The 115,343-nt window shown below is 58.5% G+C and carries 103 protein-coding genes and 1 tRNA gene (2 of these 104 running past the window's edge); 61 read left to right on the top strand and 43 right to left on the bottom strand.

All coding sequences use genetic code 11. The features are described 5' to 3' along the window. Window positions 1-92, top strand: the 3' portion of a protein-coding gene (locus Pan189_RS12655) for an ABC transporter permease (protein WP_145364294.1). Its footprint begins 1,000 nt before the window's first position; only the last 92 of its 1,092 coding nucleotides appear in the window; its start codon lies beyond the left edge, outside the window; it ends in the stop codon at window positions 90-92. A 33-nt stretch (window positions 93-125) separates the two neighbouring features. On the opposite strand, the gene Pan189_RS12660 is transcribed toward Pan189_RS12655, so the two are convergent. From Pan189_RS12660 to Pan189_RS12735, 15 genes are all read right to left on the bottom strand, one after another. Next, window positions 126-743 (bottom strand): cytochrome c oxidase subunit 3, encoded by a 618-nt coding sequence (locus Pan189_RS12660; RefSeq protein ID WP_145364296.1) that lies wholly within the window; start codon window positions 741-743, stop codon window positions 126-128. Window positions 744-861: 118 nt separating this feature from the next. After that, a complete protein-coding gene (locus Pan189_RS21395; protein ID WP_310820425.1) occupies window positions 862-2,325 on the bottom strand; it encodes a cytochrome c oxidase subunit 3 in 1,464 nt (487 codons plus the stop codon). Window positions 2,326-2,434: 109 nt separating this feature from the next. Beyond that, window positions 2,435-4,168 carry a cytochrome c oxidase subunit I gene (gene ctaD, locus Pan189_RS12675; protein ID WP_145364298.1) on the bottom strand — a complete coding sequence of 578 codons (1,734 nt, stop codon included), beginning with the start codon at window positions 4,166-4,168 and terminating at the stop codon, window positions 2,435-2,437. A 65-nt stretch (window positions 4,169-4,233) separates the two neighbouring features. After that, window positions 4,234-5,505, bottom strand: coding sequence for a cytochrome c oxidase subunit II (gene coxB, locus Pan189_RS12680; protein WP_145364300.1), 1,272 nt, complete (start codon window positions 5,503-5,505; stop codon window positions 4,234-4,236). A 17-nt stretch (window positions 5,506-5,522) separates the two neighbouring features. Then, entirely contained in the window at window positions 5,523-6,398 is an 876-nt protein-coding gene (locus Pan189_RS12685) for an SCO family protein (protein WP_145364302.1), read from the bottom strand. A 3-nt stretch (window positions 6,399-6,401) separates the two neighbouring features. Then, the gene (locus Pan189_RS12690; RefSeq protein WP_145364303.1) at window positions 6,402-6,761 is read right to left on the bottom strand and encodes a hypothetical protein; all 360 of its coding nucleotides are present in this window, start codon (window positions 6,759-6,761) and stop codon (window positions 6,402-6,404) included. 97 nt (window positions 6,762-6,858) lie between these two features. Then, window positions 6,859-8,103, bottom strand: a complete 1,245-nt coding sequence (locus Pan189_RS12695) for a quinol:cytochrome C oxidoreductase (RefSeq protein WP_145364305.1) — start codon at window positions 8,101-8,103, stop codon at window positions 6,859-6,861. 13 nt (window positions 8,104-8,116) lie between these two features. After that, complete coding sequence (locus tag Pan189_RS12700; protein WP_145364307.1) at window positions 8,117-9,520, bottom strand: quinol:electron acceptor oxidoreductase subunit ActD; 1,404 nt, start codon at window positions 9,518-9,520, stop codon at window positions 8,117-8,119. A 50-nt stretch (window positions 9,521-9,570) separates the two neighbouring features. Further along, window positions 9,571-10,992 (bottom strand): NrfD/PsrC family molybdoenzyme membrane anchor subunit, encoded by a 1,422-nt coding sequence (gene nrfD / locus Pan189_RS12705; protein WP_145364309.1) that lies wholly within the window; start codon window positions 10,990-10,992, stop codon window positions 9,571-9,573. An 85-nt stretch (window positions 10,993-11,077) separates the two neighbouring features. Further along, window positions 11,078-14,389 (bottom strand): TAT-variant-translocated molybdopterin oxidoreductase, encoded by a 3,312-nt coding sequence (locus tag Pan189_RS12710; RefSeq protein WP_145364311.1) that lies wholly within the window; start codon window positions 14,387-14,389, stop codon window positions 11,078-11,080. An 84-nt stretch (window positions 14,390-14,473) separates the two neighbouring features. Next, window positions 14,474-15,166, bottom strand: a complete 693-nt coding sequence (locus Pan189_RS12715) for a cytochrome c3 family protein (protein WP_145364313.1) — start codon at window positions 15,164-15,166, stop codon at window positions 14,474-14,476. Window positions 15,167-15,350: 184 nt separating this feature from the next. Further along, complete coding sequence (locus tag Pan189_RS12720) at window positions 15,351-15,944, bottom strand: response regulator transcription factor (protein ID WP_310820427.1); 594 nt, start codon at window positions 15,942-15,944, stop codon at window positions 15,351-15,353. A gap of 80 nt (window positions 15,945-16,024) precedes the next feature. Beyond that, window positions 16,025-17,407, bottom strand: coding sequence for a sensor histidine kinase (locus tag Pan189_RS12725; protein WP_145364317.1), 1,383 nt, complete (start codon window positions 17,405-17,407; stop codon window positions 16,025-16,027). Next, window positions 17,404-18,057: a hypothetical protein gene (locus Pan189_RS12730; protein WP_145364318.1), complete on the bottom strand. Its 654-nt coding sequence runs from the start codon at window positions 18,055-18,057 to the stop codon at window positions 17,404-17,406. The genes Pan189_RS12725 and Pan189_RS12730 overlap by 4 nt, the downstream gene beginning before the upstream one ends. A gap of 223 nt (window positions 18,058-18,280) precedes the next feature. Next, the gene (locus Pan189_RS12735) at window positions 18,281-19,186 is read right to left on the bottom strand and encodes a hypothetical protein (protein WP_310820429.1); all 906 of its coding nucleotides are present in this window, start codon (window positions 19,184-19,186) and stop codon (window positions 18,281-18,283) included. A 121-nt stretch (window positions 19,187-19,307) separates the two neighbouring features. On the opposite strand from Pan189_RS12735, the gene hutG reads away from it, so the two are divergent. The 4 genes from hutG to Pan189_RS12755 all read left to right on the top strand — a co-directional run bounded on the left by hutG (window position 19,308) and on the right by Pan189_RS12755 (window position 25,893). After that, the gene (hutG, locus tag Pan189_RS12740; protein ID WP_145364322.1) at window positions 19,308-20,096 is read left to right on the top strand and encodes an N-formylglutamate deformylase; all 789 of its coding nucleotides are present in this window, start codon (window positions 19,308-19,310) and stop codon (window positions 20,094-20,096) included. Between the two features lie 241 nt (window positions 20,097-20,337). Then, window positions 20,338-22,962 (top strand): DUF1592 domain-containing protein, encoded by a 2,625-nt coding sequence (locus Pan189_RS12745; protein WP_145364324.1) that lies wholly within the window; start codon window positions 20,338-20,340, stop codon window positions 22,960-22,962. An 11-nt stretch (window positions 22,963-22,973) separates the two neighbouring features. Next, window positions 22,974-24,320, top strand: a complete 1,347-nt coding sequence (locus tag Pan189_RS12750; protein ID WP_145364326.1) for a DUF1552 domain-containing protein — start codon at window positions 22,974-22,976, stop codon at window positions 24,318-24,320. 22 nt (window positions 24,321-24,342) lie between these two features. Further along, window positions 24,343-25,893, top strand: a complete 1,551-nt coding sequence (locus tag Pan189_RS12755) for a sulfatase family protein (protein ID WP_145364328.1) — start codon at window positions 24,343-24,345, stop codon at window positions 25,891-25,893. Between the two features lie 132 nt (window positions 25,894-26,025). On the opposite strand, the gene Pan189_RS12760 is transcribed toward Pan189_RS12755, so the two are convergent. After that, entirely contained in the window at window positions 26,026-27,327 is a 1,302-nt protein-coding gene (locus tag Pan189_RS12760; RefSeq protein ID WP_145364330.1) for an O-acetylhomoserine aminocarboxypropyltransferase/cysteine synthase family protein, read from the bottom strand. A 164-nt stretch (window positions 27,328-27,491) separates the two neighbouring features. Here Pan189_RS12760 and Pan189_RS12765 point away from each other — a divergent pair, with 164 nt between their 5' ends. The 5 genes from Pan189_RS12765 to Pan189_RS12785 all read left to right on the top strand — a co-directional run bounded on the left by Pan189_RS12765 (window position 27,492) and on the right by Pan189_RS12785 (window position 32,494). After that, the gene (locus Pan189_RS12765; protein ID WP_145364332.1) at window positions 27,492-28,229 is read left to right on the top strand and encodes a lysophospholipid acyltransferase family protein; all 738 of its coding nucleotides are present in this window, start codon (window positions 27,492-27,494) and stop codon (window positions 28,227-28,229) included. Between the two features lie 142 nt (window positions 28,230-28,371). Continuing rightward, window positions 28,372-29,724, top strand: coding sequence for a phosphoglucosamine mutase (gene glmM / locus Pan189_RS12770; protein WP_145364334.1), 1,353 nt, complete (start codon window positions 28,372-28,374; stop codon window positions 29,722-29,724). A 78-nt stretch (window positions 29,725-29,802) separates the two neighbouring features. Beyond that, window positions 29,803-30,228 (top strand): hypothetical protein, encoded by a 426-nt coding sequence (locus Pan189_RS12775; protein ID WP_145364335.1) that lies wholly within the window; start codon window positions 29,803-29,805, stop codon window positions 30,226-30,228. A 268-nt stretch (window positions 30,229-30,496) separates the two neighbouring features. Beyond that, on the top strand, window positions 30,497-31,327 hold the full coding sequence (locus tag Pan189_RS12780; RefSeq protein WP_145364337.1) for a trypsin-like peptidase domain-containing protein: 831 nt from the start codon (window positions 30,497-30,499) through the stop codon (window positions 31,325-31,327). A 45-nt stretch (window positions 31,328-31,372) separates the two neighbouring features. Continuing rightward, entirely contained in the window at window positions 31,373-32,494 is a 1,122-nt protein-coding gene (locus tag Pan189_RS12785) for an AI-2E family transporter (RefSeq protein WP_145364339.1), read from the top strand. A gap of 50 nt (window positions 32,495-32,544) precedes the next feature. Here Pan189_RS12785 and Pan189_RS12790 read toward each other — a convergent pair whose 3' ends face one another. Both Pan189_RS12790 and Pan189_RS12795 read right to left on the bottom strand, forming a co-directional pair. Next, entirely contained in the window at window positions 32,545-33,315 is a 771-nt protein-coding gene (locus tag Pan189_RS12790) for a hypothetical protein (RefSeq protein ID WP_145364341.1), read from the bottom strand. Between the two features lie 74 nt (window positions 33,316-33,389). Beyond that, a complete protein-coding gene (locus Pan189_RS12795; protein ID WP_310820430.1) occupies window positions 33,390-34,796 on the bottom strand; it encodes a c-type cytochrome in 1,407 nt (468 codons plus the stop codon). Between the two features lie 154 nt (window positions 34,797-34,950). Between Pan189_RS12795 and nadA the strand changes: the two genes are divergently transcribed. The 12 genes from nadA (at window position 34,951) to Pan189_RS12855 (ending at window position 49,250) form a co-directional block, all read left to right on the top strand. Continuing rightward, window positions 34,951-35,946, top strand: coding sequence for a quinolinate synthase NadA (gene nadA, locus Pan189_RS12800; RefSeq protein ID WP_145364343.1), 996 nt, complete (start codon window positions 34,951-34,953; stop codon window positions 35,944-35,946). Window positions 35,947-35,993: 47 nt separating this feature from the next. After that, the gene (locus tag Pan189_RS12805) at window positions 35,994-36,245 is read left to right on the top strand and encodes a hypothetical protein (RefSeq protein ID WP_145364345.1); all 252 of its coding nucleotides are present in this window, start codon (window positions 35,994-35,996) and stop codon (window positions 36,243-36,245) included. A gap of 436 nt (window positions 36,246-36,681) precedes the next feature. Beyond that, on the top strand, window positions 36,682-37,152 hold the full coding sequence (locus Pan189_RS12810) for an ATP-dependent zinc protease family protein (protein ID WP_145364347.1): 471 nt from the start codon (window positions 36,682-36,684) through the stop codon (window positions 37,150-37,152). Between the two features lie 27 nt (window positions 37,153-37,179). Beyond that, window positions 37,180-38,415, top strand: a complete 1,236-nt coding sequence (locus Pan189_RS12815) for a RimK family alpha-L-glutamate ligase (RefSeq protein ID WP_145364349.1) — start codon at window positions 37,180-37,182, stop codon at window positions 38,413-38,415. Window positions 38,416-38,530: 115 nt separating this feature from the next. Continuing rightward, window positions 38,531-40,027 (top strand): CoA-acylating methylmalonate-semialdehyde dehydrogenase, encoded by a 1,497-nt coding sequence (locus tag Pan189_RS12820; protein ID WP_310820432.1) that lies wholly within the window; start codon window positions 38,531-38,533, stop codon window positions 40,025-40,027. A gap of 25 nt (window positions 40,028-40,052) precedes the next feature. Beyond that, a complete protein-coding gene (locus Pan189_RS12825) occupies window positions 40,053-40,859 on the top strand; it encodes an NAD-dependent epimerase/dehydratase family protein (RefSeq protein ID WP_145364351.1) in 807 nt (268 codons plus the stop codon). Beyond that, window positions 40,856-41,947, top strand: coding sequence for a mandelate racemase/muconate lactonizing enzyme family protein (locus Pan189_RS12830; RefSeq protein WP_145364353.1), 1,092 nt, complete (start codon window positions 40,856-40,858; stop codon window positions 41,945-41,947). Before Pan189_RS12825 ends, Pan189_RS12830 begins: the two co-directional genes overlap by 4 nt. A 102-nt stretch (window positions 41,948-42,049) precedes the next feature. After that, the gene (locus Pan189_RS12835; RefSeq protein WP_145364355.1) at window positions 42,050-42,523 is read left to right on the top strand and encodes a hypothetical protein; all 474 of its coding nucleotides are present in this window, start codon (window positions 42,050-42,052) and stop codon (window positions 42,521-42,523) included. Window positions 42,524-42,639: 116 nt separating this feature from the next. Further along, complete coding sequence (locus Pan189_RS12840; protein ID WP_145364357.1) at window positions 42,640-43,161, top strand: DUF1294 domain-containing protein; 522 nt, start codon at window positions 42,640-42,642, stop codon at window positions 43,159-43,161. Beyond that, window positions 43,121-44,515 carry an RtcB family protein gene (locus Pan189_RS12845; RefSeq protein WP_145364359.1) on the top strand — a complete coding sequence of 465 codons (1,395 nt, stop codon included), beginning with the start codon at window positions 43,121-43,123 and terminating at the stop codon, window positions 44,513-44,515. The genes Pan189_RS12840 and Pan189_RS12845 overlap by 41 nt, the downstream gene beginning before the upstream one ends. A gap of 109 nt (window positions 44,516-44,624) precedes the next feature. Further along, window positions 44,625-48,182: a PAS domain S-box protein gene (locus tag Pan189_RS12850; RefSeq protein WP_145364361.1), complete on the top strand. Its 3,558-nt coding sequence runs from the start codon at window positions 44,625-44,627 to the stop codon at window positions 48,180-48,182. Window positions 48,183-48,317: 135 nt separating this feature from the next. Beyond that, window positions 48,318-49,250, top strand: coding sequence for an ATP-binding response regulator (locus tag Pan189_RS12855; protein ID WP_145364362.1), 933 nt, complete (start codon window positions 48,318-48,320; stop codon window positions 49,248-49,250). A 239-nt stretch (window positions 49,251-49,489) separates the two neighbouring features. Here Pan189_RS12855 and Pan189_RS12860 read toward each other — a convergent pair whose 3' ends face one another. From Pan189_RS12860 to trpE, 4 genes are all read right to left on the bottom strand, one after another. Next, a complete protein-coding gene (locus Pan189_RS12860; protein WP_145364365.1) occupies window positions 49,490-50,260 on the bottom strand; it encodes a 3-keto-disaccharide hydrolase in 771 nt (256 codons plus the stop codon). A gap of 93 nt (window positions 50,261-50,353) precedes the next feature. Beyond that, entirely contained in the window at window positions 50,354-51,757 is a 1,404-nt protein-coding gene (locus Pan189_RS12865) for an MATE family efflux transporter (protein ID WP_310820433.1), read from the bottom strand. Window positions 51,758-51,904: 147 nt separating this feature from the next. After that, complete coding sequence (locus Pan189_RS12870; RefSeq protein WP_145364368.1) at window positions 51,905-52,240, bottom strand: histidine triad nucleotide-binding protein; 336 nt, start codon at window positions 52,238-52,240, stop codon at window positions 51,905-51,907. A 42-nt stretch (window positions 52,241-52,282) separates the two neighbouring features. Beyond that, window positions 52,283-53,773 (bottom strand): anthranilate synthase component I, encoded by a 1,491-nt coding sequence (trpE, locus tag Pan189_RS12875; protein WP_145364370.1) that lies wholly within the window; start codon window positions 53,771-53,773, stop codon window positions 52,283-52,285. A 304-nt stretch (window positions 53,774-54,077) separates the two neighbouring features. On the opposite strand from trpE, the gene Pan189_RS12880 reads away from it, so the two are divergent. Continuing rightward, on the top strand, window positions 54,078-55,139 hold the full coding sequence (locus Pan189_RS12880) for a protein arginine kinase (RefSeq protein WP_145364372.1): 1,062 nt from the start codon (window positions 54,078-54,080) through the stop codon (window positions 55,137-55,139). Window positions 55,140-55,186: 47 nt separating this feature from the next. Here Pan189_RS12880 and Pan189_RS12885 read toward each other — a convergent pair whose 3' ends face one another. Together Pan189_RS12885 and coaD are read right to left on the bottom strand one after the other, a co-directional pair. Continuing rightward, complete coding sequence (locus Pan189_RS12885; protein WP_145364374.1) at window positions 55,187-55,777, bottom strand: thioredoxin family protein; 591 nt, start codon at window positions 55,775-55,777, stop codon at window positions 55,187-55,189. 240 nt (window positions 55,778-56,017) lie between these two features. After that, the gene (gene coaD / locus Pan189_RS12890) at window positions 56,018-56,536 is read right to left on the bottom strand and encodes a pantetheine-phosphate adenylyltransferase (protein WP_310820435.1); all 519 of its coding nucleotides are present in this window, start codon (window positions 56,534-56,536) and stop codon (window positions 56,018-56,020) included. A 246-nt stretch (window positions 56,537-56,782) separates the two neighbouring features. Between coaD and Pan189_RS12895 the strand changes: the two genes are divergently transcribed. The 3 genes from Pan189_RS12895 to Pan189_RS12905 all read left to right on the top strand — a co-directional run bounded on the left by Pan189_RS12895 (window position 56,783) and on the right by Pan189_RS12905 (window position 58,449). Next, window positions 56,783-57,301: an Hsp20/alpha crystallin family protein gene (locus Pan189_RS12895; protein ID WP_145364376.1), complete on the top strand. Its 519-nt coding sequence runs from the start codon at window positions 56,783-56,785 to the stop codon at window positions 57,299-57,301. Continuing rightward, window positions 57,294-57,710, top strand: coding sequence for an Hsp20/alpha crystallin family protein (locus tag Pan189_RS12900; protein ID WP_145364378.1), 417 nt, complete (start codon window positions 57,294-57,296; stop codon window positions 57,708-57,710). The genes Pan189_RS12895 and Pan189_RS12900 overlap by 8 nt, the downstream gene beginning before the upstream one ends. A 223-nt stretch (window positions 57,711-57,933) precedes the next feature. After that, a complete protein-coding gene (locus Pan189_RS12905; RefSeq protein ID WP_145364380.1) occupies window positions 57,934-58,449 on the top strand; it encodes an Hsp20/alpha crystallin family protein in 516 nt (171 codons plus the stop codon). A gap of 66 nt (window positions 58,450-58,515) precedes the next feature. Here the strand turns inward: Pan189_RS12905 and Pan189_RS12910 are convergent, their stop codons facing one another. From Pan189_RS12910 to ispD, 4 genes are all read right to left on the bottom strand, one after another. After that, window positions 58,516-58,812 (bottom strand): (2Fe-2S)-binding protein, encoded by a 297-nt coding sequence (locus Pan189_RS12910; protein WP_145364382.1) that lies wholly within the window; start codon window positions 58,810-58,812, stop codon window positions 58,516-58,518. An 11-nt stretch (window positions 58,813-58,823) separates the two neighbouring features. Continuing rightward, complete coding sequence (locus tag Pan189_RS12915) at window positions 58,824-59,864, bottom strand: hypothetical protein (RefSeq protein WP_145364384.1); 1,041 nt, start codon at window positions 59,862-59,864, stop codon at window positions 58,824-58,826. Window positions 59,865-59,952: 88 nt separating this feature from the next. Beyond that, window positions 59,953-61,857, bottom strand: coding sequence for a zinc ribbon domain-containing protein (locus Pan189_RS12920; protein WP_145364386.1), 1,905 nt, complete (start codon window positions 61,855-61,857; stop codon window positions 59,953-59,955). A gap of 110 nt (window positions 61,858-61,967) precedes the next feature. Then, a complete protein-coding gene (ispD, locus tag Pan189_RS12925) occupies window positions 61,968-62,717 on the bottom strand; it encodes a 2-C-methyl-D-erythritol 4-phosphate cytidylyltransferase (RefSeq protein WP_145364388.1) in 750 nt (249 codons plus the stop codon). 495 nt (window positions 62,718-63,212) lie between these two features. Between ispD and Pan189_RS12930 the strand changes: the two genes are divergently transcribed. After that, on the top strand, window positions 63,213-64,760 hold the full coding sequence (locus Pan189_RS12930; RefSeq protein ID WP_310820437.1) for a sigma-54 interaction domain-containing protein: 1,548 nt from the start codon (window positions 63,213-63,215) through the stop codon (window positions 64,758-64,760). Window positions 64,761-64,765: 5 nt separating this feature from the next. On the opposite strand, the gene Pan189_RS12935 is transcribed toward Pan189_RS12930, so the two are convergent. Both Pan189_RS12935 and Pan189_RS12940 read right to left on the bottom strand, forming a co-directional pair. Then, window positions 64,766-67,870, bottom strand: coding sequence for a spermidine synthase (locus tag Pan189_RS12935; protein ID WP_145364390.1), 3,105 nt, complete (start codon window positions 67,868-67,870; stop codon window positions 64,766-64,768). Window positions 67,871-68,223: 353 nt separating this feature from the next. Beyond that, window positions 68,224-69,609 carry a hypothetical protein gene (locus Pan189_RS12940; RefSeq protein ID WP_145364392.1) on the bottom strand — a complete coding sequence of 462 codons (1,386 nt, stop codon included), beginning with the start codon at window positions 69,607-69,609 and terminating at the stop codon, window positions 68,224-68,226. 414 nt (window positions 69,610-70,023) lie between these two features. Between Pan189_RS12940 and Pan189_RS12945 the strand changes: the two genes are divergently transcribed. Together Pan189_RS12945 and Pan189_RS12950 are read left to right on the top strand one after the other, a co-directional pair. Continuing rightward, window positions 70,024-70,590: a hypothetical protein gene (locus Pan189_RS12945; protein WP_145364394.1), complete on the top strand. Its 567-nt coding sequence runs from the start codon at window positions 70,024-70,026 to the stop codon at window positions 70,588-70,590. A 344-nt stretch (window positions 70,591-70,934) separates the two neighbouring features. Further along, a complete protein-coding gene (locus Pan189_RS12950; RefSeq protein WP_145364395.1) occupies window positions 70,935-71,315 on the top strand; it encodes a hypothetical protein in 381 nt (126 codons plus the stop codon). A gap of 27 nt (window positions 71,316-71,342) precedes the next feature. Here Pan189_RS12950 and Pan189_RS12955 read toward each other — a convergent pair whose 3' ends face one another. Then, window positions 71,343-71,894 carry a hypothetical protein gene (locus tag Pan189_RS12955; protein WP_145364397.1) on the bottom strand — a complete coding sequence of 184 codons (552 nt, stop codon included), beginning with the start codon at window positions 71,892-71,894 and terminating at the stop codon, window positions 71,343-71,345. Between the two features lie 259 nt (window positions 71,895-72,153). Between Pan189_RS12955 and Pan189_RS12960 the strand changes: the two genes are divergently transcribed. Continuing rightward, the gene (locus Pan189_RS12960) at window positions 72,154-72,780 is read left to right on the top strand and encodes a hypothetical protein (RefSeq protein ID WP_145364399.1); all 627 of its coding nucleotides are present in this window, start codon (window positions 72,154-72,156) and stop codon (window positions 72,778-72,780) included. Between the two features lie 132 nt (window positions 72,781-72,912). After that, window positions 72,913-74,397 carry an HTTM domain-containing protein gene (locus tag Pan189_RS12965; protein WP_145364401.1) on the top strand — a complete coding sequence of 495 codons (1,485 nt, stop codon included), beginning with the start codon at window positions 72,913-72,915 and terminating at the stop codon, window positions 74,395-74,397. Window positions 74,398-74,534: 137 nt separating this feature from the next. On the opposite strand, the gene Pan189_RS12970 is transcribed toward Pan189_RS12965, so the two are convergent. Then, window positions 74,535-74,783: a hypothetical protein gene (locus Pan189_RS12970; protein WP_145364403.1), complete on the bottom strand. Its 249-nt coding sequence runs from the start codon at window positions 74,781-74,783 to the stop codon at window positions 74,535-74,537. Window positions 74,784-74,952: 169 nt separating this feature from the next. On the opposite strand from Pan189_RS12970, the gene Pan189_RS12975 reads away from it, so the two are divergent. Beyond that, window positions 74,953-75,663: an SGNH/GDSL hydrolase family protein gene (locus Pan189_RS12975; protein ID WP_145364405.1), complete on the top strand. Its 711-nt coding sequence runs from the start codon at window positions 74,953-74,955 to the stop codon at window positions 75,661-75,663. A 52-nt stretch (window positions 75,664-75,715) separates the two neighbouring features. Here the strand turns inward: Pan189_RS12975 and Pan189_RS12980 are convergent, their stop codons facing one another. Beyond that, window positions 75,716-76,330 (bottom strand): hypothetical protein, encoded by a 615-nt coding sequence (locus Pan189_RS12980; RefSeq protein ID WP_145364407.1) that lies wholly within the window; start codon window positions 76,328-76,330, stop codon window positions 75,716-75,718. A 6-nt stretch (window positions 76,331-76,336) separates the two neighbouring features. Continuing rightward, entirely contained in the window at window positions 76,337-76,741 is a 405-nt protein-coding gene (locus Pan189_RS12985; protein WP_145364409.1) for a hypothetical protein, read from the bottom strand. 274 nt (window positions 76,742-77,015) lie between these two features. Here Pan189_RS12985 and Pan189_RS12990 point away from each other — a divergent pair. Then, window positions 77,016-77,086 (top strand) — tRNA-Glu (locus Pan189_RS12990). Window positions 77,087-77,163: 77 nt separating this feature from the next. On the opposite strand, the gene Pan189_RS12995 is transcribed toward Pan189_RS12990, so the two are convergent. From Pan189_RS12995 to Pan189_RS13020, 7 genes are all read right to left on the bottom strand, one after another. After that, complete coding sequence (locus Pan189_RS12995; RefSeq protein WP_310820438.1) at window positions 77,164-78,207, bottom strand: hypothetical protein; 1,044 nt, start codon at window positions 78,205-78,207, stop codon at window positions 77,164-77,166. A 313-nt stretch (window positions 78,208-78,520) separates the two neighbouring features. Beyond that, complete coding sequence (locus Pan189_RS13000; RefSeq protein WP_145364412.1) at window positions 78,521-79,537, bottom strand: aldo/keto reductase; 1,017 nt, start codon at window positions 79,535-79,537, stop codon at window positions 78,521-78,523. A gap of 47 nt (window positions 79,538-79,584) precedes the next feature. Further along, complete coding sequence (locus Pan189_RS13005; RefSeq protein ID WP_145364414.1) at window positions 79,585-80,559, bottom strand: beta-propeller domain-containing protein; 975 nt, start codon at window positions 80,557-80,559, stop codon at window positions 79,585-79,587. A gap of 63 nt (window positions 80,560-80,622) precedes the next feature. Further along, the gene (locus tag Pan189_RS13010; RefSeq protein WP_310820439.1) at window positions 80,623-82,068 is read right to left on the bottom strand and encodes a sulfatase; all 1,446 of its coding nucleotides are present in this window, start codon (window positions 82,066-82,068) and stop codon (window positions 80,623-80,625) included. Between the two features lie 46 nt (window positions 82,069-82,114). After that, window positions 82,115-82,582 (bottom strand): universal stress protein, encoded by a 468-nt coding sequence (locus tag Pan189_RS13015; protein ID WP_145364418.1) that lies wholly within the window; start codon window positions 82,580-82,582, stop codon window positions 82,115-82,117. Window positions 82,583-82,744: 162 nt separating this feature from the next. Further along, window positions 82,745-82,906, bottom strand: coding sequence for a hypothetical protein (locus tag Pan189_RS21400; protein WP_310820440.1), 162 nt, complete (start codon window positions 82,904-82,906; stop codon window positions 82,745-82,747). Further along, window positions 82,903-84,927: an SLC5/6 family protein gene (locus Pan189_RS13020; RefSeq protein ID WP_145364419.1), complete on the bottom strand. Its 2,025-nt coding sequence runs from the start codon at window positions 84,925-84,927 to the stop codon at window positions 82,903-82,905. Before Pan189_RS13020 ends, Pan189_RS21400 begins: the two co-directional genes overlap by 4 nt. Window positions 84,928-85,303: 376 nt before the next feature. Between Pan189_RS13020 and Pan189_RS13025 the strand changes: the two genes are divergently transcribed. From Pan189_RS13025 to Pan189_RS13055, 7 genes are all read left to right on the top strand, one after another. Next, the gene (locus Pan189_RS13025) at window positions 85,304-85,888 is read left to right on the top strand and encodes a helix-turn-helix transcriptional regulator (protein WP_310820441.1); all 585 of its coding nucleotides are present in this window, start codon (window positions 85,304-85,306) and stop codon (window positions 85,886-85,888) included. Between the two features lies 1 nt (window position 85,889). Next, window positions 85,890-86,435: an NADH-quinone oxidoreductase subunit B gene (locus Pan189_RS13030; protein ID WP_145364421.1), complete on the top strand. Its 546-nt coding sequence runs from the start codon at window positions 85,890-85,892 to the stop codon at window positions 86,433-86,435. Between the two features lie 92 nt (window positions 86,436-86,527). Beyond that, window positions 86,528-87,349: a Fe-S cluster assembly ATPase SufC gene (gene sufC, locus Pan189_RS13035; RefSeq protein ID WP_145364422.1), complete on the top strand. Its 822-nt coding sequence runs from the start codon at window positions 86,528-86,530 to the stop codon at window positions 87,347-87,349. A gap of 85 nt (window positions 87,350-87,434) precedes the next feature. Beyond that, entirely contained in the window at window positions 87,435-88,859 is a 1,425-nt protein-coding gene (sufB, locus tag Pan189_RS13040; protein WP_145366186.1) for a Fe-S cluster assembly protein SufB, read from the top strand. 9 nt (window positions 88,860-88,868) lie between these two features. Then, window positions 88,869-89,084, top strand: coding sequence for a hypothetical protein (locus Pan189_RS13045; protein ID WP_145364423.1), 216 nt, complete (start codon window positions 88,869-88,871; stop codon window positions 89,082-89,084). Between the two features lie 38 nt (window positions 89,085-89,122). Next, the gene (sufD, locus tag Pan189_RS13050; protein WP_145364424.1) at window positions 89,123-90,445 is read left to right on the top strand and encodes a Fe-S cluster assembly protein SufD; all 1,323 of its coding nucleotides are present in this window, start codon (window positions 89,123-89,125) and stop codon (window positions 90,443-90,445) included. Window positions 90,446-90,594: 149 nt separating this feature from the next. Continuing rightward, the gene (locus Pan189_RS13055) at window positions 90,595-90,900 is read left to right on the top strand and encodes a metal-sulfur cluster assembly factor (protein WP_145364425.1); all 306 of its coding nucleotides are present in this window, start codon (window positions 90,595-90,597) and stop codon (window positions 90,898-90,900) included. Between the two features lie 181 nt (window positions 90,901-91,081). On the opposite strand, the gene hemP is transcribed toward Pan189_RS13055, so the two are convergent. Continuing rightward, window positions 91,082-91,270, bottom strand: a complete 189-nt coding sequence (gene hemP, locus Pan189_RS13060) for a hemin uptake protein HemP (RefSeq protein ID WP_145364426.1) — start codon at window positions 91,268-91,270, stop codon at window positions 91,082-91,084. Between the two features lie 251 nt (window positions 91,271-91,521). Between hemP and Pan189_RS13065 the strand changes: the two genes are divergently transcribed. The 7 genes from Pan189_RS13065 (at window position 91,522) to hflC (ending at window position 98,849) form a co-directional block, all read left to right on the top strand. After that, a complete protein-coding gene (locus Pan189_RS13065) occupies window positions 91,522-92,475 on the top strand; it encodes a DUF1559 domain-containing protein (RefSeq protein WP_145364427.1) in 954 nt (317 codons plus the stop codon). A gap of 2 nt (window positions 92,476-92,477) precedes the next feature. After that, complete coding sequence (locus Pan189_RS13070; RefSeq protein WP_145364428.1) at window positions 92,478-92,741, top strand: hypothetical protein; 264 nt, start codon at window positions 92,478-92,480, stop codon at window positions 92,739-92,741. Window positions 92,742-92,820: 79 nt separating this feature from the next. After that, the gene (locus Pan189_RS13075) at window positions 92,821-94,458 is read left to right on the top strand and encodes a Kelch repeat-containing protein (protein WP_145364429.1); all 1,638 of its coding nucleotides are present in this window, start codon (window positions 92,821-92,823) and stop codon (window positions 94,456-94,458) included. Beyond that, window positions 94,445-95,491 carry a Kelch repeat-containing protein gene (locus Pan189_RS13080; protein ID WP_310820442.1) on the top strand — a complete coding sequence of 349 codons (1,047 nt, stop codon included), beginning with the start codon at window positions 94,445-94,447 and terminating at the stop codon, window positions 95,489-95,491. The genes Pan189_RS13075 and Pan189_RS13080 overlap by 14 nt, the downstream gene beginning before the upstream one ends. Window positions 95,492-95,533: 42 nt before the next feature. Continuing rightward, on the top strand, window positions 95,534-96,460 hold the full coding sequence (locus Pan189_RS13085) for an RluA family pseudouridine synthase (RefSeq protein WP_145364431.1): 927 nt from the start codon (window positions 95,534-95,536) through the stop codon (window positions 96,458-96,460). 368 nt (window positions 96,461-96,828) lie between these two features. Next, a complete protein-coding gene (hflK, locus tag Pan189_RS13090) occupies window positions 96,829-97,797 on the top strand; it encodes an FtsH protease activity modulator HflK (protein ID WP_145364432.1) in 969 nt (322 codons plus the stop codon). Next, window positions 97,797-98,849, top strand: coding sequence for a protease modulator HflC (gene hflC, locus Pan189_RS13095; RefSeq protein ID WP_145364433.1), 1,053 nt, complete (start codon window positions 97,797-97,799; stop codon window positions 98,847-98,849). The genes hflK and hflC overlap by 1 nt, the downstream gene beginning before the upstream one ends. A gap of 84 nt (window positions 98,850-98,933) precedes the next feature. Here the strand turns inward: hflC and Pan189_RS13100 are convergent, their stop codons facing one another. Further along, entirely contained in the window at window positions 98,934-99,644 is a 711-nt protein-coding gene (locus Pan189_RS13100; RefSeq protein WP_145364434.1) for a Bax inhibitor-1/YccA family protein, read from the bottom strand. 239 nt (window positions 99,645-99,883) lie between these two features. Between Pan189_RS13100 and Pan189_RS13105 the strand changes: the two genes are divergently transcribed. The 14 genes from Pan189_RS13105 to Pan189_RS13170 form a co-directional block, all read left to right on the top strand. Next, window positions 99,884-103,762 carry a hydantoinase B/oxoprolinase family protein gene (locus Pan189_RS13105; RefSeq protein ID WP_310820443.1) on the top strand — a complete coding sequence of 1,293 codons (3,879 nt, stop codon included), beginning with the start codon at window positions 99,884-99,886 and terminating at the stop codon, window positions 103,760-103,762. A gap of 89 nt (window positions 103,763-103,851) precedes the next feature. Continuing rightward, window positions 103,852-104,379: a peptidylprolyl isomerase gene (locus Pan189_RS13110; RefSeq protein WP_145364435.1), complete on the top strand. Its 528-nt coding sequence runs from the start codon at window positions 103,852-103,854 to the stop codon at window positions 104,377-104,379. 3 nt (window positions 104,380-104,382) lie between these two features. Then, entirely contained in the window at window positions 104,383-105,330 is a 948-nt protein-coding gene (gene mch / locus Pan189_RS13115) for a methenyltetrahydromethanopterin cyclohydrolase (RefSeq protein ID WP_145364436.1), read from the top strand. 47 nt (window positions 105,331-105,377) lie between these two features. Continuing rightward, window positions 105,378-106,304 (top strand): inositol monophosphatase family protein, encoded by a 927-nt coding sequence (locus Pan189_RS13120; protein WP_310820444.1) that lies wholly within the window; start codon window positions 105,378-105,380, stop codon window positions 106,302-106,304. Window positions 106,305-106,498: 194 nt separating this feature from the next. Further along, window positions 106,499-107,611, top strand: a complete 1,113-nt coding sequence (locus tag Pan189_RS13125) for an arsenate reductase/protein-tyrosine-phosphatase family protein (protein WP_310820445.1) — start codon at window positions 106,499-106,501, stop codon at window positions 107,609-107,611. Beyond that, complete coding sequence (rpiB, locus tag Pan189_RS13130) at window positions 107,611-108,096, top strand: ribose 5-phosphate isomerase B (protein ID WP_145364438.1); 486 nt, start codon at window positions 107,611-107,613, stop codon at window positions 108,094-108,096. Before Pan189_RS13125 ends, rpiB begins: the two co-directional genes overlap by 1 nt. 199 nt (window positions 108,097-108,295) lie before the next feature. Further along, window positions 108,296-108,676 (top strand): glycine cleavage system protein GcvH, encoded by a 381-nt coding sequence (gene gcvH / locus Pan189_RS13135; RefSeq protein ID WP_145364439.1) that lies wholly within the window; start codon window positions 108,296-108,298, stop codon window positions 108,674-108,676. Between the two features lie 200 nt (window positions 108,677-108,876). Continuing rightward, entirely contained in the window at window positions 108,877-110,232 is a 1,356-nt protein-coding gene (gcvPA, locus tag Pan189_RS13140) for an aminomethyl-transferring glycine dehydrogenase subunit GcvPA (protein WP_145364440.1), read from the top strand. A 107-nt stretch (window positions 110,233-110,339) separates the two neighbouring features. Beyond that, complete coding sequence (gene gcvPB / locus Pan189_RS13145) at window positions 110,340-111,812, top strand: aminomethyl-transferring glycine dehydrogenase subunit GcvPB (protein WP_145364441.1); 1,473 nt, start codon at window positions 110,340-110,342, stop codon at window positions 111,810-111,812. Between the two features lie 42 nt (window positions 111,813-111,854). Beyond that, window positions 111,855-112,568, top strand: coding sequence for a lipoate--protein ligase family protein (locus Pan189_RS13150; RefSeq protein WP_145364442.1), 714 nt, complete (start codon window positions 111,855-111,857; stop codon window positions 112,566-112,568). 407 nt (window positions 112,569-112,975) lie between these two features. Further along, window positions 112,976-113,467 carry an FHA domain-containing protein gene (locus tag Pan189_RS13155; protein WP_145364443.1) on the top strand — a complete coding sequence of 164 codons (492 nt, stop codon included), beginning with the start codon at window positions 112,976-112,978 and terminating at the stop codon, window positions 113,465-113,467. Between the two features lie 190 nt (window positions 113,468-113,657). Further along, on the top strand, window positions 113,658-113,858 hold the full coding sequence (locus Pan189_RS13160; protein WP_145364444.1) for a hypothetical protein: 201 nt from the start codon (window positions 113,658-113,660) through the stop codon (window positions 113,856-113,858). A 144-nt stretch (window positions 113,859-114,002) separates the two neighbouring features. After that, window positions 114,003-114,575 carry an RNA polymerase sigma factor gene (locus Pan189_RS13165; protein ID WP_310820446.1) on the top strand — a complete coding sequence of 191 codons (573 nt, stop codon included), beginning with the start codon at window positions 114,003-114,005 and terminating at the stop codon, window positions 114,573-114,575. Beyond that, window positions 114,556-115,343: the 5' portion of a hypothetical protein gene (locus Pan189_RS13170; RefSeq protein ID WP_145364446.1), read on the top strand. Its footprint extends 7 nt past the window's final position; only the first 788 of its 795 coding nucleotides appear in the window; it begins with the start codon at window positions 114,556-114,558; its stop codon lies beyond the right edge, outside the window. The genes Pan189_RS13165 and Pan189_RS13170 overlap by 20 nt, the downstream gene beginning before the upstream one ends.

Genomic DNA, 115,343 nt, shown 5'->3' on the forward strand with positions numbered 1-115,343 from the left:
TCTACGGCCTCGAACTCGCAATCGTGATGTTGACCGGAATGATGATCGGTGGCCTACTGGCTTGGGTCATCCGCTGGAGCGCGATCGGATAAAATCGAATCGATCGGCCTCCGAGCAGTTTCAGGTCACGTCGTCAGCAGAATCGCCCCGAACATGGCGAGCCACACGACGTCCAGAAATCGCCAATAATAAGTGCAGAGCCTTACGCCCATGAAGTACTCGTGGTCGTACCGGCCTCGCAGGGCACGCCAATTCACGTACAACTGAATCGCAAGCCCGGTCACAAAGTGCAAACCGTGCAACAAAATTAAGACGAATAGCAGCCCGGTCAGCGGAGTCCGCTCTCCGTCGAGTGTTGCCCAATGGGAATCGAGCAGCCGGCTCATCCCGAACACTTGAAGGATGCAAAAGCAAATTCCGCAGAGAGTCGCGAACGTCAGGCAGCGACGGAACTTCAACTGCCGTTCACGACGAATGCTCGACAGTGCGACCTGCATGCTCGTACCGCCCATGAGCAATACGACCGTGCTGAACCAGAACAGCAGCGGCACTGAGACCGGGTGCTGGCCCTTCAGCAAGGCGAACCGGGCGATGAGATAGCCGATCAATCCGGCGACAAAGAACATCGCAAGCGAGGCGATGAAGAGCCAGAAGGCCAATTGGGTTCTGCGCTGCGCGCCCCACGAAGATGGCCGGAACGTCTGATCTTTATATGTCGGAAGAAATCCGCCGGACACAGCCACACCATCACTTGCAGTGGCAGTCAGACATTCGGGCCACTGCCCCTTTCAAGGTTGCGTCAGTACCTTCAATTGTAGGCGCCGCAGACCTTGACCAGCGAAAACTCCGAGGCCGGTCACGCTATCCGATCAAATACAGCAGCGGGAAGAGATAAATCCAGACGAGGTCGACCAAGTGCCAGTAAAGCCCGACAAAGTCGACCGGTCCGAAATACTCTGGAGTGAAGTGCCCGAGTACCGCTCGACACAAAATCCACGTGATCACACCGATGCCCGCGAGGATGTGGATCGCGTGCAGTCCCGTCATGCAGTAGTAGATGCCGAAGAAGATACCAAGCCGCCGGGGCCGATCGGCGATCGCCGGAATCTCAATCTTATCGGTCAGCTCGGTCGGTCCATCCGGATCGTCGCCAGCCGCAGCCAACTGCTCTGACATTTCCTTGGAGGGCGAAACGTCGCGAGGCTCCATCTCATTGGGGGATTCATCAGACTCGGCCGCATCGACTTCTTCGTCGACACGAGCGCTCGACTCATGGGCATCTTCACCGTGTTCGCCGTCACTATGGTCACCGCCGTGATCGCCACCATGGTCTCCATCGTGATGGTCTGCGGCGGAATGCTCAGCGTCGTGTCCGCCGTGCATGAAGTGATGCAGCGCCATACTGCATTCGGCACCGAGAAAGATCCCGACCGCCGTCAGAAATCCGACGGCGCACAGCGTCGTCGCAATAATCCGCGACGAAAAAGCCGTGGACAATAGCGCATAGAGCCCGCCGATCACGCCGCCTACCAGTACAGCCCATATCACTCCACGTGCCGTAACCGGTCCCGAGACGACTGTCTCAACCGCCTCAACTCCTTCGGCTGATCCCGGGGGCGCCGGCATTGTCAGGAGCATTACAAAGGCCCCGATCAGACAGAGACCAAGGACCGCGCCCGATGAAATGACAGCAAGGCCTTGGTCGATCTTATAGCTCAGCGTCCCCCCGACCAGGCAGACCACGGCTGCGAGAACACATGTGACTTCAAGAATCCACAGCGCATCGGCAACACGTGCTTCGAGAATTGAGCCGCTCAACACGCCGTCATGCGGCAGCCGGATCAATGCCTCCATCGATCCGGTCGACCGGTCATACAGGGCACCACCCCAAATCAATTCTGCGTGCCATTTCTCCGTGTATTCATACGCCTTCACACCGAGGAACAGAGCCGCGCAAAAGAGTGTGACGCCGAGGCAAATCACCAGACCTTTTTGGTTACCCAACATCGCACATCGGACGCCCCACGCCATCGTCAGACTGCTGAAGAGCAGGACGATCGTATTCAGGAAGCCGTGCGGCGTACTCAGAAACTGATCGGCATACTCGAAAATTTCCGGGTGGGTCAGCCGATAGACGGCGTACGCGCAAAACAGCCCGCTGAAGAACAGGACCTCCTGCACGAGGAAGGCCCACATCCCCAATTTACCGGCTTCGAATTGCTGATTCCACGATTCGAAATGGTGCGCAAAGAACGGGCTGTCGTGACCGTGCTCGCCGTGCTCACCGTCGGCAATTTCGGCGTTGGGGTCAGTCGCTGTGGCCATGGCGTTTTATGTCAGTAGGTGAAGAACGCTTGGCGGAATGCCCGCCACGATAGTCAATATTTCATCGAAATCTGTGAACGCCGCAGCCGACCGATCGGCTGAACGCAAATCAAACCGTGTCCTCAGAACGCGTGACTTCATCACGCTTCACATAGTTGTTCGTTTCCCGGTCGTACACGAACTCATGGACCGCGTACGGGTCGCCAACCACGGGTGCTTCGTCAAAGTTGTGGTGCGGCGGAGGAGAACTGCACTGCCACTCCAAGGTCGCCGCGCCCCAAGGGTTCGAGGGGGCCCGTCGACCCCGCAAAGCACCGTGCAGCAGCACGGCAAAGGCGAGGACGAAGCCGATCCCGAGCAGATAAGCACCAATCGTGCTCATCACATGCAAAGTTTGGAACTCCGGCACGTAGTCGGAATACCGCCGGGGCATCCCGCGGGATCCCATGACGAACTGCGGGAAGTAGGTCAGGTTGAACGCGAGAAAGACGATTAGAGCACTCGTCCGACCGAGCAACTCGTTGTACATCCTGCCGAACATCTTGGGCCACCAATAGAACAGCCCGCCCATGAATGCGACCGCCGTACCGCCGACCTGCACATAGTGAAAGTGAGCGACGACAAAATAGGTGTCATGCAAATGCACGTCTGTCGAAAGCGAACCGAGAAACAATCCGGTTAATCCACCAACGGTAAACAGGAAGATAAACGAGAGCGCGTAGCACATCGGCGTCGCGAAACTAATTGAGCCGCGATACATCGTCGCCAGCCAGTTAAACACCTTAATCGCCGACGGTATCGAGACCGAGAACGTCAGAAGGCTGAAGACCAACGCGGACAGTTTCGATTGCCCGCTCGTAAACATGTGGTGGCCCCACACGAGAAAGCCGAGCAGTGCGATCGCGAGCGAGCTGTAGGCGATGAACGTGTAGCCGAAGATGTGCTTCCGACTGAACGTCGAAATTAATTCGCTAATAATCCCGAATGCCGGCAGGATCATGATGTAGACCGCCGGGTGGCTGTAGAACCAGAAGAAGTGCTGGAACAGCACCGGGTCGCCCCCGAGCGCCGGGTCAAAAATACCGATCCCCAAAGCGCGCTCAGCCATCAGCAATAACAGCGTGATGCCGAGGACAGGCGTCGCCAGAACCTGGATGACTGCCGTTGAATAAAGTGCCCACAGCAAGAGCGGCATCCGAAACCAGGTCATCCCCGGCGGTCGCATCGTATGCACCGTCACAATGAAGTTCAGTCCGGTAAAGATCGAACTGAATCCGAGAATGAATGCCCCCATCACGGCCGATATCACCGCCGTACTCGTTGTCGTGCTATACGGGGTGTAGAACGTCCAACCCGTATCGAGCCCTCCCGTGATTAGCGTCGCGACGAAGAAGATCGCCCCGAATATCCAGAGGTAGAAGCTGGCCAAGTTCATGCGCGGGAAGGCCACGTCTTTGGCTCCCAGCATGATCGGCAACACAAAGTTACCCAGCGCCGCGGGGACGCTCGGAATGATGAACAGGAACGTCATGATCGCCCCGTGGAGCGTAAACAACTGGTTATACGTATCTTGCCAGTTGTAGGCGTCCTCGGTGCCGAAGATCATTTTGAACGGCTCGGTCGGCAGCGTCTGCCCCGGTGCGAGTAGTTCCGTCCGCAACAGCAGCGCCATCACGCCCCCGAGCAGGAACGAGATCACAATGCCGATCAGGTACATCACTCCGATGCGTTTGTGATCGAGCGTGAGAAGCCACGACGCGACGCCGCGACTGCACGTCAGGTAATTCTCCTCGGCGGCATGTCCGCCGGGATGCTCGGTCGCTGGTACTGCTGCGGTCGCCATCTGCGACACCTTCTTAAACCGAAGTCTTGTGAGTCAATTGGTCCGAGGAATTCTTAATTCAGTCGTCAAGCATCGGGAGCGGCATCGGAACCGATCGTTGAACCCGATTCTTCGCCACCCGACGTACCGTCTTCGGTCTCCGCTTCCGGCATATCGGACGCGTTCATGCCGTCAGCGGAAGGTGCGGCGCCCATCGCCTTAAAGCTCTCCAAGTACTCTTCGCACTCGGCAAGAGGGTCGGCGTCAGATGCAGATTCGTCACCACCTTCACCTTCCTCAGAGTCTTCGTCCTTCTGCTGGCTCGGCGGGAGGTTGTTGCCGAATGCCTCGTCGCGAATCTGTTCGTCTTCATTGACGCTCTTGATATACGCGATCAACGCATCGAGTTCGAGCATCTCGAGTTGCGATTCCGGATAGGCCGGCATCACACCGCCATAACCCTCGCGAACTTTTCGCTGCGGATATCGGATCGACTCGCGAACATATTCTTCGTCGCCGACGACCGGATCAGCATTGCTGAATTTGTGTTCCTGACCGAACGTCTTGTTGAACGACGGCCCGACCTTACGAGTACCGTCGATCGAATGACATCCGACGCAACCGCGTTGCTCGTAAAGGATTTTCCCGAGATCGATCGGAGGCATATCGAGCAACTTTTGCCGCTCGTAAACGAGCCAGCAATCGAAACTCTTCCGCTCGTGAACCACCGCTTTGGCCTTCATGTCGGCGTGCTGCTGACCGCAATACTCGGTGCAGAACAGGTCATATTCGACCATCTGCCCGTCTTCTTCGGTCATCGTGGCCTCAAACCACGTGGTCGCGATCCGTCCGGGAACGATATCCTGTTTCACGCGGAATGCGGGCACGAAGAAGCTGTGAATCACGTCCTCCGATTGCATCTTTAGTTCAACCGGGACGCCGGCCGGCACGTGGAGATTCGAGGAAATCACGCCATTGGGATATTTAAACGTCCAACCCCATTTCTTGGCGTAGACGTTGACGATGTACGTGTTCTCCGGCGGCGTTCGCATATCGAGATAACCGGCGAACCCTTTGGCGAAGATCACGAAGATAAGCAGCGTCGGAATAACCGACCAAGTGATCTCCAGCACATCGTTGTGCGTCGCGGTCCGAACCGCTTCAACGCCTTCTCGCCGTCGATAAGCAATCATAAAGTAAAGCATGACTGCGACGATGATCACGAAGAACACGATGCAGATCCACAGGATCAGATCGAACAGGCTGTCGACGTGATAGGCCGTCGTCGAGGCGGCGCGCGGAAACCAGAAGCCGCCGCCTTCGCCGAACATTGGATTGAGTTGGTTCAAGAAATTCATAGATCAGAATCAATCGACTAAGACGGCATGGCCGCCGAACCCTGTGGAGGAACCGGCGCACCGAGTTCGTGGCCTCGCGCCGCGTCCCGCATCCAGAAGGAAATCAAGACCGACCCCAAGATAACGACCGTCGCGACACCCGCCACGGTCATAGTCATCCGCGCGACGTCAGGTGCGTAAGTGCCCGAATCGGGATCGTAATGAAAGCAGGTGAGAAAGAAGAGGTCGGCAAAGTCACCGATCTTCCCGTCCGAGGCCTCGACGAGCGAAAGCCGCAAGGCCTGAGGATCGAATTCGACACCGGTGAAATATCGACTGATGACGCCATCGGGCGTCACGACGAGCGCGGCAGCCGGATGGGAATAGTCTTCTGTGCCGGGGATTTTGCCGTAACCGATTCCGAGCGCGTCGGCGAGAGCCCGAACGTTCGTGTCGTCGCCGTGCTTCGGAGCAACCAGGAAATTCAAGCCGCCTCCGCGGCGGTATTGAACTTGATAACGCTGTGTCGTTTGCTGCGCTCGAACCGGAAGTTCCCGCGGGTCGTAGCTGACGGAGACAAAGGCGAAATCATTTCCGCACCGCAGATCGACTTCGTTCAAGCCTCGGAACAAGCCGTCCAACTGCAAACTGCAAAGCATGGGGCAGTTTGAGTAATTCATAGTCAGAAGAACCGGTCGGCCTTCGCTGAAGAAATCAGCAAGCCTCACGAGACGACCGTCAATGTCACGGAACTCCAGTTCCAATGGCACCGGTTCATTGAGCCGCTGCTCAACCACGGCATCGTTGAGCGGATCGAAGTCGGCTGAAGACCGAGAAGCCGATGCGCAGACCGTCACAGCCGCCACGAGCGTGGTCGACAGCAGAAGTCGGCGGTCGGAACTTCGAAAACGCATGGGTTAAATAGCTTCGTCCGAGTTTGGCTGTTTATCGGAGTTCGAGTCGGAATCATACTCTCCGACGACCTGCTCCATTGCCGCTTCGATCGGAATCACGTAGCGATCTTGGCCCTCGTCATCCTTATCGAGAGCGTATCGTTCGATTTCTTGTTCCTGCTGAGCAATTGATTCGTCGGCATCAGTCTTGACATCAACCGTTTTGCTCTGCTCCAGCGCACTCTCGTAATTGAAGTACAGGACCTGTGCCGCAACGATCGTGACGAAAACGAGGGCAATAGAGACAAAGCCAACGAATGCGATCGCGGCCGCATTCAGGTCGTCACCTTGATCGCCGGTCGGCGTGTGATCGTTGTGTTCCATGTCAGACAACTTTAAGGGCGTGGGTCCGGCCGGCGGAGTGACGGATTGTCGCAGTCACAAATCACAGTCGCGAATCGAGTGAGCCGAAAGACTCGGATCAAATCTGATGAAAGTGGAGTGATTCCTTCAGCCGAGGGTCCCTGATCGGAACCAACGGAAGATTCGACGCGGTCTGAAGCAGCCCGTAGAAGGCAAGACCGCCAATGCCGAGCGTCATGGCGATATCGATCAAACCCAGCGGAATCCCTTCAGGAGCCATGTTGGGCATGATGAGATAGTGCAGGTCGAGCCAGTGCGCCGCGAGTATCCAGACCGACCAGAACATCAATTGCTTCGGATCCCGTTTCGAAGCCCGGTTCATCAAGCCGAAGAACGGAATCACGAAATGTACGAAGAGCAGGAGGATTGCCACGTACTGCCAACCATTATTTTGCCGAACGAAATACCATGTGGTTTCTTCGGGGATGCTCGCGTACCAGATCAGCAGGTACTGCGAGAACGCGATGTACGCCCAGAAGATGATGAATCCGTGCAGTAGCTTACCCAGATCGTGCCGGTGCTCTTCGGTGATCGCATCGGTCAGCCGTCCCCGCTCCTGTAAGAGGACGACCAGAATTGACATCGTCGCGAAGAAGGCCACGATCGACCCGGCAATGTAGTAAACCCCGAACATCGTGCTGAACCACTCCGCATCGAGCGACATGATCCAGTCGATCGAAGCAAACGTGGCAGTGATGAACACGAGGGCCAAGCCGACGGCGGAAAACCGCTCGGCTCGCTTAGTCAAATTCGGATCGCCCGACTTATCCTGCCGCGTCGAGAACGACAGCATCAACCAACCGAGCCCCGCCCAAACGGCGAAGTAGAAAATGGCGCGAACGGTAAAAAAGGGCACGTTGAGATAAGGCTGCTTATGCGCAACCAATTCGTGAGTCTCGACGTAACCGGCATTCGTCCATTTGAACAATACGCCGGTTCCTGACGCCGCGGCGATCAAAATCGGGACGAACAGGATCGCAAAAATCCACATGTTGCCCGCGAGAAACTCCGCCAAGCGCCGGACGACAACACTCGCCCCGGCCCGCACGACGTGCTGAACCATCACGTACAGCAGTGCGCCGATCCCGATCGAAAGCCAGAAGCAGAAGCCATGCAGATATGAGAACAAAAATCGATCGACGACGCTTTCGGAAAAGAAGAATGATCGCAGCACGGCGATCACCACCGCGGCAACCAACCCGCCAATGCCGATCAGCAGCGCCGTGCGACCGGCAGCCGTGCCGTCATCGCCAAGCGGCCGGGCCAGTTCGTCTTCCGAAATGTGACGGTCTTGATGAGCCATCTGTGAGCGTTACTTAGTTGGAGGCGTCGTCGGTCGCGTTATCAGATTGCAGCTTGGTCAGTTCGTCGGCAGGAACGGCATCCTCCGGCGCGTTTTGACTCAATTGAAGGGCCCGCACATACAGCACAACGGCCCAGCGGTCTTTCACCGAAATTTGCGTCCCATATCCCGGCATCTTGCGAACACCTTTGGCGATCGCGTGGTAGATGTAACCATTCGGCCGGTTGCGGGTCGTCTTCGTGTGTAGGCTCGGAACCGGCAGCCAGGTCGTTTGCTTCAGGTCGAGTGCCCGCTGGTTGACCAATCCGTTTCCGTCACCGGCCAGACCATGGCAGGGGGCGCAAAACACGTCGAACCGGTCGCGCCCACGAGCCATCAATTTCTGATCGACTTGGACAGGGATACTATCGGTCCAATTCCCCTGGGGTTCGCCCGGTGCCGCGGCCGCGTTGCCGCCGGAAGAATCCTGAAGCAGTGACGCAAACTGAATCAGTTGCTCACGAACCTCGACCGCACTCGGCGGCAAAGTGCCTTCCAGCAACTCTTCGTCTTCGGGCGATTCAAATTCGCCCCGCGCGACCGTCCCGTCGACCTGCGGACGCATCGCCCGGTTGTCGGCGAAGAAGATATTTCGCTGCTGTGGCTTATAGCTAGGCTGAAAATCCATGTCTTGGACGGGGTGGATCCGAGGCGTCGTCCAAGTGGTCGCTCGCGTCCACGCGACACAGACAGGAGGGATCAAGGCCAAGACGACAACGATCACGCCGATCGTTCGGAACATCGGCGGAATCGCCGGCGATTCGTCATCATAGACCGTCTCAACCGACGAAGCTCCCAAATCGGAGAGCATCGACGCGGCCGAGTCCTTATCGAACTTGCCGTCGGCGGAATCGATCCCCAGGAAAAATCGGTCGTTCGTGGACCGCGCAAACTTTTCCAGCTTGAACAACGGGTTGTAGAGTCGACCCAATTGGTTCAGCACCAGCATCCCGAAGAATGCGGCGAACGCGGAGAGCAGAATCGTTAACTCGAACGCGATCGGTATGTTGGCCGGCAGACTGAAGAGCGGCTTACCGCTGGTCGGATAGGCATAGCCGCTCAGAATCGTGAAGGGCAGGTCGCCCAATTCGACGCCGTTCAAATACGACTGCATGGCGATGGCGATTGTGCAACCGGTAATCCCGCCACCTAAAACGAGCCAGGGCAGCTTCGATTGCTGGATGCCCATCGCCTCGTCGATCCCGTGAACGGGAAACGGTGCGTAGGTATCCCAGCGGGAGTAGCCGCGATCGCGAACCTTTTCAGACGCACTCAGCAAGGCGTCCTGCGTCTCGAATTCGGCCACGACGCCGACGAGTCGTTTCGACTCGGGCTCCCCGGCGGCTTTTTCACGGTCAGGTTCGACGACTGTCGCCATGAAACTGTCTTAAAGAACTCGGTGATCTACGAACAATTTTCCGCGGACGACTAGGCCCGATACTCGGCCGGTGCCGTTTCGCCATCTTCTCCATCGCCATGATCGTGCGGCAGAACGTTCTTCACTTCCGACATCGCGACGATCGGCAGGAATTTGCAGAACAGCAGGAACAGGGTGAAGAACAACCCGAAGCTGCCCAGCAGCATGAGGATATCGATCCACGTCGGAGTGAAGTAGCCCCAACTGGAGGGCAAAAAGTCGCGGCTCAGCGACGTGACCGTAATCACGAAACGCTCAAACCACATCCCGATATTGACGAAGATACTCACGACCCACATCGCCCAAGGAGTCTTGCGGAACCACGGGATCCAAAACAACTGCGGACAGATCACGTTGCAACTGATCATGATCCAGTAGGCCCAGGCATACGGCCCGAACGCGCGATTCTGGAAGGCGAAGCCCTCGTAAATTGCTCCGCTGTACCACGCGATGAAAAACTCCATCCCATAGGCGTACCCGACCATCGAGCCGGTCGCGATGATAACCTTGCACATGTTTTCGAGGTGACGCAGCGTCACCAGGTCCTGCAGCCCGAACCAAGCCCGGGCCGGGATAATCAGCGTCAGCACCATTCCGAACCCGCTGAAGATCGCCCCCGCAACAAAGTAGGGCGGAAAGATCGTCGTGTGCCAACCGGGCAACTGCGACGTCGCGAAGTCGAACGAAACGACCGTGTGCACCGAAAGCACCAGCGGTGCCGCCAACGCCGCCAACAGGCCGTACGCTTTTTCATAAACGTGCCAGTTCCGCGACGACCCGGTCCAGCCCAGCGAAAAGAAGCCGTATAGACCTTGGGCGATCTTGTTCTTTGCTCGGTCCCGGAACGTCGCGAGGTCGGGGATCATCCCCATGTACCAGAACAGAATCGAAACCGTCGCGTAGGTGCTGACCGCGAACACGTCCCACATCAGAGGGCTACGGAACTGCGGCCACATCGCCATCTGGTTCGGATACGGCGCGAGCCAGTAGCTGACCCAGATTCGACCGATATGAATCCCCGGGAACATCCCCGCGCACACGACGGCGAAGATCGTCATCGCCTCGGCGAAACGGTTGATACTCGTTCGCCAGTTCTGCCGGAACAAGAACAGGATTGCCGAGATCAGCGTCCCGGCGTGCCCGATCCCGACCCAGAACACGAAGTTGACGATCGGCCAACCCCAGAAGACGGGGTTCATGTTTCCCCACACGCCGACACCGGTCGTGATGAGATAGCCGATACAGGCCCCCAAAATCGCGAGCCACGTGACTGCGATTCCGAATCCGATATACCAGCCCAGCGGCGTTTTCCGCTCATGGACGCCGGCGACGGTCTCGGTGACCGAGTTGTAATCGTTATTCCCGATCACCAGCGGGGTCCGCCGACCGGGAACTTCGATGGTCGTGTCGAGTGTCGGGCTGATTGCTGACATGCCTGGTTCGATGTGTCGCGGTTGAAGTCGTTCGTTTTTCGCGGTCACCCGCGCCGTTGTCTAAAGCCGTCGAAGGTTCCGTAATCTAATGCGCGGTGCTTCCCGACTCGGCGTGGTCGTGTTCCTCATGTGCATGCTCGCCTTCGGCATCGTGACCATGCTCGCCGTCGTAGTGCTCGACGTGCGAACCATGCCCCATCGGCGTGATCCCGTAGTAGGACTCACTCTTCTCAAGCGATGGGTGGGGGTTGCGGATGCGAGCCAGATACTCCGTCCTCGGGCGCGTGTTCAGCTCCGAGAGCAACCCGTAGGCTCGCGGATTGTTCCGCTCTTTCGACACGACCGTCGAGGCGTTGTTGATGTCGCCGAACACGATCGCGTCGGCCGGGCAAGCCGCCTGACAGGCCGTCACGATCTCGCCGTCTTCGACCTTTCGGCCTTCGTTGCCGGACTCGATCTTCGCCTTCTGAATCCGCTGCGTGCAGTAGGTGCACTTCTCCATCACGCCACGGGTGCGGACGGTGACCTCCGGATTGAGCACCATACTGGCAAGGGCGGCGTTCGTGCGACGTTTCGCCTTTTCTTCGGCCGACTCGAACTTCGGCAATTGGCCATCGTATTCGAGGTGGTCGTATTGCTCATTGTAATAGAAGTAATTGAACCGCCGCACTTTGTACGGACAGTTGTTCGCACAGTACCGCGTGCCGACACAGCGGTTATAGACCATCGAGTTGAGGCCCTCTTCGTCGTGGACCGTCGCGGCGACGGGGCAGACCTGCTCACAGGGAGCGGTCTCACAGTGAACGCACGCCATCGGCTGAGAGGAAACCGCTGGGTCGTCGAGAGCGTCAGGGTTGTCCGGGTCGGCGATGAAGTACCGGTCGATCCGCAGCCAATGCATCTCCCGACCGTTGCCGACCTGCTCTTTGCCCACGACCGGCACGTTGTTTTCCGACTGGCAAGCCACCAGACAGGCGTTGCAACCCACGCAGCGCGACAGATCGACCGTCATGCCCCAAGCGTAGCCCTTGTACTCGCCCGACTTACGCTCTTCCATGCCTGAGGCGAGCGGATTCTCCCACAACTGCTTGGTCACCGGCGGATGATGAACCGCGTGCTCGGCGAAGTCGGGATGTTCTTCAAACTGCTCGACCGTCGCTTCGCGAACAAGGGCCCCAACACGGGTGTAAGTTCCCTCAAGACCCATCTCGTCGATCGGGAAGTGATCCTGCGTCGTCGCCAGCGGGTAGGTCAGCCCGAGGATCGAAACTTTAACATCGGGCACCATCTCAAGAGCATCGGCAGTCCGCACCTGATACGCGTTGGCACCAACCGGATCGGTCGGCTCAATGTCTTCAAGCCCGACATGGCCACCGACAAGACCCGCTGCGGTTCGACCATAACCTAACGCCAGCCCAATTGAGCCGATCGCCTGACCGGGCATGATCAGCACCGGGGCACGCACTGAGGTTTCCCCGACGGAAATCTCAATCAAGTCTTCAAACGTCACGCCGAGCTTTTCGGCTGTTTTCGGGGCGAGGATCGCCGCGTTATCCCAAGTCAGCTTCGTCATGAAGCCGGGCGTTTCCTGCAACCAACCGTTGTTCGCGTAGCGACCGTCATACGTCGAAGAACTCGGCGTCAACACGAGCTCGAGCGATTCACCCGCTGCGGCACCTTCAAAGGCCGGGCCTTCCTCGTCGTAATTGATCTCTGCCTCGACGGCGGACAGGCCGGTCTCGGGAATAAACCCGTCATGGACCGCCTTTTCCCATGCCGAAGCCCCGGAAAGATTTTCGGCGTGAGTCTGACGCACAATCGAGCGACCACCACTGGGCAGCTCCGGCAGCAACTCGGCCAGAAACTCGATTTGCGAGCGCCCGCCGTGAAGCGGTTCGATCAACGGCTGCTGCAGCGTGATGGTGCCGTCGTAAGAGCGACCATCACCCCACTGCTCAAACTCATGAGTCGCCGGGATGTGCCACGTTGCCTGCATCGAGGTTTCATCCCGATACTCGCCGAGCCGAATCGATCGCCCGGCCTTGCCCATGGCCTCGCCGAACTTCAGATCGGCAGGGGCATCGTAAACGGGGTTCCCGCCAAGGATCAGTAACGTTTCGACAGCGCCAGCATTCAACTGATCGACCAGTAGCCCGAGCCCTTCGGGTCCCGCATCGGCATCCGCCCGCGGATCTTCGGTCAACACAACCGTGCTGCCGATCGCACCGAGCTTTTCATTAAGCCGCATCACGCGAGCGTGAACTTCTGGCGGCTGAGTCCGGCCAGCAACGACGAGGCCCGATTCCCCAGCATCCCGAAGGTCTTCGACAAGGGCTTTAACAAAGGGAAGCTCGGAGTCGGCCTCGCCACCACCAAGCACTTTGTCGACCTGTGACTCGATCTCGGTAAGCAAGCCGGCGATCTTCCCCGACTGAATCGGCAGGCGATGGTCGGCGTTCGCACCGGTCTGCGAATACTGACTCTCGGCCACGTAGAGCCGATTCATCTTCTTTCCCGACTCGGGCGACCGCCGCGCGGCCCAACCGGCGATATTCACGAGCTGCTCGCCGCCCCAGCCAATGAAGTCACCATCGAGCGATACAATCACATCCGCCTTCTTCAGCCGCAGATGCGGCCTCAATCGACGGCCAAAGGCGAGCTCCATGCCTTTCGCAACATTACTCTCGGCGAGCGGGCTGTACTCGTACCACGTGCATTGCGGATAGCGCTGGCGGATCAATGCCTCAATCCGGGCACGCGTCGGTGACGAAGAAATATCCGCCAAAATCGCCAGACCTTCGCCGTTGTTGTCGATCACCGTCGACCTCAACTCGGCCATGAGCGAGGAAACATTCGCCTCGTCACGGGGCTTGCCACCCTCGGCGGTCATCTCGACAGGCGGCCCCATCCGATCGGGATCGTAGAGATTCAGGATCATGCCCTGAGCGTATTGATCGCTCGGCGCGAAGCGGTGGGGCTTTTTCTTGCCACGGTCGCCCCCGACCGCCGCCTTGAACTGAGGATGATCAGGGTTGCCGTCGACCTTAATCGGCCGACCGTCCATGCAGGTGACAAGCAACCCAAGCGAATGACCGCCCAACTCCCGAGCTGACGCAAAATACTGCGGCTCACCTGCCGTGCGATTGCCGCCCTGATCAGCGAACGGCAGCAGTTCTTCATTCGCCCAGCGGCAACCGGCGACGCCGGCGAGCGAGAAAGAGGCCCCCATCAATTGCAGCCAGCGGCGACGCGAGACGCCCTCAGGAAACTCCGAAGCTCCCTGCGGAAACTCACGATGCAGGAACTCGTCGAACTCCGGGCTCTGCTGAAACTCTTTCAAGCTCCGCCAGTAGCGAGGTTTCGCGGTCGTCTGCGGGGGTTTGGAAACGTCGGTCATGTCGCGAGGTCAAGAATTCCAATTTCGCTGGCCTGCGACGTTGCCGCCGACCCAGCCTGTTTTGTCAGTTCGCCGACCACCTCATTAGCGGTGGCAGGTCGAACAATCCGTATTCGGTTTGATGCCGTGAAGCTCAGCCAGCTCTCGCCCAAACTCTTCAGCCGTCTTCCCCTCGGGCGGCTGCCACGCCAGATTCGTGACTTCGTCAACCGGCCGAATATTCGGATAGGGATTGCGGTGGCAATTGAGACACCAAGCCATATTCAGCGGTGAGACCCGCTCGACGACTTCCATCGTGTCGACGCGTCCGTGACAACTTACGCAACTAACGCCGCGTGCGACGTGAGCCGAGTGATTGAAGTAGGCGTAGTCCGGCAGGTCATGCACACGATCCCACTCGACCGCAGCCCCCGTCGCCAGACTCTCACGCACGGGAACGAGCTTCGGGCTATTCGTGTGAACGGCCACCAAGGCATTCTGGCCAGCCGCGTCTTTCTCATTGCTGTGGCAGTTCGCGCACGTTGAGGTCGCCGGAATGTTGGAGTGAGCCGCGTGTTCGACCGCCGTGTGGCAGTAACGGCAGTCGATCTTCATCTTGCCCGAGTGCAACTTATGACTAAAGGGAACCGGCTGCTCCGGCTTGTACCCCGTCACCAAGTTTGCGGGGGACGCGCCATAAACGGCGAGACCACCAAGATAAATTGCACCGATACCGATCGCGCCGATCGTCGGCACAACCAGTGAATTGACCCAAGCGGGAAATAGAAATCGGTCCATCGCTGCCGAACACTTCCGCGGAACTGTTTCGTCACCAAACTCGCGAGGCAGCCGCACCGGACGACAAACCTCGAATGCAGTCGCCGAAGTCTAAGGGACGCATCCCGAAATCGCGACAAGCAGCATTGTCGCAGGTGCGCGTAAAAATGCCGCAGCGATCCTGATGGCCAGCTGGCAGCCAAACTCAGGGACGCATCTTTTTCAATTTGCGCTGCAGCGTGCGGCGTTCGATACCAAGCAGGCGCGCGGCTTGAGAAATGTTCCCGCCGCTATCGGAGAGCACCTGCTGAATGTGTTCCCACTCTGCTTCGGCCAGCGTCTGCGGGGAGTAGTCGACCGGTGAAGGCTCTTCGCCGTCTTCATGTTTTTGAAAGGCAGCCAGAATCTCATCCGCATCGGCGGGCTTTGTCACGTAATTGACCGCTCCGGCGTGCATGGCGTCGACCGCATTGGCAATGCTCCCGAACCCTGTCACCACGATCGCTCGGGTTTCCGGCGATGTCCGCTGAAGATCGCGAACCAGATCGATCCCCGACCTCCCCGGCATTTTCAGGTCAATGACGGCCATCGCGGGACGCGCAACGGGCATCAAAGCCATCGCATCGTCATAACTTCCGGCCGTGTGCGTTTGGAAACCTCGCTCTCGGAGTGCTTCCGCCAGCCGCTCGCGAAGCAGATCATTGTCGTCAACGATCAGAACACAATTGGTTCGGACCAGCGTGGAATCGCTCAGTGTTGAATTGACCTGCATTTTTCCTCCCACCGAAAAGCTCAACATGAGAACCGCCCCCGCGTTGAGCAATCACCGAACGTTCCGCCCAGTCACTTTCCTCAGCATATTGTAGCGTCAAATCGCCGTTATTCGATCGGAGATACCGGCAGCGAAACGACGACGGTCGTTCCCAGCGATTTTGTTGAGGCGATTCGCAACTCTCCGCCCAATCGCTCGACAACCGCCCGAGCCAGAAACACGCCCAGTCCGGTCCCGCTTCCCGGCTCTTTCGTCGTAAAGAACGGATCGCCGACCCGCGCCAATACTTCAGGACTCATCCCTTCACCTTGATCATCGATATTCATGCTCAACCGATTGTGATCGCAGCTCCCCGTGATCGTGACATCATGCCCGTCCGGAGACGCCGAAATCGCGTTTTGGATCAATCCGCGTATGGCTTGCGCCGTCACTACGAAGGGCAACAGCAGTTTTCTCTGCGCGATCTGTTTCGGCAAGCGCGTCCTAACACGATCCCCGTTGCGCAAGCTGCTGAGAATTTCGGACAGCAACTCGTCGACGGTGACCTCGGTCAGTTCTTCCCCCATCGCCTGACCGGCGTCGAGCGACATGCGGTCCAGAATCCCGCGGCATTGATCAAGTTCCGTCCTGATGAGTGCGATATCTTTCGCGATCCGGCCGTCCTTATCAATTTGCTCGACCCGGCGCTCGACTTCCCGCGCGACCACGGCAATAGTCGACAACGGATTTGCCAACTCATGCGCGGCACCGGCCGCGAGTGTGCCTAACGCTTCCAATTTCTGAGCACGCGTGAATTCATCTTGGTAGGCCCGAATTTCGCGGTCGTGTCGTTTCAATTGGTCACGCAACAGCATGGTGAAATAGACGATCGTAATCGAGCAGGCGATGAAGGCGACGATCGACCCGAATTGGACGAGCGGAGTTCCACCACTTTGGCCACGCGTGACCGCAGCCGACGACACCAACGGCTCTAATTCACGGTGGAAGAATGAAATCAGAATGAAACCGACAATGGCAAAGCTCGTTGCCGTCCACGCCCACTGACGGGGCAGCACGACTGTCGTCAGCGACAGATTGACGAAGTAGAAAATGACAAATGGATTCGCCGCCCCGCCTGAGAAGTAGAGCAGGGCAGTCAACATGATCAGGTCGAACAGCATGACCGGTCCGCAAACGCGAACGGTCACCGGCGCGGGTTCAACGGCCGGATCACCGGGCGGGTGAGTCGCCGACCACAAGCCTAAAAACACGTTTGACGCAGCCGTCATCCCGATCACGGTCAGCAGCGGCGCCAGCGGCAAAGGCACAGCAAGCACCCATTCGACGAAGCTGATCGTGATGAGTTGGCCGAATGTGGCAACCCAGCGTAATTGGACCAGCCACGCCGCGGTCCCGCGCAAGGCCGCAGCGTAGCGCTTCTCAAATCGTGAATCAACGACTCCGGTGGCAAGTGGTCTTCCCAGCAGGATGTCGAACCAACGGTGACTCATTCGGTCTTTTCCGAATCGAGTTGCGACGAATCGGCATCGGCCTTCTCTGCGCTAGCAGGCTGTGCCACGCCGGTGTTCGAAACCGCTTCGTCTAACTCAATCTGGTCGTTGTTCGAAGACCGGGCTTCCTTTGAGTCGGGGAGCTGACCGTCGTCACCCTCGCCACTGTCGATCTCGGCGAATTGAACCTCTCCACGGGAACGTGGTTCGTCGGGAACAACGCGAATCCCTTTTGCTTTCTGCCGGGCGATCTCCTGTCTGACTTTCTTTTGCAATAGTGCGCTCGTCCAGCCGAGACGTTCGGCCCGCGCGAGCATTTCCCGCTGCATCTTATGCGGCAGCCGAGCCACGGCGGCGTGCGCTGACCAAGACAAACCCTCCACGCGATTTTCAGCGGGGACGCGCCGCGCGACCGATTCGTAGCGCTGCAACTGATCGGCAGAGACGGCCCCCTCACAAACCTGGGAGAACATTTCCCCAAAGCGGGCGTCGCCTTGATTCAGCAAGTCCCCGATCCACCAAGGGGAGGCCTGCTGGCACCACAATGCGAACTTCAGCGGCGTTCCCCACTGCTCTAATTCGGGGGACCCTGAAACGCCCAACGCAGTCGGGGTTAACTTGAAGGGACCGAGTTGAAGGACGGGAGGCATCGTGGCAGGCGACAGGTTCGCAGAATTCGAGCGGCGGAGCCTTCCACTTTAGACACTGCGTCGCTGTTCGGAAAATCGGTCGACCGATTGCCTTCGCGGTGACAAACGGACGATCTGTCTCTACGCCGATGATTTCCGGGCACGCCTCCCCGAAAAAACAGGCTGTTTGCGTTGGCCGGACACATTCAGCTCATCGCTAAAACCGTCGACATCGTCGCCGTGATCAGCCCTCAGCCCAGAGCGAAGGCAACGAAATTTTTCCTTTACCGAGTTTGCCGCCGTAGTTCGCGGTGTGAATGGCGAGCACGCCCTCACACCCCGTCGCCGCCTCAATGCCGACTTTCATGCCCTCGCGAACGACTTCTTCCGTCGGGCCGCTGACGATGATCTCATAGACGCAGCCGACCTCCGGCCACAGGTGCGAGCCCTCGAGCGGCAGCAGCGTCGGGCAGTACTTATCGTTGATCGTCGCGACCATGTCGGTGTGTGTGTTCGCCCCGACCTTCGAGCCACTCGCGGCACACTTGACCACCACAAGTGGTATCTCTCCGACCCGCTCCAGCGTCTCTTCCGCGGCCGCGAGAGCCTCCTCATCGGTCTTTGCGAGGATCAGAAACATCCCGCCGGTCACCGCCTCGCGGATGCCGTAAGACCTCTCTATATGCAGCCAGCCGTCCATCCGCGGGATGCGGTAAACCTCACGGCCGAACTCCTGCCGAACTTCTTCGAAGCCGTCGCCGAATTTGGCGATGACCGAGTCATCAAGGCTGATGCGATCTTCCGCGAGTTCGCTCGGCAGCGCATCGAAGACATTCGTCTTCGGGTTTGGGACTGCCCCTTTCCGCAAACGCAGCGCGAGGCACTTTTGCAGGCTCTCCGCCTTTCGGTCCATCATCTGGATGATGAAGCCCGGCCGGCCGTCGGGCGTTTCCTCAGAACCGACCTCACGTTCGACAGTCGCCTCGCAGGGAGGAGCGGTCGCCGAACGGCCAAGGCCTTTGGTCTCCCATGCGGCTTCGCGGGCCCATTTCGCGTTCACGCTCGTGACGAGCACCCGCACCATCTGGGCCGCAAATGTTTCGGAATAATCGTCCTGGACGGGGACGCCGTTGACTTCGATTTCGGCCATGGAGCAGCCTTCGATGGGCCTTGTAAGAATCGGTATTCGCGCCGTCGGGTTTCGGTTCGGCACGGGGCCGATATCATGACGCCAACCCTTTGAAAGTGAAACCGGCCTGCCAAGGTGTTCAATGGATGTGTTCGAATTACACCGGGGTGATTCCCCGCTCATTCTCAGTATGCCGCACTCGGGGGTGGAGCTTCCCCCCGGTCTCGCCAGTCGCTTTCACGCCCACGCCGTGGCTCTGCCCGACACGGATTGGCATATCCCGCGGTTGTACGATTTCGCCACGGGACTCGATGCGACGATCATCCGCGCGAACTACAGTCGCTATGTGATCGACCTCAATCGCCCCCCGAGCGGTGAGAGCCTCTATCCCGGACAGGCCACCACCGACCTGTGCCCCACGACCACCTTCGGCGGCGATCCGCTCTATGAGAAGGGCGAGGAGCCTTCGGACGCGCAAATCGCGAAGCGACGCGAAAACTACTGGGAGCCCTACCATTTGGCGATCGCCAATGAGATTAAACGCGTGAAGGCCGCTCACGGTTACGCCGTGCTTTACGACTGCCACTCGATCGCGTCGGAAGTGCCAAGGCTGTTCGAAGGCACGCTCCCGGTGCTCAATCTCGGGACGGCAAAGTCCACAAGTTGCGATCCTGTTATCGAGCGACTCGTTGCAAAGGCCCTGAGCGAGTCGGAGTTCAATTCCGTCCTCAACGGTCGTTTTGTCGGCGGTTACATCACCCGCAATTATGGCCAACCTGGTGACGGCGTGCATGCGGTGCAGATGGAGATCGGACAGGACGCCTACATGAATCGCGGTCCGGGATATCAATACCGGGAAGATCGAGCCGAATCGCTCCGCGATGTGCTCAAGACTCTACTGTTGGCGTTGATCTCGTGGCGACCGAACTGATCCGAACCCGACCACTTGGAAAACGAACGCGTGGTCGATTTTCGGGCGGGTTGTCCGATTTTGTGACAGATAATGTTGAATGAACGCGAATTCTGGGTTACTTTCAGGTCAGTCGGCTTTGATGCGTCACCCGGGTTTCGCATCGCGACGGTGCAGTCGAGACCGATCCCACCTAAGTAGTCCCGCCTGAACAACCATTGTGTGGATCGGCGCCCCGTCGATCGCCCAAGTGGAATTTGACATGAGAACGATTTGCTCGGCTCAAGCCGCGTTCGTTTTTTATTGCGCCTGTTCAATGGTGGCGGTTGCCGCTCCCGAGTTGGATTCGCTCGACCGCTTTCTTGATTCGCACTGCTTGGCGTGCCACGACGATTTCTCCGCGGAAGCGGGCCTCGACCTTTCAAATCTGGATCCGGATTTTTTGAACGGCGATGCCTTCTCTGTGTGGGTCAAAGTTCACGACCGCGTCGAAGCCGGCGAGATGCCGCCGGAGTCCTCCGACCGTCCCGAAGAGCGAGAGAAAGCCGCGTTTCTGAAGACGCTATCCCGGTCGCTGACCGCGGCGGAGGAAGCCCGCAAGTTGGCCGAGGGCCGCAGCACGTGGCGTCGTCTCAATCGTTATGAGTATGAGAACACACTGCGGGAGTTGCTCGAGCTTCCTTGGCTGCCACTCAAGGACAAGCTGCCCGAAGACGGTGAAGCTCATCACTTCAACAAAGTCGGCGACGCGCTCGATGTCTCGCACGTGCAGATGTCGCGTTACCTCAGCACGGCGGAGTACGCCCTGAAACAAGCCGTTGCCACGCAGGTCAAAAAGCCTGCCGCAACGACAACACGTTTCTACACTCGGGAAGACCGTCAATTCTATCGCCGTATCGAAGACCACATTCGTGCGACCTTCCCTCTCGTCGACTATCAACTCGACCAGAAACATTTTCGGGCTTGGCACAGTTACCGTCGTAAACAGCATCGCACGAAGGAATTTCTGCTCCCGGAAAGTCATCGCAAGATCAAGCCGCCGCCGATCCCGACGGTCGGTGAAAGCGACCAAAAGCGCCGCAACCGCGAAGCCATGGCCGTGGTGCAGAGCACCTACGAGCCGATGCACGTCTACTTTGAGAACTTTAAGGCCCCGATGACGGCCCGCTACAAAGTCCGCCTCGCCGGATACTCGATCTGGGTCGGACCGCAGGCGGAACGCGACACGTACCACAAAGATGTCGGTGAGATTTCACCGGGTCGTCGATCAGAACCAATCACCGTTTATTCTTTCATCAAGCCGAACGACACCCGCCGACTCGGTGCCGTTGACTTCCAACCCGAATCGACCGTCGGCGAACTGACTCCCTACTTATTCGAAGGCGAATCGATTCGTCCCGATGCCGCGAGACTCGTTCGCTGCCGGCCGGGCGATTGGGCCAATCCGCTCGAAACCGACGAGGGCTTGCCGGGAGCCGCGTATCAGTGGCTTGAAGTCGAAGGCCCGCTGTTCGACCAATGGCCGCCTGCGGGTCACAGATTGCTGTTCGGCGATCTCCCGATTGAAGAAGACGAGTCGGGAGCCGTCCGCGTTCTTTCAAAGGCTCCGCTCGATGATGCCGAACGGTTGCTGGGACGATTCATCGAACAAGCCTATCGAAAACCGGCTGACGAACGGTCGGTGGCCCGGTTTCTTTCGATCGTCCAGCATTCGCTCGCAACCGGCAGCGACTTCACGGACGCCATGATCGCCGGATATACCGCGGTCCTCTGTTCGCCGGAGTTTCTCTTTTTCGAAGAGCGCCCCGGCCAACTCAGTGACACGGCCGTCGCCGACCGGCTCGCCTACTTTCTGTGGAACTCGCCGCCGGACGACGAGTTGCTGAGCATCGCGGCGACTAAGCAACTGAGTGATCCCGAAATCCTGCGAGCGCAGGTCGAGCGGATGCTCGACGACCCGCGGTCCGAGCGATTCGTCGAAGCCTTCCTCGACTACTGGCTCGACCTCCGCAAGATGGGTGACAACTCAGCCGATTCAAAACTCTACCCGGAATACCAACTCGACGATTTGCTCACCGAGTCAATGGTTCGGGAGACTCGGCTCTACTTCAAAGAATTGATCGACGGCAACCTCGGAGTGACGAACGTCGTCGATTCGGACTTCGTGATCGTCAACGAACGCCTTGCCCGGCATTACGGTTTGAAGAATGTTCGCGGCAGCGACTTTCGGACCGTCTCCCTCCCCGAGGATTCCGTTCGCGGCGGCTTGATGACCCAGGGCAGTGTGCTCAAAGTCACCGCCAACGGGACGACAACCTCTCCGGTACTCCGCGGCGTGTGGGTGAATGAACGCATTCTCGGGCTCGAAGTGCCGCCACCGCCGACCGAAGTGCCCGCCGTCGAGCCTGACACCCGCGGGACGACCACGATCCGTGAACAGCTTGCGGCTCACACCGACATCGACTCGTGTGCGGTCTGTCATCGGAAAATTGACCCCGCCGGCTTCGCCCTCGAGAGTTTCGACGTGATGGGTGCCTATCGCGACCGGTATCGTTCTCTTGGCAAGGGGCAAGAGGTCCAAGGCGTCGGGCATCACGGCCAATACTTCGAATACAAGCTGGCCCACGCCGTTGATGCGAGCGGTCGACTGCCCACCGGAGAGCTGTTCGAAGACATCCGCGAACTGAAGCAACTCTTGACGTCGAATCCCGAACAGTTGGCTCACGCATTTGTCGATAAGCTGGCGGTCTACGCGACCGGGGCACCCGTTGGATTTTCCGATCGAGCCGAGGTCGAACATATCGTTGACCGCTCAGCGAAGTCGGACTACGGCATTCGCACGCTGATTCACAAACTCGTGGCGAGCAAGATGTTCCGCCGCAAGTAAGGACATTGGACATGTCGAACAAAATCGATCGACCCGCACGCCGGACGACACGCATCGCAGCCCTCCCGCGCCGAGCGTTTCTACGCGGGACCGGAGTCGCCCTCGGGCTACCGATGCTCGACGCGATGACCCCGGCGTTTTCTCGCTCGGCACACGCGGCGAATTCCGAAAGCGAGCAACCGCCGCAGCGGATGCTCGCCGTCTGCAACAACCTCGGCTTGCTACCGCCCAACTTCTTCCCCAAGTCGGAGGGGCTCAATTACGAACCGTCACCCTACCTTGAAATCCTGCGCGAGCATAAAAGCGACTTCACCGTGCTCAGCGGTGTTTCGCATCCCGATGTCGACGGCGGACATCCCGCGGACAACTGCTTTCTGACAGCCGCCCCGCACCCGGGCAGCGGCGGATTCAAGAACACGATTTCACTCGATCAGTACGCCGCCGAATACATCGGACACAAAACGCGAGTCCCGTCGTTGACACTGGGCGTCAATTCGGCCGAGGGCCGACGCAGCCTGTCTTGGACCGGGGCTGGCGTTTTGATTCCCTGCGAGCAACGGCCATCGGTCGTATATCGAGAGCTCTTCCTGCAGGGAAGTCGCAAAGAAATTCGGGAGCAGATTCGACGCCTCCGGCAGGGGCAAAGCATTATGGACGCCGTCGCCGAACAGGCCCGCGATCTCAGGGGATCACTCGGAGCTCGCGACCGCAACCGTATCGATCAATACCAGACCGCCGTCCGAGAACTGGAGCAACGGCTACATGCCGCCGAGGCGTGGGAGAACAGGCCAAAGCCGCAGATCGAGTTTTCAATGCCGCTCGATCCCGAAGACCCCTCGGAGTACATGGAGAAGGTCGCCCTGATGTATCAGATGGCGAAGCTGGCGTTCGAGACCGACTCTAGTCGCCTCGTCACGCTGTTGCTCGACAGCGTGAACTCCCCGGCGATCGAAATTGATGGCGAATCGATCGGAGCCGGCTATCACAACCTCTCGCACCACGGGAAGTCTGAGGAAAAGCTCGCCAAGCTGCGAGCCATTGACGAAGCACACATGCGGCAGCTCGGCGCTCTCTACAGTGACCTCGCCGCGATCGAGGAAGACGGTGAGCGCTTGCTCGATCGCACCATGGTGCTCTACGGCAGCAATCTCGGTGATGCCAACCGGCACGTGACGACGAACCTGCCGATCCTCTTTGCAGGTGGAGGCTTCCGCCATCAAGGGCACCTCGCGTTTGACCGGGACCGCAATTACCCTTTACCGAACCTGTTCGTCTCGATGCTGCAACGTATGGGCATCGAGACCGACCGCTTCGCATCGAGTACTGGTACCATGTCCGGTCTCGATTTCCGGTCATAAATCTCGATCGACGGTTATCTGCATGTGCTCGATTCTGCCGCGCTCGCTCAAGGCCCGAGTTCTATTCGCGTTCGTTCTCGCCGCGACCGGTTCGGCTTCCGCCGCTGAGAAACCGCAGTTGGCGAAGATCAACGGAGCGTCGCCGCGGAACATCGTCTTCATACTCGTCGACGACCAACGTTACGACGCGATGAGTTGCATGGGGCACCCGTTTCTCAAAACGCCAGGGGCCGACTCGATTGCCGAGAACGGCGTGATGTTCACGAACGCCTACGTGACGACCTCGCTATGCTCGCCGAGTCGGGCGTCGATGCTGACCGGCCTCTACGCTCACACGCATCGCGTTGTCGACAACAGCACGCCGGTCTCCGACAAGCTCGTCTTCTTCGGCGAATACCTCCAGCAGGCCAATTACGAAACTGCGTTCGTCGGCAAGTGGCACATGGGGTACGGACATTCCAAGCCCCGCCGGGGTTGGGACCACTGGGTCAGTTTTCTCGGCCAGGGCAGCTATTTTCCTCGATCGGAAGACGGCAAGCAGCATTACCTGAATGTCGACGGCGAGAAGGTTCCGCAGCAGAAATACATCACCGATGAACTGACCGATTACTCCGTCGATTGGCTGCGGAGCCGGCCGGGGGACGGCAAGCCTTGGATGCTCTACCTTTCACACAAGGCCGTGCACCACGACTTCTCGCCCGCTCCGCGGCACCTTGGAAGATTTGATTCGGTCAAAATCCCGGCGACGCCGTCGACCAAGGGGACGAAGCTCGACAGCCTTCGTCCCATGTGGGCCCGCAACATGCGGAACTCTTGGCACGGGGCCGAATTCCCATTCCACGGCACTCTCGGCAAGACGGAAGACATTTACCGCCGCTACTGCGAAGCGATGCTCTCGGTCGACGAGAGTACCGTCCGCGTTCTCGACTACCTGAAGCAGTCGGGTCAGTTTGATTCGACGCTCGTCATCTACATGGGGGACAACGGCCACATGTGGGGCGAGCATGACCTCATCGACAAACGCACGGCCTATGAGGAATCGGCCCGCGTGCCGCTGTTGATGCAATGCCCGGAGATCGTCCCCGCTGGAACGAAGTGCGATGAGATCGCCGCGAATATCGACATCGCCCCCACCTTGATTGAAGCCGGTGGCATGGTCCCGCCGGTTTACATGCACGGCCGCAGTCTGCTTCCGCTGGCTGAGGGCGAACAGGTAGAGGATTGGCGCGACGTGCTGCTCTATGAGTACTTCTGGGAGCGCTGGGCGCCGTCGACGCCGACGATCCACGCGCTCATCGGCAAACGGTACAAGTACATCCGCCCCTACGGCTTATGGGACCTCGCCGAACTATACGATCTTCAAGACGACCCGAATGAACTGGAGAACCTCGCCTACTCGCCGAAGCACAAAGCGAAGGCATTAGAGATGGACGAGCAACTGTTCGAAGTACTAAGGGAGACCGAAGGTCATTCCATTCCGCTGCTCCGTGGCTGGAAGGGAAGAGCCAAAGAACTCCGCGATCCGACCGCGTCAGAATGGGCCCCGGTTCCTGCCCCGCTGCTCTCAGAGTGATCGAAGACGTCCCCCACAAGCCGCACTTCCTGAGAAGTGCGGATCGAGCAAGGGGCAACGCTTCAACGACCGATCCACCCGCAACCCGCGATCGGCCCGCGGTTCACAGGAACCTCGGCTTTTTCGCCGTGATCACATCCGATCGAGGGCGTGCTTCAGGTCGGCGATGATGTCGTCGATGTCTTCGGTTCCGATCGACAATCGCACGAAGTCGGGTGTGACTCCCGTCGTGGCTTGTTCATCGAGCGTGAGCTGCTGATGAGTCGTGCTTGACGGATGAATGATCAAGCTCTTGCTGTCGCCGACGTTCGCCAGGTGCGACAGCAGATCGACGTTGTCGATCAGGCGAATGCCATTGGCTCGTTGCTCTTCCGGGGAGTCTCCGGCGACACCAAAGCCGAAGATCGCGCCGAAGCCCTTCGGAAGGTATTTCTTGGCAATCTGGTGAGAGGGATGCGACTCAAGCCCGACATAGTTGCACCACGAAACTTTGGGGTGCGAGTCGAGGAAGTCGGCAACGGCCATCGCATTCTGGCAATGCCGCTCCATCCGCAGGTGTAGCGTTTCAAGCCCCTGCAAAAACAGGAAAGCATTGAAAGGGCTCATCGCCGGCCCGATGTCTCGTAGCCCCTGTGTCCGGGCTTTGATGATATAGGCCATATTCATCGGGCCGAATGTCTCGAAGAACTTCATGCCGTGATAGCTCGGATCGGGCTCAGTCATCGACGGGAACTTGCCGTTGTCCCACGGAAAGCCGCCTTTCTCGACGATCACGCCACCGATCGACGTACCATGTCCGCCGATGAATTTGGTGCAGGACTGCACGATAATGTCTGCCCCATGATCGAGCGGCCGACACAGCGCGGGTGAGGCGAGCGTATTGTCGACAATCAGTGGGATGCCGGCTTCACTGGCGATTTCGCCGAGCGCTTCGAAGTCGGGCACGTCGCAGCGAGGATTGCCAATCGTCTCGACATACAATGCCTTCGTCTTATCGTCGATCGCCGATTTGAACTGCTCCGGCTCGCCGACGTCGACAAACTTCGTTTCGATGCCCAGCTTCGGCAGCGTGTAGTGGAAGAGATTGTAGGTCCCGCCGTACAGACTCGAGGCGGAGACGATATTGTCGCCGGCTCCACAGATATTGAGGATCGCCAGCGTCTCCGCCGATTGGCCCGATGCGACGGCTAAAGCTCCCGAGCCCCCTTCGAGCAACGCGAGCCGCTTTTCGAGCACGTCGGTTGTCGGGTTCATTAATCGGGTGTAGATGTTCCCGAATTCCTGCAAACCGAACAGCCGGGCCGCGTGGTCGGTGTCGTTGAACGTGTACGACGTCGTCTGATAAATCGGCACCGCCCGCGAGTTGGTGGCCGGGTCAGGAAGTTGCCCGCCGTGCAGGCAGAGGGTGTTAAAACCGAGTTGCGCTTCGGTCATATTTCGCTGGAAAGTTAGAGGTGCGGGGTGAGCGACCGCTGGCGGCCACTCTTGCAATCCCGAGACGCGAGGCGTCGGGAAATTTCTGTCAACGTCGGATCGTAACCGCGGTCGCGGTGCGCTGCAATTTGAGGCGCAGACTTGCTGCCGGTATCGTTTCGCTCATGAAAGAGCCGACCGTTCCATCTCGCCGAAATGCTCCGTGGCTGCTGTCGCAGTGGCTTTTGCGAATCATTTTCTCGCTATGGCTCCGCTATCGTTCGAAAGGTCGTGATAATCTGCGAGCCGATGAAGGCGGGCTCGTGCTTGCCAATCATCAGAGCTTTCTCGATCCGCTGCTGATCGGGCTACCGCTATCGCGCCCGGTCAGTTTCCTCGCGCGGGACTCGCTCTTTCGGATCCCGCTGCTCGGGCCATTTCTGCGGGCGACGTTTGTGCTGCCCGTCAACCGCGATGCCGCCGGCTCCGACAGCATCCGCGAACTGGTCACCCGCATGAAACACGGCTTTCTCGTCGGCATCTTTCCCGAAGGAACCCGCACGACCGATGGCGCCGTCGCCGACTTCAAACCTGGTTTCGTCGCACTGTTGAAGCGCTGCGACCAACCGGTTTACCCCATCGGGATCGGCGGAGCGAACCGCGCCATGCCGAAAGGAGCGTGGTTTCTGCGGCCGAGGCAGGTCTGTGTCGTCTACGGAGAGCCGATCGACCCGGAGGAACTTCAGGCATTGGCGAAGCAGGGGCGCTCGGCATTGCTCGAATTCATCCGCAACCGCGTCGTCGAATGTGCGGACGAGGCGGACGCATGGGCCTTGGGAGAATGTGATCCCCATGATGACGCGGCGGCGGACGAAGGCGATCCGTACTTCGGCCTGCTACGATCGACCGATGACGTCGCGTAGGGCGGGCTGTGCCCGCCGCGGGTGGACGTGTCGTCATCCCGTATCCGGAGACAGTTGAAATTTCTTTTGTCTTATTGAAATCACCGGCGGGCACAGCCCGCCCGACAAAGCTGATGAGCTGCCAAAGCAGGAAAGGACTCCCATGCCAACACGTATCTTGAGCATTTCCGGCCTCCGCGGGATTGTGGGGGATGGACTCGATCCCGAATACGTCGTGCGGTTCGCCGCCGGGGTGGGAACGTTTGCCAACGGTGGGCCGGTGGTGCTGAGCCGCGACGGACGGGCGACCGGGCAGATGCTCAAGCATGCGGCGGTCGCGGGCCTGACGGCGGCCGGCTGCAAGGTGCTTGATGCGGGGGTCGCAACGACTCCGACCTGCGGCGTATTGATCTGCCATCACCGCGCAGCCGCGGGCCTGCAAATCACGGCCAGCCACAATCCGATCGAGTGGAATGGTTTGAAACCATTCAGCGGCCGGGGCGGCGTGCTGAATGCAGACGAAGGAAAGCGACTGCTCGACATCCTCGAAGGCAATCGGATCGAATACCGCGATCATGCCGGCGTCGGAGATGTGGTCGCTCTCGACGACCCGGCCGGCCCCCACATCGACGCCGTGACGTCGCTCGTCGATGTCGCAGCCATTCGGAAACGACGATTTAAGGTCGTGCTGGACTGCTGCAACGGTGCCGGAGCGGTATCGACTCCACAGTTCCTTCGCGTTTCGCTCGGATGTGAGGCCGCGATTCTTGGTGGTACCGCGGACGGTCGCTTCGAGCACACGCCCGAACCACTGGCCGAAAACCTGACCGGCTTGTCCGATGCCGTTCGCCAGACTGGGGCCGACGTCGGATTCGCCCAGGATCCCGACGCCGACCGGCTCGCCATCGTCGACGAAAATGGGCATTACATTGGTGAGGAACTAACCCTCGCTCTTGCCGTCGACTACGTGTTGGGCAAACGAAAAGGGCCGGTGGTCGTCAACGGCTCAACGAGTCGTGTCAGTGCGGACCTCGCCGCACGACACGGTTGCGAATTCTTCCGCTCAGCCGTTGGAGAGGCCAACGTCGTGACGAAAATGCGAGAAGTCGATGCCGTCTTGGGCGGCGAAGGCAACGGCGGCGTGATCGAACCGATCGTCGGCCCCGTCCGCGACAGTTACGTCTCGATGGCTTATGTGCTGGCAGGATTAGCCGAGCGCGGCAGCACACTGTCGGAATGGGTCGCTACCTTGCCGAAGTACGAGATCGTAAAAAGAAAGGTCTCGTGCGATCGGAATCAAGTCGAGCGTGTCTGCGACAGCCTGAAATCGAGCTTTGCCGACGCCGAAGTCACCGAGGGAGACGGGCTGCGGCTTGACTGGTCCGACCGTTGGGTGCAGGTTCGGGCGAGCAACACGGAACCGATCGCCCGCGTCATCGCTGAGGCCCCGAAAGCGGAGGAAGCGCAGACTTTGGCGGAACAGGCGATGCAAATCGTTCAGAAGTCGGTAAGCTGAGTGAGGAAGCTGAGGCCGACGGTTGCGGTCATCGTCGGTGCAGCGTCGACTGAGATGCGGATTTCGGGTGGTTCAGCAGTGGATGACGATAGACTTCTCGTTCAAGTTGCTGATGAGCATAAGAATCTACGTGATCTGATTGCCCAATTGGTCGAGCGTCGCACTGACGTGCGACTTGCCAAGGCCACGCCGCAAGGCTTCATCGGCGCACGCGCGACAACTCGAATCCAACCCGATGTGCTGATTCTGCGCGTTCCGCCCTATGAAGACGTCGCAGAGCATGCGCAGAAATATCGGGATTCAGCGCCGGATGCTCGCATCATTGGCTTTTACGAGTCGGTCGAGCAAAAGCAGGCGATGGATGAATCGGGCGTTGATGTGACGCTCGAATTAAGCAAAGGGGTTGAAGCGCTCTCGGCAGAAGTCCGAAAGAATGTCGCTGCACCGGCGCAGGAAATCATTGCTGAGGTCTTCGACGAGGCAAAACAGCAAGCCAACGATTAGTTCTACTCAATTCGTTGCGGCATCCATCAGCAACTAAGAGTACCGTTGCCACTGAAGTGAGTCAGCGGACCGATAACTCGCTCTCCCGTACGGCTCTTCGCGCGACCTACTTAATGTGTTCGCGCCAGAAATCGTCGAAGGATTGACCTTGCTCACTGGCGGACTCCGGATCGCAATACCGGATTCGCCCGGATAGGTCGGCCGCATTGATTGTGTAGAATTGCGTACTATTCAACCTTTGCTATTGCTCTTTCGAAAAATTGCCCCAATGCCTGACGACCAAGAATCTGAACTCGACCTGCTGCTGCATTTGACGGAAATTGAATGCTTAAATTCGGGATCGGTCACCGGAAATGCCACCGGCTTTTTCTTTCTGCGCGACAAATACCTGTTCCTGATCACGAATCGCCACGTCGTCGTTGGGACCGGTGCCGGTCAGCCCGATCAGCTCCGGATCACCCTGCATGAATCCGCCGACGAACTGACGAAGACCACCTCATATCTAATCCCGATCCAGCGGGGCGTCGAAAAAGATTGGTTTGAGTACACGGATGGGGGTGATGAGGACCCGATCGACGTCGTCGCGATTCCCTTGACCGATCCGACTTTGGTGGAGAAGTTCGAGTTCCGCTCTTTCGGGCCGGACGATCTACTCGCTGACAGTGACAGCCTGCGACTCGGCAGCCAATTGCTGCTGCTCGGGTTTCCCCTCGGCTTTCATGACGAAGTGCATCACCTCCCGGTGGCGCGGACCGCGTTCGTGGCGACGGCGTACGCCGTCCCGTTTCAACGCACACCCACGTTTCTCACCGATGGCAGAATGCACCGCGGCGCGAGCGGCTCGCCAGCGATTGTGAAACGTCCCGGACAGTCCGGCTCCGTCGAATACAAAGTCGCGGGCGTGCACTCGGCCGCCTACGACATGGCATCGCGCGATCCGAGTCAGGATGATCGACTGGCGCTGAATACGGTCTGGCGGGCCTATCTCATTGAAAAGCTGACCGCCGACGCATCTCGAAAATGGGCCGAAGGGGCCGACGTGCGGACTGCCGCTGAGCCTGATTCCGATTCGAAACCGCAACCGGCTTCAGCATCTTAAAAATCTGTCGCCATCAAATTAAAATGACTTACACCACATGAGCGAATGAGCAACGAGAGCGGCAACACCGAATCTGACGGGCGGCACATCTGGGAATACACCGTCGTCCAAGACATCTTTTGGATCACGGCGATCGGGCTACTGATCTTCGCCGGGTTCTTAATGCGTGCGGTCGTCGTCCCGGTCTTGATCGCGTTCGGACTGGCCTACGCGCTGAACCCGGTCGTGTCGTGGGTTAAGAACACGACCGGGCAATCGCGAAGCTTGGCCGCGTTTGAAGTCGTCGCACTGCTGACCGCGATTTTTGTCGGCAGCCTTGTCATCGGAGTCCCAACTACGCTCAACGAAATCAGCGAGTTCGTGGTCAAATTTCCGGAATACACCGGGACGGCAGTCGACAGAATTGAAAAACTTGACGGCCCTGATTGGCTCAAGCAGAGCCTGCAACAAGTGACGGAAGACCCGCCGAAACCAAGGCAGGTCCTCGGCACACTGGGCGGCTATACGTCCGAGATGCTCGGCGTAACGCTTAGCTTTATCAGCCTGACGTTTTATCTGCTCTCCTGCCTCGCCCTCGTCCCCGTGTTGGTCTTCTTTTTCGCCAGCAGCCTCGACGAATGGATTCACTCCGCCCGCGATTTGATTCCATCGCAGCATCGCGACGAAGTCGTTGACATTGTCGCGAAGATGGACAACGCGGTCGGTAGCTTCTTAAGAGGTCGGCTCATCGCGATGGCTTTCCTGTGCGTCGGAATCTCGCTCGGCTGGCTATTTGTGGGAGTACCTTACGCGATCGTCTTAGGACTTCTCGCGGGCATCTTGGGAGCAGCGCCGTTCCTCTCCTACTTCATTTGGCCGCTGGCAATCGCCTTCTGCTACGCCGAATCAATGACTTCAGGAGAACCGATCGACTGGCTCTACGTGTTCGTTTGGCCGAGCCTCGTTTTTAATGCAGTCCAAATCATCGAGAACTACGTCATCACGCCTTGGGTGCAAAGCGAGTCAATGCAGATGCGGGCGGCCACGGTGCTGATCGTAATCTTCATGGGCGGCTCCATCGGCGGCATCTACGGTGTCCTACTCGCCCTGCCATTGGCGGGTTGCATTAAGGTCTTAATGATGGAAGCCGTATTGCCACGCTGGCGAAGTTGGGCGGAAGGGACGTAAAGAGTTCAATAACGTAGGGCGGGCTGTGCCCGCCGATCGAGGCCTATGCTCTAATCACCTGCACTGGAATCGAAAGGAATTTCCGAATCGAGACGACTTTCCCTACATTCGCAAGGCTCTATATCTCGTTCGGGCAGGTTGTTTCGTTGTATCACCTTTGCCTGCTCCGCCATTAATTCCAAGAGTTCGGCGACTTCTCGCTGACAGGGCTGTGTTTGAGTTAGCTGCATCGTCCCGCGAAAAAACCGCATTCGCCCGCCGGCGCCGTCAAGTTTCCGCCAAGGACCGCTTGACGCAGCGTATAGATAACATCGGATGTCCTGCCGACTGAAGCCGCTCTCGATGAGGTCAGCAACATTAACAAGGTGCGTTTCATAGAAATCGCAACTTGCAGCGTTCGTCAGCGCGAATCCCCGTCTCTCGGCGATGATTTGCCAACCCGAGATTTCATCGCTCCCCCAAATGTCGGCGATCGAAATGTCTGGCCAATCAACGGAAAACTCTTCCTCAATTGAGAGCCCGTGGTCGACGACCGCCTGTTGATCAATTCGTATAGCAACATCAAATTGCTCAGCGATCGAATCTGCGAGCTTGATGATTGATGCATTGTTTATTTTTAAAGCGACACGCGTCCCCATAATATTTTCGAGGCGTTGCCGGTCGTGACGGTAGAGAATTCGCCTCGCCTCGGGCTGCTTACCTTCCTCCGAAGAGCCAATCGGGCGAAGTGAGACCGTCTGGACGACATCGGTCCTTTCATCCCCATAGAGGACATCGGTCGACATCGAAATCAAAACGAGTACGTAAAGAAATCGAGACATTTCAGGCGATCGAGGCTTGAGCATGGTGGATTTCAAGCGGGCGTTGCGGCGGGTACAGCCCGCCGATCGAGGCTTTAGAGGGTCTTCAAATACTCCAACACCGCCACCTTCTCATTCTCGCTTAATCGCGACGGATAATCGTGCCCGTCGGCACTGTAACCGAATTTCGTCGTGTCGACGTACTCCCGCTTTTCATCCGTTCGGCGGTCCTCTGCGGGAATTGAATCGAAGGACTCGATCTTAAAGCCGACCTGTTCTCGATTAAACTTGGTCGATTTACGCCGCCACACCTTCGGTCGTTCTTCCGGATGCAGCAGATGCCACAGCGTCGGGACCGAACCGTTGTGGAGATACGGCGCCGAGGCCCAAATCCCGTCGAGGGGCGGGGCGATGTAGCCGGCGGGATCGGGAATCACCTCGTCTTTTCCGTAGCGGCTCATCCAGCTCTTTGAGAGATGGGCTCGGTGGTCGGTCGTCATCGCGTCGAAGCGAACGCGGTCGGTACCTAGATCGTCGATCGGCACGACGCGTTCCTGATACGTCCAGTCGTCGCCGTAGGTGCCGTGACACTCCGCGCAGTTGTTTTCGAAGACGACCTGTCCGCGGCCGGCGAGTTTCCGATCGATCTCATACGGGAACTTTGGCGGCTCGATTGACTCAATATAGGCAAGGATGTCGCGAAAGTCGTCCTCCCACGAGTAGATCGTTTCGCGGTCGTTCTTGGGAATGAGCGTGAATTGCACGAGCATCCGATGATTTTTCGGCGCGAAGCCATCGTAGTACAGGCGAGACTTCTTCTTGAGATTCCACCAAGCCGGGGCATCCAAGAAGTGATGCACGTGGGGCCGGGTGTCGCGGGAAGTGTCGACCGACATATCGGGATTGCGGATGCCGTCGAGAATCACGCCGAAGATGACGGCGTTCGTCGTGCCGCGTGAGCCGCCAAGCGGCAGGTTGAGTTGCGCCAGGTCAAGATGCGATAACGGTTTCAGCTTGGCGAGTTTCGTCGCCCGCACATCCCTCACGAGGGCTGCGAGGTCGAGTTCGGTATTGGCGAGGCCGGGGATCACCTTTTCGTCGACCGCGCCGCCGTGGCACGCAAAGCAATTCATGGCGTGGCCGCCGTTCTCCGTCGGCACCCAGCCGAGCAGGCGACTATCATCTTCCGGCCCCTGATGCAGACCGTATCGATCACGAATCATGCGAAGTCGTGACTTTTCGGTCGCAGTTTCTGCCTTGGAGCGGTCCGGCTCGGGCCATTGCTTCCAGAGGTCCTTGAAGACGGAATCGTCGAAGTCGTTCGGTAAGAAAGCCTTCGTCCGAAGTGTCCGATAGCCTCGCTCGGCGGCCGAGGCAGCGTCGTCCGCGGAGCAAGTCGCAGACGAACATGCCACCAACAGCACGGCGAGCGAGGCGAAAACTGATAAGTCCTTCAATTGTTCCGGGCGGTGCATATTGATCCGTCGGCAACGCTGTTTCATGTTCAGATTTGTCGAGCAGACCATTGTAGGCGGCGGCGGCGGCTCGTCTCCCCTCAAGTTCGGCAACTCGACTTCGTCGCTCCTAACCGCAAGAATAGCGATTGAACAACTAGAGTACTTCAACTCAGCCCCTTTGCGTCTCCAGGGACTCGCGATGTCCACCCCACTGCAAGTCGTCGACCCATCTCACGTGATCGAAGAGGACCCGCTCGCCCTGATGGACGAGATCGAGGAACTCAAAGAGCGTGAGGACGCGACGATTCTCGCTCACTACTACGTCGACGGCGAAATACAGGACATTGCCGATTTCTGCGGCGACAGCCTGCAGCTCGCCCGCGACGCGACGACCGTCGAGACCGGAACGATCGTGTTCAGCGGCGTTCACTTTATGGCGGAGTCGGCGAAGATCCTGAACCCCGAGAAACGGGTTCTGCTGCCGGACATGCTGGCAGGATGCTCGCTGGCCGAAAGCTGTCAGCCGAAGCCGCTGGCAAAGATGCAGGCCGAGTTGAGGGCGGCGGGTAGGGACATCGTCACCGTGGCCTACATCAACACCTCGGCGGCGGTGAAATCGCTTTGCGACTGGATCGTGACGAGCGGCAATGCCCGCGAGATCGTGGAGAAAGTCCCGGACGAAAAGGAAATCCTGTTCGTTCCGGATCAGCACCTCGGGCGATATCTCGAAGAGGTGACGGGGCGAAAAATGATCCTGTGGCCCGGCTCGTGCATGGTCCACGAAATTTTTAGCCTGCAGGACCTGCAGCGGGCGAAGAAGCGAAATCCCGAAAGCATCGTGATCGCCCACCCGGAGTGCCCGCAGAATATCCTTGAAGTCAGCGACTTCATCGGTGGCACCGAAAAGATGCGTCGGCACGTGATGTCGATCGAGGAACCGAAGACATTCCTCGTGGCGACCGAGGCGGCGATGATCCATCCGCTCGCCAAATCGGCCCCGCAACACGAGTTCGTCCCGGTGCCGGGGATCATGGCCTCGACCGGGGAAACCTGCGCGTGCAACCGCTGCCCCCACATGGCCCGCAACACGCTGCAAAAGGTCCGCGACTGTCTCAAACACGGCCAGCCGGAGATCGCCTGGCAGGATTACTTCGCCGATGCAAAGGAAGTTCTCACGCGAAGTCTGCTACGCTAGAACTCGCGGAGCCCTGTTTGAGTTTGAACGTCAGGAGCCAACGAGTGATGCCGACCCAAGAGCTGCTTGATGACTTTTACAGCTTTGCGCAGGGGCGAATCTCCGATAGCTCGGTGAATCTTTCGCTCGATGATATCTATCAACTGTGGCGGTCTCGCAAACCAACTCCCGACGAGCTATCGAATTCGATCGAGGCGGTCTCGCAGGCTTACAGTGACCACGAACAGGGCGACGAAGGTGAGCCGGCCGAGGAGGCGCTTCGCACGATTTGCGCGGAACTCGGGTTGGTCATCGATTGATGTATGAGCTGAGGACGCTGCGTCGCGCGAGTGTCGAAATTCGACACCACCTGGAATTCCTGTCGGGACGCTCGAAGCGAGGGGCCGAAGCTTGGGCCCGAGCTCTCGATAAGACTTTTCTGCGCTTGAAGGAATCGGTTCACGCATTCCCGCTAGCTGCCGAAGATGCGCATGTCACTTTTGCCGTCCAAGAGGCCCTGTTCAAAACTCGGCGTGGCCTTATTTACCGAATCCTCTTCACCATTGCCGGCGGGCAGGTTTTGATTTTGAGCGTCCGTGGCCCCGGCCAAGATTTTCTGACGAAGAACGATTTTTGAAGGTCGACAGGAACCTGCATGTTGAGTCTGACCGAGAGAATTAAAACGAACTCACTCCGCTCATGCGCCTGCGGAAGATATGCTGTTTCGATTCCCACTTACTCCAAATTGTCCTCGCCATGAGCGATTTTCCCGAGCCAACCAAATCGACAATTGGTTGGCGTGAATGGGTCGGCCTGCCGGACGTCGGCATCAAACGGATCAAGGCGAAGGTCGATAGCGGAGCCCGCTCGTCGTCGTTGCACGCGTTCCGCACAGAGGATTTCGACCGCGACGGCGAGCATTGGATCCGCTTTTGGATACACCCGATCCAGCGGCACGACGAAATTGTCGTCGAAGCTGAAGCGCCCGTCATGGAGTTCCGTTCGGTTCGCAGTTCGAGCGGCGAATCCGAAATACGACCGGTGATCCTGACGACGGTCAATCTGCACGGCGAGCGATACCAGGTCGAGTTGACGTTGACGAATCGCGAGAAGATGGGTTTCCGCATGCTGCTGGGTCGAGAAGCCTTCCGCGGAAGATTCTTGCTCGACGCAGGTCGCTCCTATCTTGGCGGGAAGCCGAAGCGACGACGAAGACGCACCACGTGACTTCTTACATGGAAGCAGAGTGATCTTATGAAGCTCGCGATCCTATCGCGGAGCCCGACCTGTTACAGCACGCGCCGCTTGAGAGAAGCGGTCGAGCAGCGCGGCCACAAAGCCAAGGTGCTCAATACCCTGAAATTTGCCATCGATTTGGAGGAAGGAGAACCCGACCTCTATTTCAATCAGAAGTCGCTGTCACATTACGATGCCGTGCTGCCCAGGGTCGGCGGGTCGGTCACCTATTTCGGCACCGCCGTCGTTCGGCAGTTCGAGCAGATGGACGTCTACTGCGCGAACTCTTCGGCCGGAATCGTGAACTCTCGCGACAAACTCCGCTGCCTGCAAATTCTCAGTCGACACAAAATCGGCATACCGGAGTCGGTTTTCGTCAACGACAAGAAGGATGTCCTACCGGCGATTGAACGGGTCGGCGGTGCTCCGGTCATCATCAAGCTGCTGCAGGGAACGCAGGGCATCGGCGTGCTGTTGGCGGAGTCGGTAAAGACGGCCGAGTCAATCGTCGAACTGCTTCGCAGCCAGAAGCAGGACGTGCTGATTCAGAAGTTCGTTTCTGAAAGCAAAGGGAAGGACATTCGAGCCTTCGTGGTGGGCGATCAGGTCGTCGCCGCGATGCGACGGGTCGCTCAGGGGCAGGAGTTCCGCAGCAACGTCCACCGCGGCGGAGTCACCGAGCCGGTCGAATTGGCCGAGGAATACCGCGAAGCGGCGTTGCGGGCGACGCAGATTCTGGGATTGAAGGTCGCGGGCGTCGACATGCTTGAGAGCAACGCCGGACCGCAGATCATGGAGGTCAATTCCTCGCCGGGTCTCGAAGGCATCGAACGCTGCACACAGCTCGACATTGCCGGGGCGATCATCGACTACATCGCCGCGCAGGTGAATTTCCCCGAAATCGACCTGCGGCAGCGGCTCACCGTCAGCAAGGGCTACGGCGTGACCGAGATCATGATCCCCGAAGGCTCCGACTACATCGGCAAAACGATTCAGGAATCGGGACTTCGCGAGCGGGACATCAACGTGCTCACGCTCTATCGCAACACCAGCGTCATTCCGAACCCCCGAGCCGACCGCACGTTGGAGCCGGGCGATCGGCTGCTGTGCTTCGGCAAGATGGAATGGATGAAAGACCTTGTTCCCGCCAAGACGCGGAAGAAACGGAAGTTCAAGATCAAGCCGCTGCCGGAACTTCCCGTCGCCGACGAGGTGCAGGAGTCGGACGAGAACGCCGCAACCGACGAAAAGTAGCGTCGCTTCGCGTTGTTTCGGCAGCCGCGTGCCTGTGTTATAAACGGCACTGGAGTCCGATTCGCGTCTTAGCGCTTCGGCTTCGGTGTCTGAACTTTCTGCAGGATTTTTAACTATGTCAACGGTTATGCCGGCGGGGTCAGCACCCGCCGCCACCTCAGAGTCGATCGGCCATTATCTCGGTGGCGATCGGGTGACGAATTTCGGAAGCGGTGCGTCGATCGACGTCACATCGCCGCTTGATGGTTCCGCACTCGGGACGCTCGTTGCCGCGACCGCGGACGATGTCGACCGGGCCGTCGCGACGGCGTCTGAGGCATTCAAATTATGGGGCGCGACACCGCTGAAAGATCGCGTGCAGCCGCTATTTCGCTTCAAGCAGCTCGTCGAAGAAAACATCGACGAGCTCGCCGCGATCGTGACGGCCGAGAACGGCAAGACGATCGCTGAATCGGAAGCCGGTATTCGAAAAGGTCTCGAAGTCGTCGAGTACGCGACTTCGCTGCCGTCGCTGATGCGGGGAGGGCTGCTTGAAGTCAGCCGAGGTGTCGACTGTTTCGAGCGGCGCGATCCGCTCGGTGTTGTCGCCGGAATCACGCCGTTTAACTTTCCGGCGATGGTTCCGATGTGGATGTACCCGATCGCGATCGCCTGCGGAAATACGTTCATCTTAAAGCCGTCCGAGCAGGTCCCGCTGACGCAGCTCAGAATGGCAGAGCTATTCAAAGACGCTGGCCTGCCCGATGGCGTATTCAACGTCGTGCAGGGAGATCGCGGAACGGTCGAGGCCTTGCTCGATCACGAAGGCATCGCCGCCGCCGCATTCGTGGGATCGACGAAGGTCGCCAAAGCCGTCTACGACCGCGGCTCGAATGCCGGCAAGCGAGTTCTGGCGTTGGGCGGAGCAAAGAATCACCTCGTGGTCGTGCCGGACGCCGATCCGGACATTACCGCAAGAAATGTCGTCTCCTCCGCGACCGGATGTGCCGGGCAACGATGCATGGCGGCAAGCGTTCTAATCACTGTGGGCGACTGCGACTCGATTCTCGACAAGATCGCCGAGACGATGGATCGGATCGTGCCGGGTGAGAATATGGGGGCCATCATCAATTCGGCCGCGAAAGAGCGGATCGAAGGGTACATCTCGCGAGCGGAATCCGACGGGGCGACCCTCAAACTCGACGGTCGCGGCGCGACGGTCGCTGGCAAAGAGGGCGGACACTACGTCGGTGCGACGCTGATTGAAGGTGTCGACCGGGAACATCCGGCAGCCTGCGACGAAATCTTCGGCCCCGTACTAACCGTACTGCGGGTCGATACGCTCGATGAAGCACTGGAGATTGAGAACTCCAATCCATACGGCAATGCGGCTTCGATCTACACCACCAGCGGAGCAACGGCCCGTTACTTCGAAGAAAGAGCCTCAGCGGGCATGATCGGCATCAACATCGGCGTGCCGGTCCCACGCGAACCGTTCTCGTTCGGTGGCTGGAACGACTCGAAGTTCGGGGCGGGCGACATCACCGGTGACGACGGCTTCGCCTTCTGGTCGAAGCGGAAGAAGATCACCGAAAAGTGGTCGGCGTCCGGTGCGAAAAACTGGATGAGCTGACATCCCGATCGAGAGTCACTCACCCATGAAGACCGTTCTGCTTACTGGTGCGGCGGGAATCGTCGGCACAGCGCTGCGACCGCTCCTTGCGGCCCGCTATCCGCGGGTTCTATTGAGCGATATCGCCCCGGTCGATGATTTGCGAGAAGGCGAAACATTCGAGCAAGGCGACATCGCCAACCTCGAGTTCGTGTCGCGAATCACGCAAGAAGTCGACGGCGTCGTGCATCTGGCCGGCATGGTCGGGCCGAGTTACACGTTTGACGAAGTCCTCGGGCCTAACATTGTCGGGACTTACAACATTTTCGAAGCGGCTCGACGAAATGGCGTTGTCCGCTTGGTTTATGCCAGCAGCCATCACGCCGTCGGATTTTGCTCACGTGACGAGCCGGTCGACGAGATAACGCCGCCGCGTCCTGACAGTTGGTACGGCGTGAGCAAAGTCTTCGGCGAGTCGGTTGGCTCCTACTACGCCGATAAATACGGCCTCGAGGTGATGTCGATCCGCATCGGCTTCGTCGGCGAGGAGGTCGTTGACGAGCGTCGGCTGCACACGTGGAACAGCCCGCGCGATCTTTCAGATCTGATCTCCATCGGCTTGGAAGAGCCAATCGACGGACACGTGATCGTTTACGGTGTGAGTGAGTGCCCCGATTCATTCTTCCGGAATGATATTGCGGAGAAACTCGGCTACCGACCGAAAGACAAAGCGGTCAACCACCTTACCGACCCGGCGATTCTCGAGGCGCGACCCGATGTGAGCTCGATCGCCGGGCGGGTGATCGGGGGTCCGTTCGCGGTCGACGACAACCCGCGGGAGACGGGGCGATGAAGATCGCAGCCATCGAGCCGATCGTGCTATCGATCCCATTTACCGCGGGTGGCTCGGGCGAAGGGATCATGCCGACGGTCTGGAACACCCTCGACATTGTGCTCGTGCGGGTCGAGTCGGACGACGGACTGATCGGCTGGGGCGAGGCGTTCGGCTATTTCTGTGCAGACGCGACCGCAGCGATGATCCGACGGTCGGTCGCTCCGGTGCTGATCGGACGGGAGTTCGACTCGCCCGAACCGCTGGGCGAAGAACTGCAGCGCAAAATGGTTTTGCAGGGACGGTATGGGATATCGACATTCGCCATCTCAGGAGTCGACATCGCGCTGTGGGATTTGAAGGCCAAGGCGGAAGGCGTTTCACTCGCGGAACTCATCGGCGATCGGAACCGCGACTCTGTTCCGGCCTACGCGAGCCTCGTGCGGTACGGCGATTCCGATCTCGTGGCAGAGTACACGGAGAAAGCAGCCTCGCAGGGCTATCCTGAGATTAAACTGCACGAGATCACGCTGCCGGAGATTCGTTGCAGTCATCAGGTCGTCGGCGGCGAGATACCGATTTCGGTCGACGTGAACTGCAATTGGTCGGTCGAATTCACTCAAGAAGTGCTGCCGGAACTCGTCGAACTGAAGGCGAGCTGGCTGGAGGAGCCGGTGTTTCCGCCCGACGACTTTCGGACGCTGGCGTCATTGCGCGGCAATGACATGCCGATCGCCGCGGGTGAAAACGCCTGCACCGCATTTCAGTTTGCCGAAATGATCCGACTCGGCGGATGCGATTTGATTCAGCCGAGTGTGACAAAGGTTGGCGGGATCTCGGAGTTCCTAAGAGTTCTGCATTTGAACCGCGAAGCCGGGCTGCGGCTGATGCCTCATTCCCCCTACTTCGGTCCGGGATACTTGGCGACACTCCAATTGGCAGCGATGACGCCGAGCTTTGAACTCTTTGAATTTCTCTACATCGAGCCGGATGCGTGGCTGTTTCCGAACATGCCGTTGCCGGAGCAGGGGGAAGTGGCCATTCCCGATGGGACCGGGTTGGGAATTGAGCCCGATGCCGATGTGATCGCACGATATCGCATCGCCTGAAGACGCGCTTCGCGTTGGCCGTGAGCGAACGAGGGGTGAATATTGCTCGTATTCGCGCTACAAATTCCCGCGGACGCAGCACACCGGCCCGGAGACATCACCATGAAACAATTCGTCGGTTCGATTGCGATTCTTCGCCGGACGGGTGAGACAGGCGGGGATGAATTTCTCGGGCTGTGGTCGGACGGTCGAGCCTGCTACCACTTTCCCGAGGTCCACAAGCTCGATGACGAAAGTTTCCGCCAATCATTAATTCGTGAAATCGGCTGGATGACAGGGCTAGACGGTAAGCGGGACTTCATCGTCTCGGGCGCGCCGCGGGCTCATATCGAAGCGATCGAGGAAGGGAAGTCGCCGGACGAGAACGTCGTCCTTGTGGCGGAGTTCTACCTGGCAGAGTTCATGGGAAAGCGTTGGCAGTCGCATTTGGACGAAGCCGTTCGCGAGAATCGCGCTTCGTGGATCTCTAAAGATGACATCGAAGCCGGACACGCCCCGGATCGTCGTCCAATCTGCAGCCGCTTGCTGAGTTTGCTGAGGACGGCCGATATGTTGCGGCCGTGGCAGAGCGAATGACCTCGGATTCCGTCTTCGCCACGTGATCCGCACGGTCGGTTCCTGCGTTGTGAGTGGTGTCGCGGACGCCGGAGCGGCATCATGCTCGGGCGTCTCATCCTCTCTCAACAATTTCCATGAACGTGTTCCGACCTCTTGGTATTCGAGGCTGGCTCGCCGTCGCGGCCGGTTTCTTCATCACGTTATGCCTGCTCGCGCTGTGGGTCGACATCGGCTCGAGCGGAATCAATCTCTGGTGGACGACCCGCGGCTACTTCGCGCTGACGGTGTTGATGTCCGCGATCGCATTCCCGCTGATTGGCTGGGATAAGATGTTGGCCAAGGGAGGCCGAAGACGCGTGCCAGAATCGACGCTGCACTTGGTCGAACTGCTCGGCGGCTGGCCGGGATCGTTGATCGGACAGCAGGTCTTTCGGCACAAGACGCTCAAGACCGGCTACCGTGTCGTGTTCGGGATGATTGCGGCCGTCCACGTGGCAATCGTGCTGTTTATCTTTTGGAATTGGATCTGGCACGGCGAGGAATCCGTCGCGAACACTTCCGCGGCAGCAGTGTCCGGTCGGTCATCGATCGTATTGACGCTAGAGGACCAGAGCGATGAACAATTCACAACTCCGCAAGATCGGCGTTCCGGATGAGTGCCTGACGCCGGCGATGGAGGCGATTCAAAAGCTCGCCGCGGCGGGAGAGCTGCGCGGCCGGAACATGAAAAAGGACTTCGGTTGGGTGCTGGCCGAGCCGGAGCGATTCGTTGAGGACGAGCATCTCGGCGGCTTCGCTCGCGCTGTGATCGAGGAGCGGGAGTTCCAGCCGGCCGAGCCGATTGATTACCGCACCTGGGGTAGCGACATTGACGATCAGGCGCATAGTCAAATGCGCGACGCCTGCCGGATTCCGTTGGCCACCAACGCGGCGCTCATGCCCGATGCGCACGTCGGTTATGGACTGCCGATCGGAGGCGTCCTTGCAACCGAGGGAACTGTGATCCCTTACGCGGTGGGTGTCGACATCGCCTGCCGGATGAAGCTATCGGTCTTCGATGTACCCACCACGGCCTTCAGTGAGCGATTCGATGACTTGAAGCGGTCGCTCGAGAAAGGCACGCGGTTCGGCGTCGGCTCGAGCTACGGCCGGTCGGGGCGGCAGGATCATGACGTGATGGACCGCGACTGGTCGATCACGCGGATTACCCGCGAGAACCGCGACAAGGCTTGGAACCAACTCGGAACGTCGGGCTCGGGCAACCACTTCGTCGAGTACGGCGAACTGACGCTCTCGGAGCGTGACGACGAACTTGGCCTCGATAAAGGAACTTACCTCGCGCTACTGAGCCACAGTGGCAGCCGTGGCGCGGGCGCATCGGTTTGCTCGACTTACAGCGGGATCGCTCGAAATTATCTGCCGAAGCGGTACGAGCATCTCGGCCGGCTCGCATGGCTCGACCTCGACAGCGAAGCCGGTCAGGAGTACTGGGCGGCGATGAACTTGATGGGCGATTACGCCGCGGCAAATCACGATGTCATTCACCGGCGAGTGTCGAAGCTCCTCGGTGCGGAGATCGTCGCCGGAGTCGAAAACCACCACAACTTTGCGTGGAAGGAGCGGCACGGCGACCGCGAGCTGATCGTCCATCGCAAAGGGGCCACGCCCGCGGGCGAAGGCGTGCTGGGTGTGATCCCCGGATCGATGGCTGATCCGGCCTATGTCGTGCGAGGTCGCGGGGAGCCGGAGAGCTTACTCTCGGCGTCTCACGGCGCGGGGCGGCGGATGTCTCGCAAGAAAGCGAAAGACACCTACAACCTGAAAGCGGTCAGAGGTGACCTCGCCGCGAAGGGAATCACAATCCTCTCCGCCGGAGCCGACGAAGTGCCGGGCGTCTACAAGAACATCGGCGACGTGATGCGAGAGCAGGAGGACCTCGTCGAGATTGTTGCCAGGTTCAATCCGAAGGTTGTGAAGATGTGCGGCGACGGTAGCAAGGCGGAAGATTAACCGCCGCGTCACTTCGACAAGTCCGGCGCAAGTAGCCGAGCAAGGGGAAACTCTCGTAGACTTTTCTATCGGAGTTTTCTTTTTCGCCACGCCGACCAAGTCATGCTCGATGGGAAAGGTTCAAAATAGGAAATCGTCGCAAGACGAAACGCGATTGGCCTTAATCGCTGCATTGGCCGAGAGCCATCCCGGACCGACGCTAGTGATCAATTTGGCCGGCGAAATCGTGTGCGCGAATCAGGCCGCGATTCAGTTGCTCGCGCTGGACGACGAGCGAGACCGGCCGACGACACTTGCCGAGTCGGTCGGCATGGACGATCCCGATCGTTTTGCGGGCGAATTGCGGAGGGCCGGCCGATCACCCGGACCGATCCGCTTTTCGACGCGCATCAAGAACGCAACCGGCGTCGAGCGATCGCTTGAAGCGGGCGTCAGTCCGATCCCGCGACTGCCGGGAGAGCCCGAGGAGACGACGCCACTATTCTATTGCACGTTTGCCGATATTTCCCGTCACGTTGCGGCTGAGTCCGCTCTTAAGGAGAGCGAACTTCGATACCGCTCACTCGTCGAAGAGTTACCTCTGAACGTGTTCTTTAAGGACACCGCCGGGCGATTCATTTTCGCGAACAAGCGCTGCTGCAAGCTGATGCACCTCCCGCTGGAGAGTCTGATCGGGAAGTCGGACCACGACCTGTTTCCCCAGAATCTTTCCGACAAATACCGCGAGGATGATCAACGGGTTATCGACACCGGCGAGACGCTCGAAGTGGTGGAAGAATATCACGAGCCCGGTGCGGATCGCCTGTATGTTCAGTCATTAAAGGCGCCGCTGAAGAACACGCAGGGCAGGGTCGTCGGTATTCAGGGCATGTTCTGGGACGTGACCGACCGGGTTCGGGCCGACCGGGCCGTGCGAGCGGCAGAAACACGCCACCGGGCCATTCTGAATGCGGCCCTCGACTGCATTATCACGATCGACTCTGACGGCCGAATCGTGGAGTTCAACCCGGCTGCCGAAAAGACGTTCGGGTATGCCGTTGAAGAGGCGATCGAGTGCGACGTCGCCGAACTGCTGATCCCGCCGCGTTTTCGCGATCGCCACCGCAAGAACATGGAGGCGCTCTCTGAACAGGACGAGACGCTGCTGGCCGGGAAGCGGGTCGAACTGACGATGCACCGCCGGAGCGGGCGGTCCTTCATCGCTGAAATGACGATGCAGCCGATCCCTCTGCGGACCGGGACACTGTTCACACTGTTTATTCGAGACATCACGCGCCGCAGAAAAGCACAGGAGGCATTAAAGCAGAGCAACGCCCGATTCCGCCGGCTCGTCGATTCCGACATCATCGGTCTGACGATCGTGCATCTGGACGGTCGGATCCTCGAGGCCAACCGAGTGTTCCTCGAGCTGACCGGCTATTCGCGCAAAGACCTCGAAGCGGGTCGGCTCCGGTGGGACATGCTGACGCCGGACGCGTTTCAGCAGGCCGACGCGGAAGCGATGGAACTCATTATGCAGGGCGGCCAGAGTAAGCCCCGCGAGAAGGAGTATCTCCACAAAGACGGCTCACGGGTTCCGATTCTGACCGGAGAAACGCTGCTCGATGCCCGCAAGCAAACCTGTTTATGTTTCGTCGTCGACATTGCCCGACAGAAAGAAACGGAGGCAGAGCTCCAGGCGGCAAAGCAAGCGGCCGATCAGGCCAACGAGGCGAAAAGCGCATTTCTGGCCAACATGAGCCACGAAATTCGCACACCAATGAACGCCATCATCGGAGCCTCCGACCTGCTCGCACGGACCGGTTTAAGCGAGGTGCAGGCCGATTTCCTCGGCATTGTCTCTCAGTCGTCGGAGTCACTACTGACGCTGATCAATAGTCTGCTCGACTTCTCAAAAATCGAAGCGGGGCGACTCGAGGTTCACCCGTCACCTTTTGACATTCGTGACCTGGTCACGGGGACGATGCGGTCATTGTCGGGACCGGCTCACACGAAGGGTATTGAGTTAGTCCCGCACATCGATCGCCGCGTCCCTACCTCTTTGGTCACTGATCCTGATCGCCTGCGACAGATTCTGCTGAACCTCGTCGGCAACGCGATCAAGTTCACGGAGCGTGGACGAGTCACCGTTCGGATTGAGCCACTCCGCAGAAAGGCCGGTGATGACGACCGTCTCCGAATTTCGGTCAGCGACACGGGCATCGGGATGAGTGTTGAAGAGATCGAACGCGTATTCGAACCGTTCGAACAGGCGGACAACTCGCTCACGCGACGCCACGGCGGAACCGGGCTCGGTCTGGCGATTTCGGCCCGGCTCGCCGACCTGCTGGGTGGACCGCTGCAATGCGAAAGCCAAGTCGGCTCCGGCTCGACGTTCTACTTTGAGATTGATGGCCGAGCGGCGGCTGAAGAGTCCGACGACGGTGTCTTGAAAGCTTCTCCACCGAAACAGATCGCGATTGAATCTGAGACAGCCGATGTCCGTGCCGCGCTTGTCGAATTGGTCACCTCTTGGGACGTCGACGTTGGCCCTAAAGATGAAGCTGAGTTGCAAATCGTTGACTTCGGATGTGGAGCGAGCCGGCGTGACTTCGATACCGAGTCAATCGGCGAGTCGGACCTCCCGACGATCGCGCTGCTCGACACCCTTCATCCTGCTTTGACCTCGCCGACTCTCGGTTCGTCCGGGGCGACGGTTTTGATCAAGCCGCCGGCCGCCTCGGAACTACGAGACGTCATTCGTTCATCCCTATTCGGCCAGCAGAATGATTCGGGAACTTACGCCGTTCCGAACGACAATACGGTCGAAGAAGCGAGTCTCAGCGGGGTGCGGGTCTTGTTGGTCGAGGACAGCGTCTACAACCGGCGGCTGATGAGTGCCGTTCTTCAGACTCGGGGAGCCACGCTTTCGGTCGCTGAGAACGGCCGGCAAGCAGTTGAAAAGAGCCAGGAAAAAGATTTCGACGTCATCCTGATGGACGTGCAAATGCCCGAAATGGACGGCCTGCAGGCCACCCGGCAAATCCGCGAATTTGAAGCGGCGACCGATCGTCACGTACCGATCGTCGCGATGACCGCCCAAGCGATGCAGGGCGATCGCCGTCGCTGTCTCGAAGCCGGGATGGACGCGTACCTTTCCAAGCCGGTACGAGTCGACGAGGTACTTCATGTCTTGGAAAGACTCAACAAGCCGATCGTTGCCGGAGAATCAGCCAAAGCAGAACGGCCTGATGCGGCGTCACGCAAGCCGACAAACGACGCTCAGCCGAAATTGAATACGGATACGGTTGATTCCGAGACGCTGCGATTAGAGATTCTCAGCGCCGTCGGCGGAAACGACGATTTGGCCGACGAGGTCATCGAAGCGTTCTTGACCGAGGCTGACGAATTGATTTCAACGATCCGTGACGCTGAACGAAAAGGCGATGTGAAACGTCTCGGTCGAGCCGTCCACGCGCTCCGCGGGGCGGCTGTATCGTTCGGAACAACGAAATGCCAGCAAAAAGCGGAACAAATCGAGTCAAATCTGAGAAGAAATCAGCCCATGCCCGATTCGGGAGAAATTGAAGAACTCGTTCAGGCGACGCTCGATTTGCGCGACAAGCTTCGGCACAGTGTTAGGGCATTGGGGGCTGACAAACCGCGTAGCGACGGGCAGTCTTCATAAACGTTTTTGCGGATGACGTGCCTCTGATGGGACGATTGAAGAACTCGAACAGCCAATTCGTACCCACTGAATTTGTTCGCACTGTCGTAATGACTCGAGAGCACTCGGACACAACGTCAAAGGATAAGTGACACAATGCCGACGATCCTCGTCGTGGATGATTCCGCCGCCGATCGCCGACTCGCCGGAGGCTTGCTCTCCCGTGACGGATGGGAGGTCGAGTACGCTTCCGATGGTCAGGAGACACTCGACTTCCTCAACCAGCGTGCGCTCGACTTTTCGAGTGACCGCATGGTCGACGCGATCCTGACTGATTTGCAAATGCCGCGTATTGACGGCCTGCAACTGGTCGAAGAGGTTAGCACACGCTATCCGCTGATTCCGATCGTCCTGATGACATCACAGGGCAGCGAAGAGATTGCCGTTCGCGCGTTGCAGGCCGGCGCGGCCAGTTATGTGCCGAAGCGGAATCTCGCGCAGCGATTGCGTTCGACGGCCCGGCAGGTCCTTTCGGCAGCCGCTGAAGATCGAGATCACTCCCGCCTGAGCGATCGCCTTATTCGCCAAGACCTGGTCTATGAGTTGGAAAGTGACCTCGGTCTTGTGGCTGCTGCGGTGAGATCGGTTCGCTCACTCTTTGCCAGGTCGCCGTTTATTGAAGACAAGACAAAGCTGCGGTTGAGCGTTGCGTTTGAAGAGGCCCTGCTCAATGCCATGTATCACGGGAACCTCGAGGTCGACTCAAAGCTTAAAGAGTCCGATCATCAGGCGTTTCACGATCTCGCCCGGCAGCGCTGCAATGAGACTCCGTTCTGCGAGCGTCACGTGCGGGTCGAAATCAAACTCTCGTCTTCCCAAGCGGTCATCACGATCGAGGACCAAGGACCCGGCTTCGAATTGGGCGACCTGCCCGATCCGTCTGCCCCGGAAAACCTCGCCCGGGCCAGCGGGCGCGGGCTATTGCTGATCAAGACCTTCATGGACGATGTCGCTCACAACGACTTGGGCAACCGAATCACGATGGTCAAAAACCTCACCGACGAAGCCGAACCCGCGCTAGCGATTTAGCATCCCCAAAGACCGCCCGAATCGAGATGCCAAACAGCGCGACGCGCCAGCGAGGCCGTGCTGTCAACAGATCAAATTCGCGGGATTTCTCTCGTTTCGCACCTTCTCGCGGCTGCGTGCAATGCAAATGATTTTGTCCCGGCTGGGCCGGCGCTGCGTAATCGCTCAGGCTTGATTACCTCGATGGCGTACCGGGCGATCAACTCACGTTGCTCCCAACCGCTCGATCCCCACGGCCTTTACAGTTCGACCGGTGGGTATTCCGGAACGGCGGGGGATAGTTCTCGAATCCAGATGTTGCGGAACCTGACTTCATCGCCGTGAAACTGCAGGCTGATCGGTAGCCGCGACGGATGAGCTTTGTACGACGGCGGACGATGCCAAGCGGTATCACCGAGCAACTCGGCGTGATTCTGCACGACAACTCCGTTGTGCAGCACTGTCGCGTAGGCGGGCCGCAGCAATGCGCCGTGCTTGTCGAATCGCGGGGCCTCAAAAATAATGTCGTATTCCTGCCATTCGCCGGGCTTGCGTGACGCGTTGACTTGCGGCGGCCACTGCTTGTAGAGCGAACCGGCCTGCCCGTCGAAATAGGTCTCGTTTTCATAGGAATCGAGGACCTGGACTTCATAGCGGCCCATCAGAAAAACACCGCTGTTGCCTCGTCCCTGGCCCTTGCCTTCGACCTTCGCCGGGGCAGCCCACTCAATGTGCAACTGACAATCGCCGAAGCCTTCTTTCGTCGTGATACCGCCACCGGCAGTAATCGCGTAATTATCTTCGATCGTCCATTGTTCGCCGCCTTCCCATTGCGACAGATCGGTGCCGTCGAACAGAACGACCGCATCGGCGGGAGGGGCGTCGGTCGGGCCGGGATCGACGACCTTCGGCTCCTCCCACTTAATACCGCTTTTGTATTCCGAGGCGAGGAAAGCACCGCAAAGCGGGACGAGAGCACAGCAGACGGCGACCAACGGAAAGAGTCGCCGAAGAACGTGTGGGGATGGCATGGGCAGCTCCGGTTTCAAGATTTGAAGTATCGCGATTCTCCCCGCCAGGCCGCAGCGCGGCAACTCACCCGACCGACAAGTTTGTCCGCACTCTCAAACGTCGGTATCAACCCAGCGCGCACCGACGTAACGGGCCGTCGAGAGGATAGCCCGAACCAAGATATCCACACACATTCCGGCCCACGCTCCGAGCAGCCCGAAACCAAGAACCCAACCGAACAGATAAGCCAACGGCAGGCGGATCAGAAACACACCTGCGGCCGTGATGGCCAGCGGGAATCGCGTATCCCCGGCTCCCCGCAAGGCTTGAACGTAAACGATCGATATGACTAACGGCACCTGAAAGAGCGCGAGCATTCGAAACGGCGGGATTCCTTCAGCGCGGACCGCTTCGCTCTTGTGCATCACGTTATAAATCTGATCTGCTCCAAAAAAGAATATGAGCGTGATTCCGATTGCCATCAAACCGCACTGACGGACTGCCTCATGCCCGGCAGCGATCGCGCGGTCGGTGTCGGCGGCGCCGAGCGACTGCCCCACCAGCGCCGAAGCAGCCGCTCCCCAAGCGACCGCCGGAAGGTAGGTGATCGCCTCGACCCGAATCCCGACGATATGCGCCGCCAGTGCGATTCCTTCGGAATCTCCGGTGCCCATTCGGGCGATGAGCATCAAGAAGAGGAATTGACCGCCCCACATCACGGCTCCATCGGCGGCGGCGGGGATTCCGATCTTGAGGATGCGTCGTGTCGTCGTGCGATCCGGCTTTAGACCGGCCGGAACGACGAACAATCCGCCGACACCGCGGACCAGCACCGCCGAGATGAGTATCGCACCAAGCCCCTTCGCGACGACCGTACCCAAAACGATACCGTCCGCCCCCATCGGCGCGATGGAGAACAGACTCCCCGGCGTTCCGAGGCCGTACATGAAGGCGAATGACAAAGCGACATTCAGGACGTTGACTGAGCCGAGCGTGATCAGTGGAACCCGCATGATTCCGGCGCCTCGGTATCCGGCCGCTGCGACAAGAATCCAACCCATGAAGACGTGACCGATCGCATCCAATCGCAGATAGCCGACGGCGATACGGGCCGACTCCGCTTCGAGTCCGAGCAATCGAGCCAGCAGCGGCGCCGTCGGTACGATCGCAAGGGAGAAGGCCGCCGCGACGCCGACCCCGAGAACCAGCGACTGGCTCAGAACAGCTCGGGCATCCTCAAAATCGGCCCGGCCCCAGCATCGGGCAACGATGGCGGATGTCCCGACGCCGATCAGGCCGACAATCATTGAAGCGAGCCAGCCGACGTAGGCCGCCAAGCCAACTGCGTTGGTCACGCTCGGTCCCAGCCGACCGGAAAGATAGGTATCGGTGAGGGCCACGCAGAATGACAACAATTGCTCGGTCAATACCGGCATTGCCAAGGCGAAGATCTGCGAGCGCACCGATCCCGACGACCATCGCCGCGGCGACTCGGAGTTCTTTGTCGTCGCCGGCATTGCGATTCGATCGGTAGAGCAGTGACGCGGCGAATCGGGCCGAAGAAAGTCTCTGCGTGGAGGCCCTGTGTCATTATTGCAGCCGCGGCCAACTCGTCGTCCCGGCATCTCGCAAGAGTTCAAGAGCCGCTGACCAACAACGCGTCACTAACCGGGAGGCCACTTCAATTTCCGACCTCCAAGGACGTGCAGGTGAAGGTGCGGAACATCCTGTCCGCCGTCGTCGCCGTTATTGATGATCACACGAAAGCCTCCGTCGAGACCCTCGTCGGCGGCAACCTGTCGGGCAGTTGAGAGAAGATGCCCGAGCAACTCGCTGTCGGAATCATCGGCATCGGAGAGTTGAGGGATCACCTTCTTGGGGATCACCAAAATGTGAACGGGAGCCTGCGGCTTGATGTCTCGAAACGCGAGGCAGCGGTCGTCTTCAAAGACGATGTCGGCCGGAATGTCACGGTCGATAATCTTTTGAAAGATGCTCATCCAGGTTGCGACCCATCTGAGAGAATCATGACTGAAATAAGATCAAAGTCGCTTTTCGGCCACTTCGATCGCCCGCAGCAACACCTTGGCTTTGTTCAACGTTTCTTCGTACTCGGCGCTCGGGACGCTGTCAGCCACCAGACCGGCGCCAGCCTGCAGAAAAGCCGTCTGCCCGGTGAGCACGATTGTCCGCAGCGCGATGCACGTATCCATGTGCCCGGTAAAATCGATGTAGCCGACGGCCCCCGCATAGGGTCCGCGTCGATGCGGCTCCATCTCGTCGATGATTTCCATCGCTCGGACTTTCGGCGCGCCGGAGACGGTCCCGGCAGGAAGTCCGGCCCGCAGCGCATCAATGGCGGTCGTGCCTTGTTTCAGTCGCCCCGTCACATTCGACGTAATGTGCATCACGTGGCTGTATCGCTCGACCTCCATCACGTCGGACAGCTCAATCGAACCAAATTCGGCGACGCGTCCGACATCATTTCTGGCGAGGTCGATCAGCATCACGTGCTCAGCCCGCTCCTTCGGGTCAGCCAACAGTTCTTCGGCTAACTTCCGATCCTCTGCTTCGGACCGACCCCGTTTTCGCGTTCCGGCCAACGGCCGAATCGTGACGATATCCTCTTCAACCCGCACCATAATTTCCGGCGAACTGCCGATCAACGTTGTCTGCGGCAGTGTGAGCAGAAACATGAACGGGCTCGGGTTTACAACGCGGAGTGCGCGGTAAATATCGAGCGGTCGTGCCGAGGTCTCCCGCCGCAGTCTCTGACTGACGACGACCTGAAAAACGTCACCGGCGCGAATGTATTCCTGGCACCGCTCAACCACCGACTCGAACCCGGCCTTGGTGAAATTCGATTCGAAATCGATTTGGGGTTCGCCGCTCGTTTCGATGTCGGTCACCTGCAGGTCGTCGACCCCCTGCTGCAACTGCCGACACAGATCGTCGACGGCCCGACAGGCCCGGCGATATTCAGCAGTCGCATCCTCTGCGTCGGCAGCCGGTCTCGCATGGGCGACGACAAAGATCGTCTTATTGATTTGGTCGAAGATGACCATCCGGTCGTACAGCGCGAAGTGCATGTCCGGCAATTTGCGATCGTCGGACGGAGCGTCCGGCAGGTGCTCGCTATAGCGGACGACATCGTAACCCGCATACCCGACGGCCCCTCCACAAAACCGCGGCAGACCCTCGGAAGGCTCGGTCTGATAGTGCTCGAGTAGTTGCTGAAGCTCACCGAGCGGGTCATCACATTCGAAGCTGCGCTCTTTGTCGCCTTCGGTAATAGTGACCGTAGTCCCGCAGGCGGAGATCGTCAGAAAGGGCGAGGTACCGACGAAGCTGTACCGCCCGATCTTTTCCCCGCCGACCACACTTTCAAATAAGAACGAACAACCCTCTTGCCGAAGCCGACAGTACGCCGAGACGGGAGTAATCGAGTCACCGATCAACTGCCGGTAGACAGGGACACGCCGTCCTGCCGCCGCAATCTCTCGGAACACGTCGAAGGGCGGCTCGTGCGTCATTGCTCTGTATCGTTGCCGATCGGACGATCATTCACAGCTAAATTTAAACGTTCGCAGCCGACCGGGGTCTCTGAAAATGTCCCGACGCAGCGTCGCGGCACACGATACGAATCAAAGAGGCAAAACGCAAAAGGTCCCCCAAGTGCCGCGACGGGCCGACATCCCCGTATCCCCATGCGACAGGTCATTTTACGGCGTCTCCGGGGTCGAAGTGGAGCGTTGACAGTCGATTCCCGCCCGCTAGAATCGCCCTGTCGCGGGGGCGGATGTCGACCGCGGTCGATCGCCCGAAGGAGTGTCCGACTTGAATCTCAATGCGCTGATCGAGACGAGCGGCGAGTGGCTTCGCGGCGGCGGACCGGAATCCGACATTGTCGTATCGAGCCGGATTCGACTCGCGAGAAATCTCGCCCAATTCCCCTTTCCGATTCGCGCCAGCGATGCGGTGAAAGCGGAAGTCTCAGAGCTGCTGTGCAACCGGCTGCTTGACCTCGATTTCGGGCCTCAGCTTTATTCGCTCGATGTCGGAGATCTGAACGAAGTCGACCGGCAGTTTCTTGTCGAGCGACAGCTCATCAGCCGCGAATTGTCTGACGGCGTTGGGCCGCGCTGCGTGTGCATCAGTCGCGAAGAGAACCTCAGCGTGATGGTCAACGAGGAAGACCATCTTCGCGTTCAGGTTCTGCACAGCGGGTTCTCACTGGGCGATACTTGGTCGCAAATCAGTGAGTTGGACGACAATATCGAACAGCACGTGACATACGCGTTCAGCGACCGATTTGGCTATCTGACATCCTGCCCGACCAACTGCGGCACCGGCATTCGCGTCAGCGTCATGCTGCACTTGCCGGCGCTAGTGCTCACAAAAGAAATTCAGAAAGTCTTTCAGGCCCTTCAGAAGATCAGCCTTGCCGTCCGCGGCCTCTATGGCGAAGGCAGTCAGGCGATGGGTGACTTCTATCAGGTCTCCAACCAGGTCACGCTCGGCAAGAGCGAGCAGCAGATCATCGAGAACGTTCAGGAAGTGATCCCGAACATCATCGCCTACGAACGTCGGGTGCGTAACAAGCTGGTCAGCGAAAACAGGCGGAATCTGCACGACCAGATCGCTCGGGCCTATGGCATTCTTCGCAACGCTCAAACCATCAGCAGCGAAGAGACGATGCACCTGCTTTCAAGCGTCCGCATGGGCGTGAATCTCGGACTGATCGATGAACTCGAGATGGCGACGGTCAACGAAATGTTGATCCAGACGCAGCCTGCTCACCTGCAGAAATTGCGTGGTGAAGACCTGCAATCGGCCGAGCGGAACGTCGCGCGAGCTTCATACCTCCGCGAGCGGCTGACCGGCGACTTCACCGGCTGATCCGACACCGTCGTTAGACCCGCCGTCCGACGTCAACGGGCGATCTGCTACTCGACGGAGACGCCGGTGAAATACTTCGGCTCATTCCCCTGCTTCCACTTAATGTTGCAGCCGATGCTCGGCGATTGATCTTCCGGCACCGACTCGCCCGCCAACACCTGATCGCAGGCAGCCCGTAAATCTTTGCCCGTGATCGGCTTGTCATTGCCCGGTCGGCTGTCGTCGAATTGGCCGCGATAGACAAGCTTGTGCTCGGCGTCGAACAGGAAGAAGTCAGGCGTGCAGGCGGCTGTGTACGCCTTGGCGACTTCCTGCGTTTCGTCGTAGAGATAGGGGAACGAATAACCGACGGCAAGAATCTCTTCCGCCATTTTTTCGGGACTGTCGGCTGGGTAATTCTCGACGTCGTTCGAACTGATTCCGACGACGTTAATTCCTTTCATGCGGTATTCGTCCGCGAATTTCGCGAGATCGGTGTTGAGGTGTTTCACGAACGGGCAGTGATTGCAGATGAACATGACCAGCAGCGGATTGCCGCTCAAATCGGCACGCGACGTGACCTGACCGGTCGGATCGGGAAGCGAAAAGTCGGGCGCTTCGGTACCAAGCGGGAGCATCGTAGAGGCGGTCTTGACCATCGGGAGAACCTTTGGGCATCTGAGGGTAAAGAAATCGAAGCCGACGATTTAAAACGCTTTGCCAAGTGCGACCGCTGTCAGTAGACGCGGACGTCGTCGACTGAAATTGTCTCGGAGTTAGCAAGGATTGACGACATTCGAACCTACAGAGCCAGCCGTCCGAGTTCAATCGGTCAAATTAGCCCTGCGGTTCTGAATGATCGCGATCGCTGAAGGCATCCGGTAATCCCTCGCTGCCGATTACTTGCCGCCGTGATAGCGATCGATGAGTGCCGGGATAAGAGGTTGGGGCACAAATTGCTCCAGACGGTCCGCGACCGCTCTTCCGCCGAAGCGGGCAATCTGTTTGATCAGCGTGCTGGAGACGTGCGAATAGCGTTCGTTGGCCATCAGGAATACGGTCTCGATTCGCGGCTCTAATGTCCGATTCGTGAGGGACATCGTCAGTTCCAGTTCAATGTCCATCAGGCTTCGCACGCCGCGAAGCAGAACTCCCGCGCCAATCTTTCGGACGAATTCAACCGACAGCCCCTCAAATGTTTCAATTGAGACTTCGGGAAGATCACCACAGACATCCGTCAGCATTGCCGCCCGCTCGTTCGGCTCGAACAAGGCTTCCTTGTCGGGATTGCGTCCGATCCCGACCGTCAGCCGATCGAAGATTTCAGCCCCGCGATGAATGATGTCGACGTGCCCCAACGTCACGGGATCGAAACTGCCGACGTACACCGCATGTCTTTTGTCTAAATCGTCAGCCACTGCTTACCCTCATCTCTCTTCAACGAACCTCAGCAACGAGAACAACCTGCCGTTCCGGCAGATGATCTCGTGATCGGCGTCACAAACCGGGCGGACATTCGTGCATTGCTGTTGAGTTCTCCGCCCGCGCAGCGTCTTTAAATCGAATTCAAATAACAACTTACACCGCGGCTCTGGATGGATGACTTGAAAGGTACATCAGTTGCTCCCTCATCTTTAGCAATTGAATCCCTCTGAGCGAGCTATATGCCGGTCTTTCGACTGCATCACAATCTCGGGTCGCTTCGCGATCTCGAACAGGAGGTGGACCGCCTGCTGCGGAATGTGCAGTTGACGGTACACGGAGTTCGAGCCCGACGGAAGTTTCCCGCGATCAATGTCTACGAGGTCGACAACGAGTATTTGTTGACCGCCGAGTTGCCGGGGACACAACTTTCCGACTTGGAGTTAACTGTTGCCAACGGCATGTTGACATTGCGGGGCAAGCGTGCCGATCTGGACCACGTCTCCGAATCATCGTTTCGCCGGTCCGAACGATTTCACGGTGGGTGGGAGCGCTCAGTACCGCTGCCGGAGCGAGTCATTGAAGACAAGCTCGCGGCGACGTTCGCCAACGGCGTGTTGAAAATTCGGCTGCCCAAAGCGGTTCAGTCGCCGGCGAGGAAGATTCAGATCAACGCCGATCAGGAGAATCCGGACGCGACCGAAAGCCGAATCGATTCGGGTTCGGACGTGTCGAGCGAGGTGATCCGCCCTAATGAGTGATGACTTGATCGAAAACTCTGGCGAATTCGAAGCCTCCGATGCCGACGAAACGCAGTCTTCGGAGGAGACCGAGCCACGCTTCGTCTTCACGCCCCCGATCGATATTTTCGAATCGGAGGAGGGATTGGTTCTGCACGCGGACTTGCCCGGCGTTTCAAGTGAAACGCTTGATCTGCAGGTGCAGGACAACAAACTGACGCTGTTCGGCAGAGTCAATCCACCGGTTCCCGACAATGCGGAACTTCGGTATCAGGAATACGAAGTCGGCGATTTCCTCCGCTCGTTTATCCTGAGTGACGAAGTCGATCACGAACGCATCACCGCTTCGCTTCAGAACGGTGTCTTGAAGGTGACGTTGCCGCGTGCCCCGCGCACAGCCGCCAGACGCATCGAAGTCAGCCCCGAATAGGCGAGCAAGAAGCGGCATCAGCTCCTCTCGGAAGGTCTGGGGATTCTCTTGATCCGCTCAAGTGGGTCGGCGTGTACAATCAGGGAGACTACGTTCATGTTCTATAAACCCTGTTACGGGGTTCATGTTCTATAAACCCTGTTACGGGTTCGGACAGGACTTGGCGAGTTGACTCTCTCGTGACGAAATATCGCTCTTCAATGCATTTTTGGGAGACAAACACATGACCGACGACAGCGAAACCAAGATGGACCAGCCGACGAAAATGACGTTTGATCGGCTGCGGCGAGATTTCGAAGGCTTTGTGGAAGGGGCCGTTGCCAGAGGCTCGCAAGCTCTCGATACGATCGGTGTTCGCGCAGGCGAACCCGTGCCCGCACCGGTCGACATCTACGAAGTCGATAACAATTTGCACGTGGTCGTTGATCTTCCGGGCGTCTCTTCCGATGCGATCGTGTTGCAACTCGACGGTAATGTCCTCGGTTTGCTTGCGACGCCGGCGGAAGATGCGACCAAAGGTAAGATCCATCGCAAAGAGCGATCGGTGGCTGCGATCTCGCGGAAGATAAATCTGCCGGTACCGGTCGATGGAGATTCGGCGACGGCCGATGTTTCGAACGGCGTGTTGAGCATCACGTTGCCATTGGCTCCGACCGCCCGTTCCCGCTCGATTCCGATTTCGACGGCAGCGCCAGCGGCGGAGCAGGGATCAACGATGGAGCCGATGTCGGCAACTTAAATCGTGTTGCCACTCCGCTTCGCTATCAGCCCAGCGGCCATAGCGATCATCAGATCGGATGCGAATTTATTCGTCGCCGACCGGCTCAGCGCCTGCCGGCGGCGTGCCTTTACCGGCGCGAACATAGTTCGTGCGGGCCGCTCGATACGCGGCCGGATCGGGTTCCTGTTCTGCGGCGGTCTCTCCGCGCGCATATTCGCGGAAATACCGCTTGAGGAACGGCACGCACCAACCGCATCCCGTTCCGGCCCCGCCGCATTCGCTGATCTGGCTCGGGACTCGCGGCTCGTGCACGCGAATAAAATTCACGATTTTCCGCTTCGAGACGTGAAAGCACAGGCAGACCTTATCATCCAACTCCATTTTGTACGTCCTTATTCCGGCGAAAGCCGCTCACCCGTTGCGTCATTCTCGTAGAGCACAATTTCGACTCCACGAAATTCAATTCGCATATTCATTTGAGACGCGGCCCGGCTGAGAATTTCTTTCAGAGATGAATCGGTCGCCATCAAATTGACGGTGCCTTCCAAGAGCAACTCCGGATCGTCAATCGTCTCGTCGAAGTTGATCGGGGCGCCGGCCATCTCAGAAATGACCAGCCGTATTTCGCGGAACGGCTTGGGACCGTTCGTGTCGAAACGGGCCACGCGGAGTGCAAGTTGCTCGGCGAGATCGACCTGACGCTGGTGCGTATCGTCCGTCGGTCGAGGGGCAACGACAGCTTGACGGGCCCTGTCGAAACCGGAGTAAACGACTGTGGGAAAGCTACCAGTCGATGCAAAGTCCGATGAGTCATTCGCAATACTGAAATCATCAGTCTCAGTCGGACTCGGGCCGAAGCGCGGCGGAGTCGGGTCAGTCTCTGTATCACGGACTGCTAAGCCAGGTCCTGACGAGAGGTCCTCTTTTGGGCTCGGGAACTCTGGTGAAGAAATCACCGCCTTTGGCAACTTGCTTTGGACGTCTATTGGCGGTTGAGTCACCGTTCCCTCTTCGTGACCGTGACTCGCGAGCAATGGCGGGCGGTCGGAAGATGTCTGTTCCGGCGGCGCATTGACTTCGATTTGCCAGACCATCCAACCCAAGATCACAGCTCCACATCCGGCCGTTCCCCAAGCGATCACCAGAGGGTCCGAAAGTGTCTTTGTAATTCTGAAGAGCGTTTCTCTCGCATAGGTTGCCACTTGAAGGGCGCCGGCCACGGTCGAAATCCCGACATCTCGAATGGCGACTCTCTGAGTGACCGCGGGAATCTCCGTTGGTGCTGAAACGCTCGGCAGGCCTTCGACGTCATGCCGCAACAGCAAGGCGCAGCCACATTCGGGGCATTCGAAATCCCGATCCTCCCGCCCCAGCACCATGAGCCGGAACGGCATTTCGCAAGCAGGACAGGGAAGGGTGACGGCGTGAGACATCAGTCTCGATATCGAATAGAGCGCAACGGGTCCGCCTCGGGGACATCAGTCGGCGACGGATGAAAACGTCGGAAAGCAACGAACTTCGTCAGTCTTCAAACCGGGTCGGCTTCAGTCCTTTACCAGTAGCATCATTGAGCGTCGTAACGATTGCTTTGTTACCCGCTTCGTCAATCACAATCGCCATTTGATCATACTGCGAAACGATTTGCGCGATCGCCTTTGTCGCGGGGACCTTTCCCAGACTCATTGATTGAGGCATGTTCTTGGTGTAGCCGGCGAATTTCAGCGCTTCGCCGTCGACCTCGATCGTGGTCTTCGTTTCCTCCGCGAGATAGGCGAACGCCTCCTGCAATGGCGTCCGATTAAATTCGATCTCGACCGGCAACTGCAGCCGACCCGCTACGGTCGCCGGAAGTTCGGGCTGCTGCTCGGTAGGAGTGAAAACGTCTTGAGTAAAGTCTGTCCGTCGCGACTCGTCCCAAGCCAAAAGCGAAGCCAATGCCAAATTTGGAGCCGCACGGTTCGGCAAGCGCGCCGCGATCAGCACGTTGCGGTCGAGCGTGCCGTCCACTCCTGCCGCTGCCAGCGCGGCGGTCATCGCCGGCAGGCGGCCGATGAGCTTTCGCGAACCGACCTCAGCCGGACTCATCGCGCTGACTGTATCCAACACGCGTTGCGGCAGGTCGCTCAACCGTTGATTGAGCAACTCGGCGGTCGACTTGGGCGAAGCGGTGGCCATCGGCCTCGCCTCAAGCTCCGTAAAAAAGTCTCCATTAGCGAGATGCCCGCTCCACCGGACGGCTTCAATGTCGCTCCCAAACCAATCGACGATCTGGTCGTAGAGCGGGTAGACAGACTCTGGGACAAGTTTGTCGCGATGGACGAGCATTTCAGAGGGCTGAAACAGCAGCGTGAGATGACGGGACCGGTCACTCGACTCCAACAGTGCTTCGATCGCCGTCGGGGCCAAACCGGGAGCGATGAACGCACGCGGCAAGTCCTCGGCATACTCGACCGGCGCCGCCGCGAAGATGATCGGCAAGTTGTTCTGGTCAACGTCGTCCGCAATCGAGAACGCGCGCTCCGCGGTCATATAAACCGGACGCCCAAATTCGTCATTGCGTTCCCCCCCAATCAACTGAATCAGGTCCGACCGCCTCATCCCGGCCTTCAGCCGAACGACCACGGCATAACGGGGCTCATCAGCCCGTGCACCGAGCATTACCGAGATTAAGGCTTCTTCGATGTCCGACGGATCAACAAGGCAAAGTTCGCGGAGCGATTGCTCTCCCCATGCTGCGAGTGGGCCGAGACAGTATCGAACCTCCTGAGCAGTCGAGCCGTTTGCCCACAACTCCGCAGGTCGTAAATGAATGACCGCGGACGTTCCGGCCGGAATGTACTGCAGCGTGATCGGCTCGCCCGAGGTCGGACCTGCTTGTGCCAGTTGCTTCCCTGAACGACTGAGCCGATCGCGCTGCGATTCGAATTGCACATCACGCGTCGGTGGCGGAGCGGCGACTGAATCAGGCTTTGTGTCCGAACCGCCAAGGTAGCTTGCCGCGATCAACACCCCGACCAGTCCCACCGCAATCACTCCGCCGATGCCAATCTGCAGAGGCAGATTTTTCTGACGTTTCCGCCGCATCTCCCGCAGCCGCGCGCTACCGCCGGAGTCGGTCGGCAACTGGGTTTCCGGAGCGGCGAAGGAGGGAAACTCGTCTGCGTTCTCTTGCGGTCGGACCGCCGGTTGCGGCTTCGCCCTTTTACTCTGCGGCTGTGCCGGGGCAGCCTGAACAACGCGCGCGGCACGACCGACCGGCACTTCTTCCGGCTCCGGCTCGGCAAGTGACAATTCGACTTCGTCGGGGTCCTCAAGCAGAAACCGGTGCGCGCACTTGGGGCACTTGGCCGTCTTTCCCAGCAGGGAGCGATTCGGCAATTTGAGTTTGGAGTTGCAGTTGGGGCAGGGGATCGAAAGGGCGGACATGACCGCTCCCTCTACAACCGGAAAATGATCAAACGAATTCAATCCCCATCGTACGGCGATCTCAAGACGATGGCAAAGTCGGTCTTCCTGCAAGCGGATCAAGACTTCGCTCAATCGAACAACCGACCGGGGCCGTCCGAGAAGGGATGGAGAGACCCAAGACCGCCGGCTTCGGTCGGCAAGCGATTAATCAGCGCTTCGGCCATTTTGAAGTCATCCGAAGTCGTTATTTTGAAATTCATTGGAGAGCTATTCACCACTCGGACGGGATGCCCGATTCGCTCCACCAATTGTGCTTCGTCAGTCGCCTGAAAACCGCCCCGTTTGGCGTAGGCTCGACGGAGCAAGTCGGCTTGAAAAACCTGGGGCGTCTGGGCTTCCCAAAGTCCGGCCCTCGGGACGGTCTCCTCTATCGCGTTCGTCTCGTCGACCTTTTTGACGGTCCCAGCGATCGGCACCGCCGGAATCGCCGCTCCGTGAGCAACCGCTTCATCGAACACGGCCCGCACCCATTGCTTTGTAATCAAGGGACGTGCCGCATCGTGAACGGCAACGTAGTCCGTGTCATCGGGAATTTGAGCGAGCGCGTTCTGCACGGAATCGGCCCGCTCGGCTCCGCCGGAGACCACCTCTACATTCATGAAACCCAGATTCGCGCGAAAGGTGTCGCGAAACCAATCGATGTCTTCATCGGCGATGGTAATCGCGATCGAAGTGACATCGTCGACCGAGGAAAAGACGTCCGCGCAGCGAACCCACAGCGGTCGGCCTTTCAGTTCCACGAACGGCTTTTTGCGACGTCCGGAAGTGAAGCGAGAACTTTGACCGGCTGCCGCGAGAATTACCGCAAATTTCGGCATGGTTCTATCCCAACGCAATTGCGAATTATTAATTCCATTTGTTAGCCGCGATTGTAATTCGCCGAGCGGCGAGCCGCGACGCGACTCAGCGAAACACCCCTGTCCGAAGTCGTGGCAATTCCGCTGCAAAACAATCGCAAATCGGCTGCACCTGATTAACGCGGGGGTTGTCGCATTGAACCGTCATGTGTCGCGGTCTGAATTGAACCCCTTGAGGTTGCGTCACTGTCGCGGAAATCCGACACGCCCGCGTTGCATTTTGGCCGCATGATGCGGAACCACGGTGACTTTTAGAAACGTGGCTTCGCGTGCAACTCTGAAAGTGACTCGAACCGAACTGACTCTTCTGCTTGAACTTAAGTCAAACTTAGGCTGCGTTAGATGAAAAGGTACGCGGTTTGTGTTTCTTCATCGAGCTTCTACCAAGCGGGGCCACGCCCCAACGCGGATATCGAGAGTCCTTCAGCCATCAAAACGCCGACCCCAGTCATCACCATGACGCAGCCGGTTTTTGCCGTAATCAGCCCACGCTCCGCGTTCCTCGAAGAACTTCGCGAAAACCTCGCGGAGGTCGGGCGGACCATTTTGTGTGATGATCTTCTCGAAGCACCTCGATTGCTCCGTCCCGATCCACCCGACATCGTGGTCGCAGACTTAGTCCGGTTTGACCGGGATCGGTCGCCCAACGACGACTTCATCCAATCATTGAGACAGGCGGTCCCAGCCACCAAGCTGTTCGCCGTTGTGCATGACCTTTGTCCCGAAACGATCGCCCGCCAGGCGAAGCAGGCGTCGGTCGTTCTGCTCTCACAAAATCTCTCGATGACAGATGTCGCCCAGAGACTGATCACCGCAGTCCGCCATTCGGCTGGTTCCAGCCGGGGAAACTCACCGACCGAATTAACGGCGAACGTCTCGGTAGGCAATGCGTCCGGACATATGCGACCCCTCAATCATCGTGATGAAAACGAAAATCGAGTCGGCAAAGTCTCGATCGATCAATCATCCGACCAGCCGGGCAACACTCACGTTCTCGCCGGGTTAACGCGGCAGTTTGAAACCCTGTCGCCGAAGCTGCAGGAAATGCTTTCCGAATTGCAGATCGCGGCGAGACACGATGTCACGGTGTTGCTGATCGGTGAAACCGGCTCGGGTAAGACGTTCCTATCAAAGCTGATTCACGAAGTCTCCCCGCGCCGCGACGAACCGTTTCTGACCGTTGCGTGCGGAGCCCTGCCGTCTGATCTGATTGAGAGTGAACTCTTCGGCCACGTCAAAGGAGCCTTCACCAGCGCCCACGCAGACAAAGAAGGCAAGTTCGTCGCCGCGCACGGCGGGACGATTCTGCTCGACGAAATTGACGTGCTCGGTCCGGAGCAACAGGTCAAACTGCTGCGGGTCATTGAGACCGGAGAATTCGAGCCGGTCGGTTCCAACCAAACGTTGCAGTGCGCGGCCCGGCTGGTTGTGGCAAGCAACCTCGATCTCAAGCCGCTCGTCGAGGAAGGCAAGTTCCGTCCCGACCTTTACTACCGGCTGAGCATGTTGAAATTTCAGCTACCGCCGCTGCGAGAGCGGCCCGCCGATATTGAATCGCTCGCGAGAAAGTTCGTCGAACAGCTCGCGACGCGGCACGGCGTCGCGATTTCCCGAATCGAGCGCGGCTTCGTTGAAGCGCTCAGTCTGTACCCTTGGCCGGGCAACGTGCGGGAATTGGAAAACGTGGTGCGGCGAGCCGTGATCTACTGTCAGGACGGAGTGCTTGCCGCATCTCACCTTCCGCACCACATTCTCAGCGGAGATGCCGGGCCCACGAATGACCCTTCAGTCCGCCTCGGCCCGAACATGTCGAGGCCGATGCCCGAAGTCGATACCGAACCGCCGACGCTTGAGAAACAGGTCGCTGCCAGCGAGCAGGAGGTCATCGAACAGACACTGTTCCGGAATAATTTCAGCCGAACCAACAGCGCCAAAGAACTCGGCATCAGCCGCGTGACGCTCTACAATAAGATGAAAAAGTACGGCATCTTGCAGAACAACTAGCCCGATCAGGAGTTCTCGTTTTTCGGCTCTTTATCCTTCTCATCTTGTGATCGGTGATGAGGTAATAGTCGTGTGCGATAGCTCTCCAAGGGACGTTCTAGCGTTTTTTCGATCGCGCGGGTCCGAGCCTTGACCGACTGACGGTCACGACCAATTTCGTCAGGCTCGTGGGCAGACAACACCGCGAGCGCGGCATCGATTTGCTTCAGCGAAGTCTCGACGTCGTTGAGTACGACACCCGAGGCTTTCGGTTCGCTCGTCCCCCGATTGTCCCAGCGACGTTTGAGGACCTGCAGCAGTCCATCAAGGTGGTCGCAGCGCTCCGTCGGCCCGGCGAAAAGTTCCGGATGGTCAATCGCGATCTCAATCGCCCGGAGCGCGTTTCGAACTGAGCGGTCCGTGGAATCGGCGAAGTAGATTGTGTGGAGCAGATGCTGTAGTTCGAGGCCGACTGCGTCCTCGCCCAAGTGACGGTATAGCTCACTCACTTCGGCGTGCGCGAAGTACGTCATCATCGGGTCGTAGGGGCGGGCGGCCGACATTACTTGCGAGATCGACTCGAACGTTGGGTTCGCCCGCGCGGCGGCGAGCGCTTGAAGATATTCAACTCTGCGGAGGTCTTCCGGGTGCAAATCGGGGGCCGTCGCTTCCGCGGCAACCCGGCGAATCGGGGAACGACGTTGCGAGGTCATCAGGCCCTTCAGTTCTTTGCGATAAGCCCATGGCTGATCGGGATAACGTGCCGGGAGTGATCGTTGTCCGGTCACGGCGGCCAATCGATCAAGAACCTGCCTCTGATCGGTCGCGCTCACGCAGTGAGCCAAGAGCGCTTTGCCATTACTTTGAATCGCCCCCGACAGTTCTTGCCACTTCGCCCCCCAGCGCATCACTTCCAACGGCAATCGGTACGCCAGACCGCTCTCCTGTCGTCCGAACGCAACGTCGTTCTCTGAGATGAAGCGATCGATCGTCTCGGAATCGAACGAGGTCACGTTCAGTGGCACCGACCAATCCCAACCGAGAGTTGCGAGAATCTCGCGGACATGCGGACGTTTCAGTCGATCGACAAGCTCGTTGCCCAAAAGCGGTTCATCGCGATTTGACGCCAGTAGCGCAAATTCGCCGGGCCCGATCTCAACGACGGCGGCTTGCGAGAAGACCGACCGTAAAGCACTGAGTACATCTCGAAGTGGTTCCGGTCCCAGATCGATCTGTCGAAACCGCTGACAGAATACGCCGCCGGGAAGCAGGCTGTTGGAGGCAAGACGGTAAAACGTCGGATCGAAATGCGGGATCGCCTGCGGAAGTGACGATGAGCCCGGATCATCAATCAGAACGTCGTAGTTCGGTTGCTTCGCAGCTAAAACCTGCCGTGCTGATCCGGTGATTTCATGCACTCGCTCGTCATCAGAACTCGGCCTTAATTCGCCGTCCCAGACTTGCGCATTGATCTCGTCCCAGACCCGCAAGTCTTGGACGACGTAATCGACCTTCGCGATGGGGAGGGCCGCACATGTTGCAATGGCTGCCCCGCCGCGGTCGCCCATCAGCAGAATCGAATCGGGGTCGCCGTGAATGAGCAGCGGATAGAGCGCTTTCATCACCTCCGCACTGGCGTGGGGGCACAGCCGCGGTTCCGATGAAACAATCGCTTGCGTCACTCCATTTTCGCAGATGCGAACCTGTACCCCGTTTTGACGCCAGAGTGTCGTGACCTTTCCGCCTTCTTCAATTGTCGCAAGACATCGACCGCCTTCGATGACCGAAAGCAGATTCGTCTCGAAGCCCGCATTCCGACCGATGAAGGCCGATGTATTAAACAGCAGCGAAGCGGGACGAACCGGATCGTAGGTACCGCCAAACGCGATCAGCCCGGTCAAGGCAAATGCCCCGCCCACTACAGCAACGCGGCTGCGTGACACGACGCCCTTAAAGGTCGACAGCAGCGTGGCCAGGCACGCAATACACGCCGCCGCCGCTCCGATGAGTAAGAGCAGTTCAGAAGCGACTCCATTGGTCAATAAGAATGTCCCCAAACCGAAACCGATCGCTGCGACAATCGGTGACCAGTGGCCGGACTTCATCGGGTAAGTTGAGACCGCGAGACCGAACCCCAACAGACAGAATGGAATCGTCACCGTCGTGATGCGTATCGTCGTAAGAGTCCACACCGATTGGATGAATGCATTGCTGTCCAAGTGCAGGTCGGTAAGCCAGTAGTAGCCGACCGACATCGTCACTGCGGCGACAATGATCGCCAAAGAACCGACGGCAATGCGGGTGCTGAGATCGATTCGTGGAACTATCAGTGCGCAACACGTGATCGCGGCGAATAGTGCCGCAACAATGGCCGCGTCATAGGACGGCCCCCACGGGAAGAGTTGCGACAGCATGATGGGGCAGGCCGAAGCCATCAGTCCGCAACCAACTGCTAATGTGCAGAGCGCGAGGACGGTGACTCGGTCCGTGTTCGCTTTGGGAGAACGATCCGGCCCCTCGATCGAGCCGTCGGATTCCATTTTCTCTTGAGAAATGAACACGTCGGACGCCGCGGCCAATGCGAGCACAATCGAGCCGATGCACCCGGCGGCGAAGGGACCGATCCATGAAGCGAACAAGAATGCATTGAGCCCGATACCAATCGCAATTGCTTCCGCGGCAATCACCGTTGAAACACCGCGATGCCCGATCCAACATCGAATCGCGATGAATGCGGGAAGGAGCAGAATCGCCCCGACGATTAACTCGCCGACCCAAATTGGAAACCCGGCTGCCAACGTGCTCAATTGCAGTGTCGCCGAAACATCACCGAGAGGCCCAGCCAACGCCCCGAGAACTGCCAACACTGCCACACAGGCCGAAGTCGCGAATGATCCGAGATTCAGTCGACCACGCGGAATGAGAAAGCAGCAAGCGGCCAATGCGACCATCAGTAGATTGGCAGAGCTACCGAAGCCAGCTAAGTAAAGGAACCGGTCGATCAGCGACCAGAGAACCATCCCGACGGCGAGTCCGATTACGCCGTCCGCGATGTGCTTAAGCACCTTGGGAGTGGTCACCGCCGCTGCGAGCGTGCCACCGTATTGCCGCAATCGTGTCGAAATCGTCATGGCGTCCTTGCCTAAAACGTCGGCAATCACACGAGCGCACGTGGCGAAAGGCTGGCGTCTTCAATCAACAACCACGGGCCGCAGTCACAAAGCCAGCCGCCACTGACAGAATACGCTTTGTGTCGTGCCGGTCGACCGATTGTTCTATCCGAATGGTCCGTTACGCCTCAAGTCGAGGCTGAGAACATCTTTAGTTCGAACGGTGAGCTCCGCCCTCACGATTGCGGGATCAGCTCCTGTTTTACGGCTCTGACATCAATTGAAAACACCCCGTCGCCAGGAACTGGCGACGGGGTGTTATTTCATTTCGCGGTCGAATTCTGCATCGACGCGAGATTGAACAGATTCGTAGCTTACGTCGAGAATCCGAACGGCACGGGCAATCCGTTGGCTTGCGGAGCAAGCTCAGTGTCGGACTCAGGAACCGGACGCAAGGTGTCGGTGCCGTCGAAGGTTTGCGGGGCTGCTCCCTGCGGTGCGACGTTGCAATTGCCACCCGGGCAGCCGCCAGGGCCACAGTTCCCGGTCGCGCATCCGCCGCACGGCGACGGACAAGCTTGAACCGGAACCATTCGGCAGACTTCATAAGGAACCTGCCGGGCGACGCACTGGGCCACCATGCGAGTGCAGGTCTGTTCGACCTGACGCGGAACACACTTCGCCACGCGGTAGTTGACGGTGTAGGGCTCTTGACGCGTCACGCAGTAGGGAACTTTGCGGGTGCAAATTTCTTCCACCATCTTGCAGGTCTGAACCGGAACCTGACGCGTGCATTGCTCGGCGACCATCCGGGTGATTCGCTGCGGAACCTGTCGTTCGACCCGCTCGCTCACCATGCGACAGACGCGATAAGGAATCCGTTGCACACGTTCTTCCGGAACCATCCGGCAGACGGTGACGGGAACCTTGGTCACGACGGTCTCAGGCACCATACGACAGACGGTGACAGGGCAAACCTGCCGAACGACCTGCGGCCGATACGTCGTGCACGGAACCTGACAGGCGACGCGTCGGACACAAACCTGCGGCACGCTGAAAGACGGGCCGGGCAATTGAGTCATACGAAATGTTTGACGACCGGTACAAGGGTCGCAAACCAACTGCGGTACGCTCAGGCCAGGCAAGCAAACGGGACGGCGAACGACTTGCGTCTGCAGCCGATAGGTCGTTCGCATCGTCGTGACCGGTCGCATGACCGTGTAGCAGCGCTGCTGATTGATGGTCTGAGTCACCGGTCGCATCACGACCCGGCGGCATTCGCGCTCGATCGTCTCGGTGACCGGGCGCATGACCGTCTGCCGGCATTCGCGGACCCGTTCTTCGAAGACCGGTTTTTGAACCGTGTAGGAGCAATCTCGCATCACCGTTTCGGTGACCGGACGCATCACAGTGTAACTCTCTTCGCGACTGGCCGTCTCGAAGACCGGACGTCGGACCGTGTATTGCTCATCGCGGTACGCGGTCTCGGTCACGTTGCGGTAACATGTCTGCTGACGGTCTTCGTAGACGGTATCCATCACAGTGCGGGTAACCGTGAACTGCTCCGGCTTCATGACCGTCTGATAAACGGTTCGATAGCACGTCTGCCGCTCCATTCGGAACGTCGTGCAACATGCCACGGGCTGACAAGCGGTCGTGGGACAGCAATTGTAGCTGCCGACGCCGCATAGTTGGGCCGAGGCTTGCTGGGCAATGGCGGTCACCGCGACGAGGGTGCCGCAGATCAGTGTAGCTCGCATGACCTGTATACCTCCACAAGTTGAGAATCTAGTTACGGCCCGGTTCGACCGCCGATCGCCCTCCCTGTGACCACGTCCGATCTTCATCGCGGACCCGACCACTTGCAAAGCAAAACCAACGGTTTTAATCGTAAGAACCGGAACCGAACGCGGTCTTAAGTTCTGACGCTATAACGTAGCTCGGGAGATTGCGGGGCTTGAGGGAAAATGTGCAAAATGGGCACATTATGTTGCCCCCCTGCCGTTGCCGTTCGTCACAACCGACAACCGCGCACCTTGCCCTAATTCACCCGCCCCTCATAAACCATAAACTCGAATCCGATGCGGCTTGTGAAACGCTCAAATTCTCGCTGCAATCGATCGCGTCGTTAAAATAGGAAGAACACACCGAGCGGGCGGCAAAGAAAGCAACCGATGGCAAACTGCATCACACGTTTCAACATGTCAGCCCTGTGTTCGTGGAGACGAGGCTTCGGGATCGCAATCGGGCCGGCTGTCCTGTGTGGGATCGGCTGTGACATCAAGCCTTCGAACTTGAATGAACCGGCTGAGCCAGCTCCCGCCGCGGCCGTTCCCGATCAACCCGACAAGAAAGATGACGTTGCGGTCATACATAAGACGACGCGAGAGATTCTCGACCTGGCCGAACTGCAGGATGATCCCAATTGGGCCGTCGTCGATACCGGCGTCACTGGCGGTGATCCGTTAACGCAAGCTCAATCGGTTTACTTTCACGCGGCGGCCACGCTCAGCCCGATTCCGATCCAGCAATTCGTGCAGCAGCAGCGAGCACTTGAAGGAACGACGCCGACCTATGAAGAGGTCCAGCAGTTCATGGAGCAGAACCCCGGCGTAACGTTGCGGCAACAGAAGCCGTGGCAGAAATATGCTTACGATGCGGAAAACGGCACGATCGTCGTCGTCGAGGACAAAGCCGAGAAGCAACGCATCTCTGAGAAGGCCGGCGTCGAACTCGACTAGTCGAGCAATCCCGACGAGCTCTTAAGAACCTCGGACGAGCGCGCCTTAGGCGGACTGTACCTGCCGTTCCGAACCAAGCGAAAAGTTCCGGGCTTTAGTGGTTGATGACCACAACGCAACGGCGCCCGACCGCTTTAGGCAACGGCTCAGCATTCGCTGACATACCGGCGCCGCCTATCGGATTTTCTCCCGCCGTCGACGTTGCGGACGATCTTCGCGTCGTGCAGGCACGGCATTCGCCCCCTCTTAAAGCCGTGAGACAAATTGCTCGGTTTCCGAGGAATCTTGTTTCGAAAGAGCATCACGACCCGTAGGTCCGATGCCGAAATGAAACACCTTTTGGAATGACGCGGGACCTCCCGCTCGTTCGCATCAAACCAATGTTCGGCAAATATCGACGACATTGCGGCGGCCGTTTCATCCGACGACAACTATGTCGCGCGGCGATCCTGGTACTGGCATGGAACGTCACGATGACGCAACCGGCGAATTGCGCCGACTGGGTCTACCGGCGGTCGTACTACACACACGAGTTGCCGCCGCACGTCGCGGCCGTTTCTCCGATGCCGGTCGAACGGTCGGCCTACCGTCCCGCCATCACCAACCCGTATCCGGGTTTTGGGATTACGGGTGGTTTCCGCTGGAATCGCGTCGTCATGCAAAACGGCAACAGTCGCGACTTCACACTCTTGCGGAGCGACTTCGTGAAGTTTCCGCCGTATTAATTCGGATCGCCGGGTCGAGATGTTTTGTTAGCGCGACGGTGAGAGGATATTGATCGGCTCCCCGTTCATCGGGTCGAGCCGCTGGACTTCGTTCACCTTCCACTCCCCAGCCACCTTTCGCCACGAGAGTTTCCAACGCGTTGCGATGCGTGACTCGAAGCCACCCTGTTTGGCTCGAACCGTTCCGTTGGCCCGAAAGAACGAGAGCGCGTAGCTATCGTTCAATTTCATTTCGACGTCGACATCGGTCAGGCGGATCGGTGGAACCAGTCGGAACGCCCCCATCGCGGCGTAAATCTGCAGTCGCTCCGCTTCCAGATTTTCTCCGAGAAACGACAGCACCCGATCGACGTCGTCATTTTCAACGGCATCTTTCAGCTCCATGACGCGGTCGGCCACGATCTCCGCTTCGGTCACAACCAGCAAATCGATGACGAACACCAATCCGATCGAGGCCAAGAGCACTCCGGCGCCCACCAGAAGTAGCAAATTTTGGCGCTGCTTGCCGATGACAGCACACACGACCGCCCCGATCGCCAGCGCGATGACCGGTGGATACGGGTCTTCAATCAACCACATAAAGCGATTCCGAATGTCGGGTAAGGTGAATAGCCGGGATACCGGCCGATGGACAGAAGTCTGAATTCGGAAAGGAATTATTGCTCATTTGCCGCCCGGAAACGAGGATGGCCGCACTCCAAACGTCGGCCAATTGCGGCGAGATCAGGCCCATTACGTCCAACAATCCTCTTGACCAAATCAGCTGATTTAAGCAAATTCTACAAATCCGGACATGGTGGTCCGAGAATTCTGCAGACCGACCACGGAGGGTCGAGCAATGAAACGCTGGTTGGCATCCCTTTTTATCGGCGGTTATCTCTCGGCGCTCGGCGTCGGTCTCGTCTCGCACACGATGGAGTGGGGCACCGGTCGCCATCCCGCAATGTATTACATCGTGTGGGATATGTTCTGCGGCTGGACCAGTTGGGACGTTCGCCTCGAAGTGATCGGCGAAGGCGTCAGCGGGAAGTACTACAGCCTCGCCCCCGGGCCCTGGGGCGGAATCAACACGCACGGCCGGCTCGATCGCCGCGATTACGATGTCGGCGGACTGGCCTGCTGCCGCATCGCATTGAACACGCTCAAGCACACCAGCCACGAAGAAATCGCTCGGATCTTTGTCGTCGAGCGGGCTTGGAACAAGAAATACAACATTCCGGATCACCTGTGGGAGGAGCGGTTCGAAGAACCACGCGATCCCCACTACTACCACAAAATTTATCACGTCATCAGCGGCGAAGGCGTACTCCTGAGCAGTCAGCCGAATTGGCTGACGCACTACACGAGCGTCGCCCAAAATGCCGACCCGCGGCTCCAATCTCAAATGCGTACTCGGCAGCCGTTTTACCTGCTCGACATGGCTGCAGCCAACAACTCCGGTCAGGAATTATCATCGCAACCGTAGGTGGTCTGTTCGATGGTCAGATGCTGAGAACTCACTGAGTGCCCGTTGCGATCGGCAATTCACAATTCCGCATAAGTAAAACCGGCCCTGCGGGACGAATACCCGCGCCGCCCGATTCGTCAGGAGGACGAAATGGCGACTTCAACCAATCAATCCGCTTCTATCTTCGCCCAGTTGACCCGACCGTTCCGCGAATTCTTCTTCAAGGAAGAAGTGCCCTACGGGCTCGCGATCGTTCGAATTTTTCTCCCGCTGATCTTGTTCGGCGATATGCTGCGTCGCTGGCCGCATGTACGAGAGCTTTATTCCGCCGACGGTGCCACCGCACCGCTTTGGATCAACTTTGGTTTTGCGAATCCGTTCCCGGAGTTCCCCGGCTGGCTCGCCGTCGCGATTTTCACCGCGATGCTGTTCTTCCTGCTCGCCGCCTCCCTTGGCTGGCTGACTCGGCTATCGCTCGCCTTCTCGACATTGCTGCTGTTCTACTTCGCCAATCTCGACGCGATCGGAACGATCAGCAAGTACACCGCGATCGCAACGCACATTCTATTGCTTCTGTCACTCTCGGACTGCGGCGCAGTCTGGTCGGTCGACGCACGGCGTCTCGGTCGATTGGAGCCGAGAACGTCCGCCGTCTGGCCGCAACGGTTGATCCAACTCTTCATCGGTATCGTCTATCTGGCCGCCGGAATGACGAAGATCCACACGCCGCACTTTTTCTCCGGCGAGCAGATGATGTACTGGATGCTGACTCATCTGAATAACGGACATCCGCTCGGCGCCTACATGGCGATGCACCCGTGGACGCTGAGTGCATCGGCCTACATCACGAGTCTGTGGGAATTGACGTTCGTCTTCCTCGTCTGGAGCCTGTGGGGGCGACGGGTGATGCTCACCCTCGGCGTCACATTCCACCTGATGACGACGCTGGCATTGGGGCTTTACCTGTTCCCCATGATGTATTTCGCCGCCTACTGGGCGTTCTTGAAAGAAGACGACTACCGCTGGTTCTGCGAGCGGGTTCGGTCATCGAACCTGCTGAATCACTGGCGGGCTGAGCTGTCCGGAACACTAGCATCGTTCACGAATTTAATTCGAGGTGCGGGAGGTCGCCTCACGCCGGTCGCCTACGCCGCAGTGCTTCCGCTCGTTGCGCTGGGAGCATCGGCCGCGGAGTATCAACTTGACCCTTACAACGAGCGCAGCCCGGACGGTCCGCTGCCACTGGTCGAACTGAGTCAAAACGAAGCACAGCGAATGTTGGCCCGGCCGCAACCGATTCGCGTTGAGGACAAGTTCTTCACCTTCACGATCGGTAGCTTCAAGATCGGAAACTATCTGGCTTACCAGAGGACCGAGTACGCCCTCGGGGAAACGATGTTCGCGCAAATTCTACTGCAGCCGCAGCACGAAGACATTTATGTCGAACTCGTGCTGGAAGATGCCAATGGGGCGATCGTTGCGAGCACTGACACGCTAGCGCCGCGCGAAATGCTTCGTTGGACGCCTCCGATCGGCTTGTCACCGGCACTGGTTAAACCGGGCGAGTACGGCTTGGTGTTGCGGCTCGCCGGGAAACCCGTAGCCCGCCGTTCGTTTACCGTAACGGCCGACTGAATTCCCGATTCGTAGAAAACGACTTCGCAAAAGCGGGCCGGCCGTCATTCGAGCCGCCCGCTCCGCCCAGCAATTCGATCGCGGTCACTGATATCCGTTTGATGTCTTTGTGAGACGCGGCGACGGAGTCGCGATCATCAAGTCGTGGCGACGCTTCGCCGCTTGGTTCTGATCGCACCACCGAACCGCCATACGACTCGGTGCGGGGCGACGCTCGTCGACCTGAGCACCGGCCGCTGACTGAAGTCGATTTCCAGCAATTCGATCAGCCTGGAAAAGGCTCTGTCGGGCGTCGACGCGACCGCCACGATGGCGGGTTCGATGTCGGCCCGCGCAGTCCATGAGTCCCCCGAGTCCTCCGCGGCAGTGATTGTCAAACCAGTCATAATTTCTCGTCTGTTCGGGCTCTGTCTGGTGATCCGGTCGAACGCGTCTGTTGCAGTATCGGAACCGAACCGACGAAGGGAAAGCCCTCAGCAGGTCCAATCCGATCGATCAGCCTGATATGCTCACTGGGAGAAATTCGACCTTGACCTTTGCCGCCCGGAGTCCTCAGTGAGATTGCTCGTCCCGTCGCTCGTCTTATTGATCAGTCCGTTCCCTGCCATGGCATCCGGGGCGGAACCGATTTCTATTCTGCCGATCGGGGACTCCATCACGCAGGGAGGCAAGCGGGATCGCGAAGAGTACACCTATCGCTGGTCGCTAGGCAAAATTCTTTCGGAGAAGGGCGTCGCTTACGACTTCATCGGAACGCGCAGACGGGGACTGCACGGTGACGCGACGTGGCCGGATATTGCCGGTCAGCCGTTCGACGGCGACCACGAAGGCTACTACGGCGCGAAGACGGCATCGGTCCTCGAAAAGCTGAAGAAGAACCTGCCGAAACTTTCCTCGCCCGATTTCGCGCTGATCCATCTCGGGACCAACGACCAGAAATCGGCGGACCACCAGGCGGCGATCGTCGAACCGCTCGAGGAAATGATCGGACAACTTCGCGAGCGCAACCCGACGATCGTGATTCTTATCGGTCACCTCAACTTCAACGGGGGCGCAGCACTTAAGATTCGCCCGCTCGTTGAAGAGATGGCCGAACGTCTTTCGACCGACGAGTCGCCGGTCAAGACGGTCCATCACTACAAGGACTGGATCGAAAACCCGAAGCGGCAGGGCACCGACACATTCGATTGGGCCCACCCGAATCGGCAGGGGCAGGAAAAAATGGCACGCGCATGGTGGGAGGCGATGGAGCCATACACGCGGTGACCATCCGGAGCCGCGGTGGTGCCGGCGGCACATTCTCGGACAGATCAGAATGTTACGACCCGGCACTCGTGGCCTTGAATACCGCCCGTACGCCGAACAGCACCAAGCCTAGAATGCCGATCGTCATTGCGATAAATCCGCTGACAACCAGCGGGATGTTCACTCGCGTCACATTTCGCCGGATGCGGAGGGTGAAGCCGGTGACCTCCAAATCCAATTCTCCGTTCGCGATGGCGGTCAGCTCGTAGATGTCGCTGACGGGGACATCAAGAACCGGGAGGACGCGTTTCGCCCAATAACGATGCGGCTCATCGAACAGCCCGCGCGACTGCGACATATCTTCGTTGATGATCGCCCCGGCCTGACCGGCCCAAACGGTGGAGCCGTCGGCGGTAATTGCGCAATCATAAATAGCATATTTCGTCGCGAATTGTCCTGAAGGCAAGACGACTTCGACTGCCAACTCCAAGGCCACAGGACTCATGCCCCGCGTCAGTTCGAACGCGAGCGGCTCGCCGGGCGTCACGTCGTAACGGGCAACTTCTTCACCGGAAGCGAACGCTGCCTGAAACAAGAATCCAAATCCGATCGCGGCGCCCACTATGGCAATCGCCAAGCTGATCGCGATCGGCAAAAAGCCCGAAAACGGCTGACGGCGCGGGTACACGAGAACCTACTCCGTGACCGGAACCGGCTTCATTTCGAAGGTGCCCTTCTTCCCGGCAGAAGCTGCGTACTGGCCTTTGAACTCATCGCCTACGATCTCGCCGCTCCACGTGTAGAGGCCGCCGTTGTCTTCGCCAAGGTCGGTCTCGCCGGAGAAGATGATTTTCTCCCCGACCGCTTTGCCATTCATCTCGACATAAAAGCAAAACTTCTCGCTGCAAACGCCGGTGAACTTGGCTTTCCATTGGTCGCCGTCGACTTGCTCCGCTTCGCAGCGAAGCTCCTTGCAGTGCTCTTCTTTGCCTTCGGCCGCCCATGTACCAACCCATTTCAGAGAAGGTTCGGCTGCTCCGGCGGACGAGACAATTCCGACAGGCATCAACAGGCAGGCAGCGAGAATGGCGATTCGCATTGAAGGAGCACTCCGATATCAGGCGACAAGACGATTTGAATCCAACAGTCAAATCATGCTACGAGCGAATCTCCTGACAGCAAGTGAAACGCGATTCTCCGACTGCTCGCCCGTTGCATCTCAAAGAGAAATCTTGAGCCTCGAACGCGATGCACTCCGATCTAGCCGATCATGCGAACCTTGCGGGACTCAGAGCGTCTGAATTCCCTGAAGCGGCATGATGACGAGTGCGGAACATCTCACAGGCCCGCTCCGCTCGTCGCTGCAATCATGCGGCCCGTTCGTCTAGTGGAAGGATGCGAGACCCTCACTCTCGAGGCACGGGTTCGATTCCCGTACGGGTCAATTGCGACATGACAGGCTATTAAGAGCGATCATGCCAAGACCGTCGGTCGCTTGGCATGATCGTAATCCCCAAAAGCCTACATTTTGCCCTTCAGCAGGAAGGCCACCACGGCCGTGACTGCGAAAATCAAGAGCCCGATATTGCGGTAGCTGTTCGGACCGGAGAACCAACCGCCGCTAGCTTGGGGTTGCTGGTATGCCGCGGGCGAATATTGCTGCGGGGGGGCCACTTGATTCGGAGTCAAAACGGTGGTGCTGGGCGGACGCGGTGTCGCATTCGATTCAGTGAAGCCTTCGCCCGATTCCGAACTCGTATCCGACTCATCGAAGCCGGAACTCCCATCGTCGATGGAATCTTCATCACCCGGGAAGTTGACCGATAGCCCATTTGTATCGCCGAACAGGTCCGTCTGCTCTTCAAAATCTCCTCCGGCCTGACCAGTCGCGGCCGCTAATTCTGCAGGCGAAAAACTGCCTGGGACGAGGCTTCGAATACCCGGATTATCCGTGACTGCGTAAATGTAGGCATGATCTTCGTGGCTAAACGAGTCGACCGAATCGACCCAGGTCATCCCATCGACTTCAATCAACACGTTGCGATCAGGAAGCATCCGGTCGAGTCGACCGACAAACGGCTCACGGCCTTGAAGATTCCACGTTCGCCGCTCGCCAAGTTGAGATTCGAGCGAGGACTCGACGCGAAGGCCTGATTCGCGGAGTGCATACATTTGATCGGCCACGCTCAATTCGCTCAGGTCGAACGTCTTCGTGAACGAATCGATTCGTAGCACGACTTTGCCGTTTCTCATTTGATTGAGTCGGCCGAACATCTGCTGGCCGTCGGCGGTCGTCCAGGCACGAATGCCTTTGAGCGACAGTTGGCGGACGATCTCCTGCTGATCCGAAGGGACCAGATCGACTAGGGCAACACTTGTTGTGCCCCCCTGCATCAGCTTGAAGACAGCCTTACCGCGAGAAATGCTGACGAATTCCGCCGTCACCGAATTGCCGCTTTGGTCGGTCCAGACCCGCATTTGCGCAGCCGCGATACCCGCGGAAAAAACGACGACCGCTAATCCCGTGACGCTGATGCGCAGCAGCTTCGAACATTGTTGACCCATTTTCGGCTCGCTATTGGTAAGTGCCTTTGAAAACCGCATCTCGACGACCGAACAGAGCGGATGGGAGTTACCCCGATAGTCGACGAATACCTATCGTTTCGAATTTTCAGATCGAAACAGACGATCAGTCGCCGGTCAAGTCCAAACGTCCCGACTCGGACAGTTTGACGCAATTGCGGACCTCAAGGTTCCCGATTCGTTGAACACTAGTTCGGACGAGGGAGGGCCGAGAATATTCTCACTCGATTCGAAATTCGCCCAAATTTCACAATGGGAGGAATCGGAACCAGAAGCGGCGCGCTTTCGGTTCATCTCACCCAAGCGGATACAGATACGTACTGGTAATTTTTTCGATCTGCTGCATGACCTCATCATCGAGCGTGGTCTCCGCAGTCGGCAGGAGTTCTTCCAGTTGTTCGACCGTATTGACGCCGAAGATCGTCGATGCGACGAAGTCACGCTGCTTGCTCCACGCGAGCGCAAGCACCGATAGCGAAACGCCCGCGTCCGCCGCGACCTCTTTGAGATCGGACGTCGTGGCAAGCGACTTCTCGTTGACGAAACGCCGCACCATCGCCTGCTGACGTTCGCCCTCGGCCCGATAATTCGTAAATCGGGCCCCGTCCGGCCATTGCCCGTTGAGATATTTACCGGTCAACACTCCGCCGCCGAGCGGCGAGTAGGGGAGCAGGCTGATCTGCTCACGCCGGCAGATATCGGCGAGGGCATCGTCGAAGCGGCGGTTCGCAACGCTGTAGTTGTTTTGAATCGACTCGTAGCGGGCGAAGCCGTGTTTCTCCGCGACCGCCTGAGCCTTCATCGTCCCCCAGGCCGACTCATTGCTCGAACCGATGAAGCGAACTTTGCCTTCCTCAATTAGCTCCGTCAGCACTTCGAGAGTCGCCTCGTACGCGAAGTCGGCGTCGGGCCAGTGCGTCTGGTACAGATCGATGTAATCAGTCTTCAGGCGATTCAAACTCCCCTCGACCGCCGCCCGAATATTGTGCCTGTCCAAGGCCGTCTTACCGTGCCGAACCGGAGGCACGAACCATCCATGCGCCGAGCCGGTGACCTTTGTCGCGATGATGAACGATTCCCGCTCCTGATACGACAGCCACTTCCCAACGATCTCCTCGGTGCGATGCACCCATTTCTTATCTGGCGGGACCGGATAAATCTCCGCGGTGTCAAAGAAGTCGATTCCCGCCTCCGCCGCGCGATCCATGATCCGGAACGCCTCGGTCTCGTCACATGTCGAGCCGAAGGTCATCGTGCCAAGGCAGAGGTCGGTGACGACCAGGGAAGAGCGTCCAATACGGCGTTTATTCATAGTTCTGACGGGGGATAATTAGGATTTTTAACCAGAGCTTAAAACGACTAATCAATCAGACGACGAAGAGCGTTTGCATCTTCGCCATCAAGCACCAACGTATTCGCCAGACCATTGCCGAAGTTCTTAAAATCCTTGAACTGCCAGACGACCTCTTTATCCCGAGTCACTTCGACGAGTTGAGGATTTTCCGGGCCGGCGTGGCAATTGCCGATAATCAGATTGCCGTTCGGCAGCTGATGCACATTGGTCGTCCACGCGAGGGTGATGCCGGGAAGATCGTGCTGGGCGAGGTGCCAGACGATCTCCTTCGCGGGCGTCACTTCCAGCACACTGTGACCGTTGCCCGTGGCGATCAGATAGTTGCCAGCTTCGTTCTTCGTCGCCGAGAAGCACTTGCCGCCCCAGCTCTCGGGTCCGTGGCCGCCCGACGGTCGGCGACCGAACAGGGGCACCTCGTAATCCCAGACGACGGCGCCTTCCGCGTCGTATTCCTTCACGCGGCCGTCCCGTTCATGGGCGACGAGATAGTGGCCGTTGTCCAATTTGCGGACCAGTCGCGTATCGCTGTGAACACTCGACTTAAGAACGTCGAGCGAGACTACCTTCACGAGGTCGCCGGCTCGATCGACTTCAATAATCCGGCCCGGCCCCGACTCGGCGATCATCGTGTTGCCATCGGCCAGCCGCTCGAAAGCATGGACTTCGACCTTACCGCGATAATCGCCATCTCGGTTCTGCTTGGCGGCATCGTACTCCCACACGACCTCCTGAGTGGGAATATCAATCTCAACGAGCCGATGCCAACTGCCCGCGTGCGTTAGCAACCGCCGATTTTTGAGCAGTTGCAGATCATGCACCGGACCTTTGCGATCCCAATGCCACAGCACTCGGTTGCCGTCGGTAGGGTCAACGATTGTCAGGCCCTTACCGGACTCCGCACCGATAACGAGCCGATCTTCTGCGGCGCAGGGGGAGTTCGCAGCCAAAAGACACAAGAACGTCGCAATTAAGGTCTTCATAGATTCGCTGATCTTGGTATTAAAAATACGCAATTAGAATTTGCATGACCCGCTGCGCGATCACTAGCGAAGCGTCGGCATCTTCGAATTCGTTTTCTCGCGGAATTCACGCAATCGACTCAGCATGCGCGAGACACGCTTCGGTTCCGTTTTCGCCAGATCATTCGTTTCACCGACATCTTTGGCGAGATCATATAATTCCACGTGGTCGTTTTCATAAAATTCGATCAACTTCCAATTCCCGTCGCGAACCGCCCCGGCGGGTGAGCCGCCTTGGTTGCCGTAGTGCGGGAAGTGCCAGTAGATCGGGCCGCGCTCGAAACTGCTGCCCTCGAGGGCCGGTACGAAGCTGACACCGTCGACGTGCTGCTCAGCACGGGCGGGGAGGTCGACAATATCGAGGATGGTCGGATAGAAGTCGGGACTCGTCACGACGGCATCGCTGACGGAACCGCCTTCGGTCACACCCGGCCATCGCACCAGCAGCGGTTCCCGAATGCCGCCCTCGTACATCCAGCCCTTACCCGCCTTCAGCGGTAAATTAGTCGTGGGGTGACCCTCCGAGGTCGACAGTCCGCCGTTGTCAGAGGTCAAAATGACGAGGGTCTCATCTGCCAGACCTTGACGTTCCAATTCGTCCAGAACTCGCCCGACGGCCTGATCCATGGCGTCGACCATCGCCGCGTAGACGGCATGTTCCTGAACCTGTCGCCAGCGTCGCGATCCGACCCGGCCCCAAAGTTCGCCGTCGACGTTTAATTCCTTGCGTTTCTCTTTGTACTTCGCAACGAGGTCCGCTCGCCCCATCAGGGGCGTGTGAACCGAATAAAAGGAGAGGTACGCGAGGAACGGCCTTTCGGAATTTTCGGCGATGAACGTCGCTGTCTCTTCGGCCAGCCGGGCGGGGAGATGCTCACCGGGCGGACCATCTTCTAATCGTGGATTTCCATAGGGGGAGAAATACTTCTTGCCGCGATACGGTCCGCCACTTTCCACTCCTCCTTTGTTGACATCGAATCCCTGATCCTCCGGGAAAAAGCCTTCCGCTCCGAGGTGCCATTTGCCGGCGAAAAACGTCGCATATCCTTCCTCGCGCAAGGCTTCCGCCAGCGTGATCTCGGCATGGGGAAGCCGATCGGCGTACGGTGCCGGCAACATCTTGGTGTCGCGTTTCCAGTTCTCAGGCTGATTGTTTCCAGCCGGATTGATAAAGGTCGTAATCCCAACCCGCTGCGGATATTTGCCCGTCAGAATGCTGGCCCGCGTCGGGGAACAGACCGGACAGGCCGCGTAAGCGTTGGTGAACTTCATCCCGGTCGCGGCGAGACGATCAATATTCGGCGTCTCGTAAAACGTGCTGCCATAGCAACCGAGATCGGTCCAGCCGAGATCGTCGACAAGAAAGAATACGACGTTCTTCGCTTTTGTCTCTTCGGCGATTGCCGCCAATGTCGGCAGCACCGACGTCAGAGCCAACGCGGTTAATGTGAGACGGATATAGGGGCGCAATTCGGTCTCTCCTGCTGTCGGAAATGATCTGCATAGAGTCGCCGTGTTAATCCGCGTCACCACGTCTGAGAACAAGGACGGAGCAGTGCGCATGGCGGATCACGCGCTCGGCGACCGAACCGAGGAACAATCGCTTCAAACCGTGGTACCCGTGAGACGGAACGATGATGAGTTCGGCGCTCTGGGCGTCGGCATATTCGCAGATTTGCGTTCCGGGATCGCCGAGCAGAATATTCGTCACGACATGCGGAGCATCAAATCGCTGCTTTAATTCCGCGAACTTCGATTCGACCTGAGTTTCGCGTTCGGACTCCGTCACGTCGCCGATCAACACGCCCGGCGAAACGAAATCGAGCGGGTAGAGCACGTGAATCAGATGCACGCTTTCCGGACTCTTCGCGTGCGCAAGCCCCACTTGGAACGCGTGATCGGTATCGGCCGAGAAATCGACCGGGACAATGACCGTGGAATAGTCGTTCGTAATGTCCGGGTCATCTACGGAATCGGTTGACATGGCGGACCTCTTGAAACCGGGCGGCAAAAAGCGAAACACCGAACGTCGAACGTCAGAACGCTCGCCGATCGAACCTCAGCCTAACGCGCCACGGCTCAAGATTCCCATGCTGCGGGAACGAAGAATTTGCTCCCGCGTTCTGAGTCGCCGCAACCGACTTCGCTAACCCGAACTGCCCGTATCGCCGGTATTGATTGCCGGCTGATTCTGCAGGTCTTCCGCCCCTGCCGGGGGGAGCGTCAACACCCGGAACAGGCAGTAGGAGACCACGATCAGTACGGTTCCGACCGAAGTACACATGATGATCAAGCCAAGGGTCGTCATGGCGTCACCTCAATGGAGTCGGGAGTTTCGGCGGCCGGGTCGTCGTAGGTGCGGGCGGCAGCGAGGCGTCCGCTTTCGGCCCAATTGATTCCGGCGATATGGATCATCACCAGCATAAATACGCTGACGACACCGATGAATAGGATCGACATCATCGCGGATGGATTGCTCAAGATCCCTTCCAGCCGACCAGGCACTCGCTTTTGAAGAGCGAGCACCTCCTCAGGCTTGGCCTCTGACTCACCCGCGGTCGGTTCGACTTCGGTTTTCACGAAGCGATACTCCGGATAAATCGAATCGGGGCCGTTGCCAATCGACCACTTCCCGCGTTCCTTGCTGAGGACCGCGTCAGTCGGGAGAGACTCGTCGATTTCGCGACTCTTAAGTTGCTCCTGAAGTGTCTCTCGAATCGACGCCGGCAGTGCGGCTCCCTCTTCGAAATCGTCGGTTACGGACGTCGCAACGGCGATCGGCGCCCGGTTGCCGCCGACGGTCTCAAACTTTGTGAAGACATTCGTGGCAATGAACGACACGAAGATGACCAGCATGTAGACCGGCACCACATATTTCAGGAGAAACTGCACCAACGCCGGCACCTTGATGTGGGCGCCCTCATGCATCTCACGGTCGCCTCGTTTCAGCCCGAACAGCCAGCCATAAAGAATAGCCTGAATCAGGGCCAGTACGAAGATCAGGAAGGTGCCGACCCAGAAGTCGATCGTGTCGAGCGCCGTCAGCCCTTTCGAAAAATAGAAGACGAATCCGGTCCCCATCGCGGTAATTAAACCCAGGATCGCGACCGAGTCTTGCCGCTTCAGACCAAAGCCTTCTTCAAGAAACGCAATCGCCGGCTGAAGCATGGAGATACTGCTGGTCATTGCGGCCACGAACAGCATGAAAAACCATAGAAAGCCAAATAACTGCCCGAACGGCATCTTCGCGAACACTTCCGGTAATGCGTTAAATCCAACGGCAAACGTGCCCATCCCGATCACCGCCGTCCCGAGAAAGATAAACGCAGCCGGAATCGTGATCAGCCCACCAAGGCAGACTTCAAAGAACTCGTTCATGCTGCACGCGGTCAGCGAGCCGAGTGCGATGTCGTCTTCCTTTTTGAGGTAACTGGCATAGTTGATAATGACGCCGAACCCGACGGAGAGACTGAAGAAAATTTGCCCGGCAGCAGCCAACCAAGTCTTCGGTTCCAATAGTTTGGAGAAGTCCGGATTCCACATAAACCCGAGCCCGTCGCTGACCGACCGGGTTGTGGGGGAATCGCCTTCGACCGTGGAATTAGCGGCTGCTGCAGCGAGTTGGTCTTCCGGAATCGGCTGCGGCGGCAGCGTCATCACGCGCACTAGAACGACCAACGCCAAGACGACCATCAGGGGAATGGCGATCTTGCAGAAGGTCTCAATGCCCTTGCTGACGCCTCGATAGATCAGGGCAAAATTGACCCCGAATGTGAAAATCAGAATACCCAACAGTTGGAAATTCTCCGCCCGAAAGGCGTTCACCTTGCCGTCGGCCCCTTTGGGACTCATCAGCACCCCGTCCTGCTCGATGCCGACGTAACTTCCGAAAAACGCCCCGAAGTCTGCATTTGAGGCCGTCAGCTTTTCATTGCCGATCAGATAATTGAACGCATATCCCAGGCACCACGCTTCAATCAGCACGTAGTACATGTAGATCATCAGCGGGATCAGCACGGCTAACATCCCGAGATATTTCGCCGCCGGGTGATGCCAGATCGCCGAGAAAATGCCCGGGGCCGAGTTGAAACCGCGACGCCCGCCGTACCGCCCCATTGTCCATTCGGCCCATGCCAGCGGAATGCCGAGAATGAGCAGCGAAATAAAGTAGGGGATCATGAACGCCCCGCCGCCGTTTGAGGCAGCTTGGCCGGGGAACCTCAAGAAGTTTCCGAGACCGACGGCCGACCCGGCTACGGCGAGAATGACTCCGATCCGCGAGCCCCAGCCATCGCTGGCGCGGGAAGATGGTTTCGTTTCGGTCGACACGTTCGGCTCCGTTGTCGAGTTCGAGATGTTTCATGATCTCCGGATGCCGGCAGCCGACACCCGGTCAGAAATTTTGGGCGAGCAAGAATTTCGTCGCGATCCTACTGACAAGTTCTCGCCGGACATAGCGAATGGTTGCCCGATATTCTCGGTCCGAACGTGTTGCGACGACTGATTTTCGGCCGATTCGCCGATCACCGGTATTTTTCGCAGGCTGAGTTGTCAAAAATGCCGAAGGGCCTTATGATGCCGTACATCCACGCGCAATGGGGACGAGACTCTGACATCGACCATTGAAAAATCAGACAGAGACTTCATCAGCCGACTCAATCGACTCGGCGAGGGGTCGATCCAGCAATTGTGCGATGAGTTCGGCGTGACCGCGACCGCGGTGCGTCAGCGACTGCGGCGATTGCAGGCAGAAGGTTGTGTGGATCGACGGACGACGAGTTCGGGACGCGGCCGGCCGGGGCACCATTATTTCGTGACTGATCATGGTCGCAGGCAATTGGGCGAGAACTACGAAGAGCTTGCGGTGGTGTTGTGGCGGGAGTTGAAAAACATATCCAACCCGGACGTCCGAGCGGCAATTTTATCGCGTGTTCAAGACGTATTGGTTCAAAAGTACGGCGCCGAGGTCGATGGCAGGACCATTCTCGGTCGGCTGCGTCAATTGCGGACCGCGCTCGGGCGTTGCGGTTTTGACGTCGAAGTTGATGATTCAGGAGAGGTCCCAGTCCTGCGGGAAAACAACTGCCCGTATCACGATTTGGCCTCCGATGACCGGTCAATCTGCGAATTGGAACAGCGCGTGTTCGAGAAGGTGCTCGGCTCGAACATGATCCTGAAGCACCGCTGCCTCGACGGCCATCACTGCTGCGAATTTGCTCCCGTTGAAAGCGAGTTAGTTGCACTGGGAAGTGGGGCGATAACAACGGAACGGAAAGAAAGCGAAGGCTGAAGTGACCGCATGGATTGAAGGACGCTTCGAGGAAAACGTCATTACGACGACCCTTGAGCAGGCGATGAATTGGGCCCAAGCCTCGGCGATCTGGCCGATGACCTTCGGCTTGGCCTGCTGCGCGATCGAAATGATGGCCGTCGGCGCTAGCCGCTACGACCTGGAACGCTTCGGCTGTGGGGCCTTCCGCGCCACGCCGCGACAGGCTGACCTGATGATCGTCGCCGGCACCGTCACCCACAAGATGGCCACCCGAGTTCGTCGGCTCTATGAGCAGATGCCCGATCCGAAGTACGTGATCGCGATGGGCGCCTGCACAATCGGCGGCGGGCCTTACTTCAAACACGGCTACCACGTGGTCAAAGGCGTTGACTTGGTCGTGCCCGTCGACGTCTACGTCCCCGGCTGCCCTCCGCGACCCGAAGCGCTGCTCGAAGGCATCATGCGGGTGCAGGACAAGATCAAAGCCCGCAAGGTCACCAAGGGAGAATTCACGCTCCCGGTGCCCCACCACGAAGGCCACGTCCGACCCGTGCCCATCACGTAACGGCAAACACTCAACTGCGACCCCGAAGCCCACGCGTCGCACCGCGCGGGACTAAACGAAATCACCCTCAACGCTGTTTTCAAATAGGCGACATGAGCACTCTCAAAATCGAAAATCTGCACGTTTCCGTCGGCGAGACTCCGATCCTCAAGGGCGTCGATCTCGAGATCAAATCAGGCGAAATTCACGCCCTGATGGGCCCCAACGGCTCCGGCAAAAGTACGCTCGCTTATGCCCTTGCCGGTCATCCGCTTTATGAAATCACTGACGGAACGGTGAAACTCGACGAGACCGACATTACGGAGATGGAGGCTGACCAACGTGCACGACTTGGTATGTACCTCGCTTTCCAATACCCCGTCACGATTCCCGGTGTGAAGGTGGCCGACTTTCTGCGGCACGCCGTCTCGAACGTGCGGAACCCCGATCGGCAGGAAGGCGGGGAACTCGTCTCGATGCGAGAATTTCGCAAAGAGATTTACGAACAACTCGACAAACTCGGTGTCGACCGCTCTTTCGCCCGCCGCTACCTCAACGACGGCTTCTCAGGCGGTGAGAAGAAGCGCATGGAAATCGTGCAGATGGCCATGCTGCAGCCGCGGTTCGCGATCCTTGATGAAACCGACTCGGGACTCGACACCGACGCGGTCAACGTCGTGAGTGAAGGCGTGCGAAAACTTGCCGGCGACGAAATGGGAGTCTTAATTATTACACACCACGACCGGTTGCTTGAGTACAACGTGCCTCAGAATACGCACGTCATGATGGCCGGACGCATTATCGAAACCGGCGGCCCCGAGCTGGCAAAAGAACTGCATGAAAAAGGCTACGCCGCCGTTCGCGAGCGACATCCCGAAGCCGCGAAGGAAGAGCATGAGAAACAACAGGCGGAAACGGTGGGCGTCGCCAAGTAATCGTTTCTCAATTTCAACGGACGCAGCAAATCACTTCCGGTAATTAATAGTCACACAACCAGTCGCGATGCGACAGGAGCGAATGATGTCGACCGATGCACCAGCGAAAAATCCGAATTCGGATGTCTCTATCGGTGACTACAAGTACGGGTTTCACGACCCGACCGATAAATACGTCTTTAAGAGCCGCAAAGGTCTTAATCGCGAGATCGTCGCTCAGATTTCGGAAATGAAGGCCGAACCGGAGTGGATGCGGCAGTATCGACTCGATGCCTACGAGCACTTTGAGTCGCGTCCGATGCCGACGTGGGGCGGGGACCTGTCTCAGATCGACTTTCAGGATATCTTCTATTACATGCGGGCCTCCGACCGGCAGGAAAAGAGCTGGGACGACGTGCCCGAAGACATCCGCAACACCTACGACAAACTCGGCATTCCCGAAGCGGAAAAAAAGTATCTCGCCGGCGTGAAGGCTCAGTATGAGTCGGAAGTCGTTTACGGTTCGCTGCAGGAAGACCTCGAAAAGCAGGGAGTCATCTTCACCGACACGGACAGCGGGCTGCGTGATCACCCGGAGATATTCAAAGAATACTTCGGCTCAGTCATACCGTATCAAGACAATAAATTTGCGGCGCTCAATAGCGCAGTCTGGTCGGGCGGTTCGTTCATCTATGTTCCGCCCGGCGTGCAGGTCGACTTCCCGCTGCAGGCCTATTTCCGCATTAACAGCGAGAACATGGGCCAGTTCGAGCGGACCCTGATTATCGTCGATGAAGGCGCAAGCATTCATTACGTCGAAGGCTGCACGGCTCCGACCTACACGACCGACAGCCTGCACTCCGCGGTTGTCGAGATCGTCGTAAAGCGTGAGGCCCGCTGTCGCTACACGACGATTCAGAACTGGTCCAACAATGTTTACAACCTCGTCACCAAACGGGCTTACGCCTACGGCGACTCCTTAATGGAGTGGGTCGACGGCAACCTCGGCTCGCAATTGACGATGAAGTATCCCGCGATCCATTTGATGGAGCCGGGGGCCCGCGGGGAGACGCTCTCGATCGCGTTCGCCAATGAAGGCCAGCATCAGGATGCCGGGGCGAAGATGGTGCACATGGCTCCGCATACGTCGAGCCGAATTATCTCCAAGAGTATCTCGAAGGGGGGCGGACGGTCCAGTTACCGCGGCCTCGTGAAGGTCGCCAAAGGTTGCGACGATGTTAAGTCGAACGTCGTTTGCGATGCTTTAATTCTCGATGCACAAAGCCGCAGCGATACCTATCCCTATATTGAAGTCGAAGACGAAAACGTCGCGATTGAGCACGAAGCGAGCGTCTCCAAAATCGCCGAAGAACAGCTCTTTTATCTAATGAGCCGCGGTCTTAGCGAGGCCGAAGCCTCAGCCATGATTGTCACCGGCTTCATCGAGCCGCTCGTGAAAGAGCTGCCGATGGAATACGCCGTGGAAATGAACCGCCTGATTGAACTTCAAATGGAAGGTTCGGTGGGGTAGGGCAAAGTTATGCGAGAAATTTTGACCGAACACCTCCGTCGACAGCCGTTCGTCCCGTTCGAAGTCATTTTGTCGAGCGGCGATAGATACGTTGTTAGCCATCCGGAGAATGCCGCTTTGACTCGCGGTCGCATGTTCGTTACCGACCCGGCAACGGAGAAGGTGGTGGAGTGTTTTCTGCTACACATTGCCAGTGTCGAAGTAAAAGAGAATCAGGAAGTTTAAGAGTGTCGGTGGCCCGACGTGAAAAGGAATTAACTGTAATGTCTGCTACTTTAGCGGAAGAACAAACTCTTCCCGCCACCTTCGACGAAGCGGCTTGCGAGGCGCTGATCACTCAGCGGGGCGAGAGCGAGACTGAGGCGCAGCGTCGACGTTCTGCGCTGCGGAATTATGAGTCCCTGCAGGCGCAAGAACTCGACCCCGAAGAGTGGCGACGTGTCGAACTGCGTCCGCTCAAACCTGAGAATTTCAGCGTCTCTAAGCAAGCGGGGCAAGCCGACTTTGCGACGCGTCTGGGTTCCAGCGATGAGTTCGGCGGGCGGGCGGTACACGTCGATGGCCATGCGACCGAGATCTCGCTCGACCCCGAGTTAGCTGAGCAGGGCGTCATCTTTGGTGACCTGCACACTGTAATGCGTCAGCACGGCGACCTTCTGGAACCTCACTTCATGACCCATGCGGTGAAAGCCGAGACCGATCGGTTTACCGCATGGCACGCCGCATTCGTCACGGGGGGGACCGTGCTGTATGTGCCGAAGGGCGTCCAGGTCGAGAAGCCGCTGCACAGTCTGATCGGACTCACACAGGGCGGGGCAGCCGATTTCAGCCATACACTCGTAATCCTCGAAGATGGCGCCTCAGCAGCCCTATTGGAAGAAACGGCCTCGTCGACCGAAGAGCCGGGATTGCACGTTGGTGCGGTCGAGCTGATCCTTGGCAAAGAAGCCCGATTGCGTTACGTCCAGTTGCAGAACTGGAACACAAAGACGTTCCATCTCGCGCATCAAGTCGGGCGAGTCGAGCGTGACGCGAACCTTCAATGGACCGTCGGAGGACTCGGCTCGCGACTGGCCCATGTCCATCAGGATGTTCATCTCGACGGTCGCGGAGCGCATGCGGAGGTAAACGGCGTCACGTTCTCCACGAACCGTCAGCAACTTTCCTACTATACCGAGCAAAACCACAACGCCCCCGATACGACGTCCGACCTGCTCTATAAGACGGTCCTCCGGGATAAGTCGAAGGTCGTGTGGCGTGGCATGATCAAAGTCGAAAAGGAAGCTCAGCGGACCGACGGCTATCAGCGATGCGACTCTTTAATGCTCTCTGATACGGCCCGCAGCGACTCGATTCCCGGTCTCGAAATCGAAGCCGACGACGTCCGCTGCACCCACGGAGCGACAACCGGCAAGGTCGATGAAGAACAAATTTTCTACTGCATGTCGCGCGGCGTCGGTCGCTCCGAAGCGATGCACATGATCGTGGAAGGCTTCTTTCAGCATATCTACGATCGCATCCCCGTCGAAGCCGTTCGCGAGGTGCTCGATGACGCGGTGCAGAAGAAACTGGGCATCGGGGAATAAGCTCTCAGCTAGCGGCCGTCAGCGATCAGCTTTTCAAGTTGATGAAGTCGGATAATATCAAGACTCTGTGAGTAATCGTCCCGACGGCTGGCGCCTCGGGCTTGTATTGCTTTCCTCTAGCCTCTCGACTCTAGCCTCTAGCCACTTTCATGCCTTCCGAAGTTCAATTAATCGACGCACTGAAAGAAGTCATCGACCCCGAGCTGATGGTCAACATCGTTGACTTGGGACTCGTCTACGAGGTTGAGCAAGCCGAGGGCGAGCCGAAGGTCAACGTGGAGATGACCCTCACCAGCCCCGCGTGCCCGGCAGGACCGCAGATCATCTCTCAGTCCAAGGCGGCACTGGAGCGGCTTGAGGGCGTCGACGAAGCCGACATCAAGCTCGTGATGGACCCGCCGTGGTCACCGGAGCGGATGACGGATGACGCGCGGGACCAGTTGGGTATTTTTTAGCATTTCAGCTGCAAACACCCTCGCGCATTGACCCGGAGCGAGGCGATCTCGGGGCGGGAGTAGGACTGGCAACAGGACTCTGACCTCTCGTCTCTCAACTCTATACAAACGTGCATAAAATCTCGCGAGTCTTCCCGCTGAGAAACGAACTGCTCACCGCAGTCGTGCTCGTCCTGCTTCCTCACTTATGCAAAATCAGCTTGCCCGCCTTGGTCAGGCGGAGGCGATAGACGGCCCCGTCGTGCTCGATTTCGATTTCCGGGCGGCCGGCGAGCAGCTCTTTTGACGTAATGCGGGCTTTTGACGCATCGTCGCCCACGGCAATTCTGGTCTCTGCGCGGCCGGTAATATTGTCGGAGTTGGGCTGCATCCTTCGACTCGGCTTGGATTTGCGTCACCCGCGATATTTTTCGCCACGGGCGTTGCGAGAACTCTGAGGTGTCGGTACTGTACCACAAAGACATTGAGATTCAATCTCAACTTGGATTGTGATTGAGTTTCACTGTTCCCGCCCCAGCGAGCCAGCGGCCGACTTCTCTCTCCGCCAGCCAGCCAGGTATCGACGCCCACGAAGGTCGTGAGTGCGTCTTTCGCCCACCCTTTGGCTGACAGGAGAAACAGATGCTTCGTACCGCCCCGTTCCGCCTCCGCGGATTCACGCTGATTGAACTGCTCGTCGTGATCGCGATCATTGCGATCCTGATCGCCCTCCTATTGCCCGCGGTCCAACAGGCTCGAGAAGCCGCTCGCCGGACGAGTTGCACGAACAACATGAAGCAGGTCGGAATCGCGACTCAGAACTTTCACGATGTAAACGGTGAATTGCCTTACGCGACGATTGACCGCATCGAAGGGGACGACGCCGACACGTTCCCGACCGGCTTCATTCAGATTCTGCCATACCTCGAACGGGACGACGTCGCGCAGCGGTGGGACGCGGAGGAACGTCGTGACAGCACGCTCGATGCCGACGGTGACGGCTTTTCGAACGCCGATCTGCAGCAGATGACCATTCCGACGCTGCTGTGCCCCACGATGGTCAGGCCGACCGCATTGGGAGGGGCGGAGAATCGTGCCCCGGCCAGTTACCTGTGGTCGTCGGGCACGAAGGATCCGATTCTGCTGACTTATTGGAGCTTCTTCGGACCGATGGCGACCGAACCGGAATACGACGGAGCCATCGTCCCGTTACTCACGAATGTAGCCAACACCGTCAACGAACGGCCGACACGTCTCCGCGATATCACCGACGGCACGTCGAACACGTTCCTGCTCGGCGAGACCGACTTTATGGCGACCGGCTCGGTCACCGACGATATGGGCGGCGTATGGGCGTATGGATTCGCCGGCTATGCGTGGGGCACGACGCTCCACGAAATTGACCGACATGATTTATCGCCGCGAACAGGGTTTACGGCGCTGCCGGGCGAGGTTCCCTATGGCGCTTTCCGCAGCCAGCACCCGGGCGGATTGAGCTTTTCCCTGTGCGATGGCTCGGTCAGGTTCGTTTCCGCGACGACGGATCGCAACGTGCTCAACGCGTTGTCGACACGCAGCGGCGGCGAGGTTTATTAATCATGAAACTCCCGTTGCCCATCCTCGCGTTCGTTCTGCTGATACCTGCCGTCGGTTGCGGAGGCAGGCCCGAACCAAAAATTGATGTCGATATTGCCGAACCACTCTCAGTCGAGCGCTGGAGAGAATTGCCTCCGAACGTTCAAACGGAACCGCTGACGCTTGCGAAACTGCGGGCCGATAACCCCGCGCTCGCCGACGATCAAGGTTGGAAGGAGTTCGCCGCAACGAACCTTCCCGACGACACAACCGACGGCGGGAACTAGGATACTTCACCTAGCTTGGTCGGTCTGCTCCCGCAGATCGATCGACTGGATTCTCACTGACTAATAACGGGATCGATCCATGAAGAACGGTTTTCCGCATTTACTTACGGTCGGGCTTACTGTCGCTCTCTGCGCGTCTGCAGTTCCGGCCTTCGCCCACTTCCCCTGGCTCACCGTCGAGGACCGCTACGGCGCCGAGCCGAAGCTGCAGTGCTACTTTGCCGAGAGCGCGGCGCCCGATGATCCAAAACTGCTCAAGTACGTCGAAGGGGCCGACGTGTGGCAGCTTTCCGCACGCGGCGAGCCGAAGGCCGTTGAACTTGATAAGAGCGAAGAGGAACTTTCGAGAACTGTCGACCCCGGCAACGCCGAGTCGCTCTTCTTTCTGGCCCATGATCTCGGAGTGATGACGCGGCACGGTTCGACGTTCCGCCTCAAATACACGGCTCTGACCGGCCCCGACCTTAAGGGGTGGGCTTGGAAAAGTGCGAAGTTTCCCGAAGCCGCCGGGTTAATAGTCCGCCCGGAACGAGACGGCGGCGAGATTACAGTTCAGGTGACCTTTCAAGGCGAACCGGTTGTCGGGGCGGAAGTGCACTTCAACAGTTTGCTCGGGGACGAAATTAAGCGGGAGACGAACGAGAAAGGCCTTGTTGCTTTCAAACTCGACGAAAACGAAATCGAATCGCTGCGAGTGAAGTTAGTAGAGCAAAAGTCGGGCGAAGTCGGCGGCGACAGTTTCGACGAAGTCAGGCACTACGCAACGGTCACCTTCCCGCCCGCCTCTCACAAGCCGCTCGCGACAAAGGTGCTGCCGCACGACATTCCGGAGCACGTCACCAGCTTCGGAGCCGCGGTCGCCGACGGCAAGCTCTACTTCTACGGCGGTCACACCGGCGGAGCCCACGACTACTACCGGGAAGGCCAAAGTCACACCCTTTGGTCGCTCGACCTGAGCGGCAAAGGTTCATGGCAGCGGCTCGTCGACGGCCCGCACCTGCAGGGCAACGCGCTCGTCACTCATGACGGCAAGCTCTACCGCATCGGAGGATTTACGGCAAAAAACAGTGAGGGCGAGGAGCAGGATTTGTGGTCGCAGAGTTCCTTCGCGGCGTTCGACCCTGCAAGTAACAAATGGACCGAGTTGCCCGCCCTGCCGGAGCCCCGGTCATCATTCGATGCCGCAGTGCTCGGCGACCATATCTATGTCATCGGCGGCTGGGGCATGTCGGGGGATGCCGATAGCAAATGGCATCGCACCGCGTGGAAATTCGACCTCACCGATGCCGATGGAGAGTGGACGGCGCTTCCCGATGCACCGTTCGCCCGGCGGGCTCTTTCGGTTGCCGCGTTCGACGGCAATATTTACGCCATCGGCGGGATGCAGGAAGAGGGCGGCCCGACGACGGAAACGGCAATCTATGACACCGCTTCGAAGTCATGGTCTGCCGGCCCTCGCCTGAACGGAACATCGATGACGGGATTCGGATCATCAGCTTTTTCGACGGGCGGTCGACTCTATGTCAGCGTCTATGATGGTACGCTCCAGCGTCTTTCCGAAGACGGCAGCCGTTGGGAAGTCGTGGGCGATCTGCCGACCGCCCGCTTTTTCCATCGCATGTTGCCCCTTGATGACGATACGCTCGTTTTCCTGGGCGGGGCCAACATGGGCGTCGGCAAGTTCGAAAAGGTGGAGACGTTGGATGTCGCGAAGTAATCGCTTCGGCCGAGCGGGCAGTCCGCTTTCCGCACTTCTCGCCGGCGTCGTACTGTCATGCTCGACGCTGGCATTTCCGGAAGACGGAGGAAAGTCCGAGATGAAATTGCCCGATCTGCCCGAAGGGATTACGAGCTTCGGCGCTGCGAAGAGTGGCGACTCCATTTTCGTTTACGGCGGCAACGTCGGAGAGGCTCACAGCTACAATCTGGAGTCGCAGACCAAAGCCTTTCGGCAACTCGACCTGACCAACCCTGATGGTTGGCACAACATCCCCGTCACCGGCCCGCCGCTCCAAGGACTGGCGATGGTGGCTGATGGCGAAGTGCTCTACCGGCTCGGCGGCTTCAATGCGGAGAATCAGCCGGACGAAGAGCAAGACCTGCATTCGCGAGACTTCGTCCAAGCATACGATCGCCGGGCCATGCAGCCCGGCTGGGACGACCTCACACCACTGCCGGAGCCGCGATCTTCGTTCGACGCAATCGTGCTGGACGGCCGGGTCTATGTCGCCGGCGGATGGTCGCTCAACGGCGGAAGTGAAACCGAGTGGCACAAGACCGCGTGGTCAGCAGACCTCTCCAAGCGACCGCTCCAGTGGGAGAGCCTGACGGAACCGCCGTTCTTGCGACGGGCCCTCGCACTGGCGGCCCACGACGGAAAGATTTGGGTCATGGGCGGGATGTCACCGGAAGGTCCGTCCGGCCGAGTCGACGTCTACGATCCTCGAACCAAAAATTGGTCGCTCGGTCCGGAAATTGACGGCGACACTCAGCTCAAAGGCTTCGGCGTTGCCGCGTTCGGCATTGAGAGCGGACTCTACGCGAGCACAATGAGCGGCAACCTCCTCAGACTCAGCGATGACGGCTCGAGTTGGGAACTCGTGCAGGAATTGGAGCGGAAGCGATATTTTCATCGCATGTTGCCGGGGGGCGATGACAAACTTGTTCTGCTCGGCGGGACCAGCATGCACGAGGGCCGACACACCGAGGTCGACGTCATCGAAGCAATTCGTCGCGACTCCAAAGATTGATCGCCATTCATTCGCGACCGTCAGGATGCGTGCCGACAACTCATGCCGCTCCTCGTCTTGCAGTTTGATGTTACGTCCGAGTTACACGGTCGGCGGATCGATGTCTTTCTGGAACGGCATCTCCGCAACTACACGCGTTGGCGCATTCAGCGACTGATCGCGGCCGGTGTGGCTTCGGTCAATGGAGAACCGGCACTGCTCGCGCGTCGCGTCTTCGCGGACGATCGCGTTGCCGTCCGATTGACCGAACCGCCGGATAAGCTCTATGCGCCGGAAGGGGGTTCGATTCCCATTATCTTCGAAGACGACTCGCTGATGGTCATCAACAAGCCGGCTGGGGTCATCGCGCACCCGGTCGGCGAGCGGCAGGCCGGCACGCTGTGCAACTTTCTGCAGCGTCATCTCGACGAGCAGACCGACGTCCGCGGACTGCTCCGACCCGGCATTGTGCATCGTCTCGACCGCATGACGAGCGGGCTGATGGTCGTCTCAAAGACGTACGAGGCGCACCGATCCCTGACCGATCAGTTCGAGAGCCGCAGCGTGAGAAAGCTGTACCTCGCCCATGTGCGCGGTCGCCAACTGCAGCGGTCGGGGCAAATCAACCGCCCCATCGGACGGCACGGCTCAGGCACGACAATTCTGATGTCGTGTGCCGCTTCGGCGATTGATCCGAGGCCGGCCGTCACACGGTTTCGCGTTGTCGCTCACCCATCCTCGCAGACAACGCTCGTCGCCTGCGTGCCACGAACCGGGCGGAATCATCAAATCCGCGTGCATCTCGCTTCGATCGGTCACCCGCTCGTTGGAGAGCCATTCTACCGCCCCGGCGATGAGGTAATCCCGAAAGACATGGCCGACAGCGATCGCCCGCTCGGCCTGCACGCGGCGGTCCTCCAATTCACTCACCCGGCCGACAATCGCCCGATGCGATTCAAATCGCGCCCCGTGTTCAACGAACCGACGTAGAGCGGGCTACGCGCCTCACCCCTCTCACCTCTCACCTCTCACCTCTCACCTCTCACCTCTCACCTCTCACCTCTCGACTCTCGACTCTCGACTCTCGACTCTCGACCCGGCGGGCACAGCCCGCCCTACGCCTTCGCTTGAACCGGCAATAAAGCCTGCGACGATCCTGCGGGGTGTTCCGATCAAACGGGCGGGCGAACAATGCTTCGACTGCGAAGCATGTGCCGGACGATGCTGATCAGGCGGAGCTGCGCGATCGGCGAAGAACGCGATTCTACGCACTCTGCGTGAACCGTTCGGCCGGTCACGCGTTGCCCTTCTTGGACGGACGTTGTCCACACCGATGATCCGAATTCTTTGAGACAGATATGGCTAGACAGAAATACGATTTCGAGCGGCCGGAGATCGATCCGGCGAAGCTCGTCTGGCCGGTGACGGCCGGTGCGCTGCTATTTGTACTCGCGATACTCGGTTATTGGTCGTTCTATACGGTCGAGCCGAATGAGCAGGCCGTCGTGATGCGATTCGGTCGCTACCACGCGACGACATTGCCCGGATTACACTTTAAAATCCCGGTCGTCGATTCGGTGCTGAAGGTCAGCGTCGAGGAACGCAGCATGCGATTGCCGACCGGCGACAACGGATCGCGGCCCGGGCAGATTGACGAGGCCGACACGCTGATGCTGACCGGCGACCTGAACGCGGCGAGCGTCGAGTGGACGGTGCAATGGAAAGTGTCCGACCCGAAAGACTATCTGTTCGCGTTTCAAGATCAGTATCTGTTCGAGCAGGTCGTCCGCACGATCGCCCAAGCGGTCATGAATCGCCTTGTCGGCGACTATTCCATTGACGAAATTCTGACCGCCAAGCGAGCCGAGGTCGCCGTGGCGGCGAGGAAGGCCACGCAGGCGATTCTCGACCAATACCAGTGCGGAGTGACGGTGACCGACCTCCAGATGCAGCGGGTCACGCCGCCATTGAAGGTGAAGCCCGCGTTTGATCAGGTCAATGCCGCGGTCCAACAGCGCGATCGACTCGAGAACGAAGCCGAGAAAGAACGCAAACAACTCCTGCCTCTCGCCCGAGCCAACCGCGACAAGCGAATTAAAGAAGCCCAGGGCTACGCCGAGCGTCGCCGCGCCGAGGTCGAAGGCGAATTGTCCGCTCTGCGGGCGAAGTACGATGCTTATAAGCAGGCCCCCGAGGTCACGCGGGAGCGGCTGTATCTTGAAGCGATGCAGAACGTGCTAGAAAACGTCGACCGGAAGGTGGTCATCGATTCGGACCTCCAACAGATACTGCCGCTCTTGCAACTTGATGACGGAGGTTCGAACTAATGAAGAATTTCACACCCATCGCCCTTATGGGCGGACTTATCTTAGTGGTGCTCGCGATAGTAATCGCCAATGCGAGTATTTATACGGTGAATGAGCGAGAGCTGGCTGTCATCCTGCAGTTCGGAAGGCCGGTCGCCAGCCGAACCGAACCCGGACTCTACTTTAAGACGCCGTTCGTTCAGGAAGTCCGCCGGCTTCCTAAGACGCTTCAATATTGGCGCAGCAGCGAGCGCGAAAAGCTCGAAGACTTGCCGACGTCGGACGGCAAAAAAATCGAAGTCTCGGCCTATGCCATCTGGCGAATCACCGACCCGGAACAGTTCGTCAAAGTCTTAAGGGACGTCGACAATGCTGAAACCGCTATTAAGTTGCGAGTTCGGTCGGCAATTCGCGACGTTATTACCGCGCACAGTCTGGCAGAAGTCGTCCGCAGCAGCGACCGCGACCTGAGCTACTCGCTGCAGGTACTACTTCCGGGCACCAGCAACGATGATGCGGTTCCCGAAGAACTGCCGCCGGTCGATTCCCTCCCGACACAACCGGGGGCCGACGTCGACATCGAAGTCGGTCGTGAGCGGATCGTCGAACTGGTCAGTCAAAACGTCACCGAACGCTTAAGAGGCGCGGGCGAACCGGAGCCGGTGGATCGCGGCATCGAACTCGTCGATGTCGGCGTCAATAATATTGAATTCGTACCGCAGGTCCGCGAAGCCGCCTTCGAGCGACTTCGAACGTTTATGGAGACGATCGCCGCCGGCTATTTAGCGGACGGCGAACAGCGGAAGCAGGAAATCATCAACGAAGCTCGCGCCGAGGTCGAACGAATCATCGGCGAGGGTGAACGCGATAGTAAACGTATCCGCGGCGATGTCGAAGCGAGTATCATTGCCGACTTTGCCACCGCCATTAGTGAAACGGGTGAGTTCTACAATTTCCTGAAGACGCTGGAGGTCTATGAGAAATCGTTTAACAGTAAAACGCGGATGATCATGACCACTGACAGCGATCTGATGCGGCTGCTCAAAAGTCCGCAGGGCAGAAAAAACGATTAAACTTTGATCTATTACGATCAAGAAATAAGAAAAGCCCACGGGTTGCGACCCGTGGGCTTTTTATTTGTAAGGCGCCAGCCGACCTTAGTCGTCACTAAAGAAAGAGAGCAGACGAATCATCCACCAAAACAATTCTGCCACGCAGGCGAATAATGCGAGCGATGCGGCGACGTGTTGATCGGTCCGATAGTGGTGAAGAACATTGGAAGTTGTGTAGAGGATATATCCACAGACGAGGGCCAGTGCTGCCGAGACAAATACGATGCCGAGTGAGAATCCAAAGAGCAGCGAACACCCGATCGTCCCCAAGACCGCCAGCGACCCGACAACCAGTACGTTTCTCAGGAACGAGAAATCAGCTCCGGTGATCATGACGACAACTGTCAATCCGCCAAAGACGATTGCGGTGAGCAACGCGGCGGCCGGAATGACATCTGGATAGAACATCGACGCTTGGGTGAGAAGCGGCACGAAGAGCAGGGCTACCGCCAACACGTAAGTCGCGAGGCCCACATATTGCAGTGTCGTCGAGACCTGACTGTGAGCCCACCAGTTGGCCAGCCAACTCACGCCCATAAACGCGATGATCGAAACGAACCAATACTGGCCGATCGTCACAGCCAATACGTTGCGAACCGGCTCTATTCCGAGGAACAATCCGGTCAGCCCCACGAACACAAGCATCGCTGCGGCGAGGTGCAGGTAGGTCCGGCGAATGAATTCCGAGCGAGCATCAGCGATCGCGTCGGCAGCAAAATGGTTGTAACTTCCTTCGTATGTTTCGGTTAGGCTCATTTCACCTGGCGCGAGTCTTGGGAGGCTTGTTCGTCGGCGAGTGCGGCACCATTGTGGCAACGACTGACACGGGACGCTACCGAATAGGGGAATTCACCAGTCACTTTTGCAAATTTTTCGCGAAGGTCCGCAAATCTCTGCGCAGCCTGCCTGATCGCCATTCGCAGCGTCAAGAAGGGTCATCGGTTTACCTCGCAGCGACAGGTTTCCAATCGGTGGACCGGACCGGAAAAATCGTCATGACAGAAGCCGTGAATCCACCTGAAATGAAACAGTGCTGGCAATTTTGGATCGATGTCGGCGGAACATTCACCGATTGCATTGCGAGCAGCCCGCAAGGAGAAATTACGACGATCAAGGTTCTGAGTTCCGGGGCCGTCCGCGGGACGGTTTCCGAATTCCTCAGCCAAACGCTATTTCGAGATGAAGAACGAATTGGTGAAGGGCAAAAATTCTGGGTCGGCACACACCTCACAACTAAAAACGCGGAGACGACTCGCCCCTCGACGGTGAAAATCGTCGATTTCGAGCCCGGTACGGGCCTGTTCCACTGCGACAAACCTCACGGACTGAAGCACGGCGACCGGTACGAAATCACGACGGGAGAGCCCGCGCCGATCGTCGCGATCCGGATCGCTCTCGACATTGCAGTCGACGACCCGCTACCGGAAATGACGGTCCGTCTCGGCACCACGCGCGGCACAAATGCACTTTTGACGCGAACAGGGGCGAGAACGGCGTTTGTCGTCACGGAAGGATTCGCGGATCTGCTCGAAATCGGCGATCAGTCGCGGCCCCGCCTGTTTGATTTGGCAATCTGCAAACAACAGCCGCTACCGGAAGTCGTTCTGCCGATTCCCGAACGAATCTCCGCCGAAGGCGACATACTCACTCCGCTCGACGAGTCAGCCACGAAGACGAAACTGCAGCAGCTTCGAAGCGACGGCATCGAGTCGGTCGCAATCTGCCTGTTGAACGCCTTTCGGAACGACGCTCACGAGAAAAATATTGGAAGACTCGCGACCGAATTGGGCTTTCAGCAGGTAAGTATCTCTTCGCAGATATCCTCGAAAATCAAAGTCGTTCCGCGCGCCGAGACGACCGTTGCCGATGCCTATCTCACACCGATCCTTCGTGGCTACATCGACCAAATTGCGAAATTGATTCCGAACGGCGATCGATCGCTGAAGTTGATGACGTCAGCGGGCGGCCTGATTTCGGCGTCCAAATTCTCGGGGAAAGACAGCATCCTGTCGGGTCCGGCGGGCGGCGTCGTCGGCTTCGCGCGGGTCGCCGCGGAAGAGGGCTTCGAGCGAGCGATCGGTTTCGATATGGGCGGAACGAGCACTGACGTGGCCCGCTTTGACGGCGAATTCGAATACGAGCAGGAGACGGTCAAAGCGGGCGTGCGACTTTCGGTTCCGACGCTTGCCATCGAGACCGTCGCGGCCGGGGGAGGGAGCATTTGCGGGTTCGATGGCGTGCGGCTGACGGTCGGACCGAAGAGTTCCGGGGCCGATCCCGGTCCGGCCTGCTATGGACACGGCGGACCGCTCTCGATCACCGATGTGAACGTCGCCCTCAGGTTGGTGCCGGAAGATCGATTTCCGTTTCCGCTTGACCACAATGCCGTTCGCGGGCGAATCAAATCGCGGATCGATGAAATCGCCGAATCGCCGATGGGCAAGTCATTCACCGTCGAAGAATTGGCATCGGGGTATCGTCGAATCGCGGTGGAATCGATGGCCCGGGCAATTCGCTCCGTTTCGGTCTCAAAAGGGTTTAACCCCGCGGAGCATGGACTCGTCGCGTTCGGGGGAGCGGGTCCTCAATTCGCCTGTGCCGTCGCGAGAGCACTTGGAATCCGGGAAATACTGATCAGCCCGTACGCCGGGGTTCTGAGCGCCTTCGGGATTGGTCACGCCGATGTTCGGCGCTCGGCGGAGTGGGCCGTGCTGAAGGATCTGAACGCGGAACTATTCGACGAACAGGAGTCGCTCTTCGAGCAAACGAGCGAGCGGCTGATACGCGAACTACGCGACGAAGGAATTCCGTCGTCCGACATAGCATCGCCGCGACGCTTTTTCGAACTGCGTTATCGCGGTGCGGAGACGACATTGACCGTACCGCTCGGAGCTTCGGCAGAGAAAACGGGCTCAGCATTTGGGGAACTACACGAAGGCCAATTTGGCTACCGTCGAAAGGGTCGGTTGATCGAGGTCGTCTCCGCTGAAATACAACTGACGGGGCACACATCCGGACATGACGAGCCGCCTCTTCCGCGAGCAACGAAGCGAGTTGTCGCGTTCGACGAAGTGGCGGCGTGGTTTGACGGATCGTCGCGCCCGACACCGCTCTATCGGTACGAATCGCTTAACGCAGAAACCACGATTGAAGGCCCGGCGATCATTTGCGATGCGTCGACGACGATCGTCATCGAACCCGGTTTCACCGCTTCGATGACCGATCGTGGCAACCTCAAAATAGTCGATTCGTCTGACGGTGGTCCATCGCGTACGCCGATCTCTGATCGCCATACTTCAGAACCCGACCCGGTGCTACTGGAGATTTTTCACCATCGTTTCGCTTCAATCGCCGAGCAGATGGGGAATGTGCTACAGCGGACGGCACTATCGACGAACGTCAAAGAACGGCTCGATTTCAGTTGCGCGGTCTTTTCATCCGACGGAGAACTCGTCGCAAACGCGCCCCACATTCCGGTCCACTTGGGAGCGATGTCTGAGACCGTGAAGCGGGTCATCCGGGACGTCCCCGACCTCGCCGCGGGCGATGTCATCGTGACGAATGACCCGTTCGGCGGCGGATCACACCTGCCTGACGTCACGGTTGTTTCCCCAGTACATGATGTCGATGGCGGAGAGCGGCTTTACTTCACGGCAAGTCGGGCTCATCACGCGGAGATCGGTGGGATCGACCCAGGCAGTGTCCCGCCGTTCTCGAAGAATCTGGCGGAAGAAGGAGTCCTGATTCGAAATTTTCGGCTCGTCAGCGGCGGTCGCTCGAACGAAACTGAGCTGCGGGATTTGCTCGGTTCGGGACGCTATCCTTCCAGAAACGTCGATGAAAATCTCGCCGAGATCGAAGCGCAACTGGCCGCTAATCGCCGCGGGGCCGGCCAACTGTTGGCACTGACCGCCGAGACAGGGCGTAAGACCGTCACCGCCTACATGAAGCACATTCGTCGCGCTTCCGCGGAGAAAATTCGGCTCGCGCTTCAAGCATTTCCGAATGGCGAAACGACCTTCACCGACCATCTCGACGATGGTTCGCCGATTTGTGTCCGGATTGAAATCAAAGGCGGCGAGGCAGTGATCGACTTCACTGGCACCGGGCCGGTCATCGCGGATGGTAATCTCAATGCGAATCGCGCCATTGTCACTTCGGCGGTCCTCTACGCACTGCGGTGTCTGATTGCCGAGGATATTCCGCTCAACGGGGGAGTCCTTGATCCGGTCGACATTTTACTTCCAGAATGCCTGCTCAACCCGCCGGAACACGATGATCCCGCAAAGGGCGCGGCTGTCGTGGGTGGAAACGTGGAGACTTCACAGCGTGTTGTCGACGTGCTACTGGGCGCGTTCGGGCTTGCCGCGGCGAGCCAGGGCACGATGAATAACCTGACGTTCGGTGACGATTCGTTCGGCTACTACGAAACGATCTGCGGCGGGTCCGGCGCGACCCGCGAATCCGACGGAGCCGATGCCGTCCACACACACATGACGAATACCCGACTGACCGATGTCGAAGTATTGGAGCATCGCTATCCGATCCGAGTTCGTTCGTTCGGCATTCGTCACGGTTCGGGAGGCGGCGGAGCTCGGGCCGGCGGAGACGGAATCGTCCGCGAGATCGAATTTCTCAAGCCGCTGCAAGTTGCGATGCTGTCAGAACGGCGGGGCAACTATCGACCGTTTGGACTTGAAGGCGGGGAGCACGGGCAAGTCGGCCGCAATTTGCTGATCCGACCGGATGGTGCCCGCTCCGACCTCGGCGGCAAGTTTCGGATTCGCGCTGAGGCAGGGGATATCCTGCGAATCGAAACGCCCGGTGGCGGCGGATTCGGCACGTCGTCCCGAGAAATCGATGACGGATCATAGGTTCCCGCGGACGCGTCCGGTGGAGAACGAGACTAGGGTCCGATACGATCTCCGTTTCAAAATTTTCACGCAGATCGCAGGAGCACCCCATGGCAGACGCCAAGCAAGCCGTTCAGGAAGCCGCCAAGGAGATCGACTTTTCGTCGAAGAGTTATCAGGTTCACCTTGAAACAAGCGAGGGGCCGATCCGATTGGAGTTCTTTCCGGATAAGGCGCCAAAACATTGCGAGAATTTCGCCGCGCTCGCCAAATCAAATTTCTATGACGACGGCGAATTTCACCGCGTGATTGAAGGCTTCATGATCCAGGGCGGGTGCCCCGAGGGCAGCGGCATGGGCGGACCGGGTTATCAAATCGACGCCGAGTTCAACGACGTGCCGCACGAAGAGGGCACGCTCTCGATGGCTCGATCGCAAAACCCGAATTCGGCCGGTTCGCAGTTCTTCATCTGCCTCGGACGCCAGGATTTCCTCGACGGTCAATACACCGCGTTCGGCAAAACAGTTGACGAAGAGAGCATGCAAACCGTCCGCTCGATCGGCTCGACCGACACGGACGGCTCCGATCGACCGACGTCGAAGAAGAGGATTATCAAGGCGGAACTGGTCGAGGTTTAACCAATGCCGCTTTCCCTCAATGCCCGTGCGGCTGCGGTCGTCGATCAGTGTCTCGCCGACAGAGAGACGCTGAAAATTGGGGTCAGCGAAGTCGCCGGTGCGCGGGTTGTCGATTTCGGGCAAGCGTCCGTCGGCGGATTGAATGCCGGATCGATGCTGGCACGAATCTGCCTCGCTGATCTCGGAACGGTCGCGCTCCGGTCGGGCGACTTCGCAGGACGACCGACGGCCTTCCTCGATGTCTCGACCGATTTTCCGCTCGAAGCGTGTTTAATGTCGCAATACGCCGGATGGCAGATTGCCGTCGGCGACTTCTTCGCGATGGGTTCCGGCCCGCTGCGCGCAGTCGCAACGGTCGAAAAGCTCTTCGGCGAATTTGATTTCACCGAGTCGCCCGAAGTCGGAGTGCTCGTCCTCGAAACGGCGAGCGACGTGACGGCGGATGTCGTCGATTTTGTCACACAGAAGTCAGGCATTCCGCGAGAATCGCTGACGATCTGTGTCGCGCCGACCGCGAGTCTGGCCGGCACCATACAGGTGATCGCAAGGTCGGTCGAGACGGCGCTTCATCAGTTGCACGAAAGAGATTTCGACATCCGACAGGTCGTCAGTGCCTGCGGGTCGGCCCCGTTGCCCGGTGTGGCCAAAAGCGATTTGGACGCGATCGGGCGAACGAATGATGCGATCCTGTACGGCGGTCGGGCTGTGCTCTGGGTTGATACCACGGACGCACAAATCGAAAGTATCGGACCGCTGATCCCATCGTCGGCATCACCGTCACATGGGCAGCCGTTTCTGTCCCTTTTCGAAGCGGCAGGACGTGACTTTTACAAGCTCGACCCCGCACTGTTCAGCGTGGCCGAGATCGTTTTTCACAATGTTCGGACCGGCCGAGCCTTCCACTACGGCGAATGCGTTCCCGACTTGGTGTCGCAATCGACCGGATTTTGAAATGCTGCAGAACATCGCCTTCACGTCATCTTGCTGAGGACTTCGCCATGATGGTGGATGCTAATCAGGTCGTTTCGATACTGTCGCAAACGATGCCCGCCGTCCTGCGTTGGGCCGGAGGGGTCGCGAAGGAGCTTCGCAAGCACAACATTTCGATTCAGGCCAAAGAGTCGGGAAGTTCGAATACCGACGCCCTGACGCTGGCTGACCTGACCGTGCAGGAACTCGTCGTCGCGGCCCTGCGGGACGTCGATCCGATCCTCCGGGAATGCCGGATCGAAGCGGAAGAGTCGACCGGCGCACTCGAATTGTTCGCGACGGAGTCGCCGCTGACGATCGCGCTCGACCCGATCGACGGGACCAAGCAATTCCGCGACCACACCGGCAACGGCTATTCGGTGATGCTGCACTGCCGGACGGAAGACAAGGTGATCTACTCGCTCGTCTTCATTCCAGAGACCGGTCCGCACGGCCGATGGGTTGAGGTGCGCGATTCCGAAGTTCGCGTTATTGATGACGACCCTCATGCCAGTGCCCGCGCCGAGATCGACGCCTCGCAGCCGATTGCCAAACGCGATCGACCGGCGTCAAAGAAGATCTACATGATCGGATTCATTGATAAACAATCCGAACGCGTTGCCGCGGTGACAGAAGCCGGCTTGGAGGGTGTCGACGCGGATGATACTCCTGGCTCGATCTACGACCTCTTCGGGCGGGGCGAATTCGCAGGCTCACTGATTCATACGCCGAACATCTACGACTTTCCGGTCTCTCACCAGATCGCCGAAGCCTTCGGCGGTCGAGCGGTCCGCGTCGACACAGGGAAAGATGTCCACTATCGCGAAAAGTGGCTCGACGAGCGGGCGTCAATGCTCCGACTGCCGGGGATTGTCGCGTGCAGTGACAATGAAGAAGTACTTGCCACGCTCTGCGATACCGCCCGAGACTGGTCGCAGGAACGTTATGAGACTTAGGGTTACGTCTTGATCATTGAGGTCGGCGGTCGATGAGATACTTGATTGACCGCCATCGCCGCGATACTCTCTGCTGGCTGAATGACGCTGCCCCATCGGCACATTATTCTGCAACTCGAGCAGCCTGAATCACTCAGCGTCTTCTCGCTCAGCTCGCACTCGCTTTCGGCTGAATCGGTTCCAACCTATCGCTCGTGACGGTGTCCACATTGGCCGAACATCGAAGGATCGATCTCAGGACGACGGACGATCTGACCGATGCGTTTCAGCGCGCCGTCGAGGAATTGGTCAACGGCGGGCAACTCGGTCTTCCCACGGAATTCGGCTACGTCCGAATCGGTTCCCTGGCGAATCAACCGGAAGCGACGCAGTCGCGTGACATCTGCCTTGCCGTGACCGGCGCAGCCGAGGCCCGAGACCTGTTTCCGGCGATCGGCGATATTGGCGAGCGTTTTTTGGGCCGTGTTTGGCCCGGCCCCATTGTCGCCAGCGTGTCGAACGATTCGTCCGAGGGTCGATTCCACGGATTGGACGGCGCAGCGCGTTGGGCAGACCAACGGCGTATTTCACTCATTTGCCCGGCCAATCCCGTGCTCGCAGAGGTTCGCCGTTATCTTCCCGACCCGGTCATTGCCGACGTTCCGAGCCGACCGGTCGACAACTCAGAAGAGTTCGCAGCGCACGGTTCCGGTGAAGCGGTCACGTTACTGCTTGACGACGGTCAATTACCTGAAGTGAAGCGTCCGACGACGGTCCGCCTCGGCGGGAGTAATTGGACTGTTGATGAAGTCGGTTCGATGACTGAAGCCGACATCGAACGGCTGCTCGGTCATGTGCTGCTCTTCGTATGCACGGGCAACACGTGCCGCAGCCCATTGGCGGAGGCGATTTTTCGGCAACGGCTGGCGCGGGCGATCGGCTGCGATGAGGCCGAGTTGCCCGACCGTGGGTATATCGTCGGCTCGGCCGGAATTGCCGCATCGTATGGCGCACCGGCCAGTCCCGAATCGGTCGACCTATCCCAAGAACATGGGTATCGCTTGGATGAGCATCAGAGTCAGCCACTGACTGCGGCGTTGCTCGATCGAGCCGATGACGTTTTTGTCATGACGCGCGGACACCGGGATGCCATACTTACGAGTCGACCCGATTTGACCGAACGCGTTCGCCTGCTTTCGCGAGAGGGAATCGACATCGCCGACCCGATCGGCGGCGGACCGGCCATTTACGAACGGTGCCGCGAGGAAATCGATCGCGAGGTCCTGTTGATCGTCGACCAGCTTCTAGCTTCGAACGGAAAAGATTGATGAAGATCGGAATCGCCAGCGACCATCGTGGCTACGCCTTGAAGGGGCGGATCATCGCCCTCCTACGGAATTTGGAGCAGGAGACGTATGACTTCGGCCCGGACACCCCCGAGAGCGTCGACTATCCCGACTTCGGCTCGACGGTCGCGTCGGCCGTATCACGCGGAGAGCTCGACCGCGGAATTCTCATCTGCGGGACCGGTATGGGCATGGCGATTGTCGCCAACAAGTTTGACGGCGTGCTCGCCGCCCCGTGTCACGACGACATCACCGCCGAAATGGCCCGAATGCACAACGATGCGAACGTGCTGTGTCTCTCGTCCGATCTTCTTGGCGATCGGCTCGTCAATCGGATGGTTGAGATATTTCTCAAGACCGATTTCGAAGGCGGTCGCCACGCGCGGCGGATTGCCAAAATCCGTCAGTATGAAGCGGATGCGCGATCGACGGCAGAAAGTCGATCGGCCGAAGCCCAAGAAGTGTGATCGAAGTCGAAGCGCGGCACTCAACAATCAAGTTTGGAAACGCTTCGGGCGACGGAATCGAAGCGTTATCGGCTCTAACTTGCCCTCGTGGCGGTTTCCGTTACGCTCGAATGATTACGAGATAGAAGACCGCGCGTCGACGAACAACTCGCCACGATACGCCCATTGAACAGCCCACTTCCCCGGAGCAGCGGCGACGATGAATCCTGATCAACTGAAGTACCTCGAATCGCACGAATGGGTCGGTATCGATGGAGACATTGCGACGGTCGGCATTAGTGAATTCGCCGTCAATCAGTTGACCGATTTGGTCTATGCCGAGTTGCCGAATGTCGGAGAGACCGTCAAGAAAGGCGATACCTTCGGCGAGGTCGAAAGCGTGAAAGCCGTCAGCGATTTGTACGCCCCGGTCTCTGGTGAGGTTACTGAGGTCAATTCCGATCTCGCCGATGATCTGACCGCATTGACCGAAGACGCATTCGGCAAAGGCTGGATGATCAAAGTGAAATTGTCCGACCCATCGGAGCTCGATTCGCTGATGGATCGCTCAGCCTACGTCGCTCATTGCGAGAATGATTGAGCCCGACATGCGTTTCGTCCGGATCGTCGCTGCTTGGCCGTGATGTTCTGCGCCGTCCCGCTTTGCCGGTGCGTCAGCCTTACCGGTGGAGATACCGGAGCGTTCGCCTATAATCACGCGCCGGTAAAATCGCTCGCTCACCACCGGAGCCGCCTCGCTTCCCTACGCGGTCGCTGCGTCGATGATTACGGAGGAACATCTTGTCGTATTTTTTTGATACCGCATCGCAGCGAGAGGAAATGCTCGCGCGAATCGGCGTTGATTCCGTCGACGACCTCTTCGCCGATGTTCCGGAGCGATTTCGGCTCGAAGGCCTGATGAACCTTCCGGAGCCATTAACGGAAATCGAACTGCAGCGGGCGATCACGGAGCAGGCCGGTCGAAACGTCGGCCCGAATGATCGCGTCTGTCTTCTGGGCGGCGGGGTTTATGACCACTTCATCCCGGCAGTCGTCGATGAGATCGCAGGCCGCGGCGAGTTTTACACCGCCTACACGCCGTACCAGCCGGAATGCAGCCAGGGAACGCTGCAGGCATTCTTCGAGTATCAATCGCTCGCCTGTGAACTGACCGGAATGGAGGTTTCGAATGCGAGCCTCTATGAGGGCGGGACCAGTATGAGCGAGGCCGCTTTCATGGCGGTTCGAGTAAGCGGAAGGCACGGCAAGATCGTCGTGCTGGGGTCCGTTCATCCGGAGTATCGCGCCGTTCTGAAGACCTATCTGACCCGGCTGGAATCGACGCTGGTCGAGATTCCGTGCCCAAACGGCACGGTCGATCCTGACGAGGTTGCCAAGGCGGTCGACGAAACGACCGCGTGCGTCATCTTTCAGCATCCGAACTTCTTCGGGTGCCTGGAAGAAGCTGAAGCAATCGTTGAGAAAGCTCACGAAGTTGGTGCAATGGCGATCTCGGTGTTCGATCCGCTCAGCGTCGGACTCGTCAAGCGGCCGGGAGAGTATGGTGCCGACATCGCCGTCGCCGAGGGGCAATCGCTGGGTGTCCCGATGCAGTACGGCGGTCCGTATCTCGGCATGTTCTGCTGCCGGTCTGAGTACGTGCGGAAGATGCCGGGGAGACTGATCGGGACAACCGAAGACAAGAATGGAAAAGAGTGCTTCGTGCTGGCGATGCAAACGCGCGAGCAACATATCCGACGTGGCAAGGCCACAAGCAACATCTGCACGAACCAAGGGTTGCTGGCTCTGCGGGCGACGATCTACTTGAGCTTGCTCGGTCCCGAGGGACTCAAGGAAGTCGGCGAACTCTGCCTGCGGAAGGCGCACTATCTGGCAGATAAGCTGGGCGAAATCGACGGTCTCTCTCTAGCATTCGATCGGCCGTTCTTTAAAGAATTCGCGTTGAAGTGCGATGCCGGCGCGGAAGAAGTTGCCGCCCGAGCAAGGGCTGCCGGGTTCGATTTGGGACCACGATTCCAACGCGTCACCGCTGATGACGATGTCAACGGGCTGAGCGGAAATTCATTGCTGTTGGCGGCGGTGACCGAACAACGAACCCGCGAGGAACTAGACCGCCTTGCGGCTGCCCTTCGGTAAAAATCTCCGCTGTGATTTCTGGCACTGAAGATTCAACGGACTGACACAATTCCGCCCTGCTCGCGGGCGAATTCCATGAGACGCGGCAGGACGACTGAAAGAGATTCATGAGAAATCAGCAAGCCGTTCAGCTCATTTCGGAACTCTCACAAGCGGGTCGCCGAGGCACCGAATATCCCAGCGGTGACATCCCGGAACGACCGCTCGACGAATTACTGCCTAAGCGTTATCGCACCGATTCGCCGCCGCTGCTTCCGCAGTTGGCCGAACCGGATGTCGTGCGGCACTACGTCAATTTGTCGACCCGCAACATGTCGGTCGACACGCATTTCTATCCGCTCGGCAGTTGTACGATGAAGTACAACCCGAAGCGGCACGAACGACTGGCGAAGCTGCCTGGCATCGGGGACCTGCACCCTTATCAAGACGAGGCAGACACCCAAGGCATGCTCGGCATTCTATTTGACCTGCAGCAAATGCTGGGAGAGATCGCGGGACTTCCGGCGGTTTCCCTGCAACCGGCTGCAGGAGCTCAGGGTGAACTGACCGCGTTGCTGACCGCGGCGGCTTACTTTGAAGATCGCGGCGAGAACAGAACCAAGGTGCTGTTCCCAAGTAGCGCGCACGGAACTAATCCGGCCAGTGCCGCACTGGCTGGCTTTGAAACCGTCCAGCTCAAGGCGCCCGCGCAAGGTCTTGTCGATCTCGAAGAATTGAAGAAGCACCTCGATGAGCAGGTCGCCGTCTTCATGATCACCAACCCGAACACGCTCGGCTTGTTCGAGGATCAGATCGGCGATGTCGCTTCGATGCTGCATGATTACGGCGGCCTCGTTTACATCGACGGAGCCAATATGAATGCGATTTTGGGTATCACCCGTCCCGGTGACTTCGGCGGCGACATGATGCACTACAACGTTCACAAGACGTTCACCGGTCCGCATGGTGCCGGCGGCCCGGGAGCGGGGCCGATCGCCGTTCGCGATTTCCTCGGAGACTACCTGCCCGGTCCGATCATTGAGGAATCGACAGGCGACGACGGTTCGAAGTCTTTTCGGCTGACGAACCCGACCAAATCGATCGGACGAGTCCGCAGCCACTTCGGGAACGTCGGCATTCTGTTACGCGGATACTTCTACCTCCGCACGTTAGGGGCCGCGGGACTGAAAGAGGTCTCCGAGAAAGCCGTCCTCAATGCGAACTATTTGAAGGCCTTACTCAAAGACACGTTTCCCGTGCCGTACGGCACGATTTGCAAGCACGAATTCGTCGCCTCGGCCAAGCAATTGCAAAAAGAACGTGGCATTACCGCGATGGATATTGCCAAGCGATTAATCGACTACGGCTTTCACCCTCCGACGGTTTACTTTCCGCTGGACGTTCCAGAGGCCATGATGATGGAACCGACGGAGACGGAATCGAAGGAGACGCTGGACGCATTCGCTGTGGCTCTGGAAAAAATTGCGGCCGAGGACGTGGAGATGCTGCACGCCGCTCCACACACAACTGCGATTTGTCGACCTGACGAAGTCCGAGCAGCCAAGTCGCCGGTGCTGCGCTGGCCACGTAATTCAGGCTGACTTCGGCGACATCGGGCGGCGATCGCTGAGAGGACAGAAGTGATGGCCGCCGGAGCGGTTCAACTCGATATCGATCACGAGCCGCGTACCGGCAGCGAGAACATGGCTCGCGACGCGGCGATGCTCGAAGCAGCAGCCGATGGTGCCGGGCCGCTGGTGCGGCTTTACCGCTGGTCCAAGCCGACGATCTCGCTTGGTCACTTCCAGAAGAATGCGGCTGACGATATCCCTCAGCGGTTCCGGTCGCTGCCACGTGTGCAGCGGCTGACCGGGGGCGGGGCAATTCTGCACGATTGCGAGTGGACCTATTCTTGCGCCATCTCACGCACGCACGCGGAGGCCTCCCCGCCGGAGCGGCTCTACGAGAGTGTTCATCAATTGTTGATCGATTTGATGCTTGCCAACGACATCAAAGCGGGCCTGCGCGGTCCGGTTCTTCCGACGGAAGCGGGCCATTCGAATTTTCTCTGTTTCTTACGTCGTGACGCACGCGACATCGTGGTGAATCCTTCGGCATCAGGGACCAAGTTTCGCGCGGCGAAAATCGTCGGTAGTGCTCAGCGACGGCGACGCGGGGCTGTACTTCAGCACGGCTCGCTCTTGGAACGACATTCGCCTTTCGCTCCTGAGATTGCCGGGCTGCTCGATCTTGTGCCGCTGTCGCGACAGAGGCTGGCCATGCTGGCGGGAACATTCAGCCGGAATCTGGCGGAATATCTCGGCGACGGAACCGTTCAGGACGGTTTCACGTTCTGAGCCATTTCTCATTCTGAGCGCTTTTCGACGTAGCCGTGATAGAACCGACAGATTGGGGGCACGTCTTACCACCGATTTTCCGAGAGCCGGTCTGGCTCATTGACAGAGAATTTCGGGCCGCCTACGATCGCGCCTTAGGTCATCGGTGCGGTTCATTTTCATTCAATTTCCGATTGGCATTCATCGATCCGACCTCGCTTTCCGCTATTCTCATCATCGCCGTTTTCGTTCCATTTCCAATTTGGGTCCAAGGAGTCAACGCACACGGAAATTGCGGCTCGAATGTCGATGAGCGCAATCACCGCGGAGCAGTTTCGTTAATGCCGGTCCGTCTACTCTGTCGGTCGGTCACTGCAGTTTGGTGGTAATCGACGTTTCGACCGCCGTCTTAGCGAGGTTTTGGAGTAATGATTCAGGCGTTTTTGAAGGTTCTCGGTGGCAAGCATGAGGGCAAACTCGTTCCGCTGCCGCAGGGAAAGTTTTTGGTCGGTCGCGAAAAAGATTGCCATCTTCGGCCGTCCAGCGAATTGATCAGTCGGCATCACTGCGTATTTCAGCTCGACGAATACGCGGTCCGGCTGCGCGACTTGGGCAGCACGAACGGCACCGGGGTGAACGGGTCGCGATTGCATGGTGAAACCGTGCTCGACAACGGCGATCGCGTCGTGATCGGACCTCTGAATTTCGAAATTGTGACCCAGGAAGCCCCGGCAGATCACAAGCCCCTGACCACGCCGCCGGCGCCGCCGGCCGATTCCGGCGTGTTTGCCGATCCGGGGTCCAAGACGTCAACCGATACGGTTTACGAGCTGCCTTCGACCGCGAACAGTAAACCCGCGAGCGAGGCCCCAGCCGTGAAGCTACCGCCGCCGGAGTCGACTGGCGTTAAAGAAGAGTAAGGCCGAACCCGTTTTGCCACCGTGGCATCGAATGACATGTCACGTGAAATAGTGGAAGAACTACCTTCGGAATGCGTTACACTGTTTTGAATCCCGCTCTCAATGCATCACACTGAGAGCTGCAAAGCTCAATTAGTCCGTTCGAAGGAACGGTCGTGTCGACGATGACCGCCCGACAGGATGAACCACAATGGCCGACAATCAGAGCGAAGCCCAGCAGCGATATCGTCAGTTTCTCGATCTGCTGCCGCTGACCTTGTCTCTTGCCGGACTGCCGCCAAGCGAGCCGGGAAAGTATTACAGCGAAGAGCAAATCGAGGCTCGACTATTCACGATCAAGCACGCTTACCGTGCCGCCCGGCAAGTCGCTCGTGAGAGTATCCAGAAATAGTTGCAGCGTGGATCAGACTGATCGGCACTCGGGGGCCGAAACTGCCATTTTTCTGAAACGGGCGGGGTCCTTCCGAGGTATCAGGTCGTAGGCTTGGTGCCAAATGCCTCATCAACCATTTATCAAATGCCGGCCGGGGATGTCGTGACTTCCGACGAGTCCGGACTCATTCGCAATTGCATCTCGGGCGATGAACGCTCGTGTCGGCTCTTCGTCCAGAAGTATCAGCGGCTCGTCTTCGCGATTTGCCTGCGAATTCTTGGGCAGCGTCAGGACGCCGAGGACGCCGCCCAAGACATTTTTCTTCGCATCTTTCGAGCTTTGGACCGTTGGGAGCCCGGTCGTCCGTTGAAGCCTTGGCTGACGACGATCGCGGTCAATCGTTGCCGCACGCTGCTGAAGAAACGGCAGTCGGAATCGTCCCGAGTGCGTTCGGTGCGAGAGGTCATCGAGTTCTGCAGTCCCGCGGCCACGGCTGCCGATCTTGCGATGGCCGAAGAACTCGAACTGGCCCTTAGCAAATTGCGGAGAGAGTATCGCCTGTGCTTCGAATTGTATTACAGGGACGAATACTCATGCGTCGAGATCGCCGAAATCCTTGACCGGCCGGTCAATACCGTCAAGACATGGCTGCACCGTGCCCGGCGTGAGCTTGCCGATTTGCTCAGTCGACGAGGGATCGCAGAGGAGGAGGGTTATGTCTCAGTCGCCTCGTAAATCTCAACATCGACTGCGAGTTTCATCGCCGCCCTCTCGCATCCAGCCAAGCGAATCCGGGCTGCCGCCAGATGACGTCGATCGGATGATCGAAGCGTGGCGATCGGTGCGACCGCCCGTCGATCTCGTCGACAGAGTCATGATCCGCCGGGCATCTGAGTTAGCAGTCGAGTCGAGTTCGACTGACGTTTGCGAGACTGTCGTCACGCGAGAAATCCATGCTTCAAAGCGATGGGAAACGAAACGAATCGGCTCGTTGGTTGGTTCGTTTGCCGTTGCAACTTGCGTCACCGCGTGTGCGTTGCTCTTATCTGTATCGCCGGTGCCTTCGGAAACTCCTGAAGAGATCGCATCCGCGATGACGCCGTCTATCTTAAAGCCTGAGTCGAAAACGGGTGACGCCAACGATTTAAGTTCCGCAATTGCCTTGAACGCAGCTCCGATCGTGGAGGTTCCGCGCGACGACTGGACTCTTGGATCATCGTCAAAAGACGACTCGGCTTTGAAGTCGCAGCGAAGCGGTTTTCGGAACGCGTCCGTCACCCTGGCAAGCCTTGTCGATGAAGCGCGGGAAGTCTCGCGCGGCCTCTACCATGAAGCGACTTTGGCCATGACAGTTACACTCAATTTTGAAGGCCGCAGCCACGGTTCCGATGCGGTTCCTGATCCAACCCCAAGTGACTTCTCACCGACACGCTCCGTTGAGGCTGGCGTCTTCGGCGTATGGGACATGCTCGACGGACAGACCGCATTCGGTCAGGCGAAAAA

The sequence above is a fragment of the Stratiformator vulcanicus genome, from assembly GCF_007744515.1.
In the GTDB taxonomy this organism is placed as follows: Bacteria; Planctomycetota; Planctomycetia; order Planctomycetales; family Planctomycetaceae; genus Stratiformator; species Stratiformator vulcanicus.

Bases quoted from the DNA above. Each gene is read 5' to 3' on its own strand.
- Pan189_RS21395 (WP_310820425.1), bottom strand. From the start codon at position 2,325: ATGGCCACAGCGACTGACCCCAACGCCGAAATTGCCGACGGTGAGCAC.
- ctaD (WP_145364298.1), bottom strand. From the start codon at position 4,168: ATGGCGACCGCAGCAGTACCAGCGACCGAGCATCCCGGCGGACATGCC.
- coxB (WP_145364300.1), bottom strand. From the start codon at position 5,505: ATGAATTTCTTGAACCAACTCAATCCAATGTTCGGCGAAGGCGGCGGC.
- Pan189_RS12685 (WP_145364302.1), bottom strand. From the start codon at position 6,398: ATGCGTTTTCGAAGTTCCGACCGCCGACTTCTGCTGTCGACCACGCTC.
- Pan189_RS12690 (WP_145364303.1), bottom strand. From the start codon at position 6,761: ATGGAACACAACGATCACACGCCGACCGGCGATCAAGGTGACGACCTG.
- Pan189_RS12695 (WP_145364305.1), bottom strand. From the start codon at position 8,103: ATGGCTCATCAAGACCGTCACATTTCGGAAGACGAACTGGCCCGGCCG.
- Pan189_RS12700 (WP_145364307.1), bottom strand. From the start codon at position 9,520: ATGGCGACAGTCGTCGAACCTGACCGTGAAAAAGCCGCCGGGGAGCCC.
- nrfD (WP_145364309.1), bottom strand. From the start codon at position 10,992: ATGTCAGCAATCAGCCCGACACTCGACACGACCATCGAAGTTCCCGGT.
- Pan189_RS12710 (WP_145364311.1), bottom strand. From the start codon at position 14,389: ATGACCGACGTTTCCAAACCCCCGCAGACGACCGCGAAACCTCGCTAC.
- Pan189_RS12715 (WP_145364313.1), bottom strand. From the start codon at position 15,166: ATGGACCGATTTCTATTTCCCGCTTGGGTCAATTCACTGGTTGTGCCG.
- Pan189_RS12720 (WP_310820427.1), bottom strand. From the start codon at position 15,944: ATGTTGAGCTTTTCGGTGGGAGGAAAAATGCAGGTCAATTCAACACTG.
- Pan189_RS12725 (WP_145364317.1), bottom strand. From the start codon at position 17,407: ATGAGTCACCGTTGGTTCGACATCCTGCTGGGAAGACCACTTGCCACC.
- Pan189_RS12730 (WP_145364318.1), bottom strand. From the start codon at position 18,057: ATGCCTCCCGTCCTTCAACTCGGTCCCTTCAAGTTAACCCCGACTGCG.
- Pan189_RS12735 (WP_310820429.1), bottom strand. From the start codon at position 19,186: ATGGCCGAAATCGAAGTCAACGGCGTCCCCGTCCAGGACGATTATTCC.
- hutG (WP_145364322.1), top strand. From the start codon at position 19,308: ATGGATGTGTTCGAATTACACCGGGGTGATTCCCCGCTCATTCTCAGT.
- Pan189_RS12745 (WP_145364324.1), top strand. From the start codon at position 20,338: ATGAGAACGATTTGCTCGGCTCAAGCCGCGTTCGTTTTTTATTGCGCC.
- Pan189_RS12750 (WP_145364326.1), top strand. From the start codon at position 22,974: ATGTCGAACAAAATCGATCGACCCGCACGCCGGACGACACGCATCGCA.
- Pan189_RS12755 (WP_145364328.1), top strand. From the start codon at position 24,343: ATGTGCTCGATTCTGCCGCGCTCGCTCAAGGCCCGAGTTCTATTCGCG.
- Pan189_RS12760 (WP_145364330.1), bottom strand. From the start codon at position 27,327: ATGACCGAAGCGCAACTCGGTTTTAACACCCTCTGCCTGCACGGCGGG.
- Pan189_RS12765 (WP_145364332.1), top strand. From the start codon at position 27,492: ATGAAAGAGCCGACCGTTCCATCTCGCCGAAATGCTCCGTGGCTGCTG.
- glmM (WP_145364334.1), top strand. From the start codon at position 28,372: ATGCCAACACGTATCTTGAGCATTTCCGGCCTCCGCGGGATTGTGGGG.
- Pan189_RS12780 (WP_145364337.1), top strand. From the start codon at position 30,497: ATGCCTGACGACCAAGAATCTGAACTCGACCTGCTGCTGCATTTGACG.
- Pan189_RS12785 (WP_145364339.1), top strand. From the start codon at position 31,373: ATGAGCAACGAGAGCGGCAACACCGAATCTGACGGGCGGCACATCTGG.
- Pan189_RS12790 (WP_145364341.1), bottom strand. From the start codon at position 33,315: ATGTCTCGATTTCTTTACGTACTCGTTTTGATTTCGATGTCGACCGAT.
- Pan189_RS12795 (WP_310820430.1), bottom strand. From the start codon at position 34,796: ATGAAACAGCGTTGCCGACGGATCAATATGCACCGCCCGGAACAATTG.
- nadA (WP_145364343.1), top strand. From the start codon at position 34,951: ATGTCCACCCCACTGCAAGTCGTCGACCCATCTCACGTGATCGAAGAG.
- Pan189_RS12805 (WP_145364345.1), top strand. From the start codon at position 35,994: ATGCCGACCCAAGAGCTGCTTGATGACTTTTACAGCTTTGCGCAGGGG.
- Pan189_RS12810 (WP_145364347.1), top strand. From the start codon at position 36,682: ATGAGCGATTTTCCCGAGCCAACCAAATCGACAATTGGTTGGCGTGAA.
- Pan189_RS12815 (WP_145364349.1), top strand. From the start codon at position 37,180: ATGAAGCTCGCGATCCTATCGCGGAGCCCGACCTGTTACAGCACGCGC.
- Pan189_RS12820 (WP_310820432.1), top strand. From the start codon at position 38,531: ATGTCAACGGTTATGCCGGCGGGGTCAGCACCCGCCGCCACCTCAGAG.
- Pan189_RS12825 (WP_145364351.1), top strand. From the start codon at position 40,053: ATGAAGACCGTTCTGCTTACTGGTGCGGCGGGAATCGTCGGCACAGCG.
- Pan189_RS12830 (WP_145364353.1), top strand. From the start codon at position 40,856: ATGAAGATCGCAGCCATCGAGCCGATCGTGCTATCGATCCCATTTACC.
- Pan189_RS12835 (WP_145364355.1), top strand. From the start codon at position 42,050: ATGAAACAATTCGTCGGTTCGATTGCGATTCTTCGCCGGACGGGTGAG.
- Pan189_RS12840 (WP_145364357.1), top strand. From the start codon at position 42,640: ATGAACGTGTTCCGACCTCTTGGTATTCGAGGCTGGCTCGCCGTCGCG.
- Pan189_RS12845 (WP_145364359.1), top strand. From the start codon at position 43,121: ATGAACAATTCACAACTCCGCAAGATCGGCGTTCCGGATGAGTGCCTG.
- Pan189_RS12850 (WP_145364361.1), top strand. From the start codon at position 44,625: ATGGGAAAGGTTCAAAATAGGAAATCGTCGCAAGACGAAACGCGATTG.
- Pan189_RS12855 (WP_145364362.1), top strand. From the start codon at position 48,318: ATGCCGACGATCCTCGTCGTGGATGATTCCGCCGCCGATCGCCGACTC.
- Pan189_RS12860 (WP_145364365.1), bottom strand. From the start codon at position 50,260: ATGCCATCCCCACACGTTCTTCGGCGACTCTTTCCGTTGGTCGCCGTC.
- Pan189_RS12865 (WP_310820433.1), bottom strand. From the start codon at position 51,757: ATGCCGGCGACGACAAAGAACTCCGAGTCGCCGCGGCGATGGTCGTCG.
- Pan189_RS12870 (WP_145364368.1), bottom strand. From the start codon at position 52,240: ATGAGCATCTTTCAAAAGATTATCGACCGTGACATTCCGGCCGACATC.
- trpE (WP_145364370.1), bottom strand. From the start codon at position 53,773: ATGACGCACGAGCCGCCCTTCGACGTGTTCCGAGAGATTGCGGCGGCA.
- Pan189_RS12885 (WP_145364374.1), bottom strand. From the start codon at position 55,777: ATGGTCAAGACCGCCTCTACGATGCTCCCGCTTGGTACCGAAGCGCCC.
- Pan189_RS12895 (WP_145364376.1), top strand. From the start codon at position 56,783: ATGCCGGTCTTTCGACTGCATCACAATCTCGGGTCGCTTCGCGATCTC.
- Pan189_RS12900 (WP_145364378.1), top strand. From the start codon at position 57,294: ATGAGTGATGACTTGATCGAAAACTCTGGCGAATTCGAAGCCTCCGAT.
- Pan189_RS12905 (WP_145364380.1), top strand. From the start codon at position 57,934: ATGACCGACGACAGCGAAACCAAGATGGACCAGCCGACGAAAATGACG.
- Pan189_RS12910 (WP_145364382.1), bottom strand. From the start codon at position 58,812: ATGGAGTTGGATGATAAGGTCTGCCTGTGCTTTCACGTCTCGAAGCGG.
- Pan189_RS12915 (WP_145364384.1), bottom strand. From the start codon at position 59,864: ATGTCTCACGCCGTCACCCTTCCCTGTCCTGCTTGCGAAATGCCGTTC.
- Pan189_RS12920 (WP_145364386.1), bottom strand. From the start codon at position 61,857: ATGTCCGCCCTTTCGATCCCCTGCCCCAACTGCAACTCCAAACTCAAA.
- ispD (WP_145364388.1), bottom strand. From the start codon at position 62,717: ATGCCGAAATTTGCGGTAATTCTCGCGGCAGCCGGTCAAAGTTCTCGC.
- Pan189_RS12930 (WP_310820437.1), top strand. From the start codon at position 63,213: ATGACGCAGCCGGTTTTTGCCGTAATCAGCCCACGCTCCGCGTTCCTC.
- Pan189_RS12935 (WP_145364390.1), bottom strand. From the start codon at position 67,870: ATGACGATTTCGACACGATTGCGGCAATACGGTGGCACGCTCGCAGCG.
- Pan189_RS12940 (WP_145364392.1), bottom strand. From the start codon at position 69,609: ATGCGAGCTACACTGATCTGCGGCACCCTCGTCGCGGTGACCGCCATT.
- Pan189_RS12945 (WP_145364394.1), top strand. From the start codon at position 70,024: ATGGCAAACTGCATCACACGTTTCAACATGTCAGCCCTGTGTTCGTGG.
- Pan189_RS12950 (WP_145364395.1), top strand. From the start codon at position 70,935: ATGACGCGGGACCTCCCGCTCGTTCGCATCAAACCAATGTTCGGCAAA.
- Pan189_RS12955 (WP_145364397.1), bottom strand. From the start codon at position 71,894: ATGTGGTTGATTGAAGACCCGTATCCACCGGTCATCGCGCTGGCGATC.
- Pan189_RS12960 (WP_145364399.1), top strand. From the start codon at position 72,154: ATGAAACGCTGGTTGGCATCCCTTTTTATCGGCGGTTATCTCTCGGCG.
- Pan189_RS12965 (WP_145364401.1), top strand. From the start codon at position 72,913: ATGGCGACTTCAACCAATCAATCCGCTTCTATCTTCGCCCAGTTGACC.
- Pan189_RS12970 (WP_145364403.1), bottom strand. From the start codon at position 74,783: ATGACTGGTTTGACAATCACTGCCGCGGAGGACTCGGGGGACTCATGG.
- Pan189_RS12985 (WP_145364409.1), bottom strand. From the start codon at position 76,741: ATGCGAATCGCCATTCTCGCTGCCTGCCTGTTGATGCCTGTCGGAATT.
- Pan189_RS12995 (WP_310820438.1), bottom strand. From the start codon at position 78,207: ATGGGTCAACAATGTTCGAAGCTGCTGCGCATCAGCGTCACGGGATTA.
- Pan189_RS13000 (WP_145364412.1), bottom strand. From the start codon at position 79,537: ATGAATAAACGCCGTATTGGACGCTCTTCCCTGGTCGTCACCGACCTC.
- Pan189_RS13005 (WP_145364414.1), bottom strand. From the start codon at position 80,559: ATGAAGACCTTAATTGCGACGTTCTTGTGTCTTTTGGCTGCGAACTCC.
- Pan189_RS13015 (WP_145364418.1), bottom strand. From the start codon at position 82,582: ATGTCAACCGATTCCGTAGATGACCCGGACATTACGAACGACTATTCC.
- Pan189_RS21400 (WP_310820440.1), bottom strand. From the start codon at position 82,906: ATGACGACCCTTGGCTTGATCATCATGTGTACTTCGGTCGGAACCGTA.
- sufC (WP_145364422.1), top strand. From the start codon at position 86,528: ATGAGCACTCTCAAAATCGAAAATCTGCACGTTTCCGTCGGCGAGACT.
- sufB (WP_145366186.1), top strand. From the start codon at position 87,435: ATGTCGACCGATGCACCAGCGAAAAATCCGAATTCGGATGTCTCTATC.
- Pan189_RS13045 (WP_145364423.1), top strand. From the start codon at position 88,869: ATGCGAGAAATTTTGACCGAACACCTCCGTCGACAGCCGTTCGTCCCG.
- sufD (WP_145364424.1), top strand. From the start codon at position 89,123: ATGTCTGCTACTTTAGCGGAAGAACAAACTCTTCCCGCCACCTTCGAC.
- Pan189_RS13055 (WP_145364425.1), top strand. From the start codon at position 90,595: ATGCCTTCCGAAGTTCAATTAATCGACGCACTGAAAGAAGTCATCGAC.
- hemP (WP_145364426.1), bottom strand. From the start codon at position 91,270: ATGCAGCCCAACTCCGACAATATTACCGGCCGCGCAGAGACCAGAATT.
- Pan189_RS13065 (WP_145364427.1), top strand. From the start codon at position 91,522: ATGCTTCGTACCGCCCCGTTCCGCCTCCGCGGATTCACGCTGATTGAA.
- Pan189_RS13070 (WP_145364428.1), top strand. From the start codon at position 92,478: ATGAAACTCCCGTTGCCCATCCTCGCGTTCGTTCTGCTGATACCTGCC.
- Pan189_RS13075 (WP_145364429.1), top strand. From the start codon at position 92,821: ATGAAGAACGGTTTTCCGCATTTACTTACGGTCGGGCTTACTGTCGCT.
- Pan189_RS13080 (WP_310820442.1), top strand. From the start codon at position 94,445: ATGTCGCGAAGTAATCGCTTCGGCCGAGCGGGCAGTCCGCTTTCCGCA.
- Pan189_RS13085 (WP_145364431.1), top strand. From the start codon at position 95,534: ATGCCGCTCCTCGTCTTGCAGTTTGATGTTACGTCCGAGTTACACGGT.
- hflK (WP_145364432.1), top strand. From the start codon at position 96,829: ATGGCTAGACAGAAATACGATTTCGAGCGGCCGGAGATCGATCCGGCG.
- hflC (WP_145364433.1), top strand. From the start codon at position 97,797: ATGAAGAATTTCACACCCATCGCCCTTATGGGCGGACTTATCTTAGTG.
- Pan189_RS13100 (WP_145364434.1), bottom strand. From the start codon at position 99,644: ATGAGCCTAACCGAAACATACGAAGGAAGTTACAACCATTTTGCTGCC.
- Pan189_RS13105 (WP_310820443.1), top strand. From the start codon at position 99,884: ATGACAGAAGCCGTGAATCCACCTGAAATGAAACAGTGCTGGCAATTT.
- Pan189_RS13110 (WP_145364435.1), top strand. From the start codon at position 103,852: ATGGCAGACGCCAAGCAAGCCGTTCAGGAAGCCGCCAAGGAGATCGAC.
- mch (WP_145364436.1), top strand. From the start codon at position 104,383: ATGCCGCTTTCCCTCAATGCCCGTGCGGCTGCGGTCGTCGATCAGTGT.
- Pan189_RS13120 (WP_310820444.1), top strand. From the start codon at position 105,378: ATGATGGTGGATGCTAATCAGGTCGTTTCGATACTGTCGCAAACGATG.
- rpiB (WP_145364438.1), top strand. From the start codon at position 107,611: ATGAAGATCGGAATCGCCAGCGACCATCGTGGCTACGCCTTGAAGGGG.
- gcvH (WP_145364439.1), top strand. From the start codon at position 108,296: ATGAATCCTGATCAACTGAAGTACCTCGAATCGCACGAATGGGTCGGT.
- gcvPB (WP_145364441.1), top strand. From the start codon at position 110,340: ATGAGAAATCAGCAAGCCGTTCAGCTCATTTCGGAACTCTCACAAGCG.
- Pan189_RS13150 (WP_145364442.1), top strand. From the start codon at position 111,855: ATGGCCGCCGGAGCGGTTCAACTCGATATCGATCACGAGCCGCGTACC.
- Pan189_RS13155 (WP_145364443.1), top strand. From the start codon at position 112,976: ATGATTCAGGCGTTTTTGAAGGTTCTCGGTGGCAAGCATGAGGGCAAA.
- Pan189_RS13160 (WP_145364444.1), top strand. From the start codon at position 113,658: ATGGCCGACAATCAGAGCGAAGCCCAGCAGCGATATCGTCAGTTTCTC.